93 protein-coding genes and 3 tRNA genes (2 of these 96 only partly in view) are annotated in these 115,343 nt (G+C 58.5%); 72 read left to right on the top strand and 24 right to left on the bottom strand.

The window, feature by feature from the left end; all coding sequences use genetic code 11:
• From CQ015_RS06050 to CQ015_RS06025, 6 genes are all read left to right on the top strand, one after another.
• On the top strand, window positions 1–738 hold the 3' portion of the coding sequence (locus CQ015_RS06050; protein ID WP_258137789.1) for a ferrochelatase. It extends 468 nt beyond the left edge of the window; 738 of the gene's 1,206 nt are visible here — the last part of the coding sequence; the start codon falls outside the window, past its left edge; the stop codon is at window positions 736–738.
• Complete coding sequence (gene hemC / locus CQ015_RS06045; RefSeq protein WP_096284586.1) at window positions 735–1,709, top strand: hydroxymethylbilane synthase; 975 nt, start codon at window positions 735–737, stop codon at window positions 1,707–1,709. Before CQ015_RS06050 ends, hemC begins: the two co-directional genes overlap by 4 nt.
• Before the next feature lie 8 nt (window positions 1,710–1,717).
• The gene (locus CQ015_RS06040) at window positions 1,718–2,515 is read left to right on the top strand and encodes a uroporphyrinogen-III synthase (RefSeq protein ID WP_105649581.1); all 798 of its coding nucleotides are present in this window, start codon (window positions 1,718–1,720) and stop codon (window positions 2,513–2,515) included.
• Between the two features lie 11 nt (window positions 2,516–2,526).
• Window positions 2,527–3,513 carry a porphobilinogen synthase gene (gene hemB / locus CQ015_RS06035; RefSeq protein WP_096284590.1) on the top strand — a complete coding sequence of 329 codons (987 nt, stop codon included), beginning with the start codon at window positions 2,527–2,529 and terminating at the stop codon, window positions 3,511–3,513.
• Window positions 3,514–4,821 carry a glutamate-1-semialdehyde 2,1-aminomutase gene (hemL, locus tag CQ015_RS06030; RefSeq protein WP_105649580.1) on the top strand — a complete coding sequence of 436 codons (1,308 nt, stop codon included), beginning with the start codon at window positions 3,514–3,516 and terminating at the stop codon, window positions 4,819–4,821.
• Window positions 4,822–4,990: 169 nt separating this feature from the next.
• Window positions 4,991–5,911, top strand: a complete 921-nt coding sequence (locus CQ015_RS06025) for an amidohydrolase family protein (RefSeq protein ID WP_258137795.1) — start codon at window positions 4,991–4,993, stop codon at window positions 5,909–5,911.
• A gap of 86 nt (window positions 5,912–5,997) precedes the next feature.
• On the opposite strand, the gene CQ015_RS06020 is transcribed toward CQ015_RS06025, so the two are convergent.
• From CQ015_RS06020 to CQ015_RS06005, 4 genes are all read right to left on the bottom strand, one after another.
• The gene (locus tag CQ015_RS06020; RefSeq protein ID WP_105649579.1) at window positions 5,998–6,849 is read right to left on the bottom strand and encodes a MetQ/NlpA family ABC transporter substrate-binding protein; all 852 of its coding nucleotides are present in this window, start codon (window positions 6,847–6,849) and stop codon (window positions 5,998–6,000) included.
• A 106-nt stretch (window positions 6,850–6,955) separates the two neighbouring features.
• Window positions 6,956–7,636 (bottom strand): methionine ABC transporter permease, encoded by a 681-nt coding sequence (locus CQ015_RS06015; protein WP_096284597.1) that lies wholly within the window; start codon window positions 7,634–7,636, stop codon window positions 6,956–6,958.
• Window positions 7,637–7,639: 3 nt separating this feature from the next.
• A complete protein-coding gene (locus tag CQ015_RS06010; protein ID WP_096284599.1) occupies window positions 7,640–8,632 on the bottom strand; it encodes a methionine ABC transporter ATP-binding protein in 993 nt (330 codons plus the stop codon).
• 243 nt (window positions 8,633–8,875) lie between these two features.
• A complete protein-coding gene (locus tag CQ015_RS06005; protein ID WP_096284601.1) occupies window positions 8,876–9,559 on the bottom strand; it encodes a 3'-5' exonuclease in 684 nt (227 codons plus the stop codon).
• Window positions 9,560–9,646: 87 nt separating this feature from the next.
• On the opposite strand from CQ015_RS06005, the gene CQ015_RS06000 reads away from it, so the two are divergent.
• From CQ015_RS06000 to CQ015_RS05990, 3 genes are read left to right on the top strand one after another with little or no spacing between them, the layout of a single operon-like run.
• Complete coding sequence (locus tag CQ015_RS06000; RefSeq protein ID WP_105649578.1) at window positions 9,647–10,036, top strand: MGMT family protein; 390 nt, start codon at window positions 9,647–9,649, stop codon at window positions 10,034–10,036.
• Window positions 10,033–13,242: an ATP-dependent DNA helicase gene (locus tag CQ015_RS05995; protein ID WP_105649577.1), complete on the top strand. Its 3,210-nt coding sequence runs from the start codon at window positions 10,033–10,035 to the stop codon at window positions 13,240–13,242. Before CQ015_RS06000 ends, CQ015_RS05995 begins: the two co-directional genes overlap by 4 nt.
• Window positions 13,239–16,586 carry an ATP-dependent DNA helicase gene (locus CQ015_RS05990; protein ID WP_105649576.1) on the top strand — a complete coding sequence of 1,116 codons (3,348 nt, stop codon included), beginning with the start codon at window positions 13,239–13,241 and terminating at the stop codon, window positions 16,584–16,586. Before CQ015_RS05995 ends, CQ015_RS05990 begins: the two co-directional genes overlap by 4 nt.
• Here CQ015_RS05990 and CQ015_RS05985 read toward each other — a convergent pair.
• Entirely contained in the window at window positions 16,576–17,877 is a 1,302-nt protein-coding gene (locus CQ015_RS05985) for a phosphotransferase (RefSeq protein WP_105649598.1), read from the bottom strand. The genes CQ015_RS05990 and CQ015_RS05985 overlap by 11 nt on opposite strands.
• Before the next feature lie 164 nt (window positions 17,878–18,041).
• On the opposite strand from CQ015_RS05985, the gene nudC reads away from it, so the two are divergent.
• From nudC to CQ015_RS05970, 3 genes are all read left to right on the top strand, one after another.
• Window positions 18,042–18,971: an NAD(+) diphosphatase gene (nudC, locus tag CQ015_RS05980; RefSeq protein ID WP_105553000.1), complete on the top strand. Its 930-nt coding sequence runs from the start codon at window positions 18,042–18,044 to the stop codon at window positions 18,969–18,971.
• Window positions 18,968–21,091, top strand: coding sequence for an ATP-dependent DNA helicase UvrD2 (locus CQ015_RS05975; RefSeq protein WP_096284610.1), 2,124 nt, complete (start codon window positions 18,968–18,970; stop codon window positions 21,089–21,091). The genes nudC and CQ015_RS05975 overlap by 4 nt, the downstream gene beginning before the upstream one ends.
• Before the next feature lie 111 nt (window positions 21,092–21,202).
• Window positions 21,203–21,814, top strand: a complete 612-nt coding sequence (locus CQ015_RS05970) for a M48 family metallopeptidase (protein ID WP_105552999.1) — start codon at window positions 21,203–21,205, stop codon at window positions 21,812–21,814.
• A gap of 89 nt (window positions 21,815–21,903) precedes the next feature.
• On the opposite strand, the gene CQ015_RS05965 is transcribed toward CQ015_RS05970, so the two are convergent.
• Complete coding sequence (locus CQ015_RS05965; protein WP_096284615.1) at window positions 21,904–23,325, bottom strand: zinc-dependent metalloprotease; 1,422 nt, start codon at window positions 23,323–23,325, stop codon at window positions 21,904–21,906.
• Window positions 23,326–23,578: 253 nt separating this feature from the next.
• Between CQ015_RS05965 and CQ015_RS05960 the strand changes: the two genes are divergently transcribed.
• From CQ015_RS05960 to CQ015_RS05940, 5 genes are all read left to right on the top strand, one after another.
• Complete coding sequence (locus CQ015_RS05960) at window positions 23,579–24,619, top strand: PDZ domain-containing protein (protein ID WP_096284617.1); 1,041 nt, start codon at window positions 23,579–23,581, stop codon at window positions 24,617–24,619.
• A gap of 115 nt (window positions 24,620–24,734) precedes the next feature.
• Complete coding sequence (locus CQ015_RS05955) at window positions 24,735–27,776, top strand: UPF0182 family protein (protein WP_105568851.1); 3,042 nt, start codon at window positions 24,735–24,737, stop codon at window positions 27,774–27,776.
• A gap of 66 nt (window positions 27,777–27,842) precedes the next feature.
• Window positions 27,843–27,916 (top strand) — tRNA-Met (locus tag CQ015_RS05950).
• 586 nt (window positions 27,917–28,502) lie between these two features.
• A tRNA-Met gene (locus CQ015_RS05945) sits at window positions 28,503–28,576 on the top strand.
• Between the two features lie 754 nt (window positions 28,577–29,330).
• A tRNA-Met gene (locus tag CQ015_RS05940) sits at window positions 29,331–29,404 on the top strand.
• 124 nt (window positions 29,405–29,528) lie between these two features.
• Here the strand turns inward: CQ015_RS05940 and CQ015_RS05935 are convergent.
• Window positions 29,529–30,260, bottom strand: a complete 732-nt coding sequence (locus CQ015_RS05935) for a PspA/IM30 family protein (protein WP_096284621.1) — start codon at window positions 30,258–30,260, stop codon at window positions 29,529–29,531.
• A gap of 68 nt (window positions 30,261–30,328) precedes the next feature.
• Window positions 30,329–32,398: a TPM domain-containing protein gene (locus CQ015_RS05930; RefSeq protein WP_105649575.1), complete on the bottom strand. Its 2,070-nt coding sequence runs from the start codon at window positions 32,396–32,398 to the stop codon at window positions 30,329–30,331.
• 240 nt (window positions 32,399–32,638) lie between these two features.
• On the opposite strand from CQ015_RS05930, the gene CQ015_RS05925 reads away from it, so the two are divergent.
• Entirely contained in the window at window positions 32,639–34,204 is a 1,566-nt protein-coding gene (locus CQ015_RS05925) for a trypsin-like peptidase domain-containing protein (protein WP_255248376.1), read from the top strand.
• Window positions 34,205–34,424: 220 nt separating this feature from the next.
• Window positions 34,425–35,186 carry a PIG-L deacetylase family protein gene (locus CQ015_RS05920; protein WP_105552468.1) on the top strand — a complete coding sequence of 254 codons (762 nt, stop codon included), beginning with the start codon at window positions 34,425–34,427 and terminating at the stop codon, window positions 35,184–35,186.
• 106 nt (window positions 35,187–35,292) lie between these two features.
• On the opposite strand, the gene CQ015_RS05915 is transcribed toward CQ015_RS05920, so the two are convergent.
• The 3 genes from CQ015_RS05915 to CQ015_RS05905 form a co-directional block, all read right to left on the bottom strand.
• Window positions 35,293–35,847, bottom strand: a complete 555-nt coding sequence (locus CQ015_RS05915; protein WP_146112417.1) for an anti-sigma factor — start codon at window positions 35,845–35,847, stop codon at window positions 35,293–35,295.
• A 123-nt stretch (window positions 35,848–35,970) separates the two neighbouring features.
• A complete protein-coding gene (locus tag CQ015_RS05910) occupies window positions 35,971–36,432 on the bottom strand; it encodes a tRNA (cytidine(34)-2'-O)-methyltransferase (protein WP_096284632.1) in 462 nt (153 codons plus the stop codon).
• A gap of 39 nt (window positions 36,433–36,471) precedes the next feature.
• Complete coding sequence (locus CQ015_RS05905; protein ID WP_096284634.1) at window positions 36,472–37,371, bottom strand: J domain-containing protein; 900 nt, start codon at window positions 37,369–37,371, stop codon at window positions 36,472–36,474.
• 151 nt (window positions 37,372–37,522) lie between these two features.
• Here CQ015_RS05905 and CQ015_RS05900 point away from each other — a divergent pair, with 151 nt between their 5' ends.
• Window positions 37,523–38,434: a diacylglycerol kinase family protein gene (locus tag CQ015_RS05900; RefSeq protein WP_181150360.1), complete on the top strand. Its 912-nt coding sequence runs from the start codon at window positions 37,523–37,525 to the stop codon at window positions 38,432–38,434.
• Here CQ015_RS05900 and CQ015_RS05895 read toward each other — a convergent pair.
• Window positions 38,400–39,137, bottom strand: coding sequence for a dihydrofolate reductase family protein (locus CQ015_RS05895; RefSeq protein ID WP_105649573.1), 738 nt, complete (start codon window positions 39,135–39,137; stop codon window positions 38,400–38,402). The two genes, CQ015_RS05900 and CQ015_RS05895, sit on opposite strands and share 35 nt — an antisense overlap.
• A gap of 10 nt (window positions 39,138–39,147) precedes the next feature.
• A complete protein-coding gene (folP, locus tag CQ015_RS05890) occupies window positions 39,148–40,074 on the bottom strand; it encodes a dihydropteroate synthase (protein WP_105568856.1) in 927 nt (308 codons plus the stop codon).
• A 113-nt stretch (window positions 40,075–40,187) separates the two neighbouring features.
• Here folP and CQ015_RS05885 point away from each other — a divergent pair, with 113 nt between their 5' ends.
• From CQ015_RS05885 to mnmA, 3 genes are read left to right on the top strand one after another with little or no spacing between them, the layout of a single operon-like run.
• Window positions 40,188–40,994: a hypothetical protein gene (locus tag CQ015_RS05885; protein WP_096284642.1), complete on the top strand. Its 807-nt coding sequence runs from the start codon at window positions 40,188–40,190 to the stop codon at window positions 40,992–40,994.
• Between the two features lie 27 nt (window positions 40,995–41,021).
• Window positions 41,022–42,257, top strand: coding sequence for a cysteine desulfurase family protein (locus CQ015_RS05880; protein ID WP_096284644.1), 1,236 nt, complete (start codon window positions 41,022–41,024; stop codon window positions 42,255–42,257).
• Window positions 42,254–43,387 carry a tRNA 2-thiouridine(34) synthase MnmA gene (mnmA, locus tag CQ015_RS05875; RefSeq protein WP_105552461.1) on the top strand — a complete coding sequence of 378 codons (1,134 nt, stop codon included), beginning with the start codon at window positions 42,254–42,256 and terminating at the stop codon, window positions 43,385–43,387. The genes CQ015_RS05880 and mnmA overlap by 4 nt, the downstream gene beginning before the upstream one ends.
• Window positions 43,388–43,488: 101 nt before the next feature.
• Here mnmA and CQ015_RS05870 read toward each other — a convergent pair whose 3' ends face one another.
• Entirely contained in the window at window positions 43,489–43,857 is a 369-nt protein-coding gene (locus CQ015_RS05870) for a hypothetical protein (RefSeq protein WP_096286613.1), read from the bottom strand.
• 229 nt (window positions 43,858–44,086) lie between these two features.
• Between CQ015_RS05870 and CQ015_RS05865 the strand changes: the two genes are divergently transcribed.
• From CQ015_RS05865 to secA, 13 genes are all read left to right on the top strand, one after another.
• Window positions 44,087–45,721 carry an ABC transporter substrate-binding protein gene (locus tag CQ015_RS05865; protein WP_105552517.1) on the top strand — a complete coding sequence of 545 codons (1,635 nt, stop codon included), beginning with the start codon at window positions 44,087–44,089 and terminating at the stop codon, window positions 45,719–45,721.
• Between the two features lie 137 nt (window positions 45,722–45,858).
• Window positions 45,859–46,950, top strand: coding sequence for an ABC transporter permease (locus CQ015_RS05860; RefSeq protein WP_105568859.1), 1,092 nt, complete (start codon window positions 45,859–45,861; stop codon window positions 46,948–46,950).
• A gap of 2 nt (window positions 46,951–46,952) precedes the next feature.
• Entirely contained in the window at window positions 46,953–47,930 is a 978-nt protein-coding gene (locus tag CQ015_RS05855) for an ABC transporter permease (RefSeq protein WP_105552459.1), read from the top strand.
• 20 nt (window positions 47,931–47,950) lie between these two features.
• Window positions 47,951–49,612, top strand: coding sequence for an ABC transporter ATP-binding protein (locus CQ015_RS05850; protein WP_105552458.1), 1,662 nt, complete (start codon window positions 47,951–47,953; stop codon window positions 49,610–49,612).
• 97 nt (window positions 49,613–49,709) lie between these two features.
• Complete coding sequence (locus CQ015_RS05845) at window positions 49,710–50,081, top strand: chorismate mutase (protein ID WP_096286604.1); 372 nt, start codon at window positions 49,710–49,712, stop codon at window positions 50,079–50,081.
• The gene (locus CQ015_RS05840) at window positions 50,074–51,126 is read left to right on the top strand and encodes a hypothetical protein (RefSeq protein ID WP_105552457.1); all 1,053 of its coding nucleotides are present in this window, start codon (window positions 50,074–50,076) and stop codon (window positions 51,124–51,126) included. The genes CQ015_RS05845 and CQ015_RS05840 overlap by 8 nt, the downstream gene beginning before the upstream one ends.
• Before the next feature lie 135 nt (window positions 51,127–51,261).
• Window positions 51,262–51,942 carry an MtrAB system response regulator MtrA gene (mtrA, locus tag CQ015_RS05835; protein WP_105552456.1) on the top strand — a complete coding sequence of 227 codons (681 nt, stop codon included), beginning with the start codon at window positions 51,262–51,264 and terminating at the stop codon, window positions 51,940–51,942.
• Window positions 51,943–51,983: 41 nt separating this feature from the next.
• On the top strand, window positions 51,984–53,753 hold the full coding sequence (gene mtrB, locus CQ015_RS05830) for an MtrAB system histidine kinase MtrB (RefSeq protein ID WP_258133868.1): 1,770 nt from the start codon (window positions 51,984–51,986) through the stop codon (window positions 53,751–53,753).
• Between the two features lie 89 nt (window positions 53,754–53,842).
• A complete protein-coding gene (locus CQ015_RS05825) occupies window positions 53,843–55,456 on the top strand; it encodes an LpqB family beta-propeller domain-containing protein (RefSeq protein WP_181148226.1) in 1,614 nt (537 codons plus the stop codon).
• Window positions 55,457–55,592: 136 nt separating this feature from the next.
• Window positions 55,593–56,300: a ComF family protein gene (locus tag CQ015_RS05820; protein ID WP_105552453.1), complete on the top strand. Its 708-nt coding sequence runs from the start codon at window positions 55,593–55,595 to the stop codon at window positions 56,298–56,300.
• A 173-nt stretch (window positions 56,301–56,473) separates the two neighbouring features.
• Window positions 56,474–57,172, top strand: coding sequence for a ribosome hibernation-promoting factor, HPF/YfiA family (hpf, locus tag CQ015_RS05815; RefSeq protein ID WP_105569254.1), 699 nt, complete (start codon window positions 56,474–56,476; stop codon window positions 57,170–57,172).
• A 68-nt stretch (window positions 57,173–57,240) separates the two neighbouring features.
• Complete coding sequence (locus tag CQ015_RS05810; protein WP_181148227.1) at window positions 57,241–58,365, top strand: winged helix-turn-helix domain-containing protein; 1,125 nt, start codon at window positions 57,241–57,243, stop codon at window positions 58,363–58,365.
• A gap of 133 nt (window positions 58,366–58,498) precedes the next feature.
• Window positions 58,499–61,153 carry a preprotein translocase subunit SecA gene (gene secA / locus CQ015_RS05805; RefSeq protein WP_105552450.1) on the top strand — a complete coding sequence of 885 codons (2,655 nt, stop codon included), beginning with the start codon at window positions 58,499–58,501 and terminating at the stop codon, window positions 61,151–61,153.
• Here secA and CQ015_RS05800 read toward each other — a convergent pair.
• Both CQ015_RS05800 and CQ015_RS05795 read right to left on the bottom strand, forming a co-directional pair.
• Entirely contained in the window at window positions 61,150–61,665 is a 516-nt protein-coding gene (locus CQ015_RS05800; RefSeq protein WP_105568862.1) for an Rv3235 family protein, read from the bottom strand. The two genes, secA and CQ015_RS05800, sit on opposite strands and share 4 nt — an antisense overlap.
• A gap of 13 nt (window positions 61,666–61,678) precedes the next feature.
• Window positions 61,679–62,338 carry a LysM peptidoglycan-binding domain-containing protein gene (locus CQ015_RS05795; RefSeq protein WP_146113300.1) on the bottom strand — a complete coding sequence of 220 codons (660 nt, stop codon included), beginning with the start codon at window positions 62,336–62,338 and terminating at the stop codon, window positions 61,679–61,681.
• Window positions 62,339–62,529: 191 nt separating this feature from the next.
• Here CQ015_RS05795 and CQ015_RS05790 point away from each other — a divergent pair, with 191 nt between their 5' ends.
• The 5 genes from CQ015_RS05790 (at window position 62,530) to CQ015_RS05770 (ending at window position 71,502) form a co-directional block, all read left to right on the top strand.
• Window positions 62,530–63,078 carry a hypothetical protein gene (locus CQ015_RS05790; protein ID WP_105568864.1) on the top strand — a complete coding sequence of 183 codons (549 nt, stop codon included), beginning with the start codon at window positions 62,530–62,532 and terminating at the stop codon, window positions 63,076–63,078.
• 172 nt (window positions 63,079–63,250) lie between these two features.
• Window positions 63,251–63,835: a hypothetical protein gene (locus CQ015_RS05785; protein ID WP_105552446.1), complete on the top strand. Its 585-nt coding sequence runs from the start codon at window positions 63,251–63,253 to the stop codon at window positions 63,833–63,835.
• Window positions 63,832–65,070: a hypothetical protein gene (locus CQ015_RS05780; protein WP_105649571.1), complete on the top strand. Its 1,239-nt coding sequence runs from the start codon at window positions 63,832–63,834 to the stop codon at window positions 65,068–65,070. Before CQ015_RS05785 ends, CQ015_RS05780 begins: the two co-directional genes overlap by 4 nt.
• Window positions 65,071–65,190: 120 nt before the next feature.
• Complete coding sequence (locus CQ015_RS05775) at window positions 65,191–69,996, top strand: NAD-glutamate dehydrogenase (RefSeq protein ID WP_258133828.1); 4,806 nt, start codon at window positions 65,191–65,193, stop codon at window positions 69,994–69,996.
• A gap of 9 nt (window positions 69,997–70,005) precedes the next feature.
• Window positions 70,006–71,502 carry a sensor histidine kinase gene (locus tag CQ015_RS05770; RefSeq protein ID WP_105552443.1) on the top strand — a complete coding sequence of 499 codons (1,497 nt, stop codon included), beginning with the start codon at window positions 70,006–70,008 and terminating at the stop codon, window positions 71,500–71,502.
• 71 nt (window positions 71,503–71,573) lie between these two features.
• Here the strand turns inward: CQ015_RS05770 and CQ015_RS05765 are convergent, their stop codons facing one another.
• Window positions 71,574–73,493 (bottom strand): lytic transglycosylase domain-containing protein, encoded by a 1,920-nt coding sequence (locus tag CQ015_RS05765; protein ID WP_105649570.1) that lies wholly within the window; start codon window positions 73,491–73,493, stop codon window positions 71,574–71,576.
• 202 nt (window positions 73,494–73,695) lie between these two features.
• Here CQ015_RS05765 and CQ015_RS05760 point away from each other — a divergent pair, with 202 nt between their 5' ends.
• The gene (locus CQ015_RS05760) at window positions 73,696–74,049 is read left to right on the top strand and encodes an Rv2175c family DNA-binding protein (protein WP_096286571.1); all 354 of its coding nucleotides are present in this window, start codon (window positions 73,696–73,698) and stop codon (window positions 74,047–74,049) included.
• A gap of 230 nt (window positions 74,050–74,279) precedes the next feature.
• Here CQ015_RS05760 and CQ015_RS05755 read toward each other — a convergent pair whose 3' ends face one another.
• On the bottom strand, window positions 74,280–75,386 hold the full coding sequence (locus tag CQ015_RS05755) for a polyprenyl synthetase family protein (RefSeq protein ID WP_105568868.1): 1,107 nt from the start codon (window positions 75,384–75,386) through the stop codon (window positions 74,280–74,282).
• A gap of 149 nt (window positions 75,387–75,535) precedes the next feature.
• Between CQ015_RS05755 and dinB the strand changes: the two genes are divergently transcribed.
• The 24 genes from dinB (at window position 75,536) to nrdR (ending at window position 103,668) form a co-directional block, all read left to right on the top strand.
• Window positions 75,536–76,714 carry a DNA polymerase IV gene (gene dinB / locus CQ015_RS05750; protein ID WP_181148229.1) on the top strand — a complete coding sequence of 393 codons (1,179 nt, stop codon included), beginning with the start codon at window positions 75,536–75,538 and terminating at the stop codon, window positions 76,712–76,714.
• A 181-nt stretch (window positions 76,715–76,895) separates the two neighbouring features.
• On the top strand, window positions 76,896–77,282 hold the full coding sequence (locus tag CQ015_RS05745; RefSeq protein ID WP_105552440.1) for a DUF3040 domain-containing protein: 387 nt from the start codon (window positions 76,896–76,898) through the stop codon (window positions 77,280–77,282).
• Between the two features lie 427 nt (window positions 77,283–77,709).
• Window positions 77,710–78,123, top strand: a complete 414-nt coding sequence (gene mraZ / locus CQ015_RS05740; RefSeq protein WP_105552439.1) for a division/cell wall cluster transcriptional repressor MraZ — start codon at window positions 77,710–77,712, stop codon at window positions 78,121–78,123.
• 179 nt (window positions 78,124–78,302) lie between these two features.
• Window positions 78,303–79,295, top strand: coding sequence for a 16S rRNA (cytosine(1402)-N(4))-methyltransferase RsmH (gene rsmH / locus CQ015_RS05735; protein ID WP_105552438.1), 993 nt, complete (start codon window positions 78,303–78,305; stop codon window positions 79,293–79,295).
• 2 nt (window positions 79,296–79,297) lie between these two features.
• Complete coding sequence (locus CQ015_RS05730) at window positions 79,298–80,074, top strand: hypothetical protein (RefSeq protein ID WP_146112413.1); 777 nt, start codon at window positions 79,298–79,300, stop codon at window positions 80,072–80,074.
• 76 nt (window positions 80,075–80,150) lie between these two features.
• On the top strand, window positions 80,151–81,965 hold the full coding sequence (locus CQ015_RS05725) for a penicillin-binding protein 2 (RefSeq protein ID WP_258133470.1): 1,815 nt from the start codon (window positions 80,151–80,153) through the stop codon (window positions 81,963–81,965).
• Window positions 81,959–83,551: a UDP-N-acetylmuramoyl-L-alanyl-D-glutamate--2,6-diaminopimelate ligase gene (locus CQ015_RS05720; RefSeq protein ID WP_105649569.1), complete on the top strand. Its 1,593-nt coding sequence runs from the start codon at window positions 81,959–81,961 to the stop codon at window positions 83,549–83,551. The genes CQ015_RS05725 and CQ015_RS05720 overlap by 7 nt, the downstream gene beginning before the upstream one ends.
• Window positions 83,552–83,601: 50 nt before the next feature.
• Window positions 83,602–85,059 (top strand): UDP-N-acetylmuramoyl-tripeptide--D-alanyl-D-alanine ligase, encoded by a 1,458-nt coding sequence (gene murF, locus CQ015_RS05715; RefSeq protein WP_105552435.1) that lies wholly within the window; start codon window positions 83,602–83,604, stop codon window positions 85,057–85,059.
• Window positions 85,056–86,159 carry a phospho-N-acetylmuramoyl-pentapeptide-transferase gene (gene mraY, locus CQ015_RS05710; RefSeq protein WP_105552434.1) on the top strand — a complete coding sequence of 368 codons (1,104 nt, stop codon included), beginning with the start codon at window positions 85,056–85,058 and terminating at the stop codon, window positions 86,157–86,159. Before murF ends, mraY begins: the two co-directional genes overlap by 4 nt.
• On the top strand, window positions 86,141–87,676 hold the full coding sequence (gene murD, locus CQ015_RS05705) for a UDP-N-acetylmuramoyl-L-alanine--D-glutamate ligase (RefSeq protein ID WP_105552433.1): 1,536 nt from the start codon (window positions 86,141–86,143) through the stop codon (window positions 87,674–87,676). The genes mraY and murD overlap by 19 nt, the downstream gene beginning before the upstream one ends.
• Window positions 87,677–87,701: 25 nt before the next feature.
• Window positions 87,702–88,943 carry an FtsW/RodA/SpoVE family cell cycle protein gene (locus CQ015_RS05700; protein ID WP_105649568.1) on the top strand — a complete coding sequence of 414 codons (1,242 nt, stop codon included), beginning with the start codon at window positions 87,702–87,704 and terminating at the stop codon, window positions 88,941–88,943.
• Between the two features lie 57 nt (window positions 88,944–89,000).
• Complete coding sequence (gene murG, locus CQ015_RS05695; RefSeq protein ID WP_105552431.1) at window positions 89,001–90,125, top strand: undecaprenyldiphospho-muramoylpentapeptide beta-N-acetylglucosaminyltransferase; 1,125 nt, start codon at window positions 89,001–89,003, stop codon at window positions 90,123–90,125.
• Between the two features lie 2 nt (window positions 90,126–90,127).
• Window positions 90,128–91,531 carry a UDP-N-acetylmuramate--L-alanine ligase gene (gene murC, locus CQ015_RS05690; protein ID WP_105649567.1) on the top strand — a complete coding sequence of 468 codons (1,404 nt, stop codon included), beginning with the start codon at window positions 90,128–90,130 and terminating at the stop codon, window positions 91,529–91,531.
• Between the two features lie 14 nt (window positions 91,532–91,545).
• Entirely contained in the window at window positions 91,546–92,280 is a 735-nt protein-coding gene (locus CQ015_RS05685; RefSeq protein ID WP_105552429.1) for a cell division protein FtsQ/DivIB, read from the top strand.
• Window positions 92,281–92,498: 218 nt separating this feature from the next.
• On the top strand, window positions 92,499–93,689 hold the full coding sequence (gene ftsZ / locus CQ015_RS05680; protein ID WP_105552428.1) for a cell division protein FtsZ: 1,191 nt from the start codon (window positions 92,499–92,501) through the stop codon (window positions 93,687–93,689).
• A 20-nt stretch (window positions 93,690–93,709) separates the two neighbouring features.
• Entirely contained in the window at window positions 93,710–94,432 is a 723-nt protein-coding gene (locus CQ015_RS05675) for a polyphenol oxidase family protein (RefSeq protein WP_105552427.1), read from the top strand.
• 126 nt (window positions 94,433–94,558) lie between these two features.
• Window positions 94,559–95,110 (top strand): cell division protein SepF, encoded by a 552-nt coding sequence (locus tag CQ015_RS05670; protein WP_105552426.1) that lies wholly within the window; start codon window positions 94,559–94,561, stop codon window positions 95,108–95,110.
• Between the two features lie 23 nt (window positions 95,111–95,133).
• A complete protein-coding gene (locus CQ015_RS05665; RefSeq protein ID WP_096286481.1) occupies window positions 95,134–95,430 on the top strand; it encodes a YggT family protein in 297 nt (98 codons plus the stop codon).
• 226 nt (window positions 95,431–95,656) lie between these two features.
• Window positions 95,657–96,394, top strand: a complete 738-nt coding sequence (locus CQ015_RS05660; RefSeq protein ID WP_105552425.1) for a DivIVA domain-containing protein — start codon at window positions 95,657–95,659, stop codon at window positions 96,392–96,394.
• 108 nt (window positions 96,395–96,502) lie between these two features.
• Entirely contained in the window at window positions 96,503–97,075 is a 573-nt protein-coding gene (lspA, locus tag CQ015_RS05655; RefSeq protein WP_258133469.1) for a signal peptidase II, read from the top strand.
• Window positions 97,072–98,019, top strand: a complete 948-nt coding sequence (locus CQ015_RS05650) for an RluA family pseudouridine synthase (RefSeq protein WP_105552423.1) — start codon at window positions 97,072–97,074, stop codon at window positions 98,017–98,019. Before lspA ends, CQ015_RS05650 begins: the two co-directional genes overlap by 4 nt.
• A gap of 83 nt (window positions 98,020–98,102) precedes the next feature.
• The gene (gene dnaE / locus CQ015_RS05645) at window positions 98,103–101,666 is read left to right on the top strand and encodes a DNA polymerase III subunit alpha (RefSeq protein ID WP_105552422.1); all 3,564 of its coding nucleotides are present in this window, start codon (window positions 98,103–98,105) and stop codon (window positions 101,664–101,666) included.
• 75 nt (window positions 101,667–101,741) lie between these two features.
• Window positions 101,742–103,094, top strand: a complete 1,353-nt coding sequence (gene hisD / locus CQ015_RS05640; RefSeq protein WP_105649566.1) for a histidinol dehydrogenase — start codon at window positions 101,742–101,744, stop codon at window positions 103,092–103,094.
• Window positions 103,095–103,179: 85 nt separating this feature from the next.
• Window positions 103,180–103,668: a transcriptional regulator NrdR gene (nrdR, locus tag CQ015_RS05635; protein ID WP_096286469.1), complete on the top strand. Its 489-nt coding sequence runs from the start codon at window positions 103,180–103,182 to the stop codon at window positions 103,666–103,668.
• 107 nt (window positions 103,669–103,775) lie between these two features.
• Here nrdR and map read toward each other — a convergent pair whose 3' ends face one another.
• Window positions 103,776–104,651, bottom strand: a complete 876-nt coding sequence (gene map / locus CQ015_RS05630; protein WP_096286467.1) for a type I methionyl aminopeptidase — start codon at window positions 104,649–104,651, stop codon at window positions 103,776–103,778.
• Window positions 104,652–104,763: 112 nt separating this feature from the next.
• On the opposite strand from map, the gene CQ015_RS05625 reads away from it, so the two are divergent.
• Window positions 104,764–104,958: a hypothetical protein gene (locus CQ015_RS05625; protein WP_105552420.1), complete on the top strand. Its 195-nt coding sequence runs from the start codon at window positions 104,764–104,766 to the stop codon at window positions 104,956–104,958.
• Between the two features lie 69 nt (window positions 104,959–105,027).
• Here CQ015_RS05625 and panB read toward each other — a convergent pair whose 3' ends face one another.
• A complete protein-coding gene (gene panB, locus CQ015_RS05620) occupies window positions 105,028–105,864 on the bottom strand; it encodes a 3-methyl-2-oxobutanoate hydroxymethyltransferase (protein WP_105552419.1) in 837 nt (278 codons plus the stop codon).
• 133 nt (window positions 105,865–105,997) lie between these two features.
• Between panB and glnA (CQ015_RS05615) the strand changes: the two genes are divergently transcribed.
• The 4 genes from glnA (CQ015_RS05615) to CQ015_RS05600 are packed head-to-tail and all read left to right on the top strand — an operon-like array spanning window position 105,998 to window position 111,532.
• Complete coding sequence (gene glnA / locus CQ015_RS05615) at window positions 105,998–107,338, top strand: type I glutamate--ammonia ligase (protein ID WP_105552418.1); 1,341 nt, start codon at window positions 105,998–106,000, stop codon at window positions 107,336–107,338.
• Window positions 107,339–107,389: 51 nt separating this feature from the next.
• Window positions 107,390–110,416, top strand: a complete 3,027-nt coding sequence (locus CQ015_RS05610) for a bifunctional [glutamine synthetase] adenylyltransferase/[glutamine synthetase]-adenylyl-L-tyrosine phosphorylase (protein ID WP_105568876.1) — start codon at window positions 107,390–107,392, stop codon at window positions 110,414–110,416.
• The gene (locus tag CQ015_RS05605) at window positions 110,416–110,979 is read left to right on the top strand and encodes a DUF1990 family protein (protein WP_105568877.1); all 564 of its coding nucleotides are present in this window, start codon (window positions 110,416–110,418) and stop codon (window positions 110,977–110,979) included. Before CQ015_RS05610 ends, CQ015_RS05605 begins: the two co-directional genes overlap by 1 nt.
• Window positions 110,980–111,028: 49 nt before the next feature.
• A complete protein-coding gene (locus CQ015_RS05600; protein WP_258133468.1) occupies window positions 111,029–111,532 on the top strand; it encodes a nucleoside deaminase in 504 nt (167 codons plus the stop codon).
• Here the strand turns inward: CQ015_RS05600 and CQ015_RS05595 are convergent.
• Together CQ015_RS05595 and glnA (CQ015_RS05590) are read right to left on the bottom strand one after the other, a co-directional pair.
• Entirely contained in the window at window positions 111,529–111,897 is a 369-nt protein-coding gene (locus CQ015_RS05595; protein WP_146112412.1) for a hypothetical protein, read from the bottom strand. The two genes, CQ015_RS05600 and CQ015_RS05595, sit on opposite strands and share 4 nt — an antisense overlap.
• Before the next feature lie 141 nt (window positions 111,898–112,038).
• Window positions 112,039–113,463, bottom strand: a complete 1,425-nt coding sequence (glnA, locus tag CQ015_RS05590; protein ID WP_105552414.1) for a type I glutamate--ammonia ligase — start codon at window positions 113,461–113,463, stop codon at window positions 112,039–112,041.
• 240 nt (window positions 113,464–113,703) lie between these two features.
• Between glnA (CQ015_RS05590) and CQ015_RS05585 the strand changes: the two genes are divergently transcribed.
• On the top strand, window positions 113,704–114,141 hold the full coding sequence (locus CQ015_RS05585; protein WP_105649565.1) for an RDD family protein: 438 nt from the start codon (window positions 113,704–113,706) through the stop codon (window positions 114,139–114,141).
• 68 nt (window positions 114,142–114,209) lie between these two features.
• Here CQ015_RS05585 and CQ015_RS05580 read toward each other — a convergent pair whose 3' ends face one another.
• Together CQ015_RS05580 and lipA are read right to left on the bottom strand one after the other, a co-directional pair.
• A complete protein-coding gene (locus CQ015_RS05580; RefSeq protein ID WP_105568880.1) occupies window positions 114,210–114,953 on the bottom strand; it encodes a DUF4191 domain-containing protein in 744 nt (247 codons plus the stop codon).
• Window positions 114,954–115,111: 158 nt separating this feature from the next.
• A protein-coding gene (lipA, locus tag CQ015_RS05575; protein WP_105552411.1) for a lipoyl synthase crosses the window boundary here: on the bottom strand, window positions 115,112–115,343 show its final stretch. It continues 770 nt past the right edge of the window; 232 of the gene's 1,002 nt are visible here — the last part of the coding sequence; its start codon lies off the right edge, out of view; its stop codon occupies window positions 115,112–115,114.

Raw genomic sequence — 115,343 nt, 5'->3', positions numbered from 1 at the left:
CTGGAAGTTGACAAGCTGCGCCAGTTCTTCGACACTCCGGCCTTCGTGCAGCCCTTCATCGAGGGGCTGGGGGCCTCGCTGGCCGAGGTGCGCGAACAACTTGCGGCGAAGGACAATGCCGAAGGCAAGATCAAGATCGTCTTCGTGACGCACTCGATTCCGCGGGCCGACGCGGACGCCGCGGGACCTGCTCAGCTGCGCGCACAGGCGAGCGAGAATCTCTATACCGCCCAGCACCGTGCGGTCGCCGAGCATATTCTGGCCAACGTTCCCGAGGCCCAGGGCCTGGAACACAGCCTGGTCTACCAGTCGCGTTCCGGGGCCCCGCACGTTCCGTGGCTGGAACCGGATATCAACGACGCGCTGGCCGAGGACGCCGCCGCCGGGGTGGCCGGGGTCGTGGTGGTGCCCATCGGGTTCATCTCCGACCACATGGAGGTCTTGTGGGATCTGGACACCGAGGCCAAGGACAGCTGCGCCGAACTGGGGTTGGCCTTTAGCCGGGTCGCAACTCCGGGAACGCACCGGGCTTTCGTCTCGGGCCTGGTCGATCTGCTCGAAGAGCGCCTGGCAGATGCCAACGGCCAAGCGCTGCGCGCAGGCCGGATGAGCGCCGTTGCCGGTGGACCATGGTTTGACGTGTGCCGCCCGAATTGTTGTGAAAAGCGCGCGTTGGACGGCTCCTTGCGTCCGACCATCGCTGCGGTCGATTCCGAAGTGGGGGTGCCCCAGGCATGAGCGAGAGCTTTCGTGTAGGTACGCGCGGCAGCGCGCTGGCGACCACGCAGACCGGGTGGGCCGCCACACGCTTGGCCGAAGCCTCCGGGCTTCAGGTGGAGACGATTCTGGTCAAGACCGAGGGAGATGTGATCACCGGGCCGCTCTCGCAGCTTGGCGGTACCGGGGTCTTCGCCGCCGCCTTGCGCCAGCGGTTGCTGGATTCGGGCTGCGATCTGGCGGTGCATTCGCTGAAGGATCTGCCCACCACGCAGCCCGAGGGCCTGGTGCTGGCCGCCATCCCGGAACGTGAAGACATGCGCGACGCCCTGTGCGCCCGCGACGGGCTGACGCTCGCCGAACTGCCCGAAGGGGCGAAGATCGGCACCGGTTCGCCGCGCCGCGCCGCGCAGCTGCTGGCCTTCCGCCAGGATCTGCAGATCGTCGACATCCGCGGCAACGTGCCCACCCGGCTCGGCCGGGTGAAAGGCACCGGCGCCACCCATGACGACGGAAGCGTGGGGCGCAGCGTGCAGGGTGACCTGGACGCCGTCATCCTCGCCGCCGCCGGCATGCGCCGGCTCGGCCTGGAAGCGCACATCACCGAGTACCTGGATCCGGCCATCATGCTGCCGGCCCCCGGGCAGGGGGCGCTGGCCTTGGAGGTGCGCGCCGCCGGCTCGGATCACCCGGCCCTGGATCGGGCGCTGGCCGAACTGGACCACCTGCCAACGCGCCTGCAGGTCGAGGCCGAACGTGCGCTGCTGGCGGCTTTGGAAGCCGGCTGCGCGGCGCCGATCGGCGCCCTGGCCCGGGTTCAGGGCGGCACGCTCGTCTTGGAGGCGGTCGCCTGCAACCCGGACGGCTCCGAAACCATGCGCCGCAGTGCCCGGGCAAGCGCGGCCACCGTAGCGGAGGCACGCGAGCTTGGACGCAGCCTGGCCGAATCGATGATCGCCGACGGCGCGGCGGTAGTCGCAGGTTTGGCCTAATTGCGACCATGACCTATCAGGCGTTGATCCTGCGCGACGCGGCGCGAGCCGCGGCTACCGTGCGGGAATTTGAGCAGCTGGGCATCGAATCTTGCTGTGCCCGGCTGATCGACACCGTCTGGCCCGCGGATCGCAGCGAGCTGTCCCGCGGCGTCGCGGCACTGGCGGCGGGCTCCTACCAGTGGCTGGTACTCACCTCGGTGAATACCGTGGAGGTGATCGCCACCTTGCTGGCCGGACGCCCGCTTCCGCCGCGGCTGCGCGTGGCGGCGGTGGGAACGAAGACCGCCAAGGCCGCCCGCGCGCGGTTGGGCTTCGATGCGGATTTTGTGCCTACGGAGCAGTCCGCGGCCGGAATGCTGGCCCAGTGGCAGCTGGAACCGGGGCAGAAGATCTTCTATCCGCATGGGGACCTGGCCAGCTCGACGCTCTCGGCCGGGCTCGGCGCCCATGAAGTCCACGAGGTCCTGGCTTACCGCACGGTTGCCGCCGGCAGCGGGGGAGCACCGCTTACGGCGGTGCCGGCGCCACCGGGAATTCGCGTGCTCGCCCCGGAAGAGATAACCGGGCAGCTGGATCGGCTGGATCTGCTGGTGTTTAGCGCACCAAGCATCGTGCGCCGATTCGTGGAGCTAGCCGGTGACCGGTTGCCCGAGCGGGTGAAAACCGTTGCCATCGGCCAGCCTACGGCCGCGGCCTTGCGCGCGGCCGGGTTGCGCGTTGACGCCATCGCCGGGGAACCGACGCCCGCCGGTTTAGCTCGCGCGGCCCAAGAACTTTTGCACAATGCGAATCATCAATTTTAGAAAGAAGTGACATGGCTTTCCCTCAGCACCGACCTCGCCGGCTCCGGCAGAATCCTGCAGTTCGCCGACTCGTCGCGGAGTTCGAGCTGTCCTCGCGTCAGTTGATCCTGCCCGCCTTCGTCCGCGAGGGCATCGGCGAGCCGAACCCGATCAGCTCCATGCCCGGGGTCGTGCAGCACACCATGGATTCGCTCAAGGCCGCCGCGGCGGATGCCGCCGAACGGGGCCTGGGCGGCATCATGCTCTTTGGCATCCCGGAGGACCGGGACGAAAACGGCAGCGCCGGAATCGACCCGAACGGCATCTTGAACCGAGGCATCGCGGCCGTTCGCGAAGAGGTCGGCGACGAGCTGGTCATCATGTCCGACGTGTGCCTGGACGAGTTCACCTCTCATGGCCATTGCGGCGTGCTTGATGCCCAGGGCCGGGTGGACAACGACCGGACCCTGGAAATCTATGCCGAGATGGCGGTAGTCCAGGCCGAGGCGGGGGCGCACATCCTGGGCCCTTCGGGCATGATGGACGGGCAGATCGCGGTGATCCGCGAGGCCCTGGACCAGGCCGGACAGCAGGAAGTGGCGGTGCTCGCCTATGCGGCGAAATACGCCAGCGCCTTCTACGGCCCATTCCGCGAGGCCGTCGACTCGCAGCTGCAGGGGGATCGCCGCAGCTATCAAATGGACGCCTCGAACCGCCGCGAGGCGCTGCTGGAGGTCGAACTGGACCTGGCCGAAGGCGCGGATATGGTCATGGTCAAGCCCGCCATGAGCTACCTGGACATCGTCTCGGATATCGCTCAGCTGTCCCCGGTTCCGGTCTCCGCCTATCAGATCTCCGGAGAATACGCGATGATCGAAGCCGCGTCGGCCAACGGCTGGATCGACCGCCGCGCCGCGGTGCTCGAATCCCTGCTTTCCATTCGCCGGGCCGGCGCCCAGCAAATCTTGACCTACTACGCAGCCGAAGTCGCCGGCTGGTTGAACGAAGGAAAAAAATAAATGTCGAATTCCGAGAAGCTTTTCACCGAGGCCCGTGACGTCATGCCCGGTGGCGTGAACTCGCCGGTGCGCGCCTTCGGCTCCGTCGGCGGCGTGCCGCCGTTCATGGTCGGCGCCAAGGGCGCTTACCTCACCGATGCCGATGGCAAGGAATACGTTGACCTGGTGTGTTCCTGGGGTCCTGCCCTGCTGGGGCATGCCCACCCGGAGATCCAGTCGGCGGTGCACGCCGCGGTCGACCGCGGGTTGTCCTTCGGCGCCTCCACCCCGGATGAGGCAAAGCTCGGCCGGCTGATCAAGGATCGCATGGGCGGGGTGGACCGGGTGCGCATGGTTTCCACCGGCACCGAGGCCACCATGACCGCCGTGCGCCTGGCCCGCGGCTTCACCGGCCGCGAATTGATCATCAAGTTCTCCGGCTGCTACCACGGCCACCTCGACAGCTTGCTTGCGGATGCCGGCTCGGGCGTCGCCACCTTGGCGCTGCCGGGTTCCGCCGGGGTCACCGCGGCCACCGCCGCCGAGACCCTGGTCCTGCCGTATAACGACCGTGCCGCCATCGACGCGGCGTTCGCCGCGCATGGGGCGAATATCGCGGCCGTGATCACCGAATCCGCACCCTGCAATATGGGCGTGGTGGTACCGGAGGCGGGGTTCAACAAGTTCCTGAAGGACACCACCGCCAAGCATGGCGCGCTGCTGATCCTCGACGAGGTACTGACCGGCTTCCGCGCCTCGTCCTCCGGGTACTGGGGCTTGACCGGCAAGGAAGAGGGCTGGAACGCGGATCTGTACACCTTCGGCAAGGTCATCGGCGGCGGCTTGCCGACCGCGGCCCTGGGCGGCCGCGCCGAGGTGATGGATTATCTGGCTCCCTTGGGCCCGGTCTACCAGGCGGGAACCCTCTCGGGCAACCCGGTCGCCATGGCGGCCGGCATCGCACAGCTGACCCACGCCACCGAGGAGGTCTACGCACACATCCTCAAGGCGTCCACCGCGCTGGAAGGCGCGCTGCGCGAGGCCTTTGACACCGCCGGGGTGGACCACTCGATCCAGCGCGTCGGATCGCTGTTCTCGGTGGCCTTCGGCACCTCGGCCAAGGGCGTGCACAACTACGCCGACGCGCAGGGGCAGGAAGCATTCCGCTACGCGCCGTTCTTCCACTCGATGCTCGACTCTGGCATCTACCTGCCGCCAAGCGTGTTCGAGGCTTGGTTCCTCTCCGCGGCACACGACGACGCAGCCATGGAGAAGATCTTCGCGGCACTGCCAGCGGCCGCTCGGGCCGCCGCTGCGGCCACCGCATAGTAGCCACCAGCACCAAGAGGCCACGGTAGCCGCTCGTCCCATCCGGGCAGCGGCTACCGTGGCCTCTTTGCTTTCCTGGGCCGGGAACTGGGCAGCCGCCGGCGGTCCCTGATAGCTTGGCCCACAGCATCAGCATCAACAACGGCAGTGAAAACCAGAGGAGCGCCAGATGACCGAGACGATCGCCGAGCACATGATTCCCCTGATCGACGAGCAGATTCCGGATTTGTTGGACTATCTGGGCATACCCGGGTTGGCCGATATCCATGTGCACTTTCTGCCCGAGCCGATGCTGGAAAAGGTCTGGGCGTACTTCGATGAGGCGGAGCAACGTTATGGTCGTTGCTGGCCGATTACCTATCGCATGGCTGAGGACGCCCGAATCCAACGGCTCCGTGAGATCGGGTTGGCGGCTATCCCTGCGCTTTCGTACGCGCATAAGGCGGGCATGGCCAGTTGGCTCAATGATTGGGCGGCGCGCTTCGCCGAACGCGTCGACGGGGCACTGCATTGCGCAACCTTTTACCCGGAGCCCGGGGTAGGCAGCTACGTTCGGCAGGCCATCGATGCCGGGGCACAACTATTCAAGATCCACATCCAAGTCGGCGGGTTCGCGCCCCACGATGCGCTGCTCGACGAAGCATGGGAAGTCCTCGAGCAAAGCAGGATACCGGTGGTCATCCATGCCGGTTCGGCACCGTTGAGCGGCAACTACACCGGGCCGCAGAACGTTCGAATCCTGCTGGAGAAGTATCCGGACCTCGTGCTGGTCATAGCGCATATGGGGATGCCCGAGTATCACGAATTTGCCGATCTTGCCGAGGCGTTTTCAGGCGTTTACCTGGATACGACCATGGTGGGTACCGACTTCACCAACGAATTCGCGCCGATGCCGCAAAGCTATATTTCCCGTTTGGCTTCACTCCAGGACAAAGTCATTCTCGGCTCGGATTACCCGAATATCCCTTATCCCTATGCGCATCAGCTGCAGGCATTGGCCCGGTTGGGGCACGGAAAATCCTGGATGCGAGCGGTGCTCTGGGAGAACGGGGCACGGCTGCTGGGGCTTTCCCGAGCCGGGGTTGCCTAGCTTAAGCGCGATAGGGGCGGTTAACGCAGTGGTGTCCTTGTCCCCGAATTCCCGGGACAAGGACACCACTGCGATGCTGCCTGGCGCTAGGAGGCTGGGATGACGTTTCCGTCGGTCCAGGTCTCTTCGATGTACTTGGCTACCTCGTCGGAGTGCAACAGTTCGTCGAGCTTCTCGATAGCTGGGGTGCTTTCGCCTGCACGCCAGGTCAGGAAGTTGGAGTTCGGGTTGTTCTCGGGGGATTCCTGAACGAGAACTTCCTCCAGGTTGAGCTCTGCCTGAACAATGTAGTTACCGTTGATCACGGCAAGGCCAATGTTGTCGTCCTGGGTGTAGTACTGCGGCACCTGCTCCGAGTTCACTTCCCGGAACGTCAGTTTCTTGGGGTTTTTGGCTTCGTCATCTTCAATGGTGAGGGCCGAATCTTCGTCGGTTAGCCCCGAAAGCAGTCCTGCGCTTTCCAGCACACGCAGTCCACGAAGCTGATTCACCGGGTCATTGTTCAGCAGAACCAGTGCGCCTTCGGTGACGTCTTCTGGCTTATCGAAATTCTTGGAGAAAACGGTCAATGGCTCCAGATGGATGCCCTTGCCGTGCTCGAACTCGTAGCCCTTGTCCGCAACCTGCTGGGCCAAGTAAGCCTCGGTCTGGAAGTAGTTTGCATCGATGGTGCCGTCTGCCAAAGCGATGTTCGGGGTCTGGTAGTCGTCGATTTCCTGAATCTCGAGATCGATGCCAGCATCCTTGGCCAAATTCTCATCGATGAATTCAAGAATCTGGGAGTGCGGGATCGGGCTTGCGCCAACTTTGACGATGGTTGGGTTTGCTGGGTCAAGCGTGGCCGCAGCGGTTGGCTCGGTGGATCCGGTGCTACTGCAGGCGGTCACCGCAAAGAGGGTTGCGACACCGGTGATTGCGAGTGCAAGCTTTTTACGCATTGTGAGTATTTCCTTTGAGTATGAACCGTTTCCGGTAACTAAGGGGAGTTTTGGTACGACATGCGTGCCGACCAGGCCCGCCGGAATTCCGGCGGAAGTTTTTGAGCTAACGATGATCGATCTTTCGCGCGACCAGGTCGCCGACGATCTGAACGAACTGCACCATGATAAGAATAATGACTATGGTTACCAGCATGATTCCCATGTCATAACGCTGGAAACCGTAGTTGTAGGCCAGCCGGCCAAGACCCCCACCGCCAACCAAACCGGCCATCGCCGAATAACCAATGAGCGTGACCACGGTTGTGGTCAACGCGGCAATGAGCCCGGGCATCGCTTCGGGAACGAGCACCTTGCGAATGACCTGCAATTTCGTCGATCCCATTACCAGCGCCGCATCAACCTTGCCCGATGAGACATCGCGCAGGGCGGTCTCAACTAGACGTGCGAAGAACGGAACCGTGCCGATGGTCAGCGAGACGGAAGCGGCCACCGGTCCGAGTGAGACACCCGTAATTGCCTTGGCTAGTGGAATCAAGGCAACCATCAGAATTGCGAATGGAATCGAACGGGTGATGTTGACAATGATCCCGGAGAGCACCACATTGAGCCAACGCACTGGCAGCAACCCGCCCTTACCGGTGTTGTGCAGCAAAATACCTAACGGCAAACCAATGACGATGGTGAAAACCGTTGCAATCAAAGTCATTTGCAGGGTTTCCACGGTGGCAGGCCACATGGCCTTGGTGATACCTGGATTGTTTAAGAGTTCAGCGAAGAAATCCATAACTTACTTGGCCTCCTTCACGGTCACTGCAATACCGGTGGACTTCAGATGTTCGATAATTGCCGCGATGTCCGCGTCTGGGGCGAACTGCACTCGCAGGTGCGCGAACTGCTGATCACCCAGATGCTCTACGGAGCCGGCCAAGACATTGACGTCGGTGTTGAACTTTCGCGCGATGCCGGAGATGACCGGCTCGGTGGCTTGTTCGCCCGTGTAGAGAAGATCAAGTACGCGACCTGCACCTTCTACCTGCGGGGCTTCTCCCGGCAGTGGTAGCAGCGTAGAAGCCAAACGTCCCGAAGGGTTGGTGATGACCGCTTCGATGTCGCCATGCTCCACGATCTTGCCGGCTTCGAGCAGCGAAACCGAATCGCAGGCATGCTTGACGACGTGCATTTCGTGGGTGATGATCAGCACCGTGATGTTCAACCGGTCGCGAAGTTTTTTTACCAGCTCAAGAATTTCATCGGTGGTGGCCGGGTCCAAAGCACTGGTTGGCTCATCGCAGAGCAGCACGTCGGGGTCTGTCGCTAATGCGCGGGCGATACCCACGCGCTGTCGCTGACCACCGGAAAGCTGCGATGGGTAGCCCTTGGCGAACTTCGTCAGCCCGACGAGTTCCAAAAGCTGCGCAACTTTCTCGGCGATTTCCTTCTTCGGTGTGCCCACCAATTCCAGTGGGTAGGCAACATTCTGTTCGGTGGTTCGGGAATCGAACAGATTGGCATGCTGGAAGACCATGCCGATACGGCGACGAGCGTTGCGTAACGCGTCGGAGTCGACATTCGTCAGTTCCTTGCCGTTAACCGCAACGGAGCCGGACGTAGGCTGGTCAAGCAACGTCAGGCAGCGGACAAGTGTTGATTTGCCAGCTCCGGAATGTCCAACGATGCCATGAATTTTCCCGGTCGGGACTTCAAGGCTGACACCATCCAGTGCAACAACGTCATTGCTGCCTTGACGATAAACCTTACGCAGGTCACTAACTGTGATCACTAGGCGCGTTCCTTCAATTCTCAAGGGGTATAGAGAGTACCCTCCATTGAATCACTATCGAACAATATCGCCCGAACCGCCCGCAAAACACATTCACTATTCTTCATATGCGGCCAAAATCGGGGACGAATCGAAGATGATTCGCAGATTTGTGACTGAAGATGAACTAATGACTTACCCGGAATCTCGCGGGAGCCAGTTTTTAGGATGTGAAGTGCCTAACATTCACTGGAAATGCATGGTTTAGCTGTCTTTTATCGGCCAAGCGCCATCGACGAGGGCCTGGGGATCGCGCTTGCGCAGGTATTCCTGGAAGCTCGCGGCTTGTTCGCGAGCCCACCCGATCTGCCAGCCGTGCAAATCCTGCGGATCAACTTGTAGCTGCGGGTACTTCTCGGCGATGGCTCGCGCTACCGCCACGCATGCCACCGAATCGGCGAAGGAGGTGTGGGCATTTTCCAGGACGACGCCGTAGTGTTCGCAGGCAGCTGCCAGCGTGCGCTTTCCCTTGCGGAACTTGTCGACCTGCTTGTCGATGATGAACGGGTCAATCACGTTTCCGGGGATGAACGGCACCAGGTCGTAGCGCAAGGCCTCGGCATGCAGGACGGAGAAGTCATAGGCGGCGTTGAACGCGACCACCGGGGACTGCTGGGCGGCGAACTGGAGCAGGTTGAGGATCTCGGCAACGCCCTGAGCGGCAGGAATGCCCTCCGCGCGAGCTTTTTCGGTGGACACGCCGTGCACCGCGGCAGCAGCCTCGGGAATTTCAACGCCGGGATCAATCAGCCACTCCCGCTGGTTCACAACCTGACCTTGGGCATCAAGCAGAACCACCGACGCAGTGACGATGCGCGCCGTAGTGGTGTCGACGCCAGTGGTTTCCAAGTCAAAGCCAACTGCAAGGCCCTTATGCCATTCATTCATGAAATCAACGCTACCCGCTCATTCGGTCAACCATTGGGCTGACGCTCCGGTTGTGGATGAGGATGTCCAAGTTGGCACAATAGGGACATGAGCTCCGAATCAAGCCACTTGCCCCTCGAGTATGCCGAGGCCGTCCATCGGCTGGCGGCACTTGTCCCGCCGGGAGCGGTACTCAGCTATGGCGACGTAGCAGAGCTCCTGGGGGTCGGCGGCGCTCGGCAGGCTGGCAAGGCGATGGGAAGTTCACCGGAGGGGACACCCTGGTGGCGCATTCTTCGGGCCGACGGCACCCTGACTTTGGCACTCGGCGAACGAGGAGAGGACGAGTGGACGCGGGAGAACACTCCCCGCCGGGGTCGACGCGTAAATATGGCCCAAGCACGCTGGAAACCGAACGATGCCCAATGGGCGCAAATCGATTCGCTCAAAGCGGCGTTGCAACCGGGCTACTTGTCCGAAGCGGATGATCAACTATGAACATGGAAGATATGACCGACCCGGCACAACTGGATACGTCTTCGCTGCTTGAGAGGCTGGCAACGGTAGCCAAACCTACCCTCGTGACCGGGGCCCCGGGGACTGGGAAAAGCACGGCCCTGCTGGACACAGCCGTGGCGCATCTGGACGCTGGTTTGGATCCGCTGCAGCTGTTGATTATTGCGCCAACTCGTCTGACCGCTGCCGGCATTCGAGACGACCTCAGCCGCCGAGCGGATCAAACTTTTACGGAGCCGGTGGTGCGGACCTGGTCCGCATATGCCTTTGATCTCATCCGAAGGGCACGCTTGGAAGGCCTGCTGCCGAATTTGGAACGGGCTCCTCGACTCCTTTCGGGACCTGAACAGGATACGCTCATCGGCAACCTCCTCGAAGGCCACCAGCAGGGATTGACCGCGGGCCCGGGGTGGCCCGAGGACTTGAACTTAGCGGTCGAAACACGCGGGTTCAGGAAAGAACTGCGTGAATTCTTTGACCGGGTTTCTGAGCTTGGACTTGAACCGGTAGATATTGCGCAACTTGGGGAACAGGCCAAGCGCGCAGAGTGGGTGGCCGCGGCACGCTTCTATCAGGAATACCGCGACCTGCTGGACCTAGGCAGTGCGGAAGCTTTTGACCCGGCGGGTCTGATGACCCGTGCCGCCCAATTGTTCGAACAGCATCCAGAATTCCTGGCCGAAGAGCACGAAAAACTGCAGCTGATCCTCGTCGATGACCTGCAAGAAGCGACCTTGTCGCAGCATCGGCTTTTGCGGCTGATCGCGCGTGATCGCCGGCTCGTTGCCTTTGCGGCGCCAGATAATGTGGTCCAAGGATTTCGTGGTGCACGCCCCGATGAGCTGAACCGTTTCTCGCAAAATTACAGCAGCAAGGATGAGGCTCAACTCTTCGAATTGGATACCAGCTTGCGCATGGCACCGGCCATTATGGATGCTTGGAAGCGCGTCGTGCGGCGAATCCCGCTAGCGGCCGGCCTGCGCGGACGAAAACTGGAAGCGCCAGCGGAAACCGAAACCGGGCAGGTTCAAGCTCTGTGCTTTGAAAACTCCACCTTGGAAGAACGCTACATAGCCCAACGCATAGTCCAGATGGATCTCTACGAGGGCTTCCCGCTCTCCGACATGGCCATCGTGGTCCGCAACGGTTCACAGGTACGGTCCTTCAGCCGGTTCCTCGAAGGCCAAGGGATCGCGGTCCAGGTTCCACCGGCCGAAATCCCCTTGAAGGATGAGGGCGCGGTACGGCCCTTGCTCGACCTGGTCCAGCTGGCCCTGGCCGGCGGCGTAAGCGACGATCCGCTGCTGATGCAGAACCTGCTGCTCTCGCGCTACGGAATGAGCACCGCATTGGAAATTCGACGCCTGAGGCAGCTGCTGCGCCAACGCGAAAGCTCGGTGGGCGGACGGCGATCCAGCCAAGAGCTTCTCGAAGCGAGCCTTCATGAACCGGAACTGAGCCGTGACTTGGGGCCCGTAGCCTTTGGCTTGGAACGCCTGCTGAGCATGTTCGGTGCCTTGCGCACCGAGCTTGCCACCGGGCAGGCAACCCCGGAAACGGCGCTGTGGGCGTTGTGGGAAGCTTCGGGCCGGGCCAACGCCTGGCGCAAGGAAGCGCTGGGCACCGGAAATACCGCCCGTCGTGCCGATCACGACCTGGACGCGGTCCTTTCGCTATTCCAGGCAGCCGAACGGTTTGTGGATCAGCTGCCCGGTGCCAGCGTGGAACTTTTCATCGATCACATTTTGCATCAGGAACTGCCGATGGACTCACTGGCCTCGCGAGCCACCGGGACGAAAACGGTCACGGTGCTGACCACCGCGGCGGCCGCAGGCAAGCACTGGCCCGTCGTATTCATTCCGGGCCTGCAGGAAGGCAGCTGGCCGAACCTGCGGCTGCGCGGTGAGCTGCTGGGTTCCAACGCCCTGGCCGACGCGGTAGAACACGGCCTGGCCTTCCTGAGCACACGCACCCCGACGCAGCTGGTGCGCGGAATCCGCAATGATGAAATGCGAAGCTTCAGCAACGCCGTTTCGCGCGCCTCGCGATTGTTGATTTGCACGGCGGTGGATAACGAGGACTCGCAACCCTCATCGTTCTTGGACCTGGTTGATCCAAACGGCGGCGCGCAACGAGAACTCACCGCGGTCCCACGAATCAGGGCCCTGCCCACGCTGGTGGCTGAACTGCGTTCGATGGCCGAACGCGCCAAGGCCGCGCAACTCGGCGCGGTCCCCGCTCCCGAGCACGTTTCGGCCGACGAGATCTACCACGACGCCATCACGGTGCTAGGGCAATTGGCCGACAGCGAATACCCGGTGCGTGGCGCTCACCCAAAGGGTTGGTGGGGATTGAAGCCACTGAGCACCAGCGCCCCGGTGGTTCCCGCCGATCAACCGCTGCGTGTGTCACCCTCAAAGGTCGAGACCCTGGTGAAGTCGCCGCTGAACTGGTTTGTGCAAAGCGCCGGGGGAGAAGCGGCGCATGACTTCGCCGCCTCCCTGGGCACCTTGATTCACTCCATCGCCGAAGAGCACCCGGAGGCCAGCGGGAGCGAATACTCGAACATCCTCGAGCAGCGGTGGCCGGAGCTGGAAAAGCTCCCGAATTGGGAGGGGCAGCGCGACTTTGACAGAGCCGAAGAAATGCTCAAAAAACTTGCGCAATACAGCATCGCCATGCGCACCTCCGGGCGTGAACTACGAGCGAGAGAACTGTCCTTCCAGGTTGACGTTCCGCAGGAAGGCAAGCATATCCAGCTGCGCGGAGTCATCGACCGGGTGGAAGCCGACGCGCAGGGCAAGGCCACGGTGGTAGATCTGAAAACCGGTGGCAAAGCGCCAACGCTCAAAGACACCGAAACCCACCCGCAGCTGGCCGTCTACCAGACCGCGGTGCAGCTCGGTGCATTGCAGCAGCACGATGAAACCGCCGCGCTTTCCACCGAACCAGCCGGAGCGTCGCTGGTCTACGTCGGTACCCCGACGAAGTCGGCCACCCTGCGGGATCAGCCGGCCCTTGGAACAGAAACCTGGGCGCGGGAGCTGATTCTCGAAGCGGCCGAGCTGATGGGCGAGAGCGAATTCACCACCCGGCACACCATTGGCTCCGAGGGCCTGCGCGGATCGTGCACGCTGCCCGAAATCTGCCCATTGTGCGAGCAAGGACGACAGGTCACCGAACCATGAGCAATATTCGATTCACCCCGCAGGAACTTTCCGAAGCCCTAGGGGAGCAGTTCCCGCCAACCGCGCAGCAGGCCGAGATCATCTGTGCCCCCTTGGAACCCATGCTGGTCATCGCCGGCGCGGGTTCCGGCAAGACGAAGACCATGGCGGACAAGGTGGTTTGGCTCGTCGCCAACGGGCTGGTTCGCCCGGAAGAAATCCTCGGCGTGACGTTCACGCGCAAGGCAGCCGGCGAACTTTCCGCACGTATCCGAGCCAAGATCGCGCAGCTAGTGGCCACGGGGCTGCTCGGTGAAGAGGAAACCAGAGACTTCCTGGACCCGGCGGTATCCACCTACCATTCCTATGCCAATACCTTGGTGCAGGACTACGGACTTCGCCTGGGGATCGAAGAAGACACGGTATTGCTCGGTGCGGCGCAATCCTGGCAGCTGGCCCATCAGGTGTTGGAGAGCTATACCGGAAACTACGAGCATCTCGGCTCGGCGACCAGCACGCTGATCGACGCAATCGTCTCATTCAGCTCCGAGTCCTCCGAGCATCTGGTCTCCCCGCCGCAGGCCCAGCAATGGCTCGACAACCTCATTGCCGAAGTCTCCCTGTTCCCGATGCAGGCGGACAAGGAAAAGAAGCGGACCGTTGCGGCGCAGAACATGATCGACCGGCTCGCCTCCCGCGCGACCATCGCCGAGCTGGCCCAGGAATACGCCCTGTCCAAGGCGAAACTCGGGGTGATGGACTACGGCGATCTGGTCTCCCACGCGGCGCATATTGCGCAGGAAGTTCCGGCCGAGGCGCTTGCCGAGCGCACCAGCCACAAGGTGGTGCTGCTCGATGAATTCCAAGACACCTCGCATGCCCAGATGGTGCTGTTCTCGCAACTTTATGGCGATGGCCACCCGGTGACCGCGGTGGGGGATCCCAACCAATCCATCTACGGATTCCGCGGTGCCAGCGCCGGCCAGCTATTCCGCTTCCCCCAGGAATTCCCCATAGTGCGCGAATCGAGCAGAGACCTCGCACATGTCAAGCACCTCACGGTGGCATGGCGGAATACCGTGAACGTCTTGGACGCGGCAAACCACATTACCGCTGGCGGTCAGCAGCCGGCCATTGGACCGGTCTCCGTCAAGCCGCTTGAACCCTCGGCTTTTGCGCAGCCCGGCCGAGTAGTGCTCAATCGCTGCGCGAGCGTCCGCGAGGAGGCCGAACGGATCGCGGACCTCATCGTGGCAGAAAATCGCCAGGGCGTCGGTGCCGAGCACAAGACCAGCGCGGTGCTCAGCCGCAACCGGGCGAATCTCTCGGTGATGGGCGAGGTGCTTGGCGAACGGGGCATTGCCTATCAGCTGGTGGGGCTGTCCGGGCTGCTCAGCACCCCTGAGCTCACCGACCTCGTGTCCTGTTTGCATGTGCTGGTGGATCCGTTGCGCTCGGACAAGCTGATGCGCTTGCTCGCAGGCGCCAGATGGCGTTTGGGCGCCGCCGACCTCGCAGCATTCGCCGATTGGTCGCGTTCGCTGGCCCGGCGCCGGGAGCGCGGGCTGAATCCCGAACTGGACTCCGCCGAACCGATCACCCAGAATCAAAGCACGGAGGAGGCGGCCCGCGCGGAGCTCAACGACGCTGCAAGCCTGATCGAGGCGCTGGATTACCTTCCTCCGGCTGGTTGGACGAGCTCCGACGGCCGGCGGTTGTCGAATACCGGCTATGAACGGCTCGAAGCGCTGCGATCCGAACTGCGGCAATTGCGTTTGATCGCCAACGATGATTTGGAAGCGTTGATTCGAGAAGTCGAACGCGCCATGAACCTGGACATCGAGGTGGCTGCCAGACCGTGGATTGCCGCGGACAAATATCGGGTGAACCTGGATGCCTTCGCCGATGTGGTGCGCGAATATTGCCGCAATGCCCCGCGCGTGGAGTTGGCGGGTTTCCTCATGTGGCTTGAACAGGCCGCCGAAAAGGAAAAGGGGCTCCCGCTGCCCTCCGAAGATGCTGATCCGCTGGCGGTACAGTTATTGACTATTCATGCCTCGAAGGGGCTCGAATGGGACATCGTCGCGGTGATGTCTTTGAACGAGGGGGTCTTCCCGGGAGCCAAATCCGATCGTTGGACCAGCGGCGATAAGGCGCTGCCTTGGCCGTTGCGCGGAGATGCCGGCGATTTGCCGCAGTGGGATACCGACCAGCCGGCGCTGAAGGAACTGATCGAGGCCGAATCGATCTTCAAAGATCGGGTGGACGACCATCATATTGCCGAAGAACGCCGCCTCGCCTACGTGGCAGTCACCAGGGCTAAGTCATTGCTGATCTGTTCAAGCAGCATTTGGTCGGGATCGCGCTCCAAGCCCTGTGAACCTTCGGTCTTCATGGACGCACTGCTGCCACTGGCCGAAGGGGAGGAACCCCGCGCCGAAATTGGAGTGTGGGTCGAAAACGATCAGGGGCCCGAGGAAAATCCGGTACGCTCCCAACCGATGGAGGCGCGCTGGCCGTACGACCCGCTTGACGGGCCGGTGATTACCGGCACCGTGCAAAAGTCGCCGCACCCCTATTCTCGTCGTGAGGTGCTCAGTGCGCTTGCCGAAGACGTTGTTGCGGCCAAGGCGACGAGCCAGATGCTGACCGGCTTCGGGGAGCATTGGAAGGACGAGGCGGAGAGGTTGCTGGCGCAACGCGAGTTCCTGAACAACCGCGAACGCGTCATCGCTGCGCCCGAGCATGTGCGGGCCTCATTGTTCGTTGAACTTGCCGAAGACTCTGTGGAGGTGCTGGAGAACCTGCGCCGCCCCGTTCCGCGCCGCCCCGGCCTGGCTGCCCGGCGAGGCACCGCATTCCACGCCTGGATCGAGGAATACTACGAACAAACCCAGATGCTCGACCTAGGCGAGATCGTCGAGCCAGCGGATCGATATATTGACGACGTGCTGGATCTTGCCTCGATGAAGGAAGCGTTCCTAGCCAGCGAATGGGCCGAACGCCAACCGGCATATGTTGAGGTGCCGCTGGAAACACGTGTGGGCCCGGTTGCGGTACGCGGGCGCATCGATGCGGTCTTCCAGCTTGAAGATGGCACCTGGCTGATGCTCGACTGGAAAACCGGAAGGGTGCCCAGCGGCAAGGACCTGAAGAGCAAATTGGTGCAGCTGGCGGTCTACCGTCTTGGCTGGTCACGCCTGCACGGGATCCCGCTGGAACAGATTCAGGCCGCGTTCTACTACGTTGGCGCCGGCATCACGATTCACGCCGAATATCTGGCATCCGAAGAAGAACTTGAATCCATGATCGCCGGGGCCTTCGAAAACCTGACGGAGCAGGTCGAAACGGTAGCTACGAAGTAGTTTCTTCCTTGGAGTCGGTGCCTTCCACGGGCACCGGCTCGCTTGGCTTCGCATCCGGTGCAGGGTTATTTCCCGAATCGGCCTTCGCGGCATCCTCCGGCGAAGTGCTGCCTGCGGCCGCTGCGTCGTCTGTGTGCTGTGCCGCGGGGGACTGCACGCCAGCTTCAACGGGGACGGCGGAGACCGCTGGAGGCTTGGGCGTGCTGTCCTCCGGTGGGGCGTCGGTTTCTACCTCATCCTCGACGGGAAGCTGTGTAACCTTTGAAGAGTTGATTGCCGGAGCGCTCGGCTTCGACGCTACTTCAGGTTTCTCAACCGAAGCGGATGCCGGAGCGGCCAGCGGGCGCGGAGCCTCAACGACGGACAGCGGCTCACCGCCGTACTCGGCTATATTCGTATCCAGTTCCTGCAGCATTTCGTCGGCATCGGCAATGCGCTCGGTGTCTTTGCTGTCCAGGGACTTGACCAACCACTGGGCGAGCGCGAATTCCGCAGCCAGCGCAGCACGGCGCATGATGTGCGGATCTGCTGAGTTGCCGCGAGCCTCCACATAGGCGGCGAATACTCGTTCGCTGAAGCTCTGGTCATCAATGGCGGAGAGCCAGGCGAAGTCGTCGGCGGGGTCGCCCACATGCAAGTCGGTCCAGCCCTTGACGGCGGTAATGATTGAGTGTGAAACCTGCAGCTGCTCTTCATCGAAGTCGCCATGGACCACCGTGGCGTTAAAGCGCCACAGCGACACATCTTCCATGGCGTGCTCCCAACGCCGCAGCAGGCGGCTAGGCACTCGGCCCGTCGCGGCGGCGGTGTCCAGCTCGTTGAGCTTGCGCTGGCGAACTTCATCGGCGGTGTAGGTCGGCAATCCGGCAACTTCGACCGAATCATCGGGAATCTGGTGGATCGCCGCCATGCACTGACCCAAGGCCACCGCAAGCTTGCTTCCCTCCTCGACAAGTTCGTCGAGGGTGGGAACCCGGCCGGGAAGATCTTTATATACGAAGGTTCGCAAGGGGCCCTGACGCACAGTTCCGGCGACAGAGGGCAGGGCGAACGGAAGCGCGGCCCTGACCTTGGCCGAAAAAGCGCGCAAGGCGGAAAGCTCCGCTTCCAGGCGCATACTCGCTTCGTCGTGGCGCGGCGAGCGTACGCGCCAGCGGTGTTTTTGGGAATCTACGATGAGTGCCGAATCGAAGTCTTCTGCATCATCGGACAACGCGGCGAACCTTACCGGGGTCAATCCCGGCACGGCGGCGGTGGCAATAGCGGCGAGTTCCATGGCAGAGCGTTTCACATCCTCCACCGTATGCGAGATCCGGCGTTTCATTCGTTAATGACGCACGGAAGATGGCTAGTTTCAACGCACATGACGGCAGATGCGATTTAGATCATTCGCAATTGTTTTCACCGTGAAGCCAAACCAAGCCAGTGCTCAGCGAATTGCACTAGGTTAGGAGTATGGCGTTGGCAGAAAAATATCGATTACCACTCACCTCATTGAGCTTCGCGCGATCCGTGTATGAGCGTCCGGTGACCGAGCATGACCAGCCTGACCTGCTACCACAGGTCATGGCCGACCCGCAGAGTCGAGTGATGCTGCTTTCCGAGCTTGGTGCTGCGCTAAACGGCGAATCGTTGTTTTTGATCCCAGGCCCGGACTATCAGGCGTCCGGGCAGGAAAAATTCGTCTACCTTGGCCGTGACAAGCAGCACTTATTTGTTTTAGCTATTGTCGACTCCTCGGTGCTTGATGAACGGACCGAGTCATCATGGACCACGCTGCGAGACGCATTTAATGTTCTCGATGCGGCTCAGGCCGAGTTGTTTGTTGAGGCCCAGGCAATAGCCAACTGGAGACGCAACGAAGTGTTCTGTCCCCGGTGCGGTTCCGAACTTCGGTCCTCTACCTCCGGTTGGGTGCAACGCTGCGTGGACAATGGCCACGAGCTGTTCCCGCGCACCGACCCGGCGGTGATCGCCGCCATCGTCGATTCCGAAGATCGTTTGCTGCTCGGTGCCAACAGCATGTTCAAATCCAAGATGTACTCGGTCCTAGCTGGTTTTGTCGAAGCAGGAGAATCACTTGAGTCTGCGGTGCGTCGAGAGATCTTTGAGGAATCAGGGGTACACGTAGGCGATGTTGCCTACCGTGGGTCCCAGCCATGGCCAATGCCGCGCTCACTCATGCTGGGTTTCACCGGCGAGGCACTGAGCACGCAGCTGGTACCTGACGGTGCCGAGATACTCGATCTTCGCTGGTTCACCCGCGAACAACTCGGCTCCGAATTGAGCGCCGGCACCCTGCAAATTCCGCGCGGTATTTCCATCGCACACGCACTGATCCGTAACTGGTACGGAGAAGCCCTCCCGGAGGCCCAAAGCAAGTGACCGAGCAAGAAAATATAACGGCCCCCGATCTTTTGGCAGGGCTTGACGCCGAACAGCGGCTCGCGGCCGAGACCCTGAGCGGCCCAATATGCATCCTTGCCGGTGCCGGGACCGGCAAAACCCGCGCCATCACACACCGCATAGCGCACGGTGTGCATACCGGGGTCTACAACCCGACCAGCGTGCTGGCCCTGACCTTCACGACCCGTGCCGCATCCGAGATGCGCACACGGCTTCGCTTGCTGGGGGCGCCGGGCGTCCAGACCCGGACATTCCACGCCGCTGCGCTTCGGCAGCTGCAGTACTTCTGGCCGCAGTCGGTCGGTGGGACGTTGCCAAACTTGGTGGAGCACAAGGCGCCGCTCATCGCTGAATCCGCGCGCCGACTTCGAATTTCGAGCGACCGCGCCATGGTGCGCGACCTTGCCTCCGAAATCGAATGGGCCAAGGTATCGATGCATTCTCCCGAAAGCTACGCCAAGGTCGCTGCCAGCAGAGATCTGCCCAACGGCTTGGAACCGGTGAGCATGGCACGCATCTTCCAAACCTATGAGGAACTCAAAGACGACCGTAGCGTGATCGACTTTGAAGATGTTTTGCTGCTTACCAGCGCAATTCTTGAAGAAGACGAGAAAGTCGCTGCCAACGTCAGGTCCCAGTATCGACATTTCGTGGTGGATGAGTACCAGGATGTTTCGCCGCTGCAACAGCGGCTGCTCGACCTGTGGCTCGGTGGGCGCGACGAACTGTGTGTGGTGGGCGATGCCTCCCAGACGATCTATTCGTTCACCGGTGCCCGACCTGATTACCTGTTGAACTTCGGCACCCGATTCCCCGAAGCAACCGTCGTCAAGCTCGTGCGTGACTACCGTTCGACACCCGAGGTGGTGAATCTGGCGAATAAGGTGTTGTCCATGCGCCGGATAGAAACTTCGATGCCTGATCCGACCGTCATTTGGCCAGAACCCTTGGAACTCATTGCCCAGCGCGAGCATGGACCCAGTCCTGAATTTTTCGAGGCTGCCGACGATGAACAGGAAGCGGATGAGGTTGCACAACGCATCAAGGCGCTAGTCAAAGACGGGCAAGACGTCTCTGAAATCTCGGTGCTATACCGCACCAACGGTCAGTCTCAAGCCTTTGAACAAGCGCTCACGGCGCACGGAATTTCCTACGTCATGCGTGGCGCCGAGCGGTTTTTCTCGAGGCGTGAAGTCAAAGAGGGAATGCTTGCACTCCGCGCCGCATTAAATGTTGCAGGAGACTTGTCGGTGCCTCAGCTGGTGCGCGATGTGCTCTCCTCGCACGGGTATGCTCCGGAAGCTCCCACCGGCAGCACCGGTGCGGTACGCCAACGGTGGGAATCGTTATCCGCCCTCGTGCGACTGGCCGACGACCTGGTTGCCGGCAAAGGCGACCAGGGGCACGAAGTGACCTTGCGCGATGTGGTCCGCGAACTTGAAGAACGCGCCGCGACACAACATGCGCCGACCTTGGACGGCGTCACGCTCGCGTCCTTCCACGCGGCGAAGGGCCTTGAATGGGACGTTGTTTTCTTGGCAGGCCTCAGCGAGGGACTCGTACCGATCACCTATGCGAAGGACCAGGCTGGCTACGATGAAGAACGTAGGCTGCTCTACGTAGGAATTACTCGTGCGCGCATACGGCTCTACCTGTCGTGGTCCTTAGCCCGGACCCCGGGTGGCCGGGCGCATCGATATCCGTCGAGATTCCTGGACGGGATTAAATCTGTGCGGCAGGCCAGCAGCCGGCAGCAAGCACCGGTTCGCCGCAAGCAGCAGAAACTCACGCCATCTGTTTGCGCCGGTTGCGGATCATTTTTGACCACTGCGAAGGAACGGAAACTCAAACGATGTTCCTCTTGCCCCGCCGCGTACGACGAAGCGCTCTTTGAGCAGCTGCGTAGCTGGCGAGCCTCGGTGGCCCAGAGCAATTCGATTCCCGCATTTGTGATTTTCACCGATGCGACGCTCATGGCAATCTCGGAGCATCGACCGAATTCGGTCCAAGGGCTGGGCAAAATCTCAGGAGTGGGGCGCAGCAAACTTGAACGCTACGGTGAAGCGGTACTGGCGGTTTTGGCCGAATACCAAGGCTAGTTATCGACAGCTCGCAGGGAATGAAAAATCGGTTCACCTACGTGGACCTATGGTGAGCTCATAAGCGACAAACCATCGCAAACCTGTGAAGGATAGAAGTGGAGGCACCCGATGCCGGCATACCCTCAGACCGTTGATTTTATCGCCGCGGATGACATCCCGGTCCGTATCGTACGTTCGAGCAAACGAAAGAAGACCATCTCCTCGCAATGGCGCGAGGACCGGTTGGTCGTTCAGGTGCCCGCGGCGCTGAATGAAAGCACGGAGCGCGCATTCGTGGACGAAATGCTCAAGAAATACCGCCAGCGTAAGAGCCGACAATCGGCGGCCATCACCGAGGACTCGTTGATGGAACGGGCCACATATTTGGACCTAAGGTATCTTGATGGGCTGGCTAATCCGGTATCGGTGCGTTGGGTCAATAATCAAAATAAACGGTGGGGCTCTGCCACCCCAATCCAGCGGACCATCCGACTTTCCGCCAAACTGAAGTATGCCCCGAATTGGGTGCAAGACTATGTTTTGGTCCATGAGCTAGTCCATTTGGCAACGCCGGGCCAAGGGCACGGAAAAAGGTTCCAGGATCTGCTGGACCGGTTCGAAAGAAGAGCCGAAGCGGACCAGTATCTCGCCGGATTCAGCGCAGGTTTCCGCGCACATGCCAAAGAAAACGGACAGACCGATACCGAAACTGGCGGGTTTGACGATCTCGACGACAAGTGACCTGCGATTTTGAGGTCCGCTCCAACGAAAAGTAGGGGGTCCAAGCAGCTTGAGCTGCTTGGACCCCCTACTTACATCAGAGCTCTTAGTTAGTTCTTCGGATCGTCTGGATTAGAATCCTCAGGGTTTTCGACTTCAGGTTCCGGCTTATCGAATCCGCCATCGAGTAGCTTGCCTAGCGCGGCGTCAAACTCGTCATATTCAGATGCAGCCGACTCTCGGCGCTTGGTAAAGCCCGCCGGCTCGCTGAGATCTTCGGCCGTAGGCATCAAATCGGGGTGGTCCCAAATAGCATCTCGGCCTTCGGTACCACGTTCCTCATGGAGGTGTTCCCAGAGGGCGGCAGCCTCACGAAGCTTGCGCGGACGCAGTTCCAAGCCGACCAGCGAAGCAAATGCTGATTCAGCAGGACCACCAGAGGCACGGCGACGGCGCATGGTTTCTCGAAGGTGAGCCGCGAATGGCAAGTTGGCGGCCGCGAGCGACACAACGTGGTCGACCCAACCTTCGATCAGTGCCAGCGTCAGTTCGAGATTTTCAAGTGCCTTTTCCTGCTGGCCTGTGCGCTCTGGCGTAAACAGCCCTTCGCCGAGCAGTTCCTGCAGGTTCTCCGGATTTGACGGATCGATGCCGCGAACTGCTTCTTCGACACGTGACATATCGATATGAATGCCACGTGAGTAAGACTCGACCGCTCCGATGAGTTTCGAAGAAAGCCATGGAACCCGATTGAATAGTCGCGCATGAGCGTGCTCGCGCAGAATCACGTAGAGCAGCACTTCCTGCTCAGGGATTTCCAACCCCTCGCCAAAGTTGGCAACGTTGGCGGCGACCAGGCCGGGTGTCGTTCCTGCCAGGGGCAACCCGATATCGGTGCCTCCAAGCACATCCTTGGCTAAGCCGCCTAGGGCAGTTCCCAGCTGCATTCCAAACATGCTGGAACCAAGATTTCGGAACATCGCATCGGAGTTGCCGAGCATGCCCTTCATCTCTTCTGGGATTTGGTCCTTCATTGCGCTGGTGATTGCACGGGTCACGGATTCGGCCACCGGTTCGGTGACCTTCTTCCAAACACCCAAAGTTTTGTCGTACCAGCGTTTGCGAGTCCAGACTTCGGTAGCTTCGCCCTTGGACTCAAAAGCCGTGGCGTTATTGAGCCACAGATCGGCCAGATAGGAAGCGTCGACAATGGCGCTTTTGCGCGAGTCAGAAACTTCGGGGTCTTCACCGGCATAGGACTGAAGCGCGGTATCCGAAGCAAGCTTCCAATTCACCGGCCCTTCAGAGGCATTGTTCTGCATCATTGCCGACATCATTGCTTGTGCCTGCTGCATCATTTGCTGCATAGCGGCGGGATCCTGTGAACCCATCGCTTCGCGAAGCTGAGGCGGGAGATCGTTTGGGTCGAAACTGCCACCGAAGAGCTGTGAGAACATCGCTGACATTGGATCCTGCGGATTGTTTTCGTCGTCGTCACCGTCGGGTCGGTTATTCGGAGGGTTCTGTGCCATGTCATTAAAAGTACCCCCTACGCCTGAGAGTTCACATCGATGCAAGCCTGAGTTCGCTTTCGGCACATCGAATACTCCTTATAGCTGATGAAGTTCTGCATGGGCTTTCAGTAGGCTAGAGGGGGTGGCGTTTGTGAAAGCGCCCCTGAAATATTTTTGAGCGGCGGGAGCAAGGTCAGTGCACGAACAGGAACCATCATCCACGAAGGGCGCGAGCCCGAATTTGGGTACGCAAGTTCCTGGTTCCAAGCCCGTGAAAACCACGATCGCAGGGACACTAGCCCTGCTGTTGGTTGGTCTGATCCTCTTCTTACCCACCAACTTTGTCGTGCGCACACCTGGACCAGTGCTGAACACGCTGGGGGAGTACGAGGGCAAGGAGCTCATCACCATCGACGGTGCCAAGAGCTTTCAGTCCAACAGCATTTTGGACATGACGACCATTTACGTTCAAGGCGGTGGGCAGAATCGGGTGTCAACCCCGGTGATTCTCGAAGCGCTATTTAATCCGAACAAAGATATCGTCCCGGAAGAGACCATGATTCCGCGTGGAGTTACTAGCGAAGAACGTGGCGCGGCCAACGATTCGATGATGGTTTCTTCACAAGAATTGTCGATTGCAGCAGCCATGAATGAGCTGGGGCACGAATATTCCACTTGGTTGGAAGTCGCGGATTTCTCCACGGATACCAATAGGGATTCATTAAAGCCAGGAGATAGGTTGCTGGGGTTCGAAGGGAAACCAGTATCCAACTTGGAAGACTTGAAGGCAGACCTCAATGAGCGTGGAGATCAGCCAAGCACGATGACGGTTCGCAGGGCCTCCGGTGAGGGTGAGCCGAAGGAGACTGAGGTCAGCGTCACCACGTCAGCCAATGCAGAAGGCTCTCGCCAGCTTGGGGTCTACTTGAGCACCGCCTTTGATTTTCCCATCGACGTGAAATTTGGCGTGGAAGAGGTCGGAGGCCCGAGCGCCGGCATGATGTTCGCCTTGGCGATCATTGATCGGTTGACCGAAGGATCGCTGGCCGGAGAGAATCACATCGCCGGGACCGGAGAGATTACCGCCGAGGGCAAAGTCGGGCCTATCGGAGGGATTGCCCAGAAGATGGTCGCCGCGAAGGCAGATGGTGCGACGGTCTTCCTAGCGCCGTCAGAGAACTGCTCGGATGTACAAGGACGAGTGCCGAACGGGCTGCATGTCGTCAAGGTGGGCACGCTGCATGAAGCACGGCAGGCGCTGACAAAAATTGAGCAAGGAGCCGACCCCACCACGTTGGAATCCTGCTCATAGATCCACTCGACACCGTTCATACAACTTGGTGTCTGAAGCTTAGTAAGTACAGTGATAGATATACGAGTTCTGGCGTTAGCAAAGGCGTGCGGGACATTTAGGTAAGGAATGAATAGTGTCATACGGATCGGATAGTCCGTTCGGGGGTCCACCGAGACCCCAAGGGCCGCAACAACCTTCTAAGCCCGCAAATAAAAAGGCGTCTCCACTGACGCTGACGGTATTTGCGGTGGTCATCTTGGTGGCCGTGTTTGTCTTCCTCTCGAACTTCTACGCAGATATCCTCTGGTTCAATCAGCTGGGATTCTCGGAAGTCTATTGGACCGAGCGCATCGCCAAACTCATCATCTTCTTCATCGCGTTGGTCTTGATGGCCGTGCCGATGTGGTTCTCTATGCGCAGCGCGTACAAGCATCGCCCTGTCTACGCACCGGAGACGAGTCGTCCAGACTCCATGTCCCGCTACCAAGCGCAGCTCGAACCGGTTCGCCGTTTCCTCATGATCGGCATTCCTGCAGTGGTGGGTTTGTTCTCAGCCATCGCGGTAGCCGGACAATGGCAGACCATTATGTTGTTCCTCAACCGGGTTCCATTCGGATCCACCGATCCGCAGTTCAATATGGACCTGGGATTCTTTATCTTCACCCTGCCATTCATCGGATTGATCACCGGATTCTTGATTTCTGTAGTTCTGCTCGGCGGAGTTGCAGGATTGCTAACGCATTATCTCTACGGTGGCATTCGCGTTGAAGAACGTGGCGGCATCACGGTGGGCAAGGCTGCCCGCGTGCATACCGCAGTGGTCGTGGCAGTGTTCTTGCTACTCCAGGCTGTCAATTTCTGGATCTCTCAGTACGAGACGCTTAACAATCAGTCCGGGCGCGTAGCCGGTGCACTGTACAAAGACGTTCACGCGGTTATCCCTGCACGGATGATTCTGGCAATTGTCGCAATTCTGATCGCAGTTACCTTCGTGATTGCGGCGTTCAACGGTCGCTGGCGCTTGCCACTGATTGGTACCGCAATGCTCGTGGTGACGATGATTGTCGCCGGCGGCGTTTACCCATTCCTGATACAGCAGTACCAAGTGGTTCCTTCGCAGCGTACGTTGGAACGCGAATATATTGATCGAAATATCCAGATGACGCGTGAGGCCTTTGGCTTGGACGATGTCGAAGTCACTCCGTACGACGCCAAGGTCAGCACCGAGAAGAACGCGTTGGCTAAGGAAACGGAAACAACGGCGAATATTCGCTTGTTGGACCCTAACTTGGTTTCTGCCGCATTTGCGCAGCTGCAACAGTTCCGTGGGTACTACACCTTCCCTGAAACTTTGAATGTTGACCGCTACGAAATTGACGGAAAAGTCGAAGATACGGTTATCGCCGCACGTGAAGTCAACGTCAACCCCAATGACACCTGGGTGAACCAGCACATTACCTACACCCACGGTTACGGGCTGGTTGCTGCTTACGGTAACCGCGTAGCTGCCGGTGGCCGCCCCGACTTTATGCTCGGAGGCATTCCGTCCACCGGTGATTTGATCACCGAAGAAGAATACGAGCCGCGCATTTACTTCGGTGAGAACTCTCCTGAGTACTCGGTAGTTGGCGGTCCGGAAGGCTGGACCGATCAGGAGCTTGACCGTCCAAGCGCTGGTGGCGAGGGCGAAGACACCCGCTACACCTTCCAGGGAGAGGGCGGCCCTAACGTAGGCAACCTGTTCAACCGTGTGGTGTTTGCGTTGAAGTTCGCTTCTACAGACCTATTGCTCTCCAACGCGGTCAACGATGAATCACAGATTCTGTACGACCGTAACCCGCGCGATCGCGTGAGCAAGGTAGCCCCGTACCTGACGCTCGATTCCAGTGCCTACCCGGCAATTATCGATGGGCGAGTCAAATGGATCGTCGACGGCTACACCACCTCAAATGATTTCCCCTATGCACAGCAGCAGCAGATTGAATCGGCTGTTTCCGACTCGCTGACTAACGCTTCAGATTTCGATCGATTGTCGGGTCGCGTGAACTATATGCGTAACTCGGTCAAGGCTACCGTTGACGCCTACGACGGCAAGGTTGATCTGTACGCGTGGGATACCGAAGACCCAATCTTGCAGGCTTGGCAAAAGGTCTTCCCAACTGCCGTCCAGCCGCTGGATAACATTTCCGGTGATCTGATGGAGCACGTGCGTTACCCGGAAGATATGTTCAAGGTTCAGCGCGAAGTCCTCACGACTTACCACGTTGATGACCCCGACGCGTTCTACGAGTCCAATGACGCGTGGGCGGTGCCGGATGATCCGACCTCTTCAACTCAGGGAGTGAAGCAGCCTCCTTACTTCCTGTCATTGAAGATGCCAACTCAAGATGCGGCATCGTTCTCGCTGACTTCCACCTTCATTCCACAGGCAGCAGCCAACGGGCAACAGCGTAACGTGCTGTTCGGCTTCCTATCAGCGAATGCAGACGCGGGCAGTGAAGATGGCGTGAAGACAGAAGACTACGGCAAGCTTCGCTTGTTGGAGCTCCCTCGCGATACGGCTGTACCTGGCCCAGGCCAGGCACAGCAGAACTTTGATACCAACCCACGTGTGACCACAGAGTTGAACCTGTTGCGCCAGGGTGCTTCCGAGGTGAAGAGCGGTAACCTGCTCTCGCTGCCAGTCGGCGGCGGTATCCTCTACGTTCAGCCGGTATATGTTCAGTCCTCGGGCCAGACCAGTTACCCAACCTTGCGTAAGGTGCTAGTTGCCTTCGGTGACCAGGTTGGCTTCGCGAATACGCTCTCAGAAGCTCTCGACGAGGTCTTTGGTGGCGATTCGGGCGCCGTAACCGGTGAGAACGGTGATGGTGCGACACCAGAAGAACAGCCGGGGGAGAGCGAACAGCCTACGCAGTCTGAAACCCAGAAGCTAACGGATGCTCTGGATGCGGCAAATGCCGCGATCCAGAAGTCTGACGAAGCTCTGAAGGCTGGCGACTTCGCCACCTACGGCGAAGCACAGAAGGAACTTCAGGAGGCCCTGAGCCGTGCCTTGGAAGCTGACGCTGCCATCAACGGCGAAGCTGCCCCGGAAGGTGAAGTACAGACTAGCTCCGAAGCCCCGGAAGCTCCGAGCGAGTCCGCTGAGCCTAACGACGCTAATAACGGATAGTCATGTTCGTAAGCTGAACCCCCGATTTGCATTCCACTCCGCGATGATGAAGAATAGTCTAGTCATCGCGGGGTGGAGCAGTTCGGTAGCTCGCCGGGCTCATAACCCGGAGGTCATAGGTTCAAATCCTATCCCCGCCACTTATGGGACAAGTCGAGAATGATTCGGCGATGACCAAGCAAAATCCCCCAGTCTTCGGACTGGGGGATTTTGCTTTTCTGCAGCTTAAATAGGGATCCTCTTTTCAACGCTCCGTACGCGCCCGAATGATGAATTTGGGTACGCGATACCAAGGGAAGGGCTAAGCTGGGATCGGCGGCAAGCTCACCGCCGCGCAGCGGTGCGGTGACGCAATATGCACGAATGAGGAAGCACCTCTGGTAGGTCCCTAATCCGCGGCACAGGCCTTGGCGGTTCGTGGCCCCATCGTTCCGGTTCATTGGTTGAGGCTGAACCCTAAGCAGGTACGAAGCTAGAAGCTAGTTGCGCCACGCTATAGGCCTTCGCATTCAACGGATTGACTCTCCGCAGCGACCAGCGGGCAAGCAGCATTTTCCGTAATGTACCCATGCAAGGCCGAATGCGGTGCGGCCGATCAGCGGCAGCTTCGAGCAAGAAGCAGAAACTTTTAGAGCAACTTCCCGGGCTTAGATTCGCCTTGTGACTAAGGACATGTCAGCTCAATTAGGCATGAGGTTTACTAGTTGGTAATGTTGTATTTACCGACGCGGGGTGGAGCAGTTCGGTAGCTCGCCGGGCTCATAACCCGGAGGTCATAGGTTCAAATCCTATCCCCGCCACAGAGAAAAAGTGGAGATCCGAATGGATCTCCACTTTTGCTTTAAGCCATGAGCTGGTGATCCGGCATCGTTACCGGGGAGTAATTCCGCCAAGCCAGGGGGCCATAACGCGCCGACCAGCGTTCAAGACTTCGAAACGGGCATGATCCGGACTTCGAAAGCAAGCTGCGTGAGGTCCAGAAACCCCGAACTCGCCTGATTGTGGGTAGATTCTTCGCTCCTACGGATAGTTCTATGCCGACATGCTTTTGCCCGAGGGCGCATGTGGTGGCCGGGGCCTTCGGCTTCGCCGGCGAGCCTCAAGCCTTATTCGACTAGCTGAGGATTCGGCGAAAACTACACGCTATTTGCCGACTAAGGGCTCACCTGCCGGCGCGATGCGATGAACTGAGGAAATCAATCTCAGTTGGGGGTAGTGGCTGCAGGGTCAATTGATCTGTCCTGTGTTCTGGAATCATAGGACGGTGGGCTGCGCCGGTCTAGCGCTATTTCTTGAAGCCTGAATTTAACGTCAAGAAAAGTGTTGGGCTTGGCTACTCGGATTAGCTCTCATTCAATGAATTCCATTTGGCAGTTGATCCGCCCCAGGAAGTCCGCGTTCAGATCAATTTTTAGTCACCATAATCGATCTCCGATCCATGCATTGAGAACCGTTGATTTTCGCCGCTTAGGCCGACATGGCACCACTGTGATGTACGACATGGCCCCTCAATTCGCCATACGGTTTACGAGTTGGTAATGTTGTATTTACCGACGCGGGGTGGAGCAGTTCGGTAGCTCGCCGGGCTCATAACCCGGAGGTCATAGGTTCAAATCCTATCCCCGCCACAGAGAAAAAGTGGAGATCCGAATGGATCTCCACTTTTGTTTTAACTCATGGAACTGAACGAAAAGAAGGGCGCCGGAACGGAAATATCATTCTGACCCGGCGCCACTATTCATTTCGGTGAGCTTAGCTCTCCAAGGCTCCGGTCTGGTTGGCCTTCAGAGCCGCCAGGCGAGCCTCTACCTCAGTCTGTTCACCAAGATCCTCCAAGGACTCAAACTGAGCGTCCAGACTCGACGAGGCGAGTTCGGAAGCACCGATCACCTTTGCCTCTTCACGGCGAATCTTTTCCTCGAACCGGCTGATCTCGCTGGTCGGATCCATGAGGTTCACGGACTTGACGGCTTCGTTGACCTGGTTCTGTGCATGGGCAGCTTTGGAACGAGCGATCAACTCGTCGCGCTTGCTGACAAGTTCAATGCGCTTTTCCTTCATCTGGTTCAAGCCGGTCTTCAGCTTCTCAACGATTTCACGCTGCGAGTTGATGGTTGGGTTGGCGGATTTCATCTCGCTTTCGGACTGCATCTGACGCTGGATCGCTACCTTGGCCAAATTATCAAATTTGGCGGCGTTGGCTGAGTCAGCAGCTGCGCGGAATTCATCAGCCTTATTGGAAGCGGCGAGTGCTTTGGTGCCCCACTCAGTGACCGCCTGTTCGTCCTCGCGGTAGTCATCTTCCAACATGCGCAGGTTGCCAATGGTCTGCGCCACAGCCTGCTCGGCTTCGGCAATGTTGTCGGTGTAGTCGCGGACCATCTGGTCCATCATCTTCTCAGGATCTTCGGCTGAATCTAGGATGGCGTTGATGTTGGCTTTTGCCAGCTGGGCAACGCGTCCGAAAAGTGATTGCTTGGTCATGGTTGGACCTTTCTATACGAAATAGTGCTGCTGAAATTTGCGTACTACTTGGGATAAACCGCGTATCTCTAGAAACTGCCGCCGGCTCCGCCTCCGAAGCCTCCACCACCTCCGCCGCCGCCGAACCCGCCGCCGAAGCCTCCGCCACCGCCGCCAAAACCGCCGAAGCCTCCGCCGCCGAAGAATCCGTCGTCACCGCCGTGATTGCCTCCGCCGCGGTTACCGCCGCCGAGTAGCGAGTCAATCAAGATGCCGCCGAGAACGGCTCCGCCGATCCCGTCAAACATACCGCCACGACCACGGTTTCCGCCGCCGAAGCCGCCCAAACCACCATCGCCGTCGAAGCCGTTGACATCCTGCTCAGCCATGCGTGCTGCCTGGTCTGCCAGCTGCACTGCCCGCTGCGCGGCAGCCACCGCTTCGGTGGGGCGCTGTGCCGCTTGGCTTAGTGCCTGATCATAGGAGCGCTGCGCTTCGGCCAGACGAGTACGGGCCGAAGAACGTACGCCGCCACGGCGGGCACGAATGTAGTCTTCCGTTCCCTGAATGCGCGATGCCGCCGTATTCAACAGTGACTGAAGCTGATCGCGCGCCACCCGGTCCTGCTCGGCTCGGTCGCGTAGCGTGCCCAAGGCGGTGGCTAGCGGTTTAGTCGATTCGTCGAGGGCCGAGATCAAGGCCAATGGGTTGTGCTTGCCACCGCGCAATGCCTGCTGGATGTTGCCTAGGGTGCTTTCTACCCCGGCGATGGGACCTGCAAGGTTCGGCTGAGTGCCGTTGGCAACTAGCGCCTTAGCCTGCGCCAGATCCCTGGCGGCCATGGCGACAGCTGACTCCAAATCGGCATCTGCTTGGCGCAGCGAGGCCGCCGATTTGGTGATAGCTTCGAGCAGTACTTCGGCTTGGTCATGAGCTTCTTCAGCATTCTGGATGAGAAGTGCCGCGCCGGAGCGATCCGTATCGAGCTTCTCGCGCGCTTGCTTCAGCACTGAGGCTGCGAACGTTAGTCGTTCCGAAGCTTGCTCGGCGTTATCGGTAATCTGCGAGACGGCGCTGTCATCGTATTTCGAAGTCAGTCCCTCAAGCTCGGACACCCGTTGGGAAAGCCGCTGGGCTAGCGGTTCCTTTTCCGCAGCAACCTCATTGATTCGGGACTCTGCGTTCTGTTCCAACTGGCGAAGATTTTTGAATTCGGCGGCGTGCTCTTGCAACGTGTCATTGACTTGTCCGCACCGATTGATAATTTCACCGAGCCATGAACGTTGCTCTTCTTCGGTGTCGGGGATGTGATCATCGAGCTGTTGCTGCAGTCGGAAGGACTCAACCAGATGGGTCTTGGCCTCGATGAGGTCCGTAGAAAAGACCTTGATGGCATCTGGGCCGTACTGAGCTTCAGCGAAACCGAGTTCTTGCTCAGAAGATCGTATGGAATCGTCTGCCGCGACCAGCAACTGGTCAGCCTGCAAACGTAGCTTATCCAGCGACTCAAGCTGCTGGGGCTGATGACCGTTGAGATTGCCGTGGTTCTGCGGTAGCTGGTTGGTCTTCTTCTTGCTGCGCCGCGATAGCATCACGTAGGCGCCCACTGCCACGCCGCCAACAAGCAACAGAACCCAGAAGATGCCGCCACCGGAGCCGGACGAGCCGCTAGCGCTGCCCCCCTCGGATACATTTGCGATGCCCTCAATAGCGCCTTCAGCGGCTCCTGCCCAATCTAGTTGGCCGAGAGCCGGAGAGATATGTTCTGAGTAGATCTCTTGAGCCGAGGCATTCAGCGGCCCATTTTGATCGCCGGCAAACCGCGCTTGCTGCTGATCTGTGGCTACGACCAAAATCGCATCCGAGCTGCCCATATTTTTCGTACTCGCAACTTCTTGCATCCATTGGCTAGGATCCGAGGGATTGGTGAATTCATCGACGTAGACAACAAAGAGACTGATTCCAGTCTCGTCCCGAAGTTCTTTAATATCGTTTTCGAGATTGCTTTCATCGCCACCGAGCACCTGCGCGTTGTCGACAACGAAGTCGCCAGGTGGAATGGTGACAGGGGGCTCTGCAAATGCTGGTGCCGACGCTCCCAGCGATAATGCCGCCACCGTTAATGCTGCAGCAGTGACTCGCCGCGCTTTGGAAATCATTGTCGTCCTCACCTGAATTACCGAATCGAACTAATAATTTGACCACTCGTCCGACCACGTTTACCTGCGACTACTTTCACAGCTCAATTTGATTCTATTTGCACGGCAACACAGCGTCCATGCTATTCCGCTGCCAGAATAGTTAACTCACAGCTTGCGCAAAGTCATCCCTCGCAACTGCCACAGTTCGACCCTGAATAATAAGACTCAAGAGATCCGATATTCGAAAGAGGCATGAAGATGAGCCAGACACCGGATGAACCACGAAATAAAAATATGGGCGAACCCGAACAGCCGAAGGATATCGCCCAGACTCCGGAGCATGCGGAGGAACCTCGCGTGAATCTCCCGGAGCCGCAGTCGTCGTCGGATGCCGGCGAGACACGTAGCTATAACCAGGTAAGCCCCGCGTCCAGCCCGGAAGAGCAGCAGACCGACGTTTATTCACGTGCCCATTACCCCACCGAGCAACAGCCGGCCACCGGGGTCTACGGTCAAGGATCCACCGAGCACGCTTCGCAGTCCGGACCGTCCTATGCCGCCGGAGCATATGGCCATGCTGAACAGCAACATTCAAACTACCCAGTTCCGCCAGAACGTGCACCGAAAAAGAAGTTCGCCGGCAGCACGCTGATCGCGGGCATGGTCGCTGCGGCACTTATCGGTGGTGTGACCGCTGCCGGCACCACATACTTCATGGCCGGCGGGAATGATTTGGGCGGTTCCTCGGTGCAGACCCCACAAAACGGTGTGGTGATCAACAATCCAAAGTCCGTCACAGAGGTTACCGCTGCGGCAGCGAAAGCATCGCCTAGCGTGGTCACCATCGAAGCTTCCGGTAGCGGGTCTAGCGGTTCGGGCTCTGGAATCATTCTGGATACCGAAGGTCATATATTGACCAACACGCACGTGGTCACTTTGGGAGGAGAAACCGGCGACCCAACGCTTACCGTTCGCTTGAGCGATGGCAAGGTGCATCAGGCAACGCTCGTTGGCACCGATCCGCTCTCAGATCTTGCGGTCATTAAGGTTGATGTGCCGAACCTCGTGCCCGCGACCTTGGGGAAATCCTCCGAGCTAAACGTTGGTGACACCGCGGTAGCAATTGGCGCGCCATTGGGCCTGAGCGGAACCGTGACCGATGGAATTGTCTCCACGCTCAACCGCACTATTTCGGTGGCATCCTCCGCAGTGCCGGAACAAAACGCGCAGGATGAGGGCGAGGACGGCGGAAGCCAGTTCAACTTCCAATTCCCAGGCATGCCCGAAGGGCAGGACCAGTCCGGGCAAGGCTCGATCTACATCAACGTGATGCAGACCGACGCAGCGATTAACCATGGAAACTCCGGTGGTGCGCTGGTAAATAACAAGGGCGAAATTATTGGCGTGAACGTCGCCATTGCTTCTGGTGGAGCCGGTGGTGAAGATTCGGGTTCGATTGGCGTCGGGTTCGCGATTCCTGTGGATTACGCTCAGCGTATCGCTCAGGAACTGATCGCCAATGGTAAAGCCACCCACGGTCTGCTGGGCGCAACGGTACAAGCGCAGGGCGCTTCGACTGGATCGAACGCTTCGCAGTTCAGTGTCGGTGCAGCGATCCGGGAGATCTCACCGAATTCGGCGGCCGAGGAAGCCGGTTTGAAATCCGGAGACATCATCACCGGCGTCAACGGACGCGCAATCCAGGATTCCCAGACCTTGACTGCCGCAATTCGAGAGGTGCCAGCTGGCGGCAAAGCCGACATCACCTACACGCGGAACGGTGCCGAAAACAAAGTCTCAGTGACGGTTGGGTCTCTGGAATAGGCCAAATAGATCCAAGAAAAGTGACGTGCCGCAGGATCCTGCGGCACGTCACTTTTGGTTTTGGCCCAAAAATCGAGGTACGCCGAGGATCTCGATACGATAGAGAACAACACTTCAGCCCGCGGTCTAAGACCAATTTTCCAAACGAAAACTATAGGGCCACGAAACGCCTTGCCAATACCCTGCCCTCGGCAGCCACAGAGATTTGACGATGCTAAGCATGATTGATCCGAACAAATTCATTAACTCAGCTACCCAGCGGGTGCTGGCTTTTGCAGCGCACCCCGACGATTTGGATTTCGGCGCAGCCGGAACCGTAGCCGCAATGACCGCCGCGGGGATAGAGGTGCAATACTGCATCATGACCGATGGCGACGCTGGAGGTTTTGACGACCGTGATCCTGCCGAGACGGTTCGCTTGCGCCACGAAGAGCAACGCGTTGCGGCAGCCCGAGTTGGTGTCAGCACCGTGCATTTCATGGGAGAGCGTGACGGCTATCTAGAGCCAAGCCACGACGTCATGCGTCAGGTGGTTCGACTGATCCGCCAGGTGCGCCCGCAAATAGTTATGGCCATGCACACCGAACGAAACTGGGACCGCATTCAGCGCTCACACCCGGACCACCTTGCCTGCGGCGAAGCGGTAACCCGGGCTATCTACCCGGCAGTCGAAAACCCGTTCGCCTACCCGGAGCTGCTCGCGGAAGAAGGACTGGAAGCCTACAAACTACCTTGGCTTTGGTTATATGGAGCCCCCAAGGAACGCGAAAACGGCTTTGTGAACATCACCGAGTTCTTTGCGCAGAAGATGGATGCTTTGCGAGCCCATTTCACCCAGCACCCCGACGTCGGGGCGATGGAGAAATTTGTGCTCGAGCAGTGCCAAGCGAATGGCGTACGCGCGAATATGCCTTCCGATGAGCTGGCTGAAGGCTTCCACCTCGTGGCCGTGAACGCCGATGACACGATCGCAGGATTCTGACTTAACTACGGGTTAAAGTAATTCGGCGCGGTTCCCGCTTTGGGGAACCGCACCGTATACGTCAGATGAATGCTAACTTATCGACAGATAACCCATCGCTAGCTGGTTAGGCTTTGGGCTCTTCCGATTGGCCTAGCGGCAGGTCCACCGAGGCCTCGGTGTCTTCCGAGGGCGAGGCGGGTATCTCTGAACCTTCCACGGTGATATGTACCGCGAGAACATCGTCGATGGGGGAGAGCCCGCCCTTGGCGTCTTCTCCCGAGGTCTTGCTCACTACGCTGATGCCGCCTTCTTCATGCACGGCCCAAACAACGTACTGTTCAGAATCATCAAGTGGTGGCAGAGCAGTCAGTTCGACGCCTAGCGCATTCTCCTGCTTGGAGGTACTGATGGTCGCCTGACCGCCGCTATTGAGTTCAACTACCTCTGTGAGCACATCATCGGCCTTTGCGGCTTTAGAAGATTTCGTCTCGCTATTGAGCAAGGAAAAGGTCACGAGGGCCAAGACGACCACGATTACCAAACCAATCACTGCGAAGATCCAGCGTTTTGGCCGTGCGCTCCGTTCCGCACGAGAGCTGTGGGCCACTTGACTGACTAGGTCCAGACCCAGATTTTCGTCCTGAGGCTCGTCGCGGTGCTGCGAAGGGCTACCGTTCATTGTTTTGGAATCTCCCGAGAAGTCGTCGGTTTTGTCGGAATGCACGCCTGCGCGAACATACTCAAAAGCTTACTTTATAAAGATTGGGTAAAGCTGTGTACTTGGCCCGATTGGGCTGGTATTTTAGGCTCCTGCAAAACCGTTCTGCCGCCAAGCCTCAAAGGCGACAACGGAAGCGGCATTGGCAAGGTTCAGCGATCGGCGCCCCGGCAACATCGGCAATCGGACCAGATCGGTCACCCGTTCGTGGGCTTTATCTGCGGCGCTAAGCCCCACCGATTCCTTACCGAACATGAGAATGTCACTTGGGACATAGCCCACCTCGGTGTACAGCGTGTCGCCATCGGAACTGAACGCAAAAACACGACCCTCGCCCAACGACGCGAGGGCTTCTTCGAGGTTTTCGTGTACGGTGACCACCGCTAGATCGTGGTAGTCCAACCCCGCACGACGCAGGTTGGCGTCTTCAAAGTTGAAGCCCAAGGGCTTCACTAAATGAAGTTCGGCACCGGTGATTGCGGCTAGGCGGATGGCATTCCCGGAGTTGCCGGGAATTTCGGGAGCATTGAAAAGAATACGGAACACATTTAACAGTTTAAGCTCTCGGAGCAGTAAAACTGGTAATCAGTACATTCCGCCTAAGACTCGGGACAGTACCGAACGGTCAACAATGTTCGGGGAAGGGCCTGATCCGAGGAAGAGTTTCAGTTCGCGGATGAGTCCTGCCGCATTGAGCACGTTGGGCGTGGAGGCCAGCGCCGGATCGGCCCTGCGGTGATATTCGATGACCGGCTCGTGGGGATTGCCCTGGCTCGAAAGGACCAACGTGAAAGCGACGACATTCATCTGCATGAATGCGCGTTGCATCCCGGTGATGTTCAAGGCCGGGGGCTGCGTCATTTTATTTCCATGACGCAATACGTTCCCATCAAATGCGTAATAGCCCTCGGGAAGCGTCATCGTGTTGACGATCGCCATACGATATCCGGCGGTCAACACATGGTCATAGTGCCCGCCGCCGGGTGCCTGCAAGCCATTGACCAGCCGGGCCGCAGGCAGCACGTTGAGCACGTTTTTGCTGAGCATGCTGATCGTCTGTGCTTCTCGGGTAAGCCTGGAACGGGAATTGAACAGCCCGCGCTTTCGTGGCTCACCGTGGCTTCGTTGAATCGAGTGGGCCCTATCCAGCAAACCAAAGGAGTCGTCATCGAGACGAGGGACGTATTCGGTAGCTAGCTGGGCCTTGGGCTGTTGCGGTGAGGTGCGCAGCTTTTCATCGTACTGGCGGGCGGAGGTTCCGGCGCGTGGTGCTTGGCCGGGGGACTGGAAAGACCTATCAAAGCTTGAACGGCTTCGATCATCCGACAGCGTCTGAAATGCCTGTTGGACGTCTTTGAACTCGTCGGCGCTACCTCCCAGATCCGGGTGTGACGCGCGAGCAGCCTTCCGATACGCAACCTTGATCTCTTCGAAAGTTGCCGTCCGGGGCACGCCAAGAATTTCGTAGGGACTTGGCGAACTCATGATACGGACGAATCCTCTCGGTTAAGGCAATTCCCCGCGGCCGGTGCCGCGCGATCAAGTGCCAATTAGAACATTTTACCTTCCATGATTGGGAGTTGGCTTTTCAAACCCGAGCGTTTGCTGGGTATTCTCTATCCGTATGGTGCCCTCCGTGAAATATCAGCACATTCGCATAGTCTTCCATCCGAGCTCGGGCAAGGGTTTGGCAATGCGACGGGTCGAAGAGCTGGAAGCCCGGCTCGAGGCTCACGGTATTCAATCAGACAGGTTGAATACCGCACATCTCCAAGGGCGAGAATTCGGAAAAGCCTTGGCAACAGCCGATGCCGTAGTAGTCATCGGCGGAGACGGACTAATACACCACACCATCCAGTATCTTGCAGGGAAGAACATTCCAATGGGGATCATTCCGGCAGGCAGCGGCAACGACACCTGGCGAATGTACGGCGCACGATCGGCGGAAGAAACGATCCAACAGGTGGTTAGCTTTCTGGCCGGAGGGGCAGCAGGGACCCCGATCGATTTGCTCCAGCTGCGATTTGCCAATGACCTGCCACGAACTACGCTTGCCGTGGGCGCGGTGTCGTGGGGATTCGAAGGACAGGTTAACCGGCGAGCCAATGGTTTGCCACGCCGCCTAGGCGCGCTGCGCTATATTCTCGGACTGCTGCTGTGCCTCCCCACACTTCGCGCGTACCCCACCGAAATTCAGGCTCAGGAACTTGAATTCAAGGGTTCGGTCTTTGCGGCAAGTATTGCGAATATCAAGTCGCTTGGCGGTGGGATTAAGCTTTTCCCGCACGCGGACTACGCAGATGGATTGGCCGATATCGTGCTGGTGAAGGGCCCGCTATTGCTACCGGTGTTGCCTTTTGTAGGTCATATTCTGCGCGGAAAGACTCACCGGCACCAACTGTCCACCAGGAGCGCACATGTAGTTGTGCGAACCAGGCAGGAAAGTTATGCGGACGGGGAGCTTATTGGACAGGGTGATTTTGAGCTGACCGTGCTCGACGGGGCGCTGACGCTTATTCCGGGCGCCGATAATCGCAAAAGAGCATAGATTCCTCCTCGAACAGCGAATGGATTTTCATCGCAAGGGCCGCCTGCCGTGGACCGTGCGCTATGCGCTGTCCAGACCCCGCCAACAGCATCGGCGAATAGCTCACGCACATCGAGTCGAGACGATCGGCGGCGATGAATTGGCCAAGCAAATGCGGGCCACCCTCGGCATGTATGAAACCCAGCCCTCTGGCTAGCAGATCGGCAACGATTTCCTGCGGGTCACAACCCCGGTCTGCTTCGGCAACTTCAACCAATTCGACATGCGAAGCGAAGCGACTGCGGTGCTCCTCGGTGACTTGAACGCTGGTGAAGACCAGCACCGGGACGGGGCTTAGCGTGAACACCTCGTCATCGGGCTCCAGATGCAGCCCGTGCGAAACGATCGCCAGGACCGGTTGCGCGGACAAGCCCCGGGCTTCACGCCAGGAAATGTCCTCATCACCGATCAGCGCCCCCGCGTACCCTTCGGCGCGGACGGTGCCGGCACCGACCAGGATGACATCAGCCAAGCGTCGCAACAAACTAAAGATCCGCCCATCGCCCGCGCTGCCCAACCCGCCGGACAGCCCATCGCTCTGGGCGCTACCGTCGATGCTTGAAACGAAATTGAAGCGCACAAAGGGACGTTGCGACGCGGCGTAACGCTCCAAAAGGTAGGTATCGCCAACTTCGGGCATATTGCTGGGTAGCAGTTCACGCATGGCTCGGGTCCTATCGGCTGGCTTCACGTTCGGGATGGGCAGGGGGATTGACCTCGCCCATGTTGTGGATCTGGTAGGCAGGGTCCCGCCACCCCTGTGCCGCTTCTATCAGCCGGACGGTTTGCACGGATTCGGCGATATTGTGCATCCGGATGATCCGCGCCCCACCCATCACGCACATGGTTGCCGCCACCATGGAACCGACAAGACGTTCGGGTTTGGGCAGGTCCAAGGTTTCACCGATGAAATCCTTATTGGATACCGCCGCGAGGGCCGGGTATCCCAATGCGGCGATGGCCTCAAAATTCGCGGTCAGATCCAGGGTGTGCCGGGTGTTCTTATTTAGGTCGTGCCCCGGATCAATGATGATCTTTGACGCGTGGATTCCTGAGTCCAGTGCCAGCTGGACCTTTTGCGCCAGATAGTCGCGCACTTCGGTAACCACATTCTGGTACTGCGGGCGGGGATAGACGGTGCGTGGTTTCGCCAACGAATGAGTCAGCACCAGATGCACATTGTTTCGGGCAACAATTTGAGCCATCTCGGGGTAGGCCAGCCCGGTGGTGTCGTTGATGACATCCGCTCCGGCATTGATCGCGGCTTGGGCAACTTCCGGGAGGAACGTGTCGGCGGAAATCACCACATCACTTTGTTTGCGTACCGCTTCGATCACCGGAACCACACGTGCGGCTTCTTCCTCCCAGGGGAGCTCCGGGCCGGGCGAAAACGGTACGCCGCCGATATCAATCCAGTCCGCTCCGGCCTGCACCGCACGCATCGCCGAGGAGACTGCGTCGTCCAAACCGAAGGTGGACCCGGCATCATAGAAAGAATCCGGGGTGCGGTTGATCACTGCCATCACCGCGATGGTCCGCGAGAAATCTATGCTCCGACGCGAAAAGTGGTGAATCGGAACCTGCAACTCGGGTAAAAACATCGACCTGGTCTCCCTTGATTCGCGGTCGTGCCGCTGCGCATTGCTTTGTTCATTCATATCACCCGCTCGCGACCTGATGCGGGATATGTCTGGATGCTGGTTAGGCTTGTACTATGCAGTTCTCCCATGTCTCAGCCACCCAGGGCCAATGGATCATTGATTCCTGCGCCACCGCCGACCAACTGACGGTAGTCGCGCAAGTGCCCGTGGGTTACGAACGCTACGCACGGATCTTGCATCCGGCCTATGACGAGTTTGACCAGCCGGTGAAGTGGGGGACCGTGGCTAGCAGCCGCGGCCATATCCTCACCGCAGCAGATCTCTTCGAAACTGTCGCCGGCTGGGATGCCCAGGGCAACCCGGCAGCCGAGGATGCCTGGGAAGAGACCGACCTGCCGGTAGACGAGTTGCCTGTAGAGCAGTGGCAGGCGCTGGTGAAGCAGCTCCGCGCGGCAACTGAGCAGGAAAAGTTCGTGGTCGGCCTTTGGGGAGGCTATGCCTTCATTGAAGGTGGCGAACGCATCCAGATCGAGAACGAACCCGATCCGGAGCTCAGCGACGAAGAAAACCAGGCCGCTCACGCCGCCGCGCTCGCCGAGGCGCAACGTCCTGCCTTCGCACCGGAGGTGCTCACGACGCCGGCGCTTGAACTAGGCGGCGGTTACCGAAACTACCGGCTCTTCGAAGTGGATGGCGAATTTTTGGCGCAGCCGCTTTGGGCGACGACGGTCGAAGGTCCGCAGCGTCAACGCCCGGCCTTGGCTTTTCCCGAAGACCGCAGCTGGATGCTGTCTACCGAACCTTATGATGACTGCACGCTGATCGGTGGCTCGGCCGAGCTTATCGAGGCAATTTTGCGCGATCCGTTGCTGGAAGCCATTGAAGTCGGGCAATTCACACGTATTGGCCATTCAAACTAGGCAGGGAAAGCTCGTACCATTAAGACGATGACTAATTCCGCCGTATACCTCGATCACGCGGCAACTACCGACCTCAACCCGGCGGCGTTGTCGGCCATGACCGAGCAATTCGCCCACACCGGCAACCCCTCCTCGTTGCACGGTGCCGGTCGCCGCGCCAACCGCGTGATCGACGAGGCACGCACGAAGATCGCCGGGGTGGCAGCGGCTCATCCAACCGAAGTGATCTTTACCTCCGGCGGAACCGAATCCGATAACTTGGCGCTCAAGGGCCTGTTCTGGAATCGGACAGAGAAGAACCCGGAAGCTCGCAGCATTTTGGTGGCTGGAATTGAACACCATGCGGTGCTGGACACCGTGGCCTGGCTCGAAACCCACGAAAACGCGACGCTTCTATGGATGCCGGTCGACGCCGACGGCGTGCTGGATCTGCAGGCAGCCGAAGAGCTCATCGAGGCGAACCACGAGCGGATCGCGTTGGGCACCCTCATGTGGGCAAACAACGAGGTAGGCACCATTGAACCGATCTCCGCTTTCGTGGCCCTGGCCGCTAAGTACCAGATTCCGGTGCATTCGGACGCGGTACAGGCCTTCGGCACCGTCCCTACGGATTTTGCGGCGAGCGGTCTGGCAACCATGGCCATCAGCGCCCATAAGGTCGGCGGCCCGGTAGGAATCGGTGGCTTGCTGGTACGCCGCGACATTGTCCTGATGCCCGTCCAGCACGGTGGCGGCCATGAACGCAAACTCCGCTCTGGCACCTTGAACGCGGCGTCGGCGGCAGGGTTTGCGGCGGCGGCAACCGCGGTCCAAGCCAATTTGGATGCCGAGAGCAAACGACTCAGTGAACTTCGCGACTATGCGGTGCAGCGGATCGCGCAAAGCATCCCCGAAGCGGTGCTCAACGGTCCACGCGATGCGCTGAACGAGGGCAAACGGCTACCGGGAAACCTGCATTTCACCTTCCCAGAATGCGAGGGGGACTCCTTATTGTTCCTCTTGGACATGTTTGGGATTGCATCCTCCACCGGTTCTGCCTGTACCGCGGGCGTGCCGCAACCCTCGCACGTGCTGGTGGCCATGGGCAGGGATGCACGAAGCGCACGAAGTGTGCAACGCTTCACATTGGGGCATACATCCACGCGTGAGGACGTTGACATACTTTTAGAGGCGCTGCCCGAAGCCTATCAACGGGCAAAGAAAGCCGGTATGGCGGCAGACGAAAGCAGCATTCACACAGCAGGGACGGGTTTTACACGATGAAGGTACTAGCAGCGATGTCCGGCGGCGTCGATTCGGCAGTCGCCGCAGCACGTGCGGTCGAAGCCGGGCACGACGTAGTCGGAGTCCACCTGGCGCTCTCTCGCATGCCCGGGACCCTGCGCACCGGTTCGCGCGGCTGTTGCACGGTGGAGGACTCCAACGACGCATGGCGCGCCTGCGACAAACTGGGCATCCCCTACTACGTTTGGGATTTCTCCGATCGGTTCGCCGAGGATGTGGTCCAGGATTTCGTCGACGAGTATGAGGCCGGACGCACCCCGAACCCGTGCATGCGCTGCAACGAGAAGATCAAATTCGCGGCATTGCTGGAGAAGGCACTGGCGCTGGGCTTCGACGCGGTCTGCACCGGCCACTACGCCAAGGTATTGCGTGACGAATCGGGCAACCCGGAATTGCACCGCGCGGCGGACTGGGCCAAGGACCAGTCCTACGTGCTCGGCGTGCTCACCCACCAGCAGCTCGAGCACTGCATGTTCCCGCTGGCGGAGACCCCTTCCAAGGCCGAGGTGCGCGCCGAGGCGGAAGCCCGCGGGCTCACCGTGGCCAATAAACCCGACAGCTACGACATCTGCTTCATCCCCGACGGGGATACGCGCGGATGGCTGGCCGAGCGTATCGAAATGAAGCCGGGCGACATCGTCGATCAAGACGGAAACCAGCTCGGCGAGCACGAAGGTGCGCAGGCATTCACCGTGGGCCAACGCAAGGGCCTGCGCTTGGGACGGCCGGCATCCGACGGCAAGCCGCGCTTCGTGCTGGAAATCCGCCCGAAGGACAACAAGGTGATCGTCGGGCCCGAGGCTTTGCTTGCGGTCGATGAGCTGCGCGGCATCCGGATCTCCTGGGCCGGAGTGCCGATCCCGGCGGTGCTCGCCGGCGAAGAATTCGATTGCATGGTGCAGGTTCGTGCCCATGGCGATCCGGTGACCGCCAAGGCGCGCATGGAGCGTGCCGATGGGTCCGAGGTTTTGGTCGTTCAGCTTCCCGAGGGGATGCGCGGCGTCGCACCGGGCCAGACCATGGTCGTTTACCAGGAAACCCGTGTCCTGGGCCAGGCGACGATCGATTCGGCCCGGTCTTCTGCATGGGACCCGGCTTCGGTACTCTAGCCTTCCCACGACACCTCTTGGTGTCTACAAAATTAACTAGGTCGGCCCGAGAATCCACAAGGATTCTCGGGCCGACCTAGTTAATTTTGAGTTACCGCCGGCTATTCGTTGCCCTCGTCGACAATGCCGAACATGCGTGCGGAAATGTCTTGGTACTCCACGCGGGTCTTTCCCGTCTCCAGTTTCGGAAGCTGGGCGGGGGAGTGAATGGCGCAGTGCACGAAGTCGAAGTTCGGCCACCACTTCTTTGGACGTTCGTATTCGTCTTGCCCGCATACGATGCAGGTCAGGTGGACCCAAACCGGGCGGCTGCCGGCTTTGCGATTAGCCCGCGACTGGACCAGCCAGGCCGGCGGGTTTGCATTGAGCTCGGCAAATTCTTTTTCGCTCATTCGCGAAGGGACGCCATGGCGCTTGGCCATTTCCATGGGAATATCCAACGCAATTGCTGCGTCTCTACGTGTCATCATCGTCTCCAAGCCTAGAGTACGGGGGCATTCTTAGGTATATGTCATTGCTCTCGCGGCATTTAAAAGCATCCGAAAGCGAGGTGGAGATCACCCGGGGATGCGGCATGGGTCTCACTTTCTGCGCCGAAACCGGATAATTCATTCGCCTTTCGTGAGCTCCATCACTTAGGCTGTATGAAGCATGTGCTAACTATCACTCCGCATGTTCTACGACAGAGAAGGATTGCTCATGGCCAGCAAAAAGAACGGTATGCGACTCGCAGCTGCCGTTATCGGTATTTCCGCCATCGCGCTGACCGGTTGCACCGGTCCGTCATCAAATGACTCGGGTGACAACGGATCCGGTGAAGCCAGCAGTGCCCCCATCACCTTGGGCACGACCGATAAAGTAACGTCGCTTGACCCAGCGGCCTCTTACGACAACGGCTCGTTTATGGTCATGAACCAGATCTACCCGTTTGTGCTGAACTCGGAACCGGGCAGCCCAGACCCATCCAATGACCTGGCCGAGTCGGCCGAGTACACCAGCCCTACCGAATTCACCGTTAAGTTGAAGCCGGGATTGAAGTGGGCCAACGGAAATGATCTTGATTCGAAGGATGTGAAGTTCTCCTTCGACCGCCAGCTGGAGATCGCGGACCCCAACGGCCCATCATCGCTGTTGGGCAACATGGAATCGGTTGAAGCTCCGGACGCCACCACCGTGGTCTTCAAGCTCAAGGTTGCCGAGGACCAGACCTTCCCGCAGGTGCTCACCTCGCCGGTCGGCCCCATCGTTGACGACGAGGTCTTCCCGGCCGACGAGGTTCTCGATGACCAGAAAATCGTGGATGCCAACGCCTTCGGCGGCCAGTACATCATCGATTCCTACAACAAGAACAACCTGATTTCCTTCGCGGCGAATGAAGCCTACCAAGGCGTGCTCGGTGCACCGGCCAACTCGAAGGCAGCGATCAAGTACTACGCGGACGCGAACAACCTCAAGCTCGAGGTGCAGCAGGGCAAGATCGATGTTGCCTGGCGCTCGCTGACCCCAACGGACATTGAAGATCTGGGCAAGGAAGAGAGCCTCGCGGTCCACAAGGGCCCTGGTGGCGAGCTTCGCTACATCGTCTTCAACTTCGATTCGATGCCATTCGGCGCCAAGACCGAGGACGCTGACGAAGCCAAGTCCCTGGCGGTACGTCAGGCAGCCGCACATCTGGTAGACCGCCAGGCGATCGCCACGAACGTCTACAAGGACACCTACACACCTGCATACTCCTACGTCCCACAGGGATTCACCGGTGCGATCGAACCGTTGAAGGATATGTACGGCACCGATGGCAAGCCAGATGCTGCCAAGGCCAAGAAGGTTCTGGAAGACGCTGGCGTGGAGACCCCGGTGGAGCTCGCGCTGCAGTACAACCCGGATCACTACGGACCGAACTCGGGTGACGAGTACGCGCTAGTTGAAAAGCAGCTCGAAGCCGATGGCCTGTTCGACGTTGACTTGAAGTCGACCGAGTGGGTTACCTACCAGAAGCAGCGCGTCACCGACTACCCCGCCTACCAGCTGGGCTGGTTCCCGGACTACTCGGACGCCGACAACTACCTGTCCCCGTTCTTCGCTACCGAGAACTTCCTGTCGAACGGCTACGACAACGCGGAGGTCGATTCGCTGATCTCCGAGCAGCGCGGCCAGTCCGACGTTGCAGAGCGTACCGCCTCGATCGAGGAGCTGCAGCGAATGGTCGCCGAAGACCTGTCCACCTTGCCGCTCTTGCAAGGCTCGCAGGTGGCCGTGGCCGGCAAGGACGTTCAGGGTGTCGAAAAGACCCTGGACGCATCATTCAAGTTCCGCCTCGGTGTGCTGAGCAAGTAATCTCGACGGCACCGTAAGTACACCTAAGACCAGGGGATCTACCTCAAGTGCAGAACTTCGTGCACCAGGTAGATCCCCTTGGCATGTCCATTTCGGACCATGCGCCAAAATTCTGATCCTGATACTAAGGACAAAAGATGACAATCACGTCGCAAACGGGCGAAACTCACAGCCCGGCACCTGCGCGCAAACCAGCGAAGCAGAAGGGCGGAGGATTCCTCCGCTATCTGATTACCCGCTTCCTGTTGATCATTCCCACCGTTTTCATCCTCATCACGGTGGTCTTCTTCCTCATGCGCGTAACCGGTGACCCGATTACCGCTGCCATGGGTGGACGTCTAACTCCAGACCAGTTGGCCATACGAATTCATGAGGCCGGCTATGATCGCCCGGTTCTCATCCAGTACATCGAATACCTAGGCCAGGTGTTCACCGGAAATCTCGGACGCACCATGAGCGATAACCGTGCTGTCACCGAGGTCTTGGTGACCTATGGCGCAGCTACCTTAGAACTTGCGGTTAACGCGGTACTCGTCGCGTTGCTTGTAGGCATCCCCTTGGGTCTGGTCGCGGCAAAATTCCGTGACCGCTACCCGGATGCGGTCCTGCGCATCCTGGCGATCCTCTCCTATGCGACCCCGGTCTTCTTCGCCGGCCTGCTGCTCAAACTGATCTTCGGGGTGTGGCTGGATTGGCTCCCGATCAGCGGTCGTGCCGATTGGCAGACCGAACTTGCGCTGACCGGTCTGCAAAACCCTTCGGGCATTTATTGGCTGGATGCCCTGCGCAGCGGTAACCTGAACGCCTTCGGCGACGTAGCCGCCCACGCGGTGCTCCCGGCGTTGGCCTTGGGATTGCTGACCGGTGGGGTGTTCCTGCGTCTGGTGCGCACCAACGCGATTGGCACACTGGGACGAGAATATGTTGAAGCCGGACGTTCACGCGGCGTCAGCGAATTCCGCCTGGTTACCAAGCACGCTTACCGCCCGGCATTGATTCCCATCATCACCGTGATGGGGTTGCAGATCGCCATGCTGCTCGGCGGCGCGGTGCTCACCGAAACCACCTTCGAGTGGGCGGGGCTCGGCTTCAAGCTGGCCGAGTACCTCACCGCCCGAGACTTCGTCGCGGTACAGGGCATCGTAGTGGTGCTGGCCATTATCGTGGCGGTCACCAACTTCATTGTTGACGTCCTTGCGGCCCTGATCGACCCGAGAGTCAGGTACTAATCATGAGCATCCCTTCGATTGCCTCGGCCCGAAAGTCCTGGTTCGCCCGGCTTCCGGTCGTTTCACACCTGCGCATGTCCTCTGGTCTCCAGCGCGGCATGTTGATCGCCGGCCTTGCACTTTCGGCGTTGTTTATTTTCTCGGCCCTCTTCGCCCCGTTGATTGCTCCCTTTGATTTCGCCCAGTCATCAGATATGTCCGGCGACTTCCCGCGCCAGGCGGCTCCCGATGACAAGTTCATTTGGGGGACCACCGTCACCGGCTACGATGTCTTCTCCCGCACCATGTACGGTGCGCGAACTGCGATCTGGGTGATTATCGCCGCGGTGCTGATGTCGCTGTTCGTCGGAGTGCTGTTGGGCCTGATCTCCGGCTACCTCGGTGGCTGGTTTGACCGCATCATGGTGGTGCTCGCCGACGCGATCTACGCATTCCCGTCACTCTTGCTGGCCATCGTGATGTCCATCGTCATCTCACAGGGCCAATCGAGCCTTTGGGGCGGCATCATGGCGGCGGCAATATCCATTACCGTGGTCTTCATCCCGCAATACTTCCGCGTGGTGCGCGCCGAGGTGATGCGCCTGAAAGCCGAACCTTTCGTCGAATCGGCGCAGGTCATCGGTGCCAGCCCGTGGCGCGTGATGACCACGCACCTATTGCGCAACTCGACGCGCACCTTGCCGTTGATCTTCACCCTGAACGCCACCGAAGCGCTGTTGACGCTTGCCGGCCTGGGCTTCCTCGGATTCGGCATCGAACCGACCGCCGCGTCCGAATGGGGCTTCGACCTGAACCGCGCGATGTCCGACGCGACCAGCGGCATCTGGTGGACCGGGCTGTTCCCAGGTCTTGCCATCGTGCTCACGGTCATGGGCCTGACCCTGGTCGGCGAATCGATGAATGACCTCAACGATCCACGGCTGCGTCGTTTCAGCCGCAAGAAGGCACAACGCATCACGCAGGCAGGAGCCGCACGGTGAGTAACAATCTGAAAATTGACATGAACGCCACAGAGAATGTGTTGCGCATCGAGAACCTGAATGTCGACTTTGTCACGGATGCGGGGGCCGTCCCTGCGGTCCGCGGCGTGGATTTGTCGGTCAAGCCAGGGGAGATCCTGGCCATCGTCGGCGAATCCGGATCGGGTAAGTCGGTGACCGCGCGCACCGCGTTGGGGATCTTGGCGGAAAATGGTGCCTCGCATGGCGCTGTCTACCTGAAGGGCCAGAATATGCTGACCCTCCAGGGGTCCGCATTGCGGGCGGCTCGCGGACGAGACGTGTCGATGATCTTTCAGGAGCCATCCACCGCACTGAACCCGGTGTACACCGTTGGCTGGCAAATCATGGAGGGCATCCGTGCACACACCAAGCTGTCGAAAAAGGAAGCCAAGGCGCGCGCCGTCGAGGCGATGCGCCAGGTAGGCATTCCGGATCCGGAACAACGCGTGGATTACTATCCGCACCAGTTCTCCGGCGGGCAGAAGCAGCGTGTGGTGATCGCCGCGGCGCTGGCGCTGGAACCCGATTTGATCGTGGCCGATGAGCCGACCACCGCGCTGGACGTCACGGTGCAGGCCGAAATCCTGGCTCTGCTGCGGAACCTGCGCGATGAGCTGGGGACCGCAATTGTGATCATCACCCACAACATGGGCGTGGTGGCAGACATCGCGGACCGGGTCATCGTGATGAACCAAGGGCAGATTGTCGAACAAGCAACTTCGCGTGAGCTGTTCGAGAACCCGCAGGACGAGTACACCAGAACGCTGCTGGCGGCCGTACCGCATCTGGGACGCAATTCCGCCTCTGCCGGCCTGGAAGAGCGGCCCCACGCCCAAGCCGAAGTGCTCGTGGAGGCCAAGGGGCTACGGGTGCATTTCCCTGGACGTCTCGGAGCTCCTGGATTCACCGCGGTGGACGGAGTGGATCTGAAGATTCACGCCGGTGAGGTTTATGGACTGGTGGGCGAGTCAGGGTCTGGAAAAACAACCATCGGGCGCAGCATCGCCGGGCTCAATAGGATCACCGATGGTTCGCTGCAGGTGCTCGGCTATGAAATGGCGCAGTTCAAGGAACGCAGCTTCAAGCCGCTGCGCAAGCAGATCGGTTTCGTTTTCCAGGATCCCGCGGCGAGCTTCAACCCGCATCTGACCGTGGGGGAGTGCGTGGCCGAACCGTTGAACGTGCACCGAGAACTGAACCCTTCACAGACTCGGTCAAAGGTCGCTGCGCTCTTGGAATCCGTGCAGCTGCCCGGAGGCTTTGCCGATCGGTACCCGCATGAGCTTTCTGGCGGTCAACGTCAGCGAGCTTCCTTGGCGCGGGCCTTGGCGCTGGAACCTAAGCTGCTGATCGCCGATGAGCCCACGAGCGCGCTGGACGTGTCGGTGCAGGCGAAGGTACTCGAACTATTCCGTGAATTGCAGGCGGAACTAGGATTCGCCGCGTTGTTCGTCTCCCACGACCTCGCAGTGGTTGACCTGTTGGCTTCGTGGGTGGGCGTCTTGTTCCGGGGTTCATTGATCGAGGAGGGGTTAGGCTCCAAGGTGCTTTCCGCGCCGCAAAATGCCTACACTCAGCGTTTGATCGCGTCCCTGCCAGTTCCGGATCCTCGCGAACAAGCCGTGCGACGAAAGATCATTGAAGAATTGAACGGCGCCTAGCCTGGATTCTAGATTTTGCCCCGACATCCTTTTTCAGGTTGTCGGGGCAACGTCACTTAATGGGAAATACACGAGATGACCACGTAAACTAAACATCATGAGCGAGCCGAACACTACTGCCCCTATCGAGGAATTCGACCCGCATGCAAGTTCTCTGCCAGGGGAAGTTGAGCAAGAAGTCCTCGACGAGTTGTACGCCATCCGTGGAAGCATCGATAACTTCGATGCCCAGTTGGTGTATCTGCTTGCCGAACGCTTTAAGGCCACACAACGCGTGGGCCTGCTTAAAGCACGTCATGACCTGCCGCCCAGCGATCTCAATCGTGAAAAAGCGCAGATTCAGCGCTTGCGCACCTTGGCTCACGAGGCACACCTTGACCCGGAGTTTGCCGAGAAGTTTTTGAACTTCATCATCTCCGAGGTCATTCGCCACCATCAGAACATTTCTGACGCGCATAAAAATGACTGAACCAAGTGACGATTTCGCCCGTTCGGATGTCTTCGTCACCTCGTTCTGCCAATTTCCCGGTCAAGATCCGTTGGAGATTCACAAGGTTATCCGCGGGGAACTAGGCGAACCGAATTTGGCGGTTTTCCCGCAATTAGTGGACCGCGGTATGGGTTCCGATGCACTGGGCCGAAGCGCCAGCATGGTCAGCGACATGGGCTTTGACCTGCAACCGCATGGTTGGCGCATCGGGGTCACCGATGGGATTGATGCCCGTCGGGCGCGGAGCTTGTTGCGCAGCGACGAAAACCTCTTGGCTGATGTCATCGGCGCCGAGAAGAAACCAGCGACGCGACTGAAGATTTCGACCCTTGGGCCGTGGTCATTGGCGGCAGGGCTCTACCTGCAGCACGGTGAACGGATCCTGATTGATCACGGGGCACGCCGGGATGTCTTGGAGGCTTATGCCGACGGGGTGAAGCAGCAGCTCCTGCGGATGCGCGGGAGCACCACGATTCAAAGATTTACGGTGCAGCTCGATGAGCCGCAGCTGCCCGCTGTGCTTGACGGCGCATTGCCCACCGCCAGCGGATATCGCACCTTACGCTCCATTCCACGACAGGAGGTGCGCGAGGTTTACTCCCGGTTTGTGCAGACGCTTGCCGAGGTCGAAGGCACGCAAATAGTCGTTAATCTGCCCAGCGCCGATGAGCAGTGGATCAAACGCGTGGACATCTTGCATCAGGCCGGTGTGCAAGGGTATGTGATCGATCCGGCGCGAATGGATCACCGCTCATGGGAGCGCGTCGCAGCTTTGGTGGAAACCGGGGCGCAGATTTACCTTCAGCTACTTGAACCGGGCAAGCGTGCCCCGGGAGTTGTCGACGGGGTGAACAAGGTGCTCCGGCCGTGGCGGCAGCTTGGCCTGCCGTTGACGCAGTTAGGCCAGCTGACGCTGATGCCCGCAGGCACGTTTGCCAACGCGAGTGCAAATCAGGTGGTTGAATGCCTGCAACATTTAACCGGTTATGCCCAAGCTTTGGAGCAAACGCGGGTTGACGCGTAGCGGAATCCTTGATTTGTGCGGTCACAGCACGAAAACGGGGGTGTGTCATGTATCTTAGGAAGAGTGGGGAAAGTAAAAGTACCCGTATAGGCGACGTGGGTGACGCCACTGTTTTCGGTTTCAGGGGGATGTTGTATGAAGTTTCGGATTTTAGTCGTCGATGATGACGAGGCGTTGTCGGAGATGATCGGCATCGTCTTGCAGAATGATGGTTTCGAAGCATCATTTTGCTACGACGGATCCGGCGCAATCGAGGCATTCCGCGAAGCTAATCCCGACCTGGTTCTGTTAGACCTGATGCTGCCTGGAATTGACGGCATCGAGGTCTGCAAGCAGATTCGTGCGGAGTCGGACGTTCCGGTGGTCATGCTGACCGCAAAATCTGATACCGCAGATGTTGTTCGCGGCTTGGAATCCGGGGCTGACGACTATGTGCCCAAGCCCTTTAAGCCAGCAGAGCTGGTAGCGCGCGTTCGAGCCCGGTTGCGCCCGAATGAAACGCATGTGGCAGAAACTCTGACCGTGGGGGACGTGACAATCGATGTCGCCGGGCACCGCGTGACCCGCGCTGGTAATCAGGTCTCCCTCACCCCACTTGAATTCGATCTATTGGTCACCATGGCACGTAAACCGTGGCAGGTCTTCAGCCGCGAGCAGCTCTTGGAAGCTGTATGGGGTTACCGACACGCAGCCGATACGCGCCTGGTGAACGTTCACGTGCAGCGATTGCGGTCCAAAATTGAATTAGACCCTGAAAAACCACAGGTCATTCAGACCATTCGCGGTGTGGGTTACAAGGCTGGTACGGCAAGTTGAGTGAACACGCCACGACCGGAAGCGAGATTGCACCGGTCGAAGTGCGTGCTCAAATTCCTCCGGTAGCTCCTGCATTCTTGAGGGTAAGGCTTTGGGTCAAACGACCTATTGAATGGATTCGGCAGCGCTGGCAGCGCCACCTGATGTATCGCACGGTGATTTCGACCTTGCTCTTTACCTCCTTGGCGCTGTTGGCAGCCGGCGCTTTTTTGTCCAACCAGATTTCCTCCGCGCTATTCAGCGAGCGGTTTAATCAGATTTCAAAAGAATCTGAACGTGGTCTGGCTCAGGCGCGTTCAATTCTTGAATCTGCCTCCACAACCGACCGTGTTTCTACCCAGTCCTTGGTGAACTCGACCTTGGCGACGCTAGAAGGCGACGGAGCCACGGTGATCCGTGACTTTGTGCTCAAACCAATTCCGGTCGCAGGTGATGAAAACCTGTATGTAGGACCCACCGCTTCTGGCTCATTGACTACCCGAGTAGTCCCAGACGACCTGGCCGAAAGTGTGCAGAGCGATTCGGGGATTTTTTGGCGTTCAATTGAGCTTGGCGTTGGTTCGGAGATTCAGCCAGGCATCATCATCGGCACCAAGGTGTTGATCCCTCCGGGCCGTGAATATGGGCTGTACTTGGTCTATGACTTATCCAGCGTGCAGGACACCCTGGAATTCATCAACCGTGCCATGGCCTTTACCGGTCTGGTCTTGTTGCTAGTCGTTGGCTTTATTTCCTGGTCTGTATCCCGCACCGTAGTGCGTCCAGTTGCAGACGCGGCGTATGTATCCGAACGGATTGCCTCGGGCGATCTCGACCGGAGGATGAAGGTTGCTGGCAAGGATGAAGTCGCCAGACTCGGTACTGCCTTCAATCACATGGCGCACTCGCTGCAAGAACAGATTACCCAGCTCAATCACCTCTCGGCCATGCAGCAACGTTTCGTTTCCGATGTTTCCCACGAATTGCGAACCCCGCTGACCACAGTGCGTATGGCCGCTGAGCTAATTCACGATGCTCGCGAGAACTTTGATCCGCTCACCGCCCGTTCGGCGGAGCTCATGTATGAGCAGATTGAACGTTTCCAGAACCTACTCAATGACCTCTTGGAAGTGTCCAGATTCGACGCCGGCGTTGCGGTCCTTGATCGAGAGTCCACCGACCTGAACGTCATTGTACGAAAGGTGATCGACACCGCCACGCCCGTGGCCGATGAATATGGCTCGATTATCCGGTTCAACGCCCCGGCAGAGGGATGCGTGGCGGAATTCGACCCGCGCCGAGTTGAGCGTGTGGTGCGAAACCTCGTGCTAAACGCCGTAGAACACGGCGAACAGAACCCCATCGATATCACCATCGGCCAGAACGAAAGCTCGGTCGCGGTGACCGTGCGAGACTACGGCATCGGGATGAGTCCCGAGGCCTGCAAACATGTTTTCGATCGCTTCTGGCGTGCGGACCCGGCACGTGCCCGGACTACCGGCGGCTCGGGGTTGGGCCTGTCCATTTCAATGGAAGATACCCGGTTGCATGACGGACGCCTGGAAGCCTGGGGAAAGAAGGGCGTGGGCTCGGCATTCCGCTTGACCTTGCCGCGGACCGCGCACGACGCGATTACCTCATCCCCACTTCCATTGGAACCTCCGGTGACGGAAGAAATTCTCGGTCTGCTCGGTGATTCCTTCCCGTTGACCGGTGAGGTGCCGAAGATCGGCTACACGCCGTTGATCTTGGACGACGAAGATATTCTTATCGAGGACGAAATCTTCCCCAAGCCGGTGGATCCATCCGAGAATCCGGGGGAGGGCAAATAATGCGCTTACGGTTGCTGAGAGTTCTAACTATCGTATTTACCGGGCTGCTCATACTTTCAAGCTGCGCCGCCATCCCACGTAATTCGACCGTGCAGAAGATTGAAGCCGAATCCGACCAGGGCGAATCGCAGCCTTTTCGCTTTGATGCCCAAGGGCCAACGGAAGGTGCAGATGCACGCCGTATCGTCGAAGGGTTCGTCGAAGCTGGACGATCGGTCCTCGAAGATTATGCGCTTTCGCGGGAATTCATGACCCCAGAGTTGGGGGCCGACTGGCGCGGGAATACCCGCACGCTGATCTATGAGGCGATGAACGTACTCACCGGTGCCGAAAGTAACCGATACACGGTGCAACTGGAAATATCTGGTGAGGTTGACGCGATGGGTGTTTACACCCAAGAACCAGAGCATTCAACGCGCGCCGTGGACGTGGAACTTACCCAGGTGGATAACCAATGGCGGATTTCCAATGCGCCGGACGGGATCATGCTGGAATCGAGTTCCTTCAGCAAGATCTTCGCTCCGCAAACTATTTATTTCTACGACGCCAGCTACCAATATTTGGTGCCCGATGTCCGCTGGTTTACCTCTGGCGCGGGTACGACGACGTCTATGGTGGAGGCCTTATTGGCTGGTCCGGCGCCATATCTGCAGAACGCCGTCGTTTCGGCCTTTTCTCCGGCAAGTACGCTCGTGCGTTCGGCGGTGCCGGTGCGAGATGGAACGGCGACGGTTGATCTCAGCGCCGAGAGCCTCAGCGATGCCTCTGATCATGCGAAACAGCTCATGCAGCAGCAACTTGAAAAAACGTTATCGCCCTTGTCCTCCGTGAGCATTGTGCGCATGCTTCAAGATGAAACCGAAGTGACCTTGGGCTCGCCGTCGGCAAACTTTGTGCCGGCGCTGATCAATCCGAGTACCCCGGACACACTGATCGCGATTTCCAATGAATCGCTGGTTTACGTCAAAGGACGATCGATCATCCCCGTTGGCGGAGTCCCGGACATTTCGGCGTTCCACCCGCGCCATCCTGCCATGTCAGCGGTGGGGAATCGGTATGCCTTCCTCAATGGCAAGGGCACGCAATTGATGACGATCAGCGAGAGCGGAAGCGTCAGCGTGGCCGCTCAAGGCGGCGCCTTAATCCGCCCCTCGATGGACATCGCGGGCTGGACCTGGACGGCTGACAACACCGCGGAGCATCCGCTGCTGGTGGTGCCCGAAGATGTGGCCGGGCAGGGAGAAGTGCGCCCGATTAGCGTCTCCTGGCTCGAAGACACCAAAATCAGTTCCTTGGCTATTTCGCGTGATGGCGCACGTGCGCTGATCGTGGCCGAAGAGAATGACGAAGCTAAAGTATACGTCGCCGGCATCGTGCGTGACGCCGATGGTGTGCCACGCGGACTGACCGACGAGCCGATGGAAATCTTCCCAGATGTGCCAGTTTCCACCGCCGTATGGGACTCGGATCGTTCAATCATTGTGGCCGAGTTGAGCGCAACCGAACAGGTTGCAGCGGAACAAATCACTTTCGAGCATGGATCTGAACGGTTGGGTCTGCTGCTCGGCATGAGCGGCATAACCTCGGGTGTCGGAGATCGCCGACCGGTGTATGCCGAAACGAGCGAGGAACTTTACACGCGGGTGGGCAATTCATGGCATGCGCTCGATGACTACGCCAAAGACGTCGCATACCCGGGCTGAATTCACAATTGGTGAGACATCTTCCAGCGCAAGGCGGTTGCAGCGACATCCTTGAAGCATGTCACTCCAACGCCGTTCCGCTGGCTTACTTGATGCGCTGGTTCATGCGCGGAGCGCCGGATGGATCATTCACTCGGTGCGCGAGACGCTGAACCTACTTTTACCTACGAGTTGCGCAATTTGCGAGCGTGCGGATTTTAGGCTTTGCCCCGAATGCCGGCACAAGATTCATCAGCAGCTGTTTTTACCACCATTGGGGGATCAGCTGCAGTTCTATATTGAGCTGCCCAGTACGCAGTGGCAGCTGCCGGTCAGCGCCAGCGGTATCTACAGCAACGAACTGGCGCGAGCTATCTTGGCCTACAAGAATCAACAACGTCATTTCTTGGGCCAAGAGTTCGCTCCTTTCCTGGCCGCGGCGATTAATATTGCTTGTCCTCCTAGAGTATTGGGCCAGCCTACGTTGGTGGTTCCCATGCCCAGCTCCGTGCGTGCCCTGAGCACGCGCGGTTATCGACCAGTAGAGGTCATGCTGAAAATGGCACAGCGCCAGAGGCTGCTCGGGGAGCACACTCGGACCTCACCGGTACTTCACTATCGTTTCCGTCAGCTTCTTGGTGGGCAGCAGAAGAGCAAAGCTGGGCCCGCGCGGCGAAGCGGTGACTCGCGGCTGATTGCGGAAATTCCGAAGTATTCGGGACAGCCGATAATTCTCGTCGACGACGTCACGACCACGGGGTCCACCCTTCGCAGTGCGGCGCTGGCTTGCTTTGAAGCAGGCTACGACGTGATTGGAGCCGTGGTTCTCGCATTCACAAAACCACCTAGCGATGACGAGGACTAGCCGATTTCGCTGAACGCGATATGAAATCTGGCTGTTTGGTACTTGAATCCTGCCGGATGTGGCATAGGGTGAAGTATGGGTTGCATCACAGATGCAGCGAAGGCCCATCTTCAGCCTTTGGGGGAGGAAAACCCCGGGCTGTTGTGTCACCCGACTCCCTATTGGAGGACACCATGGAGCTGAATTACAGCGGACGTAATATCACCGTCTCGGATCGATTCCGTGAGTACGTTGACGAGAAAATCACCAAGGTCGACCAGCTGGCCAGCAAGATTCAGCGCATCGATGTGAAAGTCGTCAAGGAAGCACACGCCCGCAACCAGAGCACCGCGCTTAGCGTCGAACTGACGGTCGTTTCACGGGGCCCCGCAATTCGTGCGGAAGCTCGCGGAGCAGATAAATTTGCGGCGTTCGACATCGCATTCGCAAAGCTCCTCGAAAGATTGCGCAAGGCACGGGATAAGCGGAAGGTTCATCGTGGAAACCATGCGCCAATCGCTGTCCACGAGGCGACTAGCTCGCTACCCGTAGCTCCAAGCGACAAATCTTTGGTGCAGGAGACGCTCGAAGCCCAGGCAAGCGCTGAAGCCGAGGCAAACGCGAAGGAAGCGGAGTATTCGCCGGTCGTCATTCGCCGCAAGGTCTTCCCCGCTGAAGTCATGAGCGTTGATGACGCAGTTGATCGCATGGAACTCGTTGGGCACCCCTTCTATCTGTTTATCGATGAAGCCACCGGCGCTCATTCGGTCGTCTACGGACGTACCCAGTACCAGTACGGCGTCATCACCCTCGACCCGTCATTGGGTGAAAACGACGAATTGCCAACCGAAGTTCGCGGTTACCGCGATAAGGCCCTGGCTAACGAGGGCTAATCATTAACAACTCTCACGACCTGGGCGGTCAACGCACTCTGGGCTTATCTCAAGCACGAAGAATTGCGTTGGCCGCCCAAGGTCTGTCTCGACCACGCAAGCAGACCAAGGTTTCCAAGCGCCACCTTGTGGGGGTTCTTGACGCAATCGGGCAATTGCAGATTGACTCGATAAACGTCGTCAGCAGGGCGCACTATGTTCCATTGTTCGCTCGACTTGGTCACTACGACACCCAACTGCTGGATGCCTTGGTGTCGCAACGGCATGGACCGGCAACCGAATACTGGGCACATGAGGCAAGCTATGTGCGTAGCGAGCTCGTGGCAGATCTCGTGCCCTGGCAACGCCGGCGCTGGGTTGATCGTTCGGAACAATTCGATGGCGATTTGAAGGACCTGAGTGCCCGGGTAATCGAGCACCTCTCGTTGCACCCGGGTACTAGCGCACGCCAGCTCAGTGCCTCGCTGGGAGTCAATCCCATGAAGGATCGAAACCACTGGGGATGGAACTGGAATGACACCAAGATTGTCACCGAAGCATTATTTGCGCAGGGCAGGATTCTTGCATTGGGTCGAAACACGCAGTTCGAGCGATTATTCGCACTGAGCCAGGATGTCTTGCCGGAGCTGCCGGCGGTCGACCAAGAGCATAAATATCAGGCGCTACGTCGGCTAGTCGTAGAGTCCTTGACCGCTCAAGGCATTGGTACAAAGCATTGCGTTGCCGAATACTTCAGATTGCCAATTCGTGAGGTTCAGGCAGCTCTGGAATCCATGGCTGACGAGGGACTGGTGGAACGCGTGCAAGTTGAACGAGTGACAGAGACGTGTTTCATGATCCCCGGTACGAAGATCCCTCGGAGAATCGCACCGGATCTGCGCTTATTGGCGCCATTTGATTCGATGGTGTTCAACCGCAAGCGGCTGGAACGCTTCTTTGATTTCGAATACCGAGTCGAAATCTATGTTCCCAAAGAGAAGCGTCGCTATGGTTATTATGTTTTCCCAATGCTTTACGGGGAGCGCTTCGTTGGTAGGGTCGATTTGAAAGCCGACCGCGCGAAGGGCGAATTGCAGGTAAATTCGGTGCATTATGAGGCGCACGCACCGAACGAAGTTGCTGCTGCCTTGGAAATTGAACTCGGACGAATGGCGCGCTGGCTTGCCTTAGACAACGTGAAATACAGGCTGTGAACAGCCTGTTAGCGCAGTTCCTATTTGCATGCAGAACACCAAACCGCCCCGGGAAATAGCAAGTTGTGCTGTTTTCCTCACGTAGACTAAAGACGCCAGAATTTACTGTGCTTGAGATATTGGGAGCTACCACGTGGCATCATTGCTAGAACGTATTTTGCGTACCGGCGACAAGAAGATTCTAAAGACTCTTCGAGCTTACGCCGACACGATCAATACGTTGGAAGACGAATTTCGCGACATGTCGGACGAGGAGCTTAAAGCCGAGACCGATAAGTTCCGTGCTCGTTTAGCAGAAGGCGAAACTCTTGAAGCATTGCTTCCGGAAGCTTTCGCGGCCGTTCGCGAGGCCTCAGACCGAGTTCTGGGCATGCGCCACTTCGACGTGCAGCTCATGGGTGGCGCTGCACTGCACCTGGGTAATATCGCAGAAATGCGTACCGGTGAAGGTAAGACCCTGGTTGCGACTGCGCCGGCTTATCTGAATGCCCTGTCCGGTAAGGGCGTGCACGTGGTGACCACCAACGACTTCCTCGCGCAGTATCAGTCGGATCTTATGGGTCGTGTTTTCCGATTCCTCGGCTTGAGCTGTGGTTGCATCTTGTCCAATATGGATCCAGCCGCGCGGCGTAAACAATACGAGAACGACATTACCTACGGAACGAACAATGAATTCGGATTCGATTACCTGCGCGACAACATGGCATGGAATAAGACCGAACTTGTCCAGCGCGGACACAACTTTGTAATCGTCGATGAGGTCGACTCGATTCTGATCGACGAGGCACGTACGCCATTGATCATTTCGGGCCAAGCATCAGGCGACGTGAACCGTTGGTACACCGAATTCGCCAAGATCGTCAAACGCCTCGACCGTGAGGATGACTATGAAGTCGACGAAAAGAAGCGCACCATCGGTGTGCTGGAAGACGGTATCGAGAAGGTCGAAGACTATCTTGGCATCGACAACCTGTACGAATCGAATAACACCCCGCTGATCGGTTTCCTGAACAACGCTATTAAAGCCAAGGAACTGTTCAAAAAAGACAAGGACTACGTCGTTGTCAAGGACGAAGTCATGATCGTCGATGAGCACACCGGACGCGCCCTTGAGGGCCGCCGCTATTCCGAAGGCATGCATCAGGCCATCGAAGCCAAGGAAGGTGTCAGCATTAAGGCTGAGAATCAGACCTTGGCGACCATCACCTTGCAGAACTACTTCCGCATGTACGACAAGATCTCGGGCATGACCGGTACCGCGCAGACTGAAGCCGCCGAATTCATGGGTACCTACAAGCTCGGTGTCGTCGAGATTCCAACAAACCGCCCGGCCATTCGAAACGATCAGGCCGACCTGATCTACAAGAATGAAGTTTCCAAATTCAATGCGGTCGTCGAAGACATCGCCGAACGTCACGGAACCGGACAGCCCATCCTGGTGGGTACCACCAGCGTTGAAAAAAGCGAATATCTGTCGCGGCTGCTCTCCAAGGGCGGCATTCGCCACGAGGTGCTGAACGCTAAACAGCACGCACGCGAAGCTGCCGTCGTTGCCATGGCGGGTCGTAAAAATGGCGTCACCGTCTCCACCAACATGGCCGGACGTGGTACCGATATCATGCTCGGCGGCAACGCCGAGTTCCTGGCCGTCGCCGAAATGGAACGCCGAGGATTGGATCCGGAGAACCATCCGGAGGAGTACAACAAGGTCTGGGACGAGGTCTTTGCGAAAGCCAAGGCCACCGTGGCTAGCGAAGCCGATGAGGTCACTGCGCTCGGTGGGCTGTACGTGCTTGGCACCGAGCGCCACGAATCGCGGCGTATCGACAACCAGCTGCGTGGTCGTGCGGGTCGTCAGGGTGACCCGGGTGAGTCCCGTTTCTACCTCTCGATGACCGATGACCTGATGCGGCGGTTCAACTCCGGCATGGCTGAACGCATCATGAATAATCCGTCGATGCCAGACGAGGTGGCCCTGGAATCCAAAATGGTCTCCAAGGCCATCGAGTCCGCGCAGGCGCAGGTCGAGGGAGTAAACGCCGAACAGCGTAAGAACGTGCTGAAATACGATGACGTGATGAACCGTCAGCGTGAAGCAATCTACGCCGACCGTCGCGCGATCCTAGAAGGCGAGAATATCGACGAGAAGGTCAGCCACTTCCTCGAAGACGTCGTGAAATCCATGGTCAACGAGGTCACTCTGGTTGGCAACCCGGATGATTGGGACCTGAAGCAGCTGTGGACAAACCTCAAGCAGCTTTACCCGATCGGCCTCACTGTCGATGAAGTGGTCGAGGAGGTGCACGGCGTTGGGCATCTAACTCCACAGTTCCTTGAAACCGAGATCCTCTCGGACGCTAAGTACCAGTATGAACTGCGCGAAAAGGCCATCGGCTCCGAGGTCTTGCGAGATCTCGAACGCCGCGTCGTGCTTTCCACGATCGGTCGCAAGTGGCAAGAGCACCTGTACGAGATGGACTATCTCAAGGAAGGCATCGGTCTGCGTGCCATGGCTCAGCGCGATCCGTTGGTTGAATACCAGCGCGAGGGATACACCATGTTCCAGACCATGATGGAATCCATCCGTGAAGAAAGCATCGGAACACTCTTCAACCTCGACGTGCCAGCCGGATCGGAAACGAGTCAGGAATCCTCCGGTGCAGTGGGCGAACCGGCCGTTCCGAAGAACTTGCAGTTCACCGGGCCTGACGAGGACGGCGAAGCCAGTACCCAGGCCAAGCAAGCTTCGAACCCGGCCAAAAAGAACAAGAAAAGTAAGCGCCGCTAAAGCATTTCCACACTGGTGATTTGCCATCGTCCGTGCCATGGCTCAATTCTGAGAGCTACGGCGCGGACGCGGTGTTTAAAGGCCACGATGACCGAGCATTCGTAGGCACCGGATATCGTAGGCCACAAATGCAGCGAACGTACCTCGCCGTGGCTGGTGCCCGGCATCGGCTGGACGGTGTAGCCACCGGTTTGCAGAATTGCCTGCGAACGAAGCTTTTTTACGCATTCGGGGTCCATGACAAAAGCCAATTGGCTCACCGAACGATATCCAGCGATGATCTCGAAGACTGCTCGGGACACCGCATGAGAGAGTTCGACGACGGTCTTGCGCTCGGATGGTGCAATCGCCGGTCGATGAAATATGCGATCCATGGCCAACGAAATTTGCTGTGGCGATCTGTTGGCGCTGGGCTGGCGATGTTCTGCGGTGAAGCGTAGCGGTGTGTTTGGGCAGCTGCCTGCCCTGCTATTTCTTGTCCGGTTGGCAAGCAGCTCTGACTCGATGCTCACGGTGTTTTCCTCCCTAGTCGGTTTTGGGCAACTGCAGTTCGATACCAAGCCGCAGCAGATTTGGGTCCTCCCCGATCACCTGGCGGTTCAACTCATATATTTGCGGCCAAAGCTCGGCAATCTCGGCAGGCGATCCGTGTCTGTTGAGCAAGTCGTTGGCGATGCTCCATAAGGTTTGTCCAGATGCGACGACTACATGATCCGGTTGCGCAGAGGCACTTTTTCGGTCATTCCCGGATCCCAGAAGTCGGTTCATAGGAATGCTCAGTGAGCCAGGAAACCAGCCCGGTGTTGGGATTTCGGTATTTGGCTGTGCTGAGGCAGTTTCTGGGCTGTGTGGCAAAGATGCCAGCTCCCCGGTTTGGTGGTGCGAGATATCCGGGTGAGGAGTCGTCGCGCCGTTGGCAATGCCGGTTCCGGACAGTGCCAACGTTGTTCCTAAGATCGGGCCCACTGCACGGTGAGCCAAGCTTGGGGCCAACCGGATCAACAATTCCAAGAAGCCGCCATGCCCGTGGCGTGCCGCGTTAATTGCCGCGCGCAGGAGAGCATAAAAAATCAGGTACGCACCAAAGAGGACTCCGGTGCCAAGCAGAAATAACACCAGCAAGTTCTGCGACAGGTCGCCAGCTGGATCGAAGTGGGGCCGTGAACGTACGGCCCATTCGGCCAAGGCCAACAGGATGACCAACGTTGCACCAGTCAGCAGACCGACCATGAAAGTCTTCCTTAAGCGGAACATCCATCTCGCCTCTTTTTATGTAATTTGATGCAGTTTGCTATAGTTAGATATAGATGATGACACTTTAATTGATTTTATGGAAGAGGGTTTCCCGAAAAACTCTTCTCTCGTACAGTGGGCGCATGCGATGGGATTCCCTTTTTGAAGATCTTGAGGCCCAGGCCGAAGCCCAACTGGCGGCACAGTTCCGCGAAGAGGTAGCGGAATGTATTCGTATCGAACGAGCTACAGAGCAAATGCATGAGCGCTTGCTTCGGCTTCAAGGATCGGCAGTTGCCCTGAAGCTGGCCGGCGAATACGAAATAAACGCAAGGCTTGGCCCCATCGGTAGAGAATATTTCTGCCTCGAAAATGAAGGCAAGCGTTGGCTGGTGAAGAATTTGGCGCTGCGTTCACTGGAAATGAATCAGATCGGTTCTAACCTCGCAGGGCGCTTATCGCCAGTAAAGTTCTCCACCGTGGTTCGCGGCGTGCTGCGTGATCGCCAACGAACCTTGGCATATGACATCAACGGCAAGCCAATAGCCGAAGGAACCTTGTCGCAGGTAGGTAAAGACTTTCTCATCATTGCGCTTCATCCCAGAGACGATTACGCGCGTGATCGCAGTATCACCGGCTATCAGCTCCTGCCGCTAGATACGGTCGGCTGGGTCCAAGTCGTCGATGTCTAATAATCCACAGGCCCCGGAATAGGTCTTCACACCAACCGAAACTTGTCGTAGGCTCTCGAAACAAGTAGCTAGCGCGGGCAAAGGACAGAGCATGAGCGGCGAACAGAACACCGGCACGACCCGTTCTGCTAGCGCACCGCGAGTAAAGCGACCGACGTGGAAGGACCCGAGATTGGCCCTGGGCGCGGTCCTGGTCGTGGCTTCAGTGGTTGGCACGGTTTATCTCGTGCGCGAACTGAACCACACCACAGAGGTTTATGTAGCCGGAGCAAACATCACTCTGGGAGAAGAACTCTCGACGCAAAATCTTCGAACTGAGAATGTGAAACTCGGGGAATCCGGTGTTCAATACCTCGAAGCGAATCCGGAGCTCATTACCAACGCCCGCGCCAATACCTTCATTGGAGCCGGTGAGTTCATCCCGAACGACTCCATTACGCACAACGAATTGGGCTCCCGCCGGCCAATCAATATTGATCTGCCAGCGGATCTTACGCCGGCGATTACCCCGGGTAGTTTCGTCGATGTATGGATTGCCCAACGTGAAAAGGGCGGTTCGGCGTACGGAGTTCCAGAACAGTTGGCAAGCATGGTGGAAGTCTCTGCACGGGTTGCCCGCGCAGGGGGACTCGTGAATCAAAACGGTACCAATCTGGAGCTGCTCGTCGAACCCGACCATCTCGAGCCATTGCTTCAAGCCTTGGCTAACGAATCGAGAATTATCGTGATCTACAATCCAGCCGGTACCCAGCAATGAGTATCTCGGTGGTGGTCTTGGGAAATGGTGAACACGTTGTCCGCCAAATCGAAGGGTATCGCGGCGAGTTGATGGTCACTCGCGTATGTGAAGATATTGCGGAGGCCGTTGCGGCCTGTGCGGTGGGCGCAACAGACGTGCTGTTGGTGTCCGGTCGGGAGCTGCTGCCGCCACTGGAACAGATCGACGCGGTGATTTCGCAACAAACGGTGCTGGTACTGCTGGACGAAAAACCTCGAAGCGGTGGCACCACCCAAGGAATGCTCGAAGTAATTGAGAGCGTTCCAATGCTGGAGCTAGAACTACTCGTGGTGCAGGCGCTTCGTGAATTGACGCATCCCGATGAGTTAGACGAAGCACAGGTCACCGAGGCCTCCGCGCAAGCGACATTGTCGACCGGAAAAATTGTCTGCTTTTGGGGCGCGGCGGGTGCACCGGGCCGAAGCACGGTGGCGCTGAACTACGCTGTGGAAGCCGCGCTCTCAGGAAAAACGGTGGTGATACTGGACGCCGATACTTTTGCCGCGTCCATTTCCATACAGCTGGGTCTGCTCGATGAATCCGCATCTATCGCGCAGCTTTGTCGCGTGATTGACTCGGGATCACGCGAACCTGCAAGGTTGGATGCAACTTGCTTGAGCGTCGAAGTTGGTACTGCGATACTCAAAGTAGCGACCGGTCTGCCCCGGTCAAGCAGGTGGCCGGAGGTGAGGGCCTCTGCGCTACGTCGTGCGACAAGTGTCTTGCGTGAACACAATGATTTGGTGGTGCTTGATGTCGCATCGCAGGTGGAAATGGACGAACAACTGAGCTTTGACACCCAAGCGCCTCAGCGCAACGCGGTCACCGTGGAGATGCTTCGCTGTTCGGATGAAGTATTTATGGTTGTCGCCGCAGATAGCGTAGGGATCCCGCGCGCCCTTCGAGCGATCGATGAATTGGAAGATCAAGTCCCCGGAGTGAGTCTGCAGATTGTTTTCAATAAACTCGGTGCTGCGAATACCGGGCATAGCCCCAAACGGCGTCTCCTGGAAACCTGGGATCGGTTCGGGCCCAATCATTGCATCGCTGGATACCTGCCCCAAGACGTGGTGAGCTGCAATGCGGCGCTACTAGCCGGATCGCCCTTGGCTGAAATCGCCCCTAAGAGTACATTGCGTACTGAAATACGGGGTTTGCTGGGCATTAAATCCACGGAAAAGAGACGGAAGCGACTGAGTCGTCGAATCGGCTGAAACCTTGAACTTTGGTACTCGAAAACACGGTAGTGTGGTTTCTATCGGAGATCCGCAAAGACGCGGATTAATTAGAACTTCGTTCTTGGAGGCGTTCACTTGAACTCGTCGGAATCCAGCATGTCAGAATCATTTATGGATGCGACACTCACCTCGCAGTTGGTGAGCGAGTACTATGGCCAAATCGCTAGAGAAGATGTCGCGGCGTTTACGCCCGACGAGCTCGAGGCGCGAGTAGCCGCACACTTGGAAATCGGATATGGCCGCGACGTTGATACGGCCAATGTATCTATTACCCGCAACAATGGTGTTTCGGTGGTACATATCGTCACCGACGATATGCCGTTCTTGGTTGATTCGGTCACCGCGGAACTGGTCCGGCTTTCAGCCCCAATTCAGCTCGTCGTGCACCCGACTTTCGTGGTCTCCCGCGATCGAGACACCGGACTGATCAAAAAGCTGTCGCACACGGGGTTGCAGCACGTTGCCAGTGGCGATACGGCTGCCTTGTCGGATCTCAGCACGCTGACCTCGCTCGACACCCATACCAAGGTTGAATCCTGGATTTCGGTAGAAGTCGCACGCGACCTCTCCGACGATGAAGCAGTGACGATCGTTGAAAATTTGCTGAAGGTCCTTGCCGACGTGCGGGTTGCCGTGCAGGACTGGCCCGCAATGCTGGATCGTGCAAAGAGCATTGCCCAGACGCTGCCGCAGACCGCCAATGCAGGCGAGATTGCCGATCTCGACCAAGCGGTAGAGCTGCTGAACTGGATGTCGGACGGTCGTTTCACCTTCTTGGGCTACCGCGACTACTATCTGACCACGGAGCACGGGGAAGACGTACTCGTTGCCCGTGAAGGAAGCGGTCTAGGGCTCATGCGATCCCTGGAGGACCAGGGCCCACAGCACCTGACCAAGCGTGGCCGCGCGACGGCCCGCGACAAGCGCGCATTGATCATCACCAAAGCGAACTCGCGTTCCACCGTGCACCGCGGAGTCTACCTGGACTATGTGGGGGTTAAGAGCTTCGATGCCAGCGGCGAAGTCAATGGTGAGCGTCGCTTCATTGGGTTGTTTGCTACCAAGGTGTACACCTCGAGTGTGAAAACCGTACCGGTGGTGCGTGAAAAAATCGAAGCGGTCCTGAAAAGTACCGGATTCGCCCGAGACTCGCACTCCGGCAAGGACATCGTCACGATCCTAGAGTCCTACCCGCGCGATGAAATGTTCCAGATCTCGGTAGACGACCTGACCGAAATTGCATTAGGCATTCTGCGTCTGCAAGAGCGTCGCCGCACCTCGGTCTTCCTGCGCACTGACTCCTACGGGCGCTTTGTGACCGCAATGGTGTATCTGCCACGCGACAGGTTCTCCACCGATGTGCGACAGCGTATCGAAAAAGAGCTGGATTCCAGCTTCAATCCGGTGTCCACCGAATATGAAGCGCAGCTCGGAGCCGGCGCCTTGGTCCGGCTGTTCTATCGACTTCGCCTTCAGCACCATGGGTTGACCCCGGTGGTGGATCGCAAGGCGTTGGAGAATCGAATCGCCAAGGCAGTTCGCTCCTGGAACGACGCGATTACCGACACCGCACGGAATAGTCTCGAACCGGGCGAAGCCAACCACCTGGCCAATTCGTGGGCCGGCGCATTCCCTGCAGCGTACAAGGTGCAATTTGAGATTGAAGATGCACTGGCCGACATTGATCTGCTGGAGGAGCTTGATGCTCCGGATCAGCAAGGACCAGTCGTTTCCTTCTACGATGCTGCCAATGACGAAGATTCCGCTGTCACCAAGCGAATGAAAATCTTTGTAGACCGGCCGTTGCTGCTTTCAGGGATCCTGCCCGTACTGCAGGATTTGGGCCTTGATGTGGTTGATGAGCGCCCGTATGAGCTGAACCCCGAAGGTATCGGCGAGCGGTACATCTATGACATGGGGCTGAAGGTTGATCCAGAAATCGACTTCGCCACCATCGAAACCAAACTTGCCGACGCCTACTCTGCCGTGGTTCGCAACGCCGCCGAATCGGACAAGCTCAATGCGCTGGTGCTGCGTGAAGGGTTAACCTGGCAGGAAGTCGCCATGCTTCGTGCCTACGCGCACTACCTTTTGCAGCTTGGCATTTCGAATTCCACCGGATTCATCGCATCGACCCTGGTCAACAATGCGGCAGTGACACACGGTATCGTCGATTTGTTCCATGCCACCTTCGATCCTTCGCTCTCTGCTGCGGCTTCAACTTCGGCACGGGATCAGGCTCTGGCTCAGATCGACGAAGCACTTGAAAATGTGCCTACCTTAGACGCGGACACGCTGCTTCGCCGTTTCGTAAAGGTCATAGAGGCAACCAAGCGGACGAACTACTACACCGAACGTCTCGCGCTGGCCTTCAAGCTCGCACCCGAAGAGATTGACTTTGCCCCATTCCCACGGCCAAGGCATGAAATGTGGGTCTACTCGCCACGTGTCGAGGGTGTGCATTTCCGGTTTGGTGCGGTTGCCCGCGGTGGCCTGCGCTGGTCCGATCGTCGAGAGGACTTCCGCACCGAAGTGCTGGGTCTGGTCAAGGCGCAGATGGTCAAGAACTCGGTGATTGTGCCTACCGGAGCAAAGGGCGGTTTCTACGCCAAGCAGCTACCTAGTCCGGCAGTAGATCGGGCAGCTTGGATGGAAGAAGGCAAAGCCTCCTACCGCATCTTTATCCGGACCTTGCTGGATTTGACCGATAATCTGGTCACCGATGAAAATGGCGAGCACGTCGAGTCACCAGCTAATGTGGTGCGCCACGACGGGGATGACACCTATCTGGTAGTGGCCGCGGACAAGGGCACAGCAAGCTTCTCAGACATCGCCAACTCGATTTCGCAGGAGAAGGGCCACTGGCTGGGTGACGCCTTCGCCTCGGGTGGCTCCGTAGGCTATGACCATAAGGGCATGGGCATTACCGCCCGTGGCGCATGGGAATCGGTCAAGCGCCATTTCTTCGAGCTTGGTCTGGATACTCAGCGTGAAGAGTTCACCGCTGTAGGCGTTGGCGACATGTCAGGCGACGTCTTTGGCAATGGACTACTGCGCACCCGTACCGTGAAGCTGGTCGCCGCATTCGACCACCGCGACATTTTCCTAGATCCAAACCCGGCGCCGGAAGCCTCCTTTGTCGAGCGCCAGCGCCTATACGATCTTCCGCGCTCCAGCTGGGCAGACTACAACAAGGAACTGATTTCCGAAGGCGGCGGAGTCTACTCCCGCAGCTTGAAGTCGGTCCCGATTGGCGTGCAGGTACGCGAAGTCCTGGGCTTGGACCCCTCGGTCACTAAGCTGAGCCCAAACGAATTGCTCAAGGCGATTCTGTCGGCACCAGTTGACCTGCTCTACAACGGCGGCATCGGAACCTATGTGAAATCCAGCGCCGAAACACACGCACAGGTGGGCGATCGCGCCAACGACGCGATCCGTGTTGATGGCGGCGCAATTCGCGTCAAGGTCATCGGCGAGGGCGGAAACCTGGGCATGACGCAGCTTGGCCGCATCGAGGCAGCCCGCAATGGCGTTATCCTCAATACCGACGCCATCGATAACTCTGCCGGTGTAGATACGTCGGACCGTGAAGTAAACATCAAGATCTTCGTAGACCGGCAGATCAAGGCGGGAAAGCTCACCGCTGAAGAACGCACCGATTTCTTGTTGTCGATGACGGACAATGTGGGCGACCTGGTGCTGCAGGCCAATTTTGATCAGAACGTGCTACTGCTGAACGAAAAGCATGCAGCCAAGGTCTGGGCTCCCGCCTACGAGCGACTGATGCAGTGGCTGGAAAAAAACGCTGATCTGAATCGTGAGCTGGAGTTCCTGCCAAGTAGCGAGGAGCTGGAACAGCGCAAGAGCGCTGGTGAGATGATGACCGCGCCGGAGATTTCGGTGCTGGCCGCCTACGCCAAAATTCAGCTCGCGCATGCGCTGGCTGAATCCGATCTGGCGGATGATCCGTATTACGTAGCGACATTACGCCGCTACTTCCCGCAGCAGCTAGTGGATCGCTTCGGCGATCAGCTGGAAACTCACCCGTTGCGCCGGGAGATCATTGCGACTGTTGTTGCCAATGACATCATCAACATCGGTGGGGTCACCTATGTCTTCCGTGCCATGGAAGAAACCGGTGCAAACGAAGTCCAGATCGCCAAGATGTTCACCGCGTTGCGTGAAATCTATGGTTTCGACCGGCAATTCGCTGCGATCAACCTCCAACCCGCTGGTACGGAGGTGGCGTACTGGGGAAGACAGCATCACGACATGCGTCGCTTGCTTGATCGTACGACGCGTTGGTTCATCAACCGCGTTGATCAGCAGCAGCCGGTCGAAGAAATCGTAGGCAACTATGAACCGATCGTCAGCGAGTTGCGCCAGAGCCTGCCGACGCTGTTGCGCGGGTCGGATCTCGAACGTTACAACGCATGGCAGCTTGATGCGATCAGCAATGGGATCGACGAGCATCGAGCAAGCATGTGGGCCTCTCAGTTCGAATCCTATACATTGTTGGATATCGCCGAACTGGTTGGTCGTACCGAGTATTCGGCACAGCAGGTCGCCGAGACCTACTTCGTGTTGTACAACCAGTTTGGCGCCGACGATTTGCTCAATCGGATCACTAAGCTGCCGCGTTCGGATCGTTGGCAGGCGTTGGCCCGTGCAGCAATGCGTGACGACCTGTATACGACACTCATTGATCTGACCTTGAACGTGTTGGACAACGGTGCGGAGATTGCCGGTCCGGCAGAGCGTGTTGCAGCTTGGGAAGAAGCAAACACGGCTAACCTTGATCGTGCGAAGACAATGTTTGCTGAAGTAAACAGCCTCGGACGCGACGACATGGCGTCGCTGTCTGTAGCCCTTCGCCTTCTGCGTTCCATCGTCCGGAGGTAACACCCCCTAATGGCCCTCATCACCGAGCAACTCCGTCAACAAGCAAACCTCGGGCCCGGTGATGAGGACTGGCTCCACCTGCTGGTGGGGGACTGGCAACTGATCTCAGATCTGGCGTTCGCTGATCTTGTTCTTTGGTTCCCCACCGGCGACGGGTCCTATGTCGCGCTTGCGCACGTACGGCCTTCTACCTCCCACACCGTATTCCACACGGACTTTGTGGGAGAGCGGATCCGTAGAGATTTGCGACTCATGGTCGACCAGGCCTGGGACAGCCAACGCGTGCAAAAATCTGCCGAGCAACCAAGCGCTGATCTGATTTCCGGATTAACTTCGGTCCAAGCCATTCCCTTGGTGCGCCAGCACCGCCCTGTTGCCGTGATCACCTCACACTTTGATCCAAATCAGGCACGTACGCCCTCGAACCTGGAACTCGTGTACCGGCAGAGCGCCGAGGACCTTCTCACCATGGGAACCCGCGGGCTGTGGCCGGACTTCGCAAGCCCTACCGGCTCACGCCGCGGCGCGCCGCGTGTCGGTGATGGATTCATCAGGCTCAACGTCAACGGGGTGGTCGAATACGCCAGCCCGAACGCAGTGTCGGCTTTCCGCCGGCTAGGGGCGGCCGAAGTTCTTCAAGGTCAACCGCTCGCGGATCTCACCATGGCCCTGGTCAGTGACCGGCGCGTTGTCGATGAGACGCTACCACTGGTGCTGCAAGGCAAAATGCCTTGGCGTACCGAAGTCGAATTTTCCGGGGTCACCCTGTCTCTTCGTGCAATCCCGCTTCGAGACGAATCGAAACGTTGGGGTGCCCTAGTGCTTTGCCGTGATGTCACTGAGCTCAGACGTCGCGAGAAGGAACTTGTCACCAAAGACGCGACGATTCGCGAGATTCACCACAGGGTAAAAAATAATCTGCAGACCGTGGCGGCTCTATTGCGCATGCAATCGCGGCGGATGAACTCAGTCGAGGGTCAGCAAGGACTCGAACAGGCTATGCGGCGCGTTTCAACTATCGCATCGGTTCACGATTTCTTGTCCAAGGGCCTGAACGAAACCGTCAAATTTGATGACCTGATGGATCGTCAGTTCCGGCTCATTGTCGAAATTGCCTCTCCGGGTCAGCGCGTTGCTACGCGGCGCGAAGGCGAATTCGGAATGCTCGATGCCGATTTGGCCACACCACTGTCGTTGGTTATCAACGAACTGGTGACAAACGCGGTGGAGCATGGATTAGCTAACAGGGATGGCGAAGTTGGACTCCTCGCGAATCGGTACCGCGGACATGACGGTAAAGATTGGCTGCGCGTGGTGATTCAAGATGACGGACATGGCCTGCCAGACGGTCCACGGCGTGAAGGTTTGGGATTGCAGATCGTGCGCACCTTGGTCACCAGCGAATTATCTGGTGAAATCCAGTGGGTGCAATCTGAACCGCAAGGAACAAAGGTTGTCATAGAAATGCCGCTACACCGCAACCGGCGCGAGCAGTACACGGCATAGGCGAAGAAGTAATTTGTTAAAGAGTAGTGGGGGCAAGTTCCTAAAGAACTTGCCCCCACTACTCTTTGGGTTTAGCTGTACTGCTTCATCAAAGATTTGACGCTCGCGACGTAACGCTTGGTGTCTTCGAACATCCCGTACTTTCGGACTCCTCCGAGTCCTTGATAGTACGAAGCAATTGCATCATCCAAGCTATCGGTGTTATCCAGATTGAAACGGATCGTGGCCACGCCAGCAGCGACATTGTCCTGTGGCTTCAGCAAATTCAGATCGCGTCCGAGCCGGGACGACATCCACTCGCCGGTGCTCGGAATAACCTGCATGGCGCCCAAGGCGTTGGCGGGGGAGACTGCACGCATGTTGAAGCCAGATTCCTGCATGGCGTGTGCCATGGCAAGTGCAGGGTCAACACCCATGCTGTTAGCGGTCGAACGGATCATGGCTTTCATTTCATCACGGCTTGGGACCGAGACGGAATCTAAGTAGTTCTTGTTCTGATTGGCATCATTGACGGTGGCATCCGGATAGGTGCGCCCCTCAAAAGTATTGCCGATCTTGCGGTCTTCCTTCTTCTCGACATTGCCGTTTGGCTGTACCGAGGAACCGGAGACCTTGAGCTTTTCACCAATCTTCAGCGGAGATTGGGTGCTTACCTGAGGGTTCAAGTTAAGCAGCGCCGACAGCTTCATATTGTGCTGGCCAGCGATACCGCCGAGCGTGTCACCGCTCTTGACGGTGTAGGTTGCGTTGCCGGACTTCTTCGGTTCGCTCTTCTTCTCAGAATTTTTGGAACTCGAAGATCCACCAGAAACGATTAGTTTATCGCCGGGAAAGATATGCTTGCCGGCGCTGATGTTGTTCTTGCTCAACAGGGCCGAGAGGCTCATGTTGTGCTTGACTGCGATGCCACCGAGGGTGTCGCCGCTCTTGACCGTGTAAGTAGAAGAGCTTGAACCTGAATTTTGGTTCTTGCTTTCGCTCTTTGGCGAAGAGGACTTGGAGCTGCCCGAAACGGTGAGCTTGTCGCCTGGGAAGATTGGCTTCGAAGCTGAAATGTTGTTCTTGCTCAACAGGGCTGAGAGGCTCATGTTGTGCTTGGCTGCGATGCCACCGAGGGTGTCGCCGCTCTTGACCGTGTAGGCAGAAGAGCTTGAACCTGAGTTTTGGTTCTTGCTTTCGCTCTTTGGCGAAGAGGACTTGGAGCTGCCCGAAACGGTGAGCTTGTCGCCTGGGAAGATTGGCTTCGAAGCTGAAATGTTGTTCTTGCTCAACAGGGCTGAGAGGCTCATGTTGTGCTTGGCTGCGATGCCACCGAGGGTATCTCCGCTTTTGACCGTGTAGGCAGAAGAGCTTGAACCTGAGTTTTGGTTCTTGCTTTCGCTCTTTGGCGAAGAGGACTTGGAGCTGCCCGAAACGGTGAGCTTGTCGCCTGGGAATATCAGCGAGCTAGCAGAGATATCATTCTTGCTCAGCAACGAAGACAAGCTCATATTGTGCTTCGCGGCGATTGCCCCAAGCGTATCGCCATTTTTGACCGTGTATGACGAGCTTCGAGTGCTCTGGGACTTTGACTTCTCCTGTGATGAGGAAGCACTGCCCGGAACCTTAAGAGTCTTTCCGGCAATAATAACGTCGTTCTTGAGATTGTTGAGTTTCTTCAACTCGGAGACGGAAGTGTCATACTCCCTGGCAATGCTCCACAACGACGAGCCTGGCTCGACCTTGATTTCCTTGATGCTGCGTTTAGCAGGAAGTCCCATAGTCGAAACACGAGAAGCGAGCAGATGCGCCTTGATATGGTCTTCAGCGATCTTGACGGTCTCTGGTGAGACGCTTTTTGGCGATAAGGAGTTTGGGCTCAGAGTCAATGGAACAGGAGCCGCCTGAACTGCGGGGGCTAGGGCCAGGCTGCCGATCACTGCGGCAGGTATAGCCGCGCCTGCTACGACGCCTAGCGCATGCTTAGCTGCATAGCTCGATTCGTGTGGCATGGGGTCAATCCTCAAATCAGGGGTGTAGGTAACAACTTTCACTCGAACGATGCTAGGTAACGGCACCAATGTTGTTCATGTGGCAATTGTTATCAAAGTGATACATGAAAATTTACACTACTACTGTGGCGCATGGAAACCATTGTGGCTCGTCGGGATTAAAGTTTCTGCACCGTTCACTAATTTGTGGGAACCTTTAGAGGTGAATGAACTTCAAAAAACCGTTGGCCAGTGGCTAACCCTGCCGGACCTAGCCGAAATTCTTGACGTCGATATTCGACGTGTCCACCGCATGCTCGATGAGCGCGCTATCATTTCCGTACGGATCGGTGAGCGTCATGTGCGGTCAATCCCCGCAGACTTCGTTCTTGACGGCGCTGTAGTGGAGAGCCTCAAAGGAACCCTGTCGGTGCTTCAAGACGCCGCATATTCGGATGAAGATGCCATCAAGTGGCTATTTACCGAAGATGAGTCGTTGCCAGGAACACCAATGAATGCCTTGCGCACCGGACGAAAAACCGAGATCCGTCGTCGTGCGCAAGCCCTCGCCTGGTAGGCCCTTCGACAAGACCATAAAGTCTTTATAAAAGAGAGGTCTCGGCCACGTCAACGCATTGGACGTGGTCGAGACCTCTGTTATTTTCCTGAGACCCTACCTAGATCGCGCATTACGCTGACTCACCGAGTAGTACCTCGTTCAAGGCGATTGGAGTTCCAGGAGGATTCGGTGGCGCTTTGCTCAGCTAGCAATCTTTGAAGTAACGGGTTCTTGGAGGCGCGAAGAGTTCATTTGCTTCGCTTAGTGACTGCATCGCTGAGATAATGCATTCCGGCCAAAGGAAGCGGAGCGACATCGATGCGTTCTAGTGCTGCCAGTGACTGCGTAGTCAGATCGCTGATACTGGACTCGGTTTCCCGCAGCGCGCCAGACGCCCGCAAAATATTGCTCATTTTGGCAACTTCCACATCGCTTAAGTTTTGGGCACCGAGGCGAGTTTGGATAAACTCGCGTTCCTCCGGGACGGTTAGCGCCAAGGCATGAGCAATCAATTCGGTGCGCTTTCCTTCGCGAAGGTCATCGCCAGCAGGTTTTCCGGTGACCGATGGATCGCCAAAAACTCCGAGAACGTCATCCCGTAGTTGGAAGGCTTCACCCAAGGGCAAAGCGAAAGCACTATAGCTTTCCAAGAGTTCGTCGCTCGCATTAGCCAATGCGCCACCAAGCAAGAAGGGATTCTCCGTCGAGTATTTTGCGGACTTGTATCGAACGATGGTGCGAGCGCGCTTAACTGCCTCGGCCGGATCGTAGGCAGAGCCAGCGGACTCTTCAAGAACGTCCAGATATTGTCCCGCCATGACTTGCAGCCGCATCTTGTTGAAGATCGCCCGGGTGCCTGGCGTTAGGCTGTCAATCCCGGCAAAGACTTCTTCACTCAGAGATAGGCACAAGTCCCCGGTGAGGATGGCGCTCGCTACGCCGTACTGTGCTGCGTTCCCAGTTAATCCGAGCGAAGAATGCTGGGCCTCAAAGCGCTTGTGTACGCTCGGTTTGCCTCGACGAGTATCTGAGTTGTCAATAATGTCATCGTGGATGAGCGCGGCACCCTGGAAGAGTTCTAGAGCTATGCCCAGGCGAACAATATTCTCGTCGTCGGGCTGACCTCCAGCCCCGAGAAACCCCCAATAGGCGAATAGCGGACGAAGCCGCTTTCCGCCACGAGTAAGATCTTGAATGCTGTTGACGATTTCCGTGGCGCTGGCAGTAATCTGAGCAACTTCTTCGCTTTTTGACGACAAGAAGTCTTCCAGGCGATGAGCGACCGCATCGGTGTACGTGCGGCTCACCTCCCCGGCTTCTGACACGAGGGCTGACAGAGATTCAGACGGCGACATGCAAAACCATTTTCTAAGCGTGAACTGCTAACGGATAGTTTCAACTCTACCGTTATCTTTATGGGTTGCTAGCAGAGCGCAGAATGGCCCCATATTGGATTGCTAACACTTGCCAGCCATCCGTCGGTGACGCTCACTAGACTGTAGATATGTCAGTCTTGGAAAACCGCGCGATCTTGCATGTGGATATGGATGCCTTTTTCGTGTCTGTAGAGCTGCGCGAGCGTCCCGAGTTAAGGCATGAACCGGTGATCGTCGGATTTCCAAATGGCCGAAGCGTAGTCTTATCCGCATCCTATGATTGCCGGGCACGCGGGGTGCGATCGGCTATGCCGATGAGCCAAGCAATCGCCTTGATGCCGCAGGCAACGATTATCGAACCGCAGCATGGGGTGTACTCTGCGGTTTCTGCCCAGATCATGAACTACTTTGAGACTATTACGCCTTTGGTTGAGCAAGTAAGTATCGACGAAGCGTTCCTTGACGTCACCGGAAGCATGAGGTTGCTCGGTGGCCCGGTCGCGATCGCTCACCGAATTCGCGCCCACCTGGCCGAGGAATTGAATCTACCCTCCAGCATCGGCATTGCTCGAAACAAGTTTGTCGCAAAACTTGCCTCGACGCATGCCAAGCCCAATGGGCTGATCGTCGTCGCACCAGAACGAACCACGGAGTTTCTGCATCAATTGCCAGTATCGGCGATGTGGGGTGTCGGGAAGAAAACTGGAGAACAACTTCACGCGTTGGCGATCGAAACTATCGAGCAATTAGCCGACGAGCCCCAATCACGTATGATCCAACGTTTTGGTGAACACGGCCGTTCCTTGCACCTGCTGGCCCATGGCATCGATAACCGAGCAGTTCAGACCACAAGGGAAGAAAAGAGCATTTCTGCCGAACATACCTTTGCCGGCGATATTGCAGACCTCGAATTGCTGGAAGAAGAATTGCTCAGACTAGGACACCGGATAGGCCAGCGGCTTCGCGCCTCCAATAAAGCCGCATCCGCAGTGGGCCTCAAACTGAAATACCAAGATTTTACTGGCGTAACAAGATCCCGTACTTTGGCCGCGCCAACAGACTCGTCTTCCGCAATAAGTCAAAGTGCCATCGAACTATTGCGTCGGATGACTCCGTTGCCGCAGCCGGTACGGCTTGTGGGAGTGAAGGCAGAAAGGCTAAGCGACCCTGAGTTGGGCATTCAGCTCAGTTTGGATCCAGCGGAGGGCAAAACCCGCGAAGCTGAGAGGGTTGCGGACGAAATAAGCCAACGATTCCCTGACTCCGGATTAGCTCCGGCCCGCTTCCTTCGACCCAAAGAAAAATAGCTTTAATCGGCGTAGCTATGAAGTTGCCTGAAAGAGCTGAAGATCAACTAGCAGGGTAGCGGTAAAAGAGACTATCCTAATAAGTAGGTAGCAAATACCGATTGGAACGTTTCCAAGTGGTTGTGCGTTATACCTGTAGGCGGTGGATGACCGCTACAGCAGTGATTGGAAGGAGAAGACGATGCCGCTATCAGAGCACGAGCAACGTCTGTTGGAGCAGTTGGAAAAGCAGCTGCACGAAGACCGCCGCTTCGCCTCCAGTATGAAAGCTCCAGCTAGCAGTGGTCGCCTTTCAACGCGCAACATTGCACTCGGCGCGCTTCTGGTCATAGTTGGGCTTGCTGGTCTAATTTATGGCATTTCGCAGCAGCTCATCATCGTGGGTGTTGTTGGTTTCGCCGTCATGTTCGGTGGGGTACTGCTGGGCCTGGCCAAGTCCGCAGCAGGCAAGGTTGGTGGTGCGAAGGCGCCAGCCGATTCAAAATCATCCGGCCCGGGAAACTCGCAGTTCATGAGCGGTCTGGAAGAAAAATGGAATCAGCGCAAGCGGGACCAATCCGACGGCTAGAATCCTTATTTACGAGGTGTAACCCTTTATTGGGGTTGCACCTCTTTTTCTTTTTAACGGTCATTTCAACCGTCGACACGCGCTACGTCGATTCTCGGCAGATTCCTAGGAAACACATTCTCACCGCTTCCTAACGATTCCCCACTTTCCTCCCCGTCTCCCTCCACCGCCCTCCCCATTCACCCAAAAGGCCCGAAAGTAGCGGTATCTCGGTAATTTCTTGGTCGAATTTCGAGGTGCGCACGTTCTCGCCCCTGGAGCCCTCCACAGCGCATGCTGGGAAAAACCCGCCAAAACACGGCATTTTTTATGTCCAACCCCTCGCGAAAACGGTTGGATTGCGTTGACAGTGGAGGGTTGTGGAGTAAAGTGGAGTGCAGTAGAGGGAATTGGGGTTTCCAGCCACTTCACATGAAAGGCGGTGTGCATGTTCCTTGGAACTTACACGCCCCGACTTGATGAAAAGGGCCGGCTGATTCTCCCCGCAAAATATCGTGACGATCTGTCTTACGGACTCGTATTGACCCGTGGGCAGGAGCGCTGCATTTATGTTTTCAGCCAACGAGAGTTCGAGAAGCAGCATGAGCAATTAGCTCAGGCATCGCTTACCTCGCGTAAGGCGCGAGACTATGCACGTGTTTTCTTGTCCGGAGCTTCCGACGAAGTGCCGGATAAGCAAGGACGAGTCACGATTCCTCAAGTATTGCGAAACTATGGAGACCTTGACCGTGAAGTGACGGTCATTGGTGCGGGCAACCGCATAGAAATTTGGGACTCCACGGCATGGCAGCAGTACTTGCAGGAACAGGAAGACGTATTTTCCGAAACGGATGAAGACTAAGGCTCCAACAGGAGCCGGTTTACATCCACATCAGGTAAGAGCGCTGGGTTGAGATCTCCAGCCACCTTCAGGGGGACTTGCTCTGGCTCCACTTCCCCGGAGCCAGATCGAAGATCGCCGTTACAAGGTTGGAGGGGGATCTGAATCCAGCGAACACGACGATAGCGAAAGGGGGCGCAGTGCCGAATCAAGATTCTCAACGACCCGCATCGGAACGACACGTTCCGGTATTACTGGATCGATGTGTCAATCTCTTGGCACCGGGCATCGAACGCGCCAACGCCGCCGGACGCAAGGCAATCGTCGTGGACTGCACTTTAGGAATGGGCGGGCACTCCGAAGCCATTCTCCAGCGCTTTGACAACCTCCACTTGATCGGCCTCGACCGCGATGAACAAGCCCACGAACTTGCAGGTGCACGGCTCAAGCCCTACGCCTCGCGCGTTGATTTGGTTCATGCGGTGTACGACGAAATTTCAGATGTTGTCGAAGACCTCGGCTACCCGGGAATCGATGGTGTCCTCTTTGATCTGGGCGTCTCGTCGCTTCAATTAGACGAACGCGAACGCGGATTCGCCTATTCCTACGATGCACCATTGGATATGCGAATGGACACCTCGGTAGGTCCAACTGCCGAAGATCTAGTCAACGACTTGGACCGTGAAAAGCTGCTGCGCATCATTCGGCAGTGGGGTGAAGAGAAATTCGCGGGTCGAATTTCCACCGCAATCGTCGAAGCCAGGGATAAAGAACGAATCACCACCACCGCCCAACTGGTGGACGTGATCCGAACAGTCGTTCCAGCTGCTGCCGCTCGTACTTCCGGCCACCCGGCCAAGCGGACCTTCCAAGCGTTGCGTATTGCGGTCAATGAAGAACTCGATGTACTGGAGCGGGCTATTCCTGCCTCAATGTCTTCATTGAATATTGGTGGTCGAGTGGTCGTGATGAGCTATCACTCGCTGGAAGACAAGATCACCAAACGTCACTTCGTGAAGGGCTCAACTTCCTCCGCGCCACCGGGCTTCCCGGTCGAGCTGGAAGAGCACAAGGCTGAATTCAAGGTTCTGACTAAGGGCACCGAAAAGCCGAACGAAGCAGAAATTGCAGAAAACCCACGCGCTGCATCGGCCCGCTTACGGGCGGTCGAAAGAGTTCTGAAAAGGAGCTAGCCATGAGCCAACGAGCCCAACGTCGAGTATTGAAGACTGCCGCTATGACCGCACAGCCGGTTGTAGAAGGTAGCGCCGCTCGCGATGTTCGTCCGGAGCCGGTGGCGGCGAGCGAACTGGCTGGCAATGACCCTCGGCAGCGTGTGACGCTCTCGCTCGTTCCTCGAATGAACGAGACGAATAAACGCTCAATGCTCGTCATGGTAATCGCTTTAGTCCTGCTGGCCTTCGCGGTTATGGTCACGCTCGTTTTCATGAATACCTCGGTCGCGCAGCGCCAGTACGACATCGTCTCCTTGCGAAACCAAGAACGCGCGCTCTCTCAGGAGAACCAAGCGTTGTTGAAGGAAGCCCAGTCGTTGTCCGCTCCACAGGCGCTCGCCAAGGAGGCCAAAGCGATAGGCCTGGTGGCTCCGGGAGCACCGGGTCTCGTCGACCTGTCAGACAACAGCATCAAGAAATCAGCCGACAAGGCCGTCACTGCAGAAGGAAACGCCGCAAATTATGCGACGCTCCCGTTGCCAGGACAAAGCATCCGCGAGAAGGCTGACACGAAAAAGAGCGAGTCGAAGGCTCCCGCTCCCACCGTGGGGCAGAATTCCAAGGACGAATCCAAAACCTCTAATGAGGCATCGGATTCCAAGGACTCCACGAAGTCCGAGGCGAAGGAAGAGGCGGCAACTCGCAAGGTCGCTGATGACGGGCGTCCGGTCTTCAACGACAGCGAGCTCAACGGCGGCACGATCCCGGCACCAATGATCAAATCCCCGACGAACTAACTTTCGCTTTCTAAGCTAGGACTACGGCGGTAATTCTCGCTGTCAAGAAACCACGTTGAGGGGACTGAGTATCACCGTGAACTCGACCGCACTGGAAACCGCAAAAAAGCGCATGCGCTTTTTGCTGATCCTATCTTTGGCAGCACTCCTGGCGATTGCTGGTCGGCTATTTTGGGTGCAAGGCATCAACGCTTCCACCGTCGCCGACGCCGCTCAGGCCGATCGTCAGCGCGAAGAAATCATCGCGCCGACTCGCGGTTCAATTGTCGATCGCAAGGGAACCTTGTTGTCGGTCAGCGTGGATCGATACGACCTGGTGATCGATCAGCGTGATCAACGAGATCAAATCCGCCGCGCCAAGCGTGATGGGACTAACGGCAGCGAGTTCATCGGCTGGGACCAGGCGATCCAGGAACTTGCGGAAATTCTTGAGCAGAACCCCGAAGACCTTGCCAAATCGGTTCAGCCGCAGGATGACGCCAAGCCCAAAGGCTACGTGGTTCTTGCCAAGGGAGTCACCCCAGAAGTCAAGAACGAAGTCATGGAAGTTGGCATCCCTCGTCTGACGCCATTACTGCGCAGCGAAAGGCAATATCCGCAAGGCGTCATTGCCGGACCGTTGCTTGGCTTTGTTCGCAATTCCGAAGACCAGACCACCGTGGTCGGCGCCGAAGGGCTCGAACTGAGCCAAGAGGAGCATCTGAAGGGAACCAACGGCAGCCGCAAGATCGAGGTGAGCGCCGACGGCGTGCGCATCCCGGTCACCGAAGTCGAAGAAACTCCCGCGGTCAATGGCCAGGACGTGATGCTCACCATCGATTCCGACGTGAACTATGTGGCCCAGCGTGAAGCCGAAAAGAAGCAGAAAGAATTCAACGCTGAATGGGTTTCGGTCGTCGTCGAAGAAGTGAAGACCGGCAAGATTCTTGCCATCGGCGACTCTGCCCAGCTGGATCCCAACGATCCGGGAGCCACCGACCCGGAATTCCGGCGTTCGGTGGCCATCACCCGTGCCTTTGAACCAGGCTCCACAGGCAAAGCCGCCATCTTCGCCGCGGCGATAGACCAAGGTGCGGTGACTGCGAAGACCGAAATGCGCGTCCCGAACAAAGTGACGGTCACCAGAGAGACGATCCACGACTCGTTGCCGCACGCCACCTATGACATGACCGTGGCCGGAATCTTCGCCCGATCCTACAACACCGGCACGGTGATGGTTGGCAATAAGCTCAGCAACAAGGAACGCTATGACTACATGCGCAAGTTTGGGCTGGGCAGCCCGATCTACCTTGGTCTGAATGGTGCCAGCGCCGGTCAGCTGGCAAAACCCGAGAATTGGGACCGACGCCAGCAGTACACCACCATGTTCGGCCAGGGCTATTCCCAGACGGTGCTGCACACGGCATCGATCTTCCAAGCCTTGGCCAACGGCGGCGAACTGATTGCTCCAAGCCTCATCGAGGGGTACAAGAACGAAGACGGCAGCATCACCAAACCTGAAACCCCGAAAACTACCCGAGTTGTGAAAAAGACGACATCTAAAGAGATGCTCAAACTCATGGAAGGTGTCGTGGAATCCGGCACCGGTACTAAAATGAAGATACCGGGCTACCGGGTAGGCGGAAAGACCGGTACCGGCCAGGCCGCCAGCGACAAAGGCTACGACGGATACAGCTATTCGTTTGCCGGCGTAGCACCACTGGATGACCCGCAATACGTTGTGGTGGCAACCATGTACCGTCCACAAGGCAGCTGGAAGAACTTTTCGGTCGCCGACACGTTCACCGAGGTGATGAGCCACGTGCTCAACACCTACAACGTGCCGCCAAGCTCCACTAAATCTGAGTCGTACGACGTCTTCGTTGGTAAGGAACAAAAGAAACCTTGGTAGTCCAGGAATCAGGCACGCCACGCGAGCTGGAACGTTATTTACGACCCCAATCGGTCAAGGGAATCAGCTTTGACCGGCTCTGCGTGACGGTTGCCGCAACTGCAAAGGACCGAGGTACCGGGCTTAATCCGCACATTACCGGTGTGAGCCTGAACCCGCAGATCGTTCAGCCGGGAGACGTGTTCCTAGCGATTTCGGGTGCCAAACGGCACGGAGCCGAATTCCTTGCGGCTGCGCTCGAACACGGTGCAGTTGCCCTGATCACCGATCCTGCCGGGCTGGAGTTCTTGCCAGCCGAACTGTCAATCCCGGTAGCAGTGGTGCCGAACGTCCGGCAGATAGCCGCCCAAGCCGCTAGCAGCGTCTACGGCACAGATACACGCTGCCCACAGCTGCTCGCGGTCACCGGCACCAATGGCAAAACCACGACAAGCTACATGATTCGCGCGATAACCGAGGCCCTGGGCAGGCACTCAGGCCTCGTGGGCACCATCGAAATGTCTGCTCGCGGCCAGATCATCCCCAGCGTGCTGACCACGCCCGAGGCCACCCAGCTGCATGGTGTCCTGGCGCGGATGCAGGAGCAAGAAGTCGCCACCGTGGCCATGGAAGTCTCCAGCCACTCACTGAGCTATGGCCGAGTGGACGGACTTCGATTTGCGGTCTCCGGATATACCAATCTCACCCAAGACCACTTAGACCTGCACGGTTCGATGGAGGAGTACTTCCAGACCAAGGCGAAGCTGTTTAACTCGCAGCATAGCGAACGCGCGGTGGTGATGGTAGACGATCCGTACGGCCAGCGCTTGGCGGAGCAGGCCCTGATCCCCACCGAATCGCTGAGCCTCGACGCTGCCAACGGGACCGCCGACTGGATAGTCACTGACCTTGCGCCTAGTGCGCTTGGACATAAATTCTCCATCGTGCACCGCGACGGGCGAACCCTGCATGCGCGTACCGGGCTGCCGGGCCTATTCAACGTCGCCAACGCGGCGCTGGCCACGCTCATGGTGCTTAGCAGCGGAGTTGACCTCGATACGCTGCAACAGGTGCTGGAGGAGTTCGAACCGTTGTCCGTGTCGGTTCCCGGACGCATGCAGGTGATCGGCGAAGCCCCGGTTGCCGTGGTGGACTTCGCGCACAATTCCGACGCACTGGCTAAGGCTCTGGACTCGGTACGCACCGGAGAGCAGGGCCGGCGGATCATCGTCTTTGGCGCCACCGGTGAACGCGACAAGACCAAGCGGCCGGACATGGGCGCGGTAGCCGCACGCCACGCCGATATCGTCATCGTCACCGACGACGACCCGCACGGCGAAGACCCCGCACCGATTCGCGAGCAAGTCGCATCCGGAGCGCGCGCTGTCATCGAAGGCGAACGCCGGCAGGTGCAGCTGTTCAACATCGCGCCACGCGCTAAAGCCGTAGAGTTCGCTGTGAGTTTGGCGGGGGTCCAAGATGCGATCCTCATCGCCGGTCGTGGACACGAAGTCAGCCAAGACGTAGCGGGAATTGACGTTGCCCTCGATGACCGCATCGAATTGGCCAACGCCCTAAAACTTCATGGATTTGTGACCATTTACTAGCTCACAGAAGTCCTCGACCACGGCCGCACAAGTGTAAAGTCCTAATTGCCATGATTGATTTGTCCTTCTCCGACCTGCTCGCGATCACCGGGGGTCGCGCGACAGCTTCTGTCGTCCCATCCACCGTCATCTCATCGGTCACCACCGATTCGCGTGACGTGCTTCCCGGAGCCCTCTTTGTCGCCAAGCCCGGTGAGTTCTCCGACGGGCACGCCTTCATCGACAAGGCTCTCGCCGGTGGTGCCGTGCTGGCCTTGGCCGAACGCATCACCTTAGATGACCGGCGGGTCGAGCACCCGGCAATCATCGTCGAAGACGCGGTCGAAGCCATGGGCCAGATTGCCGCGCACATCGTCAAATACCTGAAGACCCGGAACGATGCCGTGGTGATCGGGATTACCGGTTCGGCCGGAAAGACCACCACCAAAGACCTGCTGGCGACGATCTTGGACAAGGTCGCACCGACCGTTTCGCCGATCGGTTCCTACAACGGCGAAGTCGGCGTTCCGCTGACGGTGTTCACCGCCACCGAGGAAACCAAATATCTGGTAATCGAAATGGGCGCCACCGGCGTGGGACACCTGACCTACCTGACCGACATGGTTCGCCCGAAGCTTGGCGTAGTGCTCTGCGTCGGGACCGCGCATGCCGGTGAATTCGGCGGAGTCGAAAACATTGAAAAAGCCAAGGGCGAACTCGTCGAGGCCTTGGACGCCTCCGGGACCGCCTTGCTGAACTTCGAAGATGCCAGGGTAGCGCGCATGGCGGACCGCTCCGGGGGAGCGGTCCGGTACTTCGGCAGCATCCAAGGAAAGCCACAGAACGCCAGCGTTTGGGCCAGCGATGTTGTGGTTAATGCGCAAGGCCAGCCCGAGCTGACCCTCGAATTCGCCGACGGCTACAGCCAGCGGATCACCTCCGGCCTGCTGGGCCGCCACCACGTGAGCAACATTCTCGCCGCCGCGAGCGCAGCCTTTGAACTCGGGATCGCGTCAGCGCAGATCGCCGAGACCCTCGATGGGTTGGCCGCCGGCAGCCGCTGGCGGATGGAGCGCATCGAGCGGGCCGACGGCGTCACCATCATCAATGACGCCTACAATGCAAACCCGGAATCCATGCGCGCCGCGCTACGCACCTTGGCCGAGCTCGGCCTGCCCGATGAGCAGGGCCACGCCCGGCGCACATGGGCGGTCTTGGGCGAAATGCTTGAACTCGGCGACGACTCCCGGCATGAGCATGATGTTCTGGGACGGATCGCGGTACGCATGAACATCAAGAAATTGCTGGTCATCGGCTGGGGCGCGAAACTTGCCTATAATTCGGCGGTGCTTGAAGGCAGCTGGGGAGACGAAGCTTATTTTGTGGAAGATCTAGACGAAGCACGTACCTTGCTTCAAGAGCAGCTACTACCTGGAGATATTGTCCTGTTTAAATCCTCAAATGGGGCCGGTCTGCGGCACCTGGGCGATGACATCGCTGCACTTGTGAAAGAAGGCGAAGACGCGTGATCGCATTGATTCTAGGCGCAGGCATTGCCCTGGTGCTGACCATGGTGGCGATGCCGTTATACATTCGGCTGCTCACCAAAAAGCAGTACGGCCAGGTCGTGCGCGACGACGGCCCCAATTCGCACGCGGTGAAGTCCGGCACCCCCACCATGGGCGGGGTGGTCTTTGTGCTTGCGGTGTTCGTCGCCTACTTTGCCACGCACCTGATCCTCGGATTAATGGGACGCACCTCCTCGGGCATCACCGCTAGCGGTTTGCTGGTGCTGCTGCTCTTTGGCGGAATGGGCCTGGTCGGCTTCCTCGACGACTTCATCAAGATCGCCAAGAAGCGTTCCCTGGGCCTGCGTGCCTACCAGAAGATCGTCCTGCAGGCGATCGTGGGCATCAGCTTCGCCATCCTCGCCTTGCAGTTCCCCAACAGCCAGGGCCTGACCCCGGCGTCCACCGCGATCTCCTTCTTGCGCGACCTGAACATCGATCTGGCCTTTGCCGGACCAATGCTCGGCTTGATCCTGTTCGTGCTTTGGGCAAACTTCATCGTCACCGCCACCACCAACGGCGTGAACCTCACCGACGGCCTGGACGGTTTGGCGACCGGGGCCTCGATCATGGTGTTCAGCGCGTACACCTTGATCGGCATCTGGCAGCAGAACCAGGCCTGCGGCAACGCCAACGCCATGGAAGTCTGCTACACCGTGCGTGACCCGCAGGATCTGGCGCTGCTCGGCGCCACCATCTCCGGTGCGCTGATCGCATTCCTGTGGTGGAACGCCAAGCCGGCAAAGATTTTCATGGGCGATACCGGTTCCTTGGCCATCGGCGGCGCCGTGGCGGCCATGGCCATTCTTTCGCGCACGCAGCTGCTGCTGCTAGTTATCGCCGGGCTGTTCGTGATCATTACCCTGTCGGTAATCATCCAGGTGGGTTACTTCAAGCTTTCCGGCGGCAAGCGAGTGTTCAAGATGGCGCCCCTGCAGCATCACTTTGAGCTCTCCGGCTGGTCCGAAGAGAATGTTGTTATTCGATTCTGGATTCTGGCCGGACTGTTCGTGGCAGCCGGACTGGGTCTGTTCTACTCCGAATGGGTTGTCGCACTGTGAGTGAAAAACTGGCCGATCTGAGAAGTTGGGATGCTAATTGGAAGGGCCTGCGCGTTCTCGTTGCGGGTCTCGGGCTTTCCGGTTTCTCTGCCGCGGATACCCTGATCGAGCTGGGCGCGATCGTCAGCGTCATCGACGGCCGCGACGATAAGATCAACGCCCAGCGCGCCGAAACGCTCAAGCTGGTCGGAGCCCACGAGGTGCTGCTCGGCGAGCAGCACGTCGCTTCGCTGCCACAGGTCGATGGCGCTGCGCCAGACCTGGTGATCGTCTCGCCAGGCTGGAATCCGCGTCACCCGATCTTGCTTCAAGCCGCGGATGCCGGCATCGAAATCTGGGGCGACATCGAACTGGCCTGGCGGGTCCAGAACCGCGCCGGGCGTACCGCGCCGAAGTGGCTGGCGATCACCGGCACGAACGGCAAGACCACCACGGTAGGAATGACCGAGGCCATCTTGCAGGCCGCCGGCCTGCGGGCGATCGCCGTGGGCAACGTCGGCACCCCGATTCTCGATGCGGTGCGCGAACCGGTGGAATACGACGTGTTCGTCGTTGAGCTCTCCAGCTTCCAGCTGCACTACACCCACAGCATTTCGCCGCTCGCCTCGGTGGTGCTGAACATCGCGGAGGACCATGTCGATTGGCATGGTGGATTCGAAGGCTACAAGGCCGACAAGGCCAAGATCTACGAACGCACCGAAGTCGCCGCGATCTTCAACACTGCCGATGCGCCGACGCTCAAAATGGTCGAGAACGCGGATGTTGTCGAAGGCTGCCGGGCCATTGGCTTCTCCACCGACAGCCCAGCGGTTTCCACCGTAGGCATCGTCGAAGGACTGCTGGTGGACCGCGCATTCATCGAAGATCGCCGGACCAACGCGCTTGAACTGGTGGCGCTGAAAGATATCGGCGAGATCGTTCCACGGCATACCGCGGCCAACGCCGCGGCGGCGGCCACCTTGGCCCGCGCCTACGGGGTGGAAGCCGAAGCGATCGCCAAGGGGCTTAGCGGGTTTGATTCCGGAGCGCACCGCATCCAAGCGGTGGCGCGTCGCGATGAGATCTTGTGGATCAACGACTCCAAGGCAACTAACCCGCATGCGGCAAATGCTTCCCTTGCGGCGTTCAGCTCGGTGCTGTGGATCGCCGGCGGCCTGTCCAAGGGCGTGGACTACACCGAACTGGTCAAGGAGCATGCCCAACGGCTACGAGCCGTGCTGCTGATCGGCACGGACAACGATTCGCTGCGTGCGGCGTTGGCCGAACAGGCACCGCAGGTACAGCTGATCGACATTACCGCTCAAGGGCTAGCCGCCGAGGGCGTTGCCCCTAGCGGGACTCAGGTGATGACCCAAGCGGTGCGCAAGGCGGCAGAACTAGCTCAAGCCGGCGACACCGTGCTGATGGCTCCGGCCGCGGCATCGATGGATCAATTCAGTTCCTACGCCCAGCGTGGCAACGCATTTATCAGCGCGGTCAGTGATCTGATGGATGCGGGCACCGAAGAAACCAAGTAAGCAGCGGACGGGACGGGAGGCAGATATGGCGTCACCACGTGGCAAAAAAGCCAAGAACGGAAAGCCTAAAATCTCCCCGATTTCTCGGCTCATCGGCAATATCGAATCCGGTAGTGCCCGGACCGCCTCCATTGACTACATGCTGGTGTTCGTCACCTCCATCGCCCTAGCCGTCTTCGGTGTGCTGATGGTCCAGTCCTCGGCATCGGTCGAGGCGATCGCGCGCGGAAACGATGGCTTTGAGGTGGCAATCTCCCAGGCGATGTTTGCCGCATTGGGGATCGCGTGCATGATCGTCATGCAATTTTTCAAACCAGAGTCCTTGAAGCGGCTCGCCTGGCCGGCGGCAATCATCGCGTTCGGGCTGCTCTTCCTGGTGGCCTTCACCCCGTTGGGCCATGAGGTCTTGGGCAACCGAAACTGGATCCGCATCACCGCCACCGTGGGGCTGCAGCCCAGTGAATTCGCCAAGCTGGCGTTGGCGGTTTTTGCCGCGTTCATGCTGGAAAAGAAACAGGGCATGCTGCACGACTACAAGCACCTGTTCATTCCAGTAGTTGCTCCCGTCGGCGGCGCCATCCTCCTGCTGGTGCTGTGGGGCAAGGATGTGGGTACCGCGCTGATCCTCATCCTGATCATCGCCACCGCATTATTCCTCGGCGGGCTCAAGGTCAAGTGGCTGGCCCTGACCGGCGCCGCGGGTTTTATCGTGCTCTCGGTCTTGGTTTTTGCCTCTAGCAACCGCCGTGCCCGAGTGCTGGCGTGGCTGAACATCGACTGCGGACCCGACGACAGGATCTGCTACCAGTCGAGCATGGGACTTCATGCCTTTGCATCCGGCGGCTGGTTCGGTGTTGGCGCCGGGCAATCACGGTTGAAGTGGTCCTATGTTCCGGAAGCTCAAAACGACTTTATCTTCTCAATTCTTGGTGAAGAGTTCGGCTTTGTCGGAGTGCTCTTCGTGCTGTCCATGTTCGCGCTTTTGGCCTTGGCCGTGTACCGCATTTCGATGCGCGCAAATGACCTGTACACGAAGGTCCTCATGGGGTGCATTTCTTCGTGGATCATTGGCCAGACGTTCATCAACCTCGGCACCGTGAGCGGACTGCTGCCGGTCATCGGCGTGCCCTTGCCGTTCATCTCTTCCGGTGGCTCGGCCATGCTGGCGGTAATGCTGGCCATGGGTTTTGTCCTGTGTTCGGCTCGCGCCCAGAAGGTCGCCGCTTTGGCTACCCTTGTCGAGGATGCCAAGAAGCCCAAAAAGTAGTATTCGCTTACGTTATTGCCTAACAGCCGGTCTTGGACCCAAGGAGTAGAAAAAGCCATGAGTGATCCGATCCGTCTGGTCGTTGCCGGAGGCGGAACCGCCGGCCATATCTCGCCGATGCTGGCGATCGCCGATGCGGTCCGCAAACGGGAGCATCAAGCAGAAATCCTCGCGCTGGGATCCCCGGGCGGACTCGAAACGAAGCTGGTGCCGGAAGCTGGATATCGGCTGGAGCTGATTCCCAAGGCGCCGATGCCCCGCAGTATTTCGCTGGATCTGCTCAAGTTCCCATTTCGATTCCTCAAGGCGCTAAGCCAGGCGAAGCGGACCCTGCGCGTAAGCGGGGCCGAAGCACTGCTCGGCGTGGGCGGCTACGTATGCACACCAGCCTATTTAGCGGCAAAGCAGCTGGGGATACCGACCTTTGTCCATGAGGCGAATTCGGTTGCCGGCATGGCCAATAAGTTGGGTGCCAAACACGCCGTTGCGGTCGGAACCACCTTCGCCAATACGGGGTTACCCAAGGAACGCCAGGTGGGCATGCCGATGCGCTCGAATATTGCGCTGATGGACCGCAACGCGTTGCGCGAGGAAGCACGCGCGTATTTCGGACTCACCGATGAAGCTCCGGTACTCCTGGTCACCGGCGGTTCCTCCGGGGCGCAAAGCCTCAACACCACGACGGTCGCCGCGCTCGATGAGCTGACGGCCGCCGGAATTCACGTGGTGCATATTACCGGCCGCGATAAGCAGGCCACCGATGCCCAGGGAAATCTCTTGGCGCGGCAGGGCTATACGCAGCGCGAATATGTGGAACGCATGGACTACGCCTATGCGGCGGCCGATCTGATGATCTGCCGTTCGGGTGCCGGGACCGTTTGCGAGCTGGCCGTGGCGGGCACCCCCTCGGTATTGGTGCCCTTGCCCATCGGCAATGGTGAGCAGAAGCTCAATGCGCGTGCACTCGTCGCAGCAGGGGGCGCGGTGCTGGTCGCCGACGATGAGTTCACTCCCGAGTTTGTCACCGACACAGTCCTGAACTTGGTCACCGATCAGCATAAACTTGAACAGATGTCGCAGGCTGCCGCCGCCCTGGGGCAGCGAGACGCCGCCGAGCAGATGGCGGCCCTGATTATCGATGAAGTTTCATCCCGCCGTTCAGCGTCGGGTCAGAAAGGCTAAACATGGCACAGCAGCCAGGCGAACACATCGCCGAACTTGGCAAGGTACATCTGATGGGTGTTGGCGGTGTTGGCGTTTCTGCCGTTGCCCGACTGCTTTTGGACTACGGGGTATCGGTTTCCGGCTCCGACGCCAAGGACCTGCCGGTACTCGACGGCTTGCGCGGGCGCGGTGCGCGTATCCATGTCGGCTATGACCCACAGAACTTGGGCGACGCGGACACCGTGGTGATCTCCTCGATCATCAAGCCCGGGAACGCCGAGTACGATGAAGCACTACGCCGGGGACTGCGCATCATGCACCGCTCCGAGGGGCTCGAAGCGACCATGCGCGGCCATCAGCAAGTGGTGGCCATCGCTGGAACCCACGGCAAGACCACCACCACGTCGTTGACCGCCCATATGCTGAAGACCGCCGCGGCAGCCCCGTCTTTTGCCGTGGGCGCGAACATTCCGAGTCTGGGCACCAACGCAGAACTCGGCGCGGGAGCGATCTTCGTCGCCGAGGCGGATGAGTCCGATTCATCGTTCTTGAATTATCGGCCAAATGTCATTGTCGTCACCAACGTCGAAGCCGATCACCTCGACCATTACGGTACGGCGGAAGCCGTGCACCAGGCCTTTGTAGATTTCGCTCGGCTGCTGCCCGCGGATGGCCTGCTCATTTGCTGTGCAGATGATGAAGGCGCCAATGATCTGGCTCGCAAGATGCGCCACGAACGTCCCGAACTGCGGATCCAGACCTACGGTTTCGCCGATCACGCTGACCGTCGGCTCAGCGATGCGCGCGCGCTGGACGACGGGCGTTTTGCATGCACCATCGAATGGGGGAGCGGCGAGAGCCATACGCTGAACCTTGCGGTGCCCGGCCAGCACAATCTGCTCAACGCTGCCGCAGCCCTGGCGGTAGGCATGGATGCCGGGCTCGAAATCGACGATGCGCTTGAGGCATTGGCGAGTTTTGCAGGTGCAGCGCGCCGTTTTGAGTTCAAAGGCGAAGCCGAAGGCGTGCGTGTCTATGATGATTACGCCCACCATCCCACCGAAGTAAACGCCGCCTTGAAGGCAGGACGTGCAGTGGTGGGAGACGGAAAGCTGCATGTGGTGTTCCAACCGCATCTTTTCAGCCGAACCCAAGAGTTCTACCGCCAGTTCGCCCAAGCCTTGTCGCTGGCCGACAGCGTGCGCGTTCTGGAGATCTACCCGGCACGTGAAGAGCCGATCCCCGGAGTCACCAGCGCGCTGATCGCCGAGCGGATCGAAGTGCCAAGCGAAGTGCTCAGCCCGGCGGCGGCGGTGGCCCACGTGGTCGAGTATGCCGAACCCGGAGATGTTCTGATGACCATTGGTGCCGGCGACGTGACCGAACTTGGTTCGCAAATCGTTGCAGCACTGTCCTGCGAATAAAGCTGGGAGCCACCATGGGGGAAAACACCAAGGTTGTCGAGTTGCCAGCCAGCCCGGAGAAGAAACGACGCAAGCTGCTCATTGTCATCGCCGCAAGCATTGTGGCGCTGAGCATCGCGGCGGTATTGATTCTCAGCTTTTCGCCGCTGCTTGCCGCCAAGAAGATTGAGGTGGCCGGAAGCAAGCTGGTCAGCGAGAAGAAGCTGCTCGAAGCGCTGGCGCCGCTGGAAGGAGTGCCGCTGCCGCGGATCTCCGAATCGCGTGTCGCAGAGCTTATCGGCGATCAGCCAGCCGTGGACGAGATTGTGGTGCGTGCGAAAATGCCCGACACGCTAGTCGTCGAAGTGGTGGAGGCCGAGCCTGTGGCGATCCTGGTGGAGGGGAAAAATTCCTATATCGTCTCCTCTACCGGAGAGAAGCTGAAAAAAGTCGGAGAGAAGGACAAGACCAAACTTCCTCGGGTGAAGGCCTCGGATCAAACCAAAGACCCGGAACAGTTTCAGCTGTTGACCGGGATCCTGAGCACGGTGGAGCCCAACGTGCTCAAGCAGGTCTCCACCGCTACGCTGACCCAGGCCGGTTTCATGGAACTCGCCTTGCCGAAGAAGCGAACTCTGATCTGGGGAGACGGGGCGAAAGCCGCACTTAAAAATGAAGTTGCGAAGATTTTCCTCGATGAACTAAAAGAAAATCCGAAGATGGCCAAGGTCATCGACGTGACCAATCCAGAAAACCCGGTGACGTATTAAGTCGTTCGCCACGGGCGAGGGATGAACATTCTCAAGGTAAATTCTGGAAAGATAGGTTTCAATAGGCGACACGCCACGGCGGTCGTTGCAGAAAGCCAGCATGGCTCATAGCGTTCTTAATAGCGATAGCTTGACAGAAACTTAACCTTAAGGCAAAAGGTCAAGGTTTCGCGCATGAATCGTGAAATATGTAGCACATCTAACAAGGGAAGCGGGACGTGGCAGCTCCACAGAATTACCTCGCGGTCATTAAAGTCGTCGGAATCGGCGGTGGCGGTGTAAACGCAGTCAATCGAATGATCGAAGTCGGTCTCAAGGGCGTTGAATTCATCGCCATCAATACCGATGCGCAGGCTCTACTCATGAGTGATGCCGACGTTAAGCTCGACGTAGGACGCGAACTTACTCGCGGTCTCGGCGCTGGCGCGAACCCTGATGTGGGACGCCAGGCAGCCGAAGACCACGTAGAAGAGATCGAAGACGTCCTCCGCGGCGCCGACATGGTCTTCGTGACCGCCGGCGAAGGCGGTGGCACCGGTACCGGTGGCGCGCCCGTCGTGGCACGAATCGCCCGCGGATTGGGCGCACTGACCATCGGCGTCGTTACCCGCCCATTCACCTTCGAAGGTCGCCGCCGCGCAAACTCGGCCGAAAATGGCATCGAGGCACTACGCGACGAAGTCGATACTCTGATCGTCATCCCGAACGACCGACTGCTGTCCATCTCGGACCGCAACGTTTCCGTTCTGGACGCATTCCGCCAAGCAGACCAGGTTCTGCTTTCCGGTGTTCAGGGCATCACCGACTTGATCACTACCTCGGGTCTGATCAACCTCGACTTCGCCGACGTGAAGTCCGTTATGCAGGGTGCCGGCTCGGCACTTATGGGTATCGGCTCGGCACGTGGCGAGGATCGTGCGGTCAAGGCCGCGGAACTAGCAATCGCTTCGCCGTTGCTGGAAGCATCCATTGACGGTGCGCACGGCGTCCTGCTCTCCATTCAGGGTGGCTCGGATCTCGGTTTGTTTGAGATCAACGAGGCAGCTCGTCTGGTTCAGGAAGTCGCGCACCCAGAAGCCAATATCATCTTCGGTGCCGTCATCGACGACGCCTTGGGTGACGAAGCTCGAGTCACGGTAATTGCTGCCGGCTTTGACGAGCCGGACGTAACCAGCAAGCCGATGGCTCCGCTGGTTTCAAAGCCAGCGGCCAGCCGTCAGGCACAGGAGCAGCAGCCTGTTCCAGCTGCGGTGGCCCCTGAAGCAACACCAGCTCCGGCGGCTGCTGCTCCAGAAGCAAAGCCAGCGGCAGCGGAGCAGAACAACTCCTTCCAGGATCTTCCAGACGTTGTCGACTCGGACCTTAACGGTTCGAACGATGACCTGGACGTTCCGGACTTCCTAAAGTAAAAACAGCGACAAGCTGAGCAGTGCTACATTTCGCGTCGAACCTCGATTCGAGTATCCAACTGGCATTTACCACGCAAGCCGAGGGAAACCTGGCCTTGCATGTAAACGATGACCCCCACTTAGTAGGGGAGCATCGGGCCAAGCTGGAAGACTCGATCGGGGTTCGCCGTTTTTCATTGCACTTCATGAACCAAATCCATTCCACCGTGGCGGTGCACATTGCCCCAGGCCTGCGAACCTCATGGAATGAACCCGAGGCGCCGACCTGCGATGCGCTCATTGACCCTACCGGTCGCGAGGCCCTGGCCGTCATGGTCGCCGATTGCCTGCCCGTCCTTTTTGTTGCACGAGACAAGCGCAATGATCGGACTTTCACCGCCGCGGCCCATGCCGGGCGTCGAGGGCTTCTGGGTGGGATTCTGACGCGTACCGTCGACGAACTGCGGCAATTGGGTGCAGATGCGGTCGAGGCCGTCATCGGTCCGGCCATTTGCGGGCGCTGCTATGAAGTCCCTGAAGCGATGGCGGCCGAATCCGAGCTTGCGCGACCGGGGATACGATCCAGCACTAGCTGGGGAACTCCCGCTCTCGATCTGCCAGTTTCGGCCGAGCAGGAACTCTCAGCCCTTGGTGTTACGGTACAGCAAAGCGGAATTTGCACCTTAGAGGATGAGAGATTCTTCTCCTACCGAAGAACTCCGCAAGCGGGTCGATTGGCTGGCCTGATATGGCCGAAAGCCTAGCCTTGCGCGACACACCGCGCAAAAAAATTCGAATGAGCGATGCCTGTCGATTGCCGTGCGGTAGCGTCAGAGTAGCGGAATGATGCACCTGCGGGTGCATGCACGGGACAACTGAGGAGAAATATCGTGGCTGACGGACTACGTAAGGCAATGGTCTATCTCGGCTTGGCGGATGCTGTTGAGCAGAGCGAGGCCGAAATGGACAACTCAGAACCTAGGACCCAGGTGCGGGCCGTAGAAGATGCTGCCCCGCAGCGTCCTTCCGAAGCTCCGCGCCCGCAGCCGGTAGTCAAGTCGGTTGCCCCGCATTCCGTAGCCAAAGAACCAGAGAACGAATACCGTGCTCCGGTCACACCGATAAAGCGTGCCCCTTCAGTACGGGATGAGGATTCCGAATTGCGTCAAATTACTACCGTTCACCCGCGTTCTTACAACGATGCCAAGATCATCGGTGAGAACTTCCGTGACGGAATCCCGGTGATTATGAATGTCACCGATATGGGAGAAACCGATGCTAAGCGCCTGGTCGACTTCTCGGCTGGCCTAGTCTTCGCACTCCACGGCTCCATCGAGCGAGTCACGAATAAAGTATTCCTGCTCTCCCCGGCCACTGTGGAAGTACTGGGTGAAGACCGTAAACAGTCCGAAGCTCAGGCGACCTTCTTCAACCAGAGCTAAGCTGCAGGAGCGAGCGCGTAAACATGGTGTTCGGGATTATTTATTTCCTGCTAGCTGTCTTGCAGATTCTGCTAATAATGCGAATTGTGTTGGACATAACTGAAAGTTTTGCACGGCATTGGCGCCCGAAAGGGATCGCGCTAGTGGCCGCAACAGCAATCGTCACTATTACCGACCCGCCGTTGCGTTGGTTGAGACGCAGGATTAAGCCATTGGATATCGGTGGAATCCGGCTTGACTTGTCATTTTTGATCCTGTTTATCGTCGTAATGATTGTCAAATCGATCATTAGTGGCGTAGGTTACAGTACAGGGATCTGAGCAGGTATTTCGTAGAAGAATACGAGGATCTGGCTGGATCCTAAACTGTAAAATTCAATAGAAAAAGAGCTGTCCCGGCAGTTCGATTTCGTAATTAGTGTCCGAATCGTTATATCCTTTAGGAAATAGTGCTCCGACTTCACCGGTCGCGACACTGAATGAACGGTAAGTGTTTCGCTAGACATCAACGGTCGAGCGGAAATGATCCCAGTATTGAGGTGACCCAATGGCTTTGACGCCAGAAGACGTAGTCAATAAGCGGTTTCAGCCGACCAAGTTCCGTGAAGGCTACGACCAAGACGAGGTAGATGACTTCCTCGACGAGATCGTTGTGGAGCTGCGTCGCCTGACCGGTGAGAACGAAGAGCTGCGCCGCCGCTTGGCAGCGCAAGGCGGGGACACCAGCGTCTCGGCCAAGGAACAGTCCGTTCCAGCTCCCGTGGCCGCCGCTCCAGCTGCGAAACCAGCTGAAGAAAAGAAGGCTGAAACCAAGCCGGAAGAGCCAAAGAAGGTCGAGACCCCAGCAGCTGCACCAGCGGCCGAGGCCAAGAAGGCCGAAGCTCCGGTTGCTGCAGCCAAGGTCGAGGACAAGAAGGACGCGGCTCCTGGAGCCAACGCCGTTCCTGCTGCCGCTCCTCGCACCGAGTCCGCAGAATCTGCAGCCAACGTGCTTTCGATGGCACAGCGACTGCACGATGAATACGTTGCCTCCGGTGTTGAGCAGCGTGACAAGATCATCTCGGAAGCTAAGACCGAAGCGAACTCGCTGGTTACCTCTGCAGAAGAGAAGAGCCGCAAGACTCTCTCCGCACTGGAACAGCAGAAGTCAGTACTTGAGCGCAAGCTTGAGCAGCTGCGTGGCTTCGAGCGTGACTACCGTGCACGTCTGAAGACTTACATCGAAGGACAGCTCCGCGACCTTGAGTCGCAGGGTTCCATCGATAACGCAACCAAGTCCAACTAGTCCCTTACGGGTTTGATGGCTTGAACTAAATATCAGTACAGTTGACGGTGGTGCTCGGGATTGTCCGGCGCCACCGTTGATGTTTAAAGGGAATTAATGGGTAATAGTTTGAGTGCTTCACAACCGAGAAGTGCTGCTGCGGCCAAGCGCTTCACCGGCATCGGGCTGGTCATCGCCTTGATCGCGCTGGTCTTGGACCAGGCGGTCAAGATTCTCGTGGAGAGGAATATGGAACTCGGCGAATCCTTCGTGGTCATCCCGAATTTCTTGGATATCCATTACATTCTCAACCCCGGGGCCGCCTTCTCCATGGGCGAAGACTTCACGATCATCTTTGCCATCTTGCAAGCGGCGGTCGTGGTCTACGTGATCTACCTGCTCTTGCGCAAGGTCGCGGTACGCTCCTGGGCGATCACCCTGGGATGTCTGCTCGGTGGGGTCGCGGGAAACCTGACCGACCGAATCTTCCGCGAGCCGGCCTTTGGCTTCGGGCATGTAGTTGACATGTTCTCTGTCCAAAACTTTGCCATCTTCAACGTCGCGGACTCGTTCATCGTCTGCTCGATGATCGTGGTTGCGCTGATGCTGATCCGCGGGAGAAATCTGGATGGCACCATCGGCGATGCGCCAACTAAGAAAATGAACGACGGGGACGACGAAAGCACGGAGCCCACAGCATGAGCGGTACCGACACCACCGAGATCCACGAACTACTCGTCGCCCCTGAAGACGCAGGGCAACGCCTGGACGTCCATATCTCCAAGGCCCTGGAAATCCCGCGCACCCTGGCCAAGTCCCTGTGCAAAGATTCGATGGTTGAAGTCAACGGACGGATTGTCACCAAGCCGCTTAAGCTCCAAGTGGGGGACAAGCTGCACGTGACCATCCCACCCCAGGCCGATCCATTAGAAATTAGAGTAATAGCCGTGGAAGATCTGAAGATTATTGCCGACGAAGATGACTATGTGGTCATCGACAAGCCGGTAGGCGTCGCGGCGCATCCCTCGCCCGGTTGGGTCGGCCCGACAGTTGTCGGCGCGCTGATGGCCGAGGGATATAACATCTCAACCTCCGGCGCGTCAGAACGCCAGGGCATCGTGCATCGGCTCGACGTCGGCACCAGTGGCCTGATGGTGGTGGCCAAGTCCGAACGCGCCTACACCGCGCTCAAGCGTGCCTTCAAGGAACGTACTCCGAAAAAGGTCTACCACGCGGTGGTCCAGGGACTGCCGGATCCCCTTGAAGGAACCATCGACGCGCCCATCGGCCGCCACCCGGGACACGACTGGAAATTTGCGGTACTCGAAGGCGGACGTGATTCGGTGACCCATTACGAAATGCTTGAGGCCTTCGGGCGGGCAAGCTTGGTCGAAGTGCAATTGGAAACCGGCCGAACCCACCAGATTCGCGTGCACTTCTCAGCCTTCGGCCACCCCTGCGTCGGCGACCAAACTTATGGTGCGGACCCGAAGTTCAGTGCCGCCCTGGGACTGACCCGCCAATGGCTACATGCCAAGCGTCTGGGATTCAACCATCCTGTCACCGATCAATGGGTCGAGTACGAAAGCGAATATCCGCACGACCTGTCGGGTGCATTGGAGCTACTGCGCGAGGGAACTTACTAGATCCCACGCTACTTGCTATGAGAGCTCCCACAGCGGGTGGGGCAGTGGACGAAATTCGTTGCGTGAATCGCTAGACTGGTTCAGTGAGCGCGACACGTGACGGATTTGTCCATCTGCATACCCATACCGAATACTCCATGCTGGACGGAGCAGCCCGGCTAGGCGAGCTATTCGAAGAAGCCAATCGGCAAGGCATGGAAGCCATGGCCATCACCGACCATGGATACCTCTTTGGCGCCTTTGATTTCTGGAAACGGGCGACCGACGCCGGCGTCAAGCCAATTATCGGCGTAGAAGCCTATGTCACCCCGGGCACCGCCCGTGATGACAAGACCCGTGTGAAATGGCGTACCGACGAATCGCAAAAAGGCGACGACGTTTCCGGCGGTGGCCTGTACAACCACATGACCTTGCTGTCCTATAACAACAAGGGCATGGACAACCTGTTCAAGGGTTCCTCCAGAGCCTCATTGGACTCGGTGTTCGGCAAGTACCCGCGCTGGGACCGCGAACTGCTCAACGAGCATTCCGAGGGCCTGATTGCGACCACCGGTTGCCCCTCCGGGGAGGTGCAGACCAAGCTTCGCCTCGGGCAATACGACGCGGCCAAGGCTGCCGCGGCGGAGCTCCAGGACCTGTTCGGCAAGGAAAACTATTACTGCGAGATCATGGACCACGGTCTGGAGATTGAACGCAGGATCACCAAGGACCTGTTGCGCCTGGCCCGCGAGCTGAGCATCCCCTTGGTGGCGACCAACGACCTGCACTACACCCATGAAGCTGATTCGAAAGCGCACGAGGCGCTGCTTGCCATCAACTCGGGTTCCACGCTCGATGAACCGACCTATGACCAGGGTGGCAGCCGCTTCGCATTCTCCGGTTCCGGTTACTACCTCAAGAGCGCGCGCGAAATGCGCGAGCTGTTCAAGGAACATCCAGAAGCCTGCGACAACACCCTTGAAATCGCAGATCGCGTTGATCTCACCTTTGACACCAACGCGAACTACATGCCGAAGTTCCCTTGTCCTCCGGGAGAAGATGAGACCAGCTGGCTGATCAAGGAAGTCGACAAGGGGATGCACTACAGGTATCCCAATGGCGTTCCGGACGCTTCGCGCCGGCAGGCGGACTATGAGCTGGACGTCATCATCAAGATGGGCTTTCCTGGCTACTTCCTCGTCGTGGCGGACTTCATCAACTGGTCCAAGGACAACGGCATCCGTGTCGGTCCGGGCCGTGGCTCCGGTGCCGGTTCCATGGTTGCCTATGCCATGCGTATTACCGACCTAGACCCGCTGGTGCACGGGCTGATCTTCGAGCGCTTCTTGAACCCGGAACGTGTGTCCATGCCCGACTTCGACGTCGACTTCGATGATCGCCGCCGCGCGGAGGTCATCAAGTACGTGACCGAAAAGTACGGCGACGAACGTGTCTCCATGATCGTGACCTATGGTTCGATCAAGACCAAACAAGCGCTGAAGGACTCCTCACGCGTGCTTGGCTACCCATTTAGCATGGGTGAAACCTTGACCAAGGCATTGCCTCCGGCGGTGATGGCCAAGGACATTCCGCTCAACGACATTGAGAATCCGGATTCGAAGCGCTATTCCGAAGCCGGGGACTTCCGCAACCTGGTGGCGAATGACCCGGAAGCCGCGCGTGTCTTCGAGACCGCGAAGGGCCTGGAAGGGCTGAAGCGCCAGTGGGGTGTACACGCCGCCGGCGTCATCATGAGCTCGGATCCGATTATTGACGTGATCCCGATTATGCGCCGTTTTCAGGATGGCCAAGTCATCACCCAGTTCGACTACCCGACCTGCGAAGGTTTGGGGCTGATCAAGATGGACTTCCTGGGGTTGCGCAACCTCACCATCATTTCCGACGCGCTGGAGAACATTCAGTACAACACCGGGAACGAGATCAACCTCGAGGTGTTGACCTTGGAAGATCCCGCGGCCTACCAGCTGCTGGCCCGCGGTGATACCCTCGGCGTGTTCCAGCTCGACGGTGGCCCGATGCGTTCGCTGCTGAAAATGATGCGTCCGGATAACTTCGAAGACATTTCGGCAGTCATCGCCCTGTACCGTCCGGGTCCAATGGGCGCGAACTCGCACACCAATTATGCATTGCGTAAAACCGGGTTGCAGGACGTTACTCCGATCCACCCGGAACTCGAAGAACCGCTTGCGGATATTCTCGGCGGGACCTACGGCCTGATCGTGTATCAGGAGCAGGTTATGGCGATCGCGCAGAAGCTGGCCGGCTACTCGCTGGGCCAGGCAGATATTCTGCGCCGCGCCATGGGCAAGAAGAAGAAGTCCGAACTGGATAAGCAGTTCGCCGGCTTTAAAAAGGGCATGAACGACAGCGGGTATTCCGACGCCGCAGTGAAAACCCTGTGGGACATTCTGCTGCCCTTCTCCGACTATGCCTTTAATAAGGCCCACTCGGCAGCCTACGGTGTGGTCTCCTACTGGACCGCCTACCTCAAGGCTCACTACCCGGCCGAATACATGGCCGCCTTGCTCACCAGCGTCGGCGACGACAAGGATAAGCTCGCGCTGTACCTGAACGAATGCCGCCACATCGGCATCACCGTGCTGCCGCCTGATGTCAACGAATCGGCCTTGAACTTTACCCCTGTGGGCAAGGACATCCGCTTCGGCATGGGCGCCATCCGAAACGTCGGCGCCAACGCCGTGGCTGGCATGGTCGAAGCGCGCACCGAAAAGGGAGCCTACCGGGACTTCAGCGACTTCCTGAGCAAGGTTCCGGCGGTGGTATGCAACAAGCGCACCATCGAATCCTTGATCAAGGCCGGTGCTTTCGACTCGATGGAGCACCCGCGCCGTGCGCTGGTGGCTATCCACGAAGAAGCAGTGGACTCGGTCATCCAGCTCAAGCGCAATGAGGCCGCGAACCAGTTCGACCTGTTCAGCGCGCTGGATACCTCCGATGTTTCGGACGCGATGACGGTGGCCGTCCCCGACCTCCCCGACTGGGAGAAGAAGGAAAAGCTCGCTTACGAACGGGATATGCTCGGCCTTTACGTCTCGGACCACCCTTTGCAGGGACTGGGCTCTGCCCTGGACCAGTACGCGGATATGCCGGTCACCAGCGTGCTTTCGGATGAAGGGCCCTCCGATGGGCACGTCATTTCGATTGCAGGCATGATCAGCGGGCTGCAGCGGCGCATTGCCAAGAAATCCGGCAATCCCTACGCGCGGTGTGAGATCGAAGACCTCTCGGGCTCCATGGAAGTCATGTTCTTCGGGCAGGCCTATCAGCCGATCGCCGAGATCCTGGCCGATGACCTGATCGTGGTCATCAAGGGCCGCGTGCAGCGCCGCGATGATGGTTCGATTACGCTCAACGCCCAAGAAATGATGATTCCGGAACTCTCCGATGCCTCTGGCACCGGACCGGTGGTCATCGGGATTCCGACGCATAAGGCCACCGAATCGCTGATCCAAAAGCTCGGTGACGTGCTGCGTACCCACAATGGCAATACCGAGGTACGGGTGAAACTCACCGGCAGCCGGGGAACCTCCTTGATGCGGCTAGGGATGAACTTCAGGGTCAATCCGAACCCCGCATTGTTCGGAGACCTCAAGGTACTGCTGGGCCCTGCCTGTTTGGACGTGTAGCAACTTCCAGAGGCGTATGACCGGGTTGGGTAACCAAAGGAAAGCTAACCCGGTCACAGGCGTTAAACTAGGAGCGTGACTTCAAACCCAGATACAGTCTTTTCCGAACTCGCGACCATCGATTGGCGTGGAGAGAAACTCAACCGTGCTCAGCTCAAGGCCAAACTGCCGCGACCTGAAGTGAACTCGCAGACCGCCGCCGAGGTGGTCCAGCAGATCATCGAGGACGTGCGCGAGCATGGCATGAAGACGTTGAAGGACCTCGCGAAGCGATTCGACAAGGTTGATCTGGAGCATACCCGGGTACCCCAGGGCGAACTCGATCGTGCCCTGGACGAGCTAGACCCGCAGGTCCGGCTGGCTCTGGAAGAGTCGATCAGCCGCGCGCGAGTCTTCGCCGCAGCGCAGCTGCCGCAGGATGCAAATGTGAGCTATGGCCACGGCGGCACCGTGACGCAGCGCTGGGTGCCGGTGCGCCGCGTCGGACTATATGTTCCCGGAGGACTGGCCGTCTATCCCTCCTCGGTGATCATGAACACCGTCCCGGCGCAGGCGGCAGGCGTCTCCTCGCTGGCGTTGGCCAGCCCTCCGCAACGTGACTTCGGAGGACTGCCGCACCCAACGATCCTTGCCGCGGCGAAGCTGCTGGGCATTACCGAGGTGCACGCCATGGGAGGTGCGCAAGCCGTCGCGGCCTTCGCCTACGGCGTCGAAGTCCCCGGAGACCAGCGCGGAGATATCGAACCGGTAGATGTCATCTCAGGTCCGGGCAATGTCTTCGTCGCGACCGCTAAGCGCCTGGTCAAGGGAGTAGTGGGAATCGATGCGGAAGCCGGACCCACCGAAATTGCGATCCTCGCCGATCACCGGGCCAACGCGGCCTTCGTCGCCGCGGACATGATTTCGCAGGCCGAACACGATGCGAATGCGGCGGCCGTACTGGTCACCGACTCGCCGGAGCTAGCTGTCGCTGTGCGCGCCGAACTTGCCACGCAGGTGGCCGCAACAAAACACACCGAACGCGTGCAGCAGGCTTTGGCAGGTACGCAATCGGCGATCATCCTGGTCGATGACCTGGAGCAGGGGATCGACGTATGCAATGCGTATGCGGCCGAACACCTCGAGGTGCTGACCCAAGACGCCGCCGCGATTGCCGCGCGGATCAATGCTGCCGGGGCGATCTTCGTAGGTGAGTACGCTCCGGTGTCGCTGGGAGATTACTGCGCCGGGTCAAACCACGTGCTTCCTACCAGCGGTACCGCCCTGCATGCCTCGGGGCTGAATGTGAACACCTTCTTGAAGGCCATCCAGGTGATCGACTACGGCAAGCGCGCGCTCGCTGAGGTAGCCGCTCACGTGATCAATCTGGCCAATGCGGAGGACCTTCCAGCGCACGGCGATGCAGTCGCGGTCCGTCAGGCGCTTTAGAAGCTAAACTATTAGGTGACGTGTGTGGATTTCTGTACGCCGTAGGCCTCGGTAGACACCACGGTCGCAAAAAGTTGGAGGTGCCATGAATTGCCCTTATTGTCGCAACGCAGATTCGCGTGTGGTCGATAGCCGAGTCGCCGACGATGGCGTGTCCATTCGACGCCGTCGTCAATGCACCGAGTGTTCGCGCCGTTTCACCACCACGGAAACCGCTTCGCTGAGCGTTTTGAAGCAGTCCGGTGCCGTGGAGCCATTCTCGCGCCACAAGGTCATCAATGGCGTGCGCAAGGCTTGCCAAGGACGCCCCGTGACCGATCACGATCTGGCCATCCTGGCTCAAGAGGTTGAGGAAGCGGTCCGGACTTCCGGGGCCGCAGAAATCCCGGCCCATCAGGTTGGGCTGGCGATTCTCGAGCCGCTGTCGCGCCTGGACGAAGTCGCTTATCTGCGTTTCGCTAGCGTTTATCACAATTTCCAGTCGCTCACGGATTTCGAAACTGCGATCGCGAAGCTGCGCGACCGCCGGGCCAAGACCCCGCAGGGAAACCAGCGTCCGCTTACCGCAGACTAGTGGCCAACGCTTCCCAGCCGTAGGCAGATAGTTTCAAGGCCGGGCCCCGAACCATGACGGTTCGGGGCCCGGCCTTGTTCCTTGCCGACAATCGAGTATTCGAGCCGCTACGGAAGGGTGAGAATCTCGGCGCCGTCGTTGGTGACCAGCAGGGTGTGCTCGAACTGTGCGGTGCGCTTCTTGTCGCGCGTGGTCACCGTCCAGTCATCGGCCCACATATCCCATTCAATGGTGCCCAGGGTCAGCATCGGCTCGATGGTGAAGACCATGCCAGGCTCGATCAAGGTATCGTAGGCCGGCGCCGCATCGTAGTGCGGAATGATCAGCCCGGTGTGGAATGCCTCGCCGACCCCGTGGCCGGTGAAATCACGGACCACGCCATAGCCAAAGCGCTTGGCGTAGCTTTCGATGATGCGCCCGATGACGTTGATTTCACGCCCCGGCATCACTGCCTTGATCGCCCGCTTCAAGGACATTTCGGTGCGTTCCACCAAAAGCCGGGATTCTTCGTCAACGTCGCCCACGAGGAACGTTGCATTGTTATCCCCGTGCACCCCGCCGATGTACGCGGTGATATCGATGTTGATGATGTCGCCATCCTGCAACACGGTGCTGTCCGGGATGCCGTGGCAGATGACCTCATTGAGCGAGGAGCAGAGCGACTTGGGGAATTCCCGATAGCCGAGAGTCGATGGGTAGGCGTTGTGATCCATCAAGAATTCGTGACCCAGACGATCAAGCGCATCTGTGGTCACGCCCGGCTGGCAGGCCTTGCCAACTTCGGCCAGCGCTTGGGCCGCGATCCGTGAGGCAATGCGGATTCGCTCGATCACTTCAGGACTTTTAACTTCCGAGGCCGTGCTTTTTGCCGGTTCTTTCTTGCCCACATATTCGGGTCGTTCGATATGCGCCGGGACGAAGAGCTCCGGTGAGATCGTGCCAGGGGTCAGGGTTCCAAGTGGTGCAGTTGCGACAGTAGCCATATAAACATTCTAGCTAAGGGGCTAGCCCAACATCGCGTTTCTGAAGCCACCGATGTGCGTGAGATTGAGCTAGCGTGGAGTCAGCAACAGCAAACGAACCTAGGAGCTGACCGTGAGCCAGAGCGCCACCCCCGGTGAAGGCAAATATTGGTACAACGTATCGACCGGCGGAATCGAGAAGGGACCGCAGTCCGACTGGACCCAGCTTCTCGGCCCCTACGATACCGAGGACGAGGCACGCAACGCGATGTCCAAGGTGCAGGCCCGCAACGAAGCCTGGGATGCCGAAGACGAAGAGGACGAATAACCAGCTGGACCCGGGTGCAGGGAAATTGATTCCTTGCACCCGGGTCCAATGTGGTGGCCGTGGAACTTGTTAGTCCTTGAATTCGTACTCGGCCGAGGGGAATGCGCCGCTCACCACGTCCCGGTGGTACTCGCTGACGGCCGTGGAAATCACCGAGCGAAGATCGGCGTACTTCTTCACGAATCGCGGGGTGCGGTGGGCACCCAGCCCGAGGAGGTCCTGCCAGACAAGTACCTGACCGGTGGTCGCGTTTCCCGCGCCGATGCCAATGGTTGGCACCCGCAGGGCCGCATCGACCTTGCCCGCCACAGGGCTTGGCACCATTTCCATGAGGACCGCAAAAGCTCCGGCACGCTCTAGCGCCTGGGCATCCGCGATCATCTCCGCGGCGGCGTCTCCGCGTCCTTGAACACGGTAGCCGCCCAGGGCATGCTCGGATTGCGGGGTGAATCCGATATGTCCGATGACCGGAACTCCGGCAAGCACCATCGCTTGAACATGCTCGGCGAACTGATGGCCGCCTTCAACCTTCACGGCCTGGGCGCCGCCCTCCTTCATGAGCCGAACCGCGCTGGCTACCGCTTGCTGCGGGGACTGCTCGTAGGAGCCAAATGGGAGATCGGCTACGACCAGAGCGCGCTTGGCACCATTGGCAACGGCCTTGGTGAACACGATCATTTCGTCCACGGTAATAGGCAAGGTGGAGTCGTAGCCGACAACGGTGTTGGCGGCTGAGTCGCCTACCAGAAGCAGCTCGATGCCTGCCTGGTCGAAGATCTCGGCCATCATGACGTCATATGCGGTTAACATGGCGAATTTTTCGCCATGCTCTTTTGCCTGCTGTAAATGGTGAACCCTAATGCGGGAAGGACCTTTGTCAGGGTCGGAAAGATATGGTTGGGGCATAGAAAAACCTTATCGCACTTGGACCCAGCGGTGCGTGGCAGAGTTTGAGGCTCAAAACGTATAGTCTTGCATCAGGTTGTTTAACTCCCGGCTGTGATCAGTGCCGGAATCAAAGATTTTGAGGCGGTGAATTATGGATCGTCAGCAGGAATTCGTGCTGCGCACCATTGAAGAACGTGATGTTCGGTTCGTGCGTATGTGGTTTACCGACGTCGTCGGTTCCTTGAAGTCTGTAGCGTTGGCCCCGGCCGAAGTTGAAGACGCCTTCGAAGAGGGCTTGGGTTTTGATGGCTCGTCGATCGACGGGCTGTCGCGCATCTCCGAATCAGATATGCTTCTGCAGCCAGATCCGGCGACCTTCCAGATTCTGCCATGGCGCGGCGAAGTCGAGCCCACCAGCCGCATGTTCTGCGACATCCTCACCCCCGAAGGCCAGCCTTCCAGCGCGGATCCTAGACAGGTGCTTAAACGCCAGCTGACCGAAGCGGCCGACATGGGATTCACCTGCTACACGCACCCTGAAATCGAGTTCTATCTGCTGGAGAACAGCAAGCTCGATGAGCAGGGCCGCCCGCAGCCGATAGACAATGGCGGCTACTTCGACCACGTGCCCGATGGTGTGGGCCAAGATTTCCGTCGCGCCTCGGTGACTACCCTGGAAGCCTTGGGGATTTCGGTCGAATTCTCGCACCATGAGACCGGGCCAGGGCAGAACGAAATTGATCTGCGCTATGCAGATGCACTGCAGACCGCCGACAATATTATGACCTTCCGCACCGTCATCAAGGAAATGGCCATGCAGAAGGGCATCCACGCCACCTTCATGCCCAAGCCGTTTTCGGACCAGCCAGGCAGCGGAATGCACACTCACTTCTCGCTGTTCGAGGGCGACGCGAATGCATTTTTCGAGGCCGGCCGCGAGTACCAGCTCTCCGACGTAGCTCGTTCATTCATCGCCGGCATTTTGCACCATGCGCCCGAGATGACCGCGATCACCAACCAGTACGTGAATTCCTACAAGCGACTCTGGGGCGGCGGTGAAGCTCCAAGCTACCGTTCGTGGGGCCACAACAACCGTTCCGCGTTGGTCCGCGTGCCGCTGTACAAGCCAGGCAAGGGACAAAGCGCCCGCGTGGAATACCGCGGCATCGATTCCGCCGCCAACCCCTACCTGGCCTACGCAACCCTGCTTGGCGCCGGGCTGAAGGGCATCCGTGAGGGATACGAACTGGAGGAGCCGACCGAGGACGATGTCTGGGCACTGTCCACCGCAGAACGCCGTGCCTCGGGCCACGTCCCGCTGCCTGGCACGCTGCACGATGCGCTGAAGGCTATGGAAGAATCCGAGCTGATGGCAGAGGTGCTTGGCGAACAGGTTTTCAACTCCTTCTTGGCCAATAAACGAGCCGAGTGGGAAGAGTACCGTCAGGTCATCACCCCCTACGAGCTCAACAAGTATCTGGGAATCCTCTAAGGAGTACGCCACGTCCACGACGTGGTGGCAAGTGGGAGACACACGAAGAATATGGCAGAAGTATCCTCACGGGCACTGATCAACGCTGGATTCAGCGATACCGAACGCGCCAAGAAGTTCCTTGAAGCAGAAGAACTGGCGAACGTTGATCCGGTTCTCATCGTGAGGATGATGGCGCACGCGCCAGATCCCGACCAGGCCCTTCTGCTGGCGCTCAGGCTCGTGGATCGTCATCCCGAAGCCGCAGAGATTTTCCGGGAGCCGGATACCTGCTTGGCAATGGTGCGCCTGCTTGGCGGCTCCTCGGCCCTGGGCGAGTTCTTGATCCGCTGCCCCGAGGCCTTGGCCGTAGTCAACCAGGCGCCGAGCACAACTTTTCGGCCAGTCGGTCTCGAATCCCTACGCAGTGCCATGCTCGACTCGGTCGGCGCCACGCGCACCGCCAACGAACACTGGATATCATCGTGCATTGGGGCCGAAGCACGGCAGAAATTACGTGCGAGTTACCGCAAGGCGCTGCTGTCTTTGGCGTACCGAGACCTTGGCGCCGCGGACCCGCAGGAAATTCTTCCCTTCGTCGCCGCCGAACTCGCTGATATGGCTGGTGCGGTGCTCGAAGGTGCACTGGCAATCGCACGCGCCGAAGCCTCCGAGCAGTACACCCCGGAAGATGTAGACAGCGTCAAGCTTTCCATCATCGGCATGGGCAAATGTGGTGCTCGGGAACTGAACTACATTTCAGATGTAGACGTGATCTATGTGCACGGCAGCACCCCGAACCTGGATGAGGACCTCGCATCGGCCATCGCCACCGTACTGTGCGGCAATACGGCCCGTGCAATTATGGTCCCTGGCCCCGAACCGATGCTCTGGGAAGTGGACGCGAACTTGCGTCCGGAAGGCAAGGACGGGGCGCTGACCCGGACTTTGTCGTCACATGAAGCCTATTACAACCGGTGGGCGCACTCCTGGGAGTTCCAAGCGCTGCTCAAGGCGCGAGCCATTGCCGGGGACCCGGAACTTGGACGTTCTTACGAGCGCATGGTCTCCCCGATGATCTGGTCCAGCTCGGAGCGCGAAGGCTTCGTTGAATCCGTGCAGTCCATGCGTCGGCGGGTGAGCGACCACATCGACAAGGAAGAAGTTCCTTGGCAAATCAAGTTGGGGCCTGGCGGACTGCGCGACGTGGAATTCACCGTGCAGCTTCTGCAATTGGTCCATGGACGCGTGGATCCCGAGATCCAGGTGCCGACGACTACGCTGGCGATACGGGCGATGAGCGAGATCGGCTACATCAGCCGCGAAGACGCGAGAAACTTTGACGAGTCTTACCGCTACCTGCGCCTGCTAGAACACCGAATCCAACTTAGCCAGCTGCGCCGTACGCACCTGATGCCACGCGTTGAGGGGGCACAACGGGTGCTGGCCCGGGCAGTGCGCGGAGCCGGTGACCTGCAGGCCACGAACCCCGAAAAGCTTTTGCGCCGGTGGAATGAGACCAAACGACTCGTTCGTTCGCTGCACGAACGCATCTTCTACCGCCCGCTGCTGGTCACCAGTTCGAATCTCTCGGCAGACCAGGTGCGCCTGACCCCGGAATCCGCTCAGGCACGCCTGCGTGCCCTGGGCTATCTGGATCCAAAGGCGGCGATGCGCCATATCGAGGCGCTGACCGGGGGAGTCTCGCGCCGGTCCTCGCTGCAGCGGCAACTGCTGCCGGTGCTCCTGGATTGGTTCGCCCGGGGCGTGGACCCGGACGCCGGCCTGTTGGGGTTCCGCAGACTCAGCGAGGCCTTAGGGAAGTCTCCGTGGTTCTTGGGCATGTTGCGTGATACCAATGCGGCGGCCGAGCGCTTGAGCCACCTGCTGTCAAACACACGGTTCTTGACCGATTTGCTGGCCAATGAGCCGGCGGCCGCCGCATGGCTGGGCTCGAACAGCGCGTTGGCACCGCAGACCTACCAGAGCCTGCAGCAACAGAACGCCTCGATCATCCAGCGCACCAAACAGCCCGAGGCGGCGATCCGGCAAATCCGTTTGGTGCGCCGTCGCGAGTTCTTGCGCGTTGCGCTGGCGGACGGAGCGGGTCTTCTGAACGTCTCGCAAGTCGGCGAGGCCCTGTCGAATATCGACGGAAACATGATCGATGGAATTTTGAAGGTGCTGCTCGCGGCGGACCAGCAAAAGCATGGAGTGCATGCGATCATCACCGTCATCGCCATGGGGCGGCAAGGTGGGGAGGAGATCGGCTACGGTTCAGACGCCGACGTGCTCTTCGTGCAGCGTCCCGTGGACGGCACCAGTGCCCAAGAATCTCAGGAACAGGCCTTGCGCGTGGTGACCGAGTTGACCTCCTGGAGCAATAAGCCGCTTAAACCGGCCATTCCTGCCGAAGTGAAACTTCAGGTCGATTCCGATCTGCGTCCCGAGGGGCGAGCCGGAATGCTGGTTCGTTCGCTTGACGCCTATGCCCAGTACTACGAACGTTGGGTGGAAGTCTGGGAACGCCAAGCTCTGCAACGTGCCCGCCCCTTTGCCGGCGATGCGCAACTTGCCGCGGACTTCATCCAGCTTATCGAGCCGGTACGCTACGGCCAGGGCCTCGACGAGGGCCAGATGAAGGACATTCGAAAGATCAAGGCTCGCGTCGAGTCCGAAAGACTGCCGCGCGGTGCCGATCCTAACCGGCATCTGAAACTTGGCCGGGGCTCGCTTTCCGACATCGAATGGCTAGTTCAGTTTTATCAACTGCGCTACGCGTGGAAACATCCATCGCTACGCACTCCGGCCACGCGCAAGGCATTGGATGCCATGGCCGGATTGGAGCTGATCAGCGAGGAGGAAGCCGAGCTCTTGGACTTCACCTGGTCCTTGGCGACACGGATTAGAAGCGCAGAAATTATTACCTCCGGGCGTTCTAGCGACGTGCTGCCACGCTCGGCGAGGGATATGGAGGCAGTGGCACGCTGGTGCGGCTACGAGGCCAATCAAGGTCCCGCGCTGGAAGAGGACTACCTGCGAGCCACCAGGCATTCGCGGGCAATCTTTGAACAGCTCTTCTACGGTTTTGAGGACTAATGGCGGGCTCGGACGCACCCGTTCCCGCGTCGTTGACGTCTCCCGAGAGCCAGATCTGGGAAGCCGGAGATTTTGGCCATCTGCGCTGGGAGAAAACGGTGCGGATTGGTTCGGGGGAGCGTCATTGGCGCTGGGCTTCGGAGCACGTGCTGCGCTGGGGGATCAAAACCCGCAGCGGATTTAGCGTGATTCCTGCGCTTCCTGTTGCCGTGGGACAGCGCCCGGTCATCAGGGTCAATTTGCCGGGGGCGAGGATCCTTGAACCCGTGGAAGTGATCACCGTGGTTGAAACGACTCAGCGAGTCGGCTTCGCTTATCGGACCTTGGCGGGGCATCCGGTTAGCGGCGAAGAGTGCTTTGTCATCGAACAACGTACGGGCGGAAACTTCCTCACGATCAGGTCATTGACCAGACCTTCCGACGTGCAGCCTTGGCGCGGACTGTTCCCCTTGCTCAGAGCCGCCCAACTGATTGCCCGCTACCGGTACTTCAAGGCGCTCAGAACGCCTGGCAGTTCGCGGGCGGGCGGCAGCAGAACGACCGGCTCTACCAATAGCCGGTGAATCTCCCTAGACTGGCAATTGGGCCACCATTGGATGCAACATTCGGGAAATGGCGCGGTTCAAGCAGGTAGAAAGCGGTGCAACTATGGACGAACGATTTTTCGACGAGGCGGTCGCTCTGTCGCGTCAGGGTATGCAAGCCAACCAGGGAGGGCCTTTCGGGGCAGTGGTCGTTCTCAACGGTGAGGTGATTGCGACGGGCAATAATATGGTGCTCGAGCTGAACGATCCGACAGCCCATGCCGAGGTGATCGCGGTCCGCAACGCCGGAGCGAAGCTTAAAAGCTTCGACCTGTCGGAATGTGAGCTCTATACCAGTTGCGAGCCATGTCCCATGTGCCTCGGTGCGATTTACTGGTCGCGGTTTAAACATGTGTATTACGCAAACACGCGCCAAGATGCCGCTCGCATCGGATTTGACGACGAACTTATTTACACGGAACTGGACAAACCGATGGGTCAACGACTGATCCCCTTCACCCATGTTCCCTCGGCCGATGCTGCATCGGTCTTCGCCGAATGGGCCGACAAAGAAGACAAGACGAGCTACTAGTCCAGCGGGTAGGGAACCAGAGCGGCATCAACATCGGGCCATGCCAGGTGAATTCTTTCGGTAGGCATCAGCGCCTTGGTCAGCAGCGCATCGGCCACGACGATACCTGCTGGGGAAACTTCGAGAATAGACAGCGGCCCGTGCCTATCCGAAGCGGCATTGCGGAGCATCCAATGGTTCATGAGCTCGCCGATGCCACGCTCGGTCAACAACTCTTCGCCCTGGAAATAGTCGCATGAATCCATCACAGGGTGGCCCAATACCGATCTCGGGCAGACTCGATCGTAGGACGCAACAAGTGGTTCTAGGTATCCTACGGTTTCCCCATCGGCACGTTTAACGGGGAGCCAGTTCGAAGTATCCATAGCACAAGGCTAGACCGGATCAGCCATATCGGCTATTGATCCGTTGTGGCAATGACGAGACGAAAAAAACCTGTCCCGTGGACCAAGAGGTCCGCGGGACAGGTTTTGAATTCTTAGCGGTTCCGTAGAGCCGTTACGGAATTAGCAACCGTAGTAGAGCTCGAACTCGTATGGGTTCGGACGCAGGCTCAGTGGCTTGATTTCGTTTTCACGCTTGTACTCAACCCAGGTGCGGATCAGGTCCTCGGTGAATACCCCACCTTCGAGCAGGAACTCGTAGTCGGCCTCCAACGCCTTCAGAGCCTCTTCTAGGCTTTCTGGAGCGCGCTGGATGTCCTTGGCTTCCTCGGCAGGAAGCTCGTAGAGGTCCTTGTCGATTGGGTCCGAAGGCTCAATGCGGTTCTTGATGCCGTCCAGGCCGGCCATCAGCTGAGCCGCGAATGCGAGGTAAGGGTTCGAGGAAGCATCCGGTGCACGGAACTCGATGCGCTTGGCCTTAGGGTTCGATCCGGTGATTGGAATACGGATACCTGCGGAGCGGTTGCCCTGCGAGTAAACCATGTTGACCGGTGCTTCGTAGCCCTTGACCAGACGGCGATAGGAGTTCACCGTCGGGTTGGTGAATGCCAACACGGCAGAAGCGTGCTTCAGCAGGCCGCCGATGTACCAACGAGCGGTATCGGACAAGCCGGCGTAGCCCTTTTCGTCGTAGAACAGCGGATCGCCGTTGGCCCACAGCGACTGGTGCACGTGCATGCCCGAGCCGTTATCGCCGAAGACCGGCTTTGGCATGAAGGTGGCGGACTTGCCCCAAGCATCGGCAACGTTCTTCACGACGTACTTGAAGAGCATCAGCTCGTCGGCCGCGTGGACCATGGTGTTGAACTTATAGTTGATCTCAGCCTGACCGGCTGCGCCAACCTCGTGGTGGCTGCGTTCAACTTCGAGGCCAACGTTGTCCAGCTCGACGCAGATCGCATCGCGCAGGTCGGCCTGCTTATCGGTTGGCGACACTGGGAAGTAGCCACCCTTGTAAGGGGTCTTGTACCCCTGGTTGCCGCCCTCTTCCTTGCGGCCGGTGTTCCAAGGCGCCTCGTCCGAGTCGACCTTGTAGAAGGCACCCTGTGGGGTGGATTCGTAGCGGACGTCTTCGAAGATGAAGAATTCGGCCTCTGGTGCGAAGAATGCGGTGTCGGCGATGCCGGTCGATTCCAGGTAAGCCTCGGCGCGCTCGGCTACGCCACGCGGATCGCGGTGGTAAGGCTCACCGGTGCGTGGGTTGATGATCGAGAAGTTGAAGGCCAAGGTCTTTTCGATACGGAACGGATCGACGAAGCCGGTGGTGACGTCGGGGATCAGTTGCATGTCGGAATCAGAGATGCCAGCGAAACCACGAATGGATGAACCATCGAAGAGCTGGCCGTTGACGAAGAAGTCTGCATCCACGGACTTCGCCGGAACGTTGAAGTGCTGCTGGACGCCTGGTAGATCGGTGAAGCGGATATCAACGAATTTGATGTCCTCTTCGGCAATATATGCCAAGACTTCTTCTGGGCTGGTAAACATGTGCAGGTGACTCCCTGTTGAGTTATTGGTTTGGTAAACGGAACGATCATACGAATTGATCTGATCAGTTCTCTTGCTTACCAAGTAATCCTACCTAGAAACCGTTTCTGAATGGTGTCTCGATTGTTTCGGCTACGTTACAAAGCGCAAGTACGGGCGCGTCGTACCGGGTCAGTAGTGGCTTTGTGATGCGTAACAAACTGATGAGATTCACACAGATCGCCCAGATACACTAGTTATGTGGAACGCAAAGACTTTAGCTCGTGGCTCGAAGGCCCCCCGCAATTAAACTCGCAAGAATGGCCGGGCCAGCGCTTGGGACGCCCGGAAAAAGGGCCTGGGTCGATCGGCCGGTTGCCGCGTCGGCTCGGCGCGTTATGCGTGGACTGGGGACTATCCATGTTGCTGAGCTGGTGGCTGTTCAACTTGAACGACCTCGCCACGCTCGCATTGTTCTGTGCCGGCCAGATGATTGCCGTTGGCTTCACCGGCCACAGCATTGGGCATCGGACCTTTGGGCTGCAAGTCCAATCCATGGATGGCACGGCTATCAAGCCGCTCACGGGGGTCATTCGATCGGTGCTGTTGTGCTTGGTGATTCCGGTTCTGTTCTCGGACGCGGATCAGCGCGGCTTCCACGACCGGGCAGGAAAAAGCGTACTGGTGAATATCCGCTAGTCCGCGTTCAAGAATCCAGGCATAAAAAAACCGCACTAGCGAACTAGTGCGGTTTTCTTTGTGCCTGATTAGCGAGCTCGGCGGTTAGGGCGTGCTCGGTTTGGGTCGATGCCCTTGGGAATCGGCAGGCGGTTGGCGGTGAGCGTGGTTAGTCGCTTGTCTACCGCGCTGATCTCCAGCTTGGTGATTGCCTTCGGAAGCTTCTTCATCTTCTTGCTGACTTCTACCAGATCGGTCTGGTCTTCGTCCTGGCCGGCGTTGATCACGTGGATCGGAACATTCGGCAGAACGCGAGCAATACGCTTGCGTTCGGACGCCACCAGATCACGCACGCGGCTGCTTGGGCCTTCGGTGACCAGCACGACGCCGGGACGGCCAACCGCCAGGAACACCAGATCCTGGTGGCGGTTGAACGCCACTGGCTCATCCTTCAAGATCCAGCCGCGACGCAGTACGCTCATCGCCGCGCCAGCGGCACCCGGACGGCCTTCAAGCTGCGCGAACGCGGCCTTCTCGGCTCGACGGGACATGATGAACAGGGCGGCGAGCAAGCCAAGCGGGATCGCGATAATCAGCAACGTGATCCAGTTGTTGATCAAGATACCAATGACCAGTCCAACGGCAATGACGCCAAGGAAGGCCAGGACCATCCACCAAACGACCATCGGATCGTTGCGGCGGGTCATCTGGAAGACCTGCACCATTTGCTTTAGGCGCCCGGGCTCTTTATTTTGTTTTTCAGCTTTTGGTTTACGCGAAAACAGACCACGCTTCTGTTGCGCGGCCGCATCGTTATCGGAGTTTTTGGCCATAGTGCTTCAATTCTACGCGATCCGGCTGGCTTATTTTTCTTCGGAGGAATTCCGGGCGAATCCGGAGGGTTCGCGCGGTGCGCTGCACAACATGAATTCGGACCCAACAGCCGGGTTTTACGGCTATTGGATCCGAACGCTTGAACATCTCGTTGGGCTCAGCGGTTAAGCAGCGAAGCAGCTTCCTGACGGGTGGTACCCGAGGATTCGATGTGGGAAAGGGATTCTGGGATCTCGCGACCCTTCTTGCGCATGGCGCCAGCCCAGAGTCGTCCCGCGCGGTATGAGGAACGAACCAATGGCCCGGACATGACGCCGGCAAAACCGAGTTCCTCGGCTTCTTGCTGCAGCTCCAAGAATTCCTGTGGCTTGACCCAGCGATCGACCGGA

The sequence above is a fragment of the Arthrobacter sp. MYb221 genome (assembly GCF_002979835.1).
In the GTDB taxonomy this organism is placed as follows: Bacteria; Actinomycetota; Actinomycetes; order Actinomycetales; family Micrococcaceae; genus Glutamicibacter.
Note: the sequence above shows the minus strand (reverse complement) of the source record. Positions and strands in the feature narration are given on the sequence as shown.

What these genes read in the sequence shown, in the direction of transcription:
- murF (WP_105552435.1), top strand. Translation starts at nt 83,602, where the DNA reads ATGATTGATTTGTCCTTCTCCGACCTGCTCGCGATCACCGGGGGTCGC.
- nrdR (WP_096286469.1), top strand. Translation starts at nt 103,180, where the DNA reads ATGAATTGCCCTTATTGTCGCAACGCAGATTCGCGTGTGGTCGATAGC.
- CQ015_RS05865 (WP_105552517.1), top strand. Translation starts at nt 44,087, where the DNA reads ATGGCCAGCAAAAAGAACGGTATGCGACTCGCAGCTGCCGTTATCGGT.
- folP (WP_105568856.1), bottom strand. Translation starts at nt 40,074, where the DNA reads ATGTTTTTACCCGAGTTGCAGGTTCCGATTCACCACTTTTCGCGTCGG.
- CQ015_RS05665 (WP_096286481.1), top strand. Translation starts at nt 95,134, where the DNA reads ATGGTGTTCGGGATTATTTATTTCCTGCTAGCTGTCTTGCAGATTCTG.
- CQ015_RS05685 (WP_105552429.1), top strand. Translation starts at nt 91,546, where the DNA reads ATGGGGGAAAACACCAAGGTTGTCGAGTTGCCAGCCAGCCCGGAGAAG.
- CQ015_RS06005 (WP_096284601.1), bottom strand. Translation starts at nt 9,559, where the DNA reads ATGAATGAATGGCATAAGGGCCTTGCAGTTGGCTTTGACTTGGAAACC.
- hemC (WP_096284586.1), top strand. Translation starts at nt 735, where the DNA reads ATGAGCGAGAGCTTTCGTGTAGGTACGCGCGGCAGCGCGCTGGCGACC.
- CQ015_RS05845 (WP_096286604.1), top strand. Translation starts at nt 49,710, where the DNA reads ATGAGCGAGCCGAACACTACTGCCCCTATCGAGGAATTCGACCCGCAT.
- CQ015_RS06040 (WP_105649581.1), top strand. Translation starts at nt 1,718, where the DNA reads ATGACCTATCAGGCGTTGATCCTGCGCGACGCGGCGCGAGCCGCGGCT.
- CQ015_RS05925 (WP_255248376.1), top strand. Translation starts at nt 32,639, where the DNA reads ATGAGCCAGACACCGGATGAACCACGAAATAAAAATATGGGCGAACCC.
- CQ015_RS05905 (WP_096284634.1), bottom strand. Translation starts at nt 37,371, where the DNA reads ATGAGTTCGCCAAGTCCCTACGAAATTCTTGGCGTGCCCCGGACGGCA.
- nudC (WP_105553000.1), top strand. Translation starts at nt 18,042, where the DNA reads ATGGCGTTGGCAGAAAAATATCGATTACCACTCACCTCATTGAGCTTC.
- CQ015_RS05610 (WP_105568876.1), top strand. Translation starts at nt 107,390, where the DNA reads ATGGCAGAAGTATCCTCACGGGCACTGATCAACGCTGGATTCAGCGAT.
- hemL (WP_105649580.1), top strand. Translation starts at nt 3,514, where the DNA reads ATGTCGAATTCCGAGAAGCTTTTCACCGAGGCCCGTGACGTCATGCCC.
- CQ015_RS05790 (WP_105568864.1), top strand. Translation starts at nt 62,530, where the DNA reads ATGCGATGGGATTCCCTTTTTGAAGATCTTGAGGCCCAGGCCGAAGCC.
- CQ015_RS05880 (WP_096284644.1), top strand. Translation starts at nt 41,022, where the DNA reads ATGACTAATTCCGCCGTATACCTCGATCACGCGGCAACTACCGACCTC.
- CQ015_RS05730 (WP_146112413.1), top strand. Translation starts at nt 79,298, where the DNA reads ATGAGCCAACGAGCCCAACGTCGAGTATTGAAGACTGCCGCTATGACC.
- murD (WP_105552433.1), top strand. Translation starts at nt 86,141, where the DNA reads ATGGGTTGTCGCACTGTGAGTGAAAAACTGGCCGATCTGAGAAGTTGG.
- murC (WP_105649567.1), top strand. Translation starts at nt 90,128, where the DNA reads ATGGCACAGCAGCCAGGCGAACACATCGCCGAACTTGGCAAGGTACAT.
- CQ015_RS05595 (WP_146112412.1), bottom strand. Translation starts at nt 111,897, where the DNA reads ATGGATACTTCGAACTGGCTCCCCGTTAAACGTGCCGATGGGGAAACC.
- hpf (WP_105569254.1), top strand. Translation starts at nt 56,474, where the DNA reads ATGGAGCTGAATTACAGCGGACGTAATATCACCGTCTCGGATCGATTC.
- mtrA (WP_105552456.1), top strand. Translation starts at nt 51,262, where the DNA reads ATGAAGTTTCGGATTTTAGTCGTCGATGATGACGAGGCGTTGTCGGAG.
- CQ015_RS05990 (WP_105649576.1), top strand. Translation starts at nt 13,239, where the DNA reads ATGAGCAATATTCGATTCACCCCGCAGGAACTTTCCGAAGCCCTAGGG.
- dinB (WP_181148229.1), top strand. Translation starts at nt 75,536, where the DNA reads ATGTCAGTCTTGGAAAACCGCGCGATCTTGCATGTGGATATGGATGCC.
- CQ015_RS05775 (WP_258133828.1), top strand. Translation starts at nt 65,191, where the DNA reads ATGTCAGAATCATTTATGGATGCGACACTCACCTCGCAGTTGGTGAGC.
- CQ015_RS06025 (WP_258137795.1), top strand. Translation starts at nt 4,991, where the DNA reads ATGACCGAGACGATCGCCGAGCACATGATTCCCCTGATCGACGAGCAG.
- glnA (WP_105552418.1), top strand. Translation starts at nt 105,998, where the DNA reads ATGGATCGTCAGCAGGAATTCGTGCTGCGCACCATTGAAGAACGTGAT.
- mraZ (WP_105552439.1), top strand. Translation starts at nt 77,710, where the DNA reads ATGTTCCTTGGAACTTACACGCCCCGACTTGATGAAAAGGGCCGGCTG.
- map (WP_096286467.1), bottom strand. Translation starts at nt 104,651, where the DNA reads ATGGCTACTGTCGCAACTGCACCACTTGGAACCCTGACCCCTGGCACG.
- CQ015_RS05915 (WP_146112417.1), bottom strand. Translation starts at nt 35,847, where the DNA reads ATGAACGGTAGCCCTTCGCAGCACCGCGACGAGCCTCAGGACGAAAAT.
- CQ015_RS05935 (WP_096284621.1), bottom strand. Translation starts at nt 30,260, where the DNA reads ATGACCAAGCAATCACTTTTCGGACGCGTTGCCCAGCTGGCAAAAGCC.
- CQ015_RS05605 (WP_105568877.1), top strand. Translation starts at nt 110,416, where the DNA reads ATGGCGGGCTCGGACGCACCCGTTCCCGCGTCGTTGACGTCTCCCGAG.
- CQ015_RS05755 (WP_105568868.1), bottom strand. Translation starts at nt 75,386, where the DNA reads ATGTCGCCGTCTGAATCTCTGTCAGCCCTCGTGTCAGAAGCCGGGGAG.
- CQ015_RS05895 (WP_105649573.1), bottom strand. Translation starts at nt 39,137, where the DNA reads ATGCGTGAACTGCTACCCAGCAATATGCCCGAAGTTGGCGATACCTAC.
- glnA (WP_105552414.1), bottom strand. Translation starts at nt 113,463, where the DNA reads ATGTTTACCAGCCCAGAAGAAGTCTTGGCATATATTGCCGAAGAGGAC.
- CQ015_RS05860 (WP_105568859.1), top strand. Translation starts at nt 45,859, where the DNA reads ATGACAATCACGTCGCAAACGGGCGAAACTCACAGCCCGGCACCTGCG.
- CQ015_RS05745 (WP_105552440.1), top strand. Translation starts at nt 76,896, where the DNA reads ATGCCGCTATCAGAGCACGAGCAACGTCTGTTGGAGCAGTTGGAAAAG.
- hemB (WP_096284590.1), top strand. Translation starts at nt 2,527, where the DNA reads ATGGCTTTCCCTCAGCACCGACCTCGCCGGCTCCGGCAGAATCCTGCA.
- CQ015_RS05970 (WP_105552999.1), top strand. Translation starts at nt 21,203, where the DNA reads ATGCCGGCATACCCTCAGACCGTTGATTTTATCGCCGCGGATGACATC.
- CQ015_RS06015 (WP_096284597.1), bottom strand. Translation starts at nt 7,636, where the DNA reads ATGGATTTCTTCGCTGAACTCTTAAACAATCCAGGTATCACCAAGGCC.
- panB (WP_105552419.1), bottom strand. Translation starts at nt 105,864, where the DNA reads ATGCCCCAACCATATCTTTCCGACCCTGACAAAGGTCCTTCCCGCATT.
- CQ015_RS05840 (WP_105552457.1), top strand. Translation starts at nt 50,074, where the DNA reads ATGACTGAACCAAGTGACGATTTCGCCCGTTCGGATGTCTTCGTCACC.
- CQ015_RS05770 (WP_105552443.1), top strand. Translation starts at nt 70,006, where the DNA reads ATGGCCCTCATCACCGAGCAACTCCGTCAACAAGCAAACCTCGGGCCC.
- CQ015_RS05995 (WP_105649577.1), top strand. Translation starts at nt 10,033, where the DNA reads ATGAACATGGAAGATATGACCGACCCGGCACAACTGGATACGTCTTCG.
- CQ015_RS05930 (WP_105649575.1), bottom strand. Translation starts at nt 32,398, where the DNA reads ATGATTTCCAAAGCGCGGCGAGTCACTGCTGCAGCATTAACGGTGGCG.
- CQ015_RS05580 (WP_105568880.1), bottom strand. Translation starts at nt 114,953, where the DNA reads ATGGCCAAAAACTCCGATAACGATGCGGCCGCGCAACAGAAGCGTGGT.
- CQ015_RS05870 (WP_096286613.1), bottom strand. Translation starts at nt 43,857, where the DNA reads ATGATGACACGTAGAGACGCAGCAATTGCGTTGGATATTCCCATGGAA.
- CQ015_RS05600 (WP_258133468.1), top strand. Translation starts at nt 111,029, where the DNA reads ATGGCGCGGTTCAAGCAGGTAGAAAGCGGTGCAACTATGGACGAACGA.
- CQ015_RS05965 (WP_096284615.1), bottom strand. Translation starts at nt 23,325, where the DNA reads ATGGCACAGAACCCTCCGAATAACCGACCCGACGGTGACGACGACGAA.
- CQ015_RS05850 (WP_105552458.1), top strand. Translation starts at nt 47,951, where the DNA reads ATGAACGCCACAGAGAATGTGTTGCGCATCGAGAACCTGAATGTCGAC.
- murG (WP_105552431.1), top strand. Translation starts at nt 89,001, where the DNA reads ATGAGTGATCCGATCCGTCTGGTCGTTGCCGGAGGCGGAACCGCCGGC.
- CQ015_RS05855 (WP_105552459.1), top strand. Translation starts at nt 46,953, where the DNA reads ATGAGCATCCCTTCGATTGCCTCGGCCCGAAAGTCCTGGTTCGCCCGG.
- CQ015_RS06020 (WP_105649579.1), bottom strand. Translation starts at nt 6,849, where the DNA reads ATGCGTAAAAAGCTTGCACTCGCAATCACCGGTGTCGCAACCCTCTTT.
- CQ015_RS06000 (WP_105649578.1), top strand. Translation starts at nt 9,647, where the DNA reads ATGAGCTCCGAATCAAGCCACTTGCCCCTCGAGTATGCCGAGGCCGTC.
- CQ015_RS05765 (WP_105649570.1), bottom strand. Translation starts at nt 73,493, where the DNA reads ATGCCACACGAATCGAGCTATGCAGCTAAGCATGCGCTAGGCGTCGTA.
- mnmA (WP_105552461.1), top strand. Translation starts at nt 42,254, where the DNA reads ATGAAGGTACTAGCAGCGATGTCCGGCGGCGTCGATTCGGCAGTCGCC.
- CQ015_RS05650 (WP_105552423.1), top strand. Translation starts at nt 97,072, where the DNA reads ATGAGCGGTACCGACACCACCGAGATCCACGAACTACTCGTCGCCCCT.
- CQ015_RS05885 (WP_096284642.1), top strand. Translation starts at nt 40,188, where the DNA reads ATGCAGTTCTCCCATGTCTCAGCCACCCAGGGCCAATGGATCATTGAT.
- CQ015_RS05700 (WP_105649568.1), top strand. Translation starts at nt 87,702, where the DNA reads ATGGCGTCACCACGTGGCAAAAAAGCCAAGAACGGAAAGCCTAAAATC.
- CQ015_RS05660 (WP_105552425.1), top strand. Translation starts at nt 95,657, where the DNA reads ATGGCTTTGACGCCAGAAGACGTAGTCAATAAGCGGTTTCAGCCGACC.
- CQ015_RS05780 (WP_105649571.1), top strand. Translation starts at nt 63,832, where the DNA reads ATGAGTATCTCGGTGGTGGTCTTGGGAAATGGTGAACACGTTGTCCGC.
- CQ015_RS05920 (WP_105552468.1), top strand. Translation starts at nt 34,425, where the DNA reads ATGATTGATCCGAACAAATTCATTAACTCAGCTACCCAGCGGGTGCTG.